General features: G+C 70.3%; 101 protein-coding genes, 3 pseudogenes and 1 riboswitch (2 of these 105 running past the window's edge). Of the genes and pseudogenes, 47 read left to right on the top strand and 57 right to left on the bottom strand.

What is annotated here, in order from left to right; all coding sequences use genetic code 11:
* The 11 genes from WAB15_RS03215 to WAB15_RS03165 all read right to left on the bottom strand — a co-directional run.
* Positions 1–208: the start of an LLM class flavin-dependent oxidoreductase gene (locus WAB15_RS03215; protein WP_399144929.1), read on the bottom strand. The gene continues 917 nt to the left of window position 1, outside the view; only the first 208 of its 1,125 coding nucleotides appear in the window; the start codon lies at positions 206–208; its stop codon lies beyond the left edge, outside the window.
* A complete protein-coding gene (locus WAB15_RS03210; RefSeq protein WP_407285227.1) occupies positions 205–1,596 on the bottom strand; it encodes an NtaA/DmoA family FMN-dependent monooxygenase in 1,392 nt (463 codons plus the stop codon). Before WAB15_RS03210 ends, WAB15_RS03215 begins: the two co-directional genes overlap by 4 nt.
* A gap of 18 nt (positions 1,597–1,614) precedes the next feature.
* Positions 1,615–2,859 (bottom strand): LLM class flavin-dependent oxidoreductase, encoded by a 1,245-nt coding sequence (locus WAB15_RS03205; RefSeq protein WP_407285226.1) that lies wholly within the window; start codon positions 2,857–2,859, stop codon positions 1,615–1,617.
* Between the two features lie 116 nt (positions 2,860–2,975).
* A complete protein-coding gene (locus WAB15_RS03200; protein ID WP_407285225.1) occupies positions 2,976–3,713 on the bottom strand; it encodes a GNAT family N-acetyltransferase in 738 nt (245 codons plus the stop codon).
* Between the two features lie 165 nt (positions 3,714–3,878).
* A complete protein-coding gene (locus tag WAB15_RS03195; protein ID WP_407285224.1) occupies positions 3,879–4,904 on the bottom strand; it encodes a transporter substrate-binding domain-containing protein in 1,026 nt (341 codons plus the stop codon).
* Between the two features lie 81 nt (positions 4,905–4,985).
* A complete protein-coding gene (locus tag WAB15_RS03190; protein ID WP_407289149.1) occupies positions 4,986–5,750 on the bottom strand; it encodes an amino acid ABC transporter ATP-binding protein in 765 nt (254 codons plus the stop codon).
* 71 nt (positions 5,751–5,821) lie between these two features.
* Positions 5,822–6,874 carry an amino acid ABC transporter permease gene (locus tag WAB15_RS03185; RefSeq protein WP_407285223.1) on the bottom strand — a complete coding sequence of 351 codons (1,053 nt, stop codon included), beginning with the start codon at positions 6,872–6,874 and terminating at the stop codon, positions 5,822–5,824.
* Positions 6,875–7,226: 352 nt separating this feature from the next.
* Positions 7,227–7,335: riboswitch (SAM riboswitch) on the bottom strand.
* 154 nt (positions 7,336–7,489) lie between these two features.
* A complete protein-coding gene (locus WAB15_RS03180; RefSeq protein WP_407285222.1) occupies positions 7,490–8,677 on the bottom strand; it encodes a cytochrome P450 in 1,188 nt (395 codons plus the stop codon).
* Positions 8,674–9,387: a tRNA-dependent cyclodipeptide synthase gene (locus tag WAB15_RS03175; RefSeq protein ID WP_407285221.1), complete on the bottom strand. Its 714-nt coding sequence runs from the start codon at positions 9,385–9,387 to the stop codon at positions 8,674–8,676. The genes WAB15_RS03180 and WAB15_RS03175 overlap by 4 nt, the downstream gene beginning before the upstream one ends.
* Before the next feature lie 208 nt (positions 9,388–9,595).
* On the bottom strand, positions 9,596–10,792 hold the full coding sequence (locus WAB15_RS03170) for a macrolide family glycosyltransferase (RefSeq protein ID WP_407285220.1): 1,197 nt from the start codon (positions 10,790–10,792) through the stop codon (positions 9,596–9,598).
* Positions 10,793–11,035: 243 nt separating this feature from the next.
* Positions 11,036–11,608 carry a TetR/AcrR family transcriptional regulator gene (locus tag WAB15_RS03165; protein WP_407285219.1) on the bottom strand — a complete coding sequence of 191 codons (573 nt, stop codon included), beginning with the start codon at positions 11,606–11,608 and terminating at the stop codon, positions 11,036–11,038.
* A gap of 145 nt (positions 11,609–11,753) precedes the next feature.
* On the opposite strand from WAB15_RS03165, the gene WAB15_RS03160 reads away from it, so the two are divergent.
* Complete coding sequence (locus tag WAB15_RS03160) at positions 11,754–12,491, top strand: SDR family oxidoreductase (protein ID WP_407285218.1); 738 nt, start codon at positions 11,754–11,756, stop codon at positions 12,489–12,491.
* Positions 12,492–12,522: 31 nt separating this feature from the next.
* Here the strand turns inward: WAB15_RS03160 and WAB15_RS03155 are convergent, their stop codons facing one another.
* Positions 12,523–15,708, bottom strand: coding sequence for an NACHT domain-containing protein (locus WAB15_RS03155; protein ID WP_407285217.1), 3,186 nt, complete (start codon positions 15,706–15,708; stop codon positions 12,523–12,525).
* A gap of 195 nt (positions 15,709–15,903) precedes the next feature.
* The gene (locus WAB15_RS03150; protein WP_407285216.1) at positions 15,904–17,175 is read right to left on the bottom strand and encodes an alpha/beta hydrolase family protein; all 1,272 of its coding nucleotides are present in this window, start codon (positions 17,173–17,175) and stop codon (positions 15,904–15,906) included.
* A gap of 992 nt (positions 17,176–18,167) precedes the next feature.
* On the opposite strand from WAB15_RS03150, the gene WAB15_RS03145 reads away from it, so the two are divergent.
* The 5 genes from WAB15_RS03145 to WAB15_RS03125 are packed head-to-tail and all read left to right on the top strand — an operon-like array spanning position 18,168 to position 25,430.
* Positions 18,168–20,510 carry a HAMP domain-containing protein gene (locus WAB15_RS03145; protein ID WP_407285215.1) on the top strand — a complete coding sequence of 781 codons (2,343 nt, stop codon included), beginning with the start codon at positions 18,168–18,170 and terminating at the stop codon, positions 20,508–20,510.
* 19 nt (positions 20,511–20,529) lie between these two features.
* Positions 20,530–21,867, top strand: a complete 1,338-nt coding sequence (gene pgsB, locus WAB15_RS03140) for a poly-gamma-glutamate synthase PgsB (protein ID WP_407285214.1) — start codon at positions 20,530–20,532, stop codon at positions 21,865–21,867.
* The gene (locus WAB15_RS03135) at positions 21,864–22,346 is read left to right on the top strand and encodes a poly-gamma-glutamate biosynthesis protein PgsC/CapC (protein ID WP_393497479.1); all 483 of its coding nucleotides are present in this window, start codon (positions 21,864–21,866) and stop codon (positions 22,344–22,346) included. The genes pgsB and WAB15_RS03135 overlap by 4 nt, the downstream gene beginning before the upstream one ends.
* 49 nt (positions 22,347–22,395) lie before the next feature.
* The gene (locus WAB15_RS03130; protein WP_407285213.1) at positions 22,396–23,457 is read left to right on the top strand and encodes an NlpC/P60 family protein; all 1,062 of its coding nucleotides are present in this window, start codon (positions 22,396–22,398) and stop codon (positions 23,455–23,457) included.
* Positions 23,458–23,510: 53 nt separating this feature from the next.
* Entirely contained in the window at positions 23,511–25,430 is a 1,920-nt protein-coding gene (locus WAB15_RS03125) for an ArnT family glycosyltransferase (RefSeq protein ID WP_407285212.1), read from the top strand.
* 88 nt (positions 25,431–25,518) lie between these two features.
* Here the strand turns inward: WAB15_RS03125 and WAB15_RS03120 are convergent, their stop codons facing one another.
* Both WAB15_RS03120 and WAB15_RS03115 read right to left on the bottom strand, forming a co-directional pair.
* A complete protein-coding gene (locus WAB15_RS03120; protein WP_399144949.1) occupies positions 25,519–25,770 on the bottom strand; it encodes a hypothetical protein in 252 nt (83 codons plus the stop codon).
* 187 nt (positions 25,771–25,957) lie between these two features.
* Positions 25,958–26,809 carry a LysR family transcriptional regulator gene (locus WAB15_RS03115; protein ID WP_407285211.1) on the bottom strand — a complete coding sequence of 284 codons (852 nt, stop codon included), beginning with the start codon at positions 26,807–26,809 and terminating at the stop codon, positions 25,958–25,960.
* A gap of 82 nt (positions 26,810–26,891) precedes the next feature.
* Here WAB15_RS03115 and WAB15_RS03110 point away from each other — a divergent pair, with 82 nt between their 5' ends.
* On the top strand, positions 26,892–27,785 hold the full coding sequence (locus WAB15_RS03110) for an MBL fold metallo-hydrolase (protein ID WP_407285210.1): 894 nt from the start codon (positions 26,892–26,894) through the stop codon (positions 27,783–27,785).
* 118 nt (positions 27,786–27,903) lie between these two features.
* Here the strand turns inward: WAB15_RS03110 and WAB15_RS03105 are convergent.
* From WAB15_RS03105 to WAB15_RS03095, 3 genes and pseudogenes are all read right to left on the bottom strand, one after another.
* A pseudogene (locus WAB15_RS03105) lies at positions 27,904–28,295 on the bottom strand (zinc-binding dehydrogenase); the annotation flags it as partial.
* 8 nt (positions 28,296–28,303) lie between these two features.
* Positions 28,304–28,429, bottom strand: a pseudogene (locus WAB15_RS03100) (NADP-dependent oxidoreductase); the annotation flags it as partial.
* Between the two features lie 43 nt (positions 28,430–28,472).
* Positions 28,473–29,366: an NADP-dependent oxidoreductase gene (locus tag WAB15_RS03095; RefSeq protein WP_407285209.1), complete on the bottom strand. Its 894-nt coding sequence runs from the start codon at positions 29,364–29,366 to the stop codon at positions 28,473–28,475.
* Between the two features lie 71 nt (positions 29,367–29,437).
* On the opposite strand from WAB15_RS03095, the gene WAB15_RS03090 reads away from it, so the two are divergent.
* Both WAB15_RS03090 and WAB15_RS03085 read left to right on the top strand, forming a co-directional pair.
* Positions 29,438–30,007: a TetR/AcrR family transcriptional regulator gene (locus WAB15_RS03090; RefSeq protein WP_399144953.1), complete on the top strand. Its 570-nt coding sequence runs from the start codon at positions 29,438–29,440 to the stop codon at positions 30,005–30,007.
* A 65-nt stretch (positions 30,008–30,072) separates the two neighbouring features.
* Positions 30,073–30,303, top strand: a pseudogene (locus WAB15_RS03085) (IS5/IS1182 family transposase); the annotation flags it as partial.
* 8 nt (positions 30,304–30,311) lie between these two features.
* Here WAB15_RS03085 and WAB15_RS03080 read toward each other — a convergent pair.
* Entirely contained in the window at positions 30,312–31,820 is a 1,509-nt protein-coding gene (locus WAB15_RS03080) for a DUF4246 domain-containing protein (protein WP_407285208.1), read from the bottom strand.
* 529 nt (positions 31,821–32,349) lie between these two features.
* Here WAB15_RS03080 and WAB15_RS03075 point away from each other — a divergent pair.
* On the top strand, positions 32,350–33,396 hold the full coding sequence (locus WAB15_RS03075) for an iron-containing redox enzyme family protein (protein WP_407285207.1): 1,047 nt from the start codon (positions 32,350–32,352) through the stop codon (positions 33,394–33,396).
* Positions 33,397–33,453: 57 nt separating this feature from the next.
* Here the strand turns inward: WAB15_RS03075 and WAB15_RS03070 are convergent, their stop codons facing one another.
* From WAB15_RS03070 to WAB15_RS03060, 3 genes are read right to left on the bottom strand one after another with little or no spacing between them, the layout of a single operon-like run.
* Positions 33,454–33,681, bottom strand: a complete 228-nt coding sequence (locus WAB15_RS03070; protein ID WP_399144957.1) for a CDGSH iron-sulfur domain-containing protein — start codon at positions 33,679–33,681, stop codon at positions 33,454–33,456.
* Between the two features lie 26 nt (positions 33,682–33,707).
* The gene (locus WAB15_RS03065; protein ID WP_407285206.1) at positions 33,708–34,868 is read right to left on the bottom strand and encodes a glutamate--cysteine ligase; all 1,161 of its coding nucleotides are present in this window, start codon (positions 34,866–34,868) and stop codon (positions 33,708–33,710) included.
* Positions 34,861–35,697 carry a methyltransferase domain-containing protein gene (locus WAB15_RS03060; RefSeq protein ID WP_407285205.1) on the bottom strand — a complete coding sequence of 279 codons (837 nt, stop codon included), beginning with the start codon at positions 35,695–35,697 and terminating at the stop codon, positions 34,861–34,863. Before WAB15_RS03060 ends, WAB15_RS03065 begins: the two co-directional genes overlap by 8 nt.
* Positions 35,698–36,581: 884 nt before the next feature.
* Here WAB15_RS03060 and WAB15_RS03055 point away from each other — a divergent pair.
* The 5 genes from WAB15_RS03055 to WAB15_RS03035 all read left to right on the top strand — a co-directional run bounded on the left by WAB15_RS03055 (position 36,582) and on the right by WAB15_RS03035 (position 41,189).
* Entirely contained in the window at positions 36,582–37,667 is a 1,086-nt protein-coding gene (locus WAB15_RS03055) for a pyridoxal-phosphate dependent enzyme (RefSeq protein ID WP_407285204.1), read from the top strand.
* Positions 37,668–37,749: 82 nt separating this feature from the next.
* A complete protein-coding gene (locus tag WAB15_RS03050; RefSeq protein WP_407285203.1) occupies positions 37,750–38,811 on the top strand; it encodes an ornithine cyclodeaminase in 1,062 nt (353 codons plus the stop codon).
* Between the two features lie 93 nt (positions 38,812–38,904).
* On the top strand, positions 38,905–39,867 hold the full coding sequence (locus tag WAB15_RS03045) for an ornithine carbamoyltransferase (protein ID WP_407285202.1): 963 nt from the start codon (positions 38,905–38,907) through the stop codon (positions 39,865–39,867).
* Positions 39,868–40,144: 277 nt separating this feature from the next.
* The gene (panD, locus tag WAB15_RS03040; protein ID WP_399144963.1) at positions 40,145–40,570 is read left to right on the top strand and encodes an aspartate 1-decarboxylase; all 426 of its coding nucleotides are present in this window, start codon (positions 40,145–40,147) and stop codon (positions 40,568–40,570) included.
* 220 nt (positions 40,571–40,790) lie between these two features.
* The gene (locus WAB15_RS03035) at positions 40,791–41,189 is read left to right on the top strand and encodes a hypothetical protein (protein ID WP_399144964.1); all 399 of its coding nucleotides are present in this window, start codon (positions 40,791–40,793) and stop codon (positions 41,187–41,189) included.
* 109 nt (positions 41,190–41,298) lie between these two features.
* Here the strand turns inward: WAB15_RS03035 and WAB15_RS03030 are convergent, their stop codons facing one another.
* The 14 genes from WAB15_RS03030 to WAB15_RS02965 all read right to left on the bottom strand — a co-directional run bounded on the left by WAB15_RS03030 (position 41,299) and on the right by WAB15_RS02965 (position 57,681).
* A complete protein-coding gene (locus WAB15_RS03030) occupies positions 41,299–42,600 on the bottom strand; it encodes an NADase-type glycan-binding domain-containing protein (RefSeq protein WP_407285201.1) in 1,302 nt (433 codons plus the stop codon).
* A 3-nt stretch (positions 42,601–42,603) separates the two neighbouring features.
* Positions 42,604–43,161: a phage tail protein gene (locus WAB15_RS03025; protein ID WP_407285200.1), complete on the bottom strand. Its 558-nt coding sequence runs from the start codon at positions 43,159–43,161 to the stop codon at positions 42,604–42,606.
* Complete coding sequence (locus WAB15_RS03020) at positions 43,158–45,185, bottom strand: putative baseplate assembly protein (protein ID WP_407285199.1); 2,028 nt, start codon at positions 45,183–45,185, stop codon at positions 43,158–43,160. Before WAB15_RS03020 ends, WAB15_RS03025 begins: the two co-directional genes overlap by 4 nt.
* Complete coding sequence (locus tag WAB15_RS03015; protein WP_407285198.1) at positions 45,185–45,625, bottom strand: GPW/gp25 family protein; 441 nt, start codon at positions 45,623–45,625, stop codon at positions 45,185–45,187. Before WAB15_RS03015 ends, WAB15_RS03020 begins: the two co-directional genes overlap by 1 nt.
* A 66-nt stretch (positions 45,626–45,691) precedes the next feature.
* A complete protein-coding gene (locus tag WAB15_RS03010; protein WP_407285197.1) occupies positions 45,692–47,611 on the bottom strand; it encodes a VgrG-related protein in 1,920 nt (639 codons plus the stop codon).
* 29 nt (positions 47,612–47,640) lie between these two features.
* Complete coding sequence (locus tag WAB15_RS03005; protein ID WP_407285196.1) at positions 47,641–48,435, bottom strand: LysM peptidoglycan-binding domain-containing protein; 795 nt, start codon at positions 48,433–48,435, stop codon at positions 47,641–47,643.
* Position 48,436: 1 nt separating this feature from the next.
* A complete protein-coding gene (locus tag WAB15_RS03000) occupies positions 48,437–48,874 on the bottom strand; it encodes a phage tail protein (protein ID WP_399144972.1) in 438 nt (145 codons plus the stop codon).
* A 72-nt stretch (positions 48,875–48,946) separates the two neighbouring features.
* Entirely contained in the window at positions 48,947–49,159 is a 213-nt protein-coding gene (locus WAB15_RS02995; RefSeq protein ID WP_407285195.1) for a hypothetical protein, read from the bottom strand.
* Positions 49,160–51,775: 2,616 nt separating this feature from the next.
* Positions 51,776–51,934: a DUF6760 family protein gene (locus WAB15_RS02990; RefSeq protein WP_208686034.1), complete on the bottom strand. Its 159-nt coding sequence runs from the start codon at positions 51,932–51,934 to the stop codon at positions 51,776–51,778.
* On the bottom strand, positions 51,931–52,344 hold the full coding sequence (locus WAB15_RS02985) for a hypothetical protein (protein ID WP_407285194.1): 414 nt from the start codon (positions 52,342–52,344) through the stop codon (positions 51,931–51,933). Before WAB15_RS02985 ends, WAB15_RS02990 begins: the two co-directional genes overlap by 4 nt.
* Positions 52,344–52,787, bottom strand: a complete 444-nt coding sequence (locus WAB15_RS02980) for a phage tail protein (protein ID WP_361317510.1) — start codon at positions 52,785–52,787, stop codon at positions 52,344–52,346. The genes WAB15_RS02985 and WAB15_RS02980 overlap by 1 nt, the downstream gene beginning before the upstream one ends.
* A gap of 103 nt (positions 52,788–52,890) precedes the next feature.
* Positions 52,891–54,468 (bottom strand): phage tail sheath family protein, encoded by a 1,578-nt coding sequence (locus WAB15_RS02975; protein ID WP_407285193.1) that lies wholly within the window; start codon positions 54,466–54,468, stop codon positions 52,891–52,893.
* A 70-nt stretch (positions 54,469–54,538) separates the two neighbouring features.
* Positions 54,539–56,350, bottom strand: a complete 1,812-nt coding sequence (locus tag WAB15_RS02970) for a DUF4157 domain-containing protein (protein WP_407285192.1) — start codon at positions 56,348–56,350, stop codon at positions 54,539–54,541.
* Positions 56,351–56,475: 125 nt separating this feature from the next.
* Complete coding sequence (locus WAB15_RS02965) at positions 56,476–57,681, bottom strand: hypothetical protein (RefSeq protein WP_407285191.1); 1,206 nt, start codon at positions 57,679–57,681, stop codon at positions 56,476–56,478.
* 320 nt (positions 57,682–58,001) lie between these two features.
* On the opposite strand from WAB15_RS02965, the gene WAB15_RS02960 reads away from it, so the two are divergent.
* Complete coding sequence (locus tag WAB15_RS02960) at positions 58,002–60,776, top strand: BTAD domain-containing putative transcriptional regulator (RefSeq protein ID WP_407285190.1); 2,775 nt, start codon at positions 58,002–58,004, stop codon at positions 60,774–60,776.
* Entirely contained in the window at positions 60,664–61,776 is a 1,113-nt protein-coding gene (locus WAB15_RS02955; protein ID WP_407285189.1) for an RICIN domain-containing protein, read from the top strand. Before WAB15_RS02960 ends, WAB15_RS02955 begins: the two co-directional genes overlap by 113 nt.
* Before the next feature lie 55 nt (positions 61,777–61,831).
* Here WAB15_RS02955 and WAB15_RS02950 read toward each other — a convergent pair whose 3' ends face one another.
* From WAB15_RS02950 to WAB15_RS02925, 6 genes are all read right to left on the bottom strand, one after another.
* On the bottom strand, positions 61,832–63,922 hold the full coding sequence (locus tag WAB15_RS02950) for an ATP-binding protein (RefSeq protein ID WP_407285188.1): 2,091 nt from the start codon (positions 63,920–63,922) through the stop codon (positions 61,832–61,834).
* Positions 63,919–64,578, bottom strand: a complete 660-nt coding sequence (locus WAB15_RS02945) for a DUF4255 domain-containing protein (protein ID WP_407285187.1) — start codon at positions 64,576–64,578, stop codon at positions 63,919–63,921. Before WAB15_RS02945 ends, WAB15_RS02950 begins: the two co-directional genes overlap by 4 nt.
* Before the next feature lie 133 nt (positions 64,579–64,711).
* The gene (locus WAB15_RS02940) at positions 64,712–65,212 is read right to left on the bottom strand and encodes a LuxR C-terminal-related transcriptional regulator (protein WP_407285186.1); all 501 of its coding nucleotides are present in this window, start codon (positions 65,210–65,212) and stop codon (positions 64,712–64,714) included.
* A gap of 496 nt (positions 65,213–65,708) precedes the next feature.
* Complete coding sequence (locus tag WAB15_RS02935) at positions 65,709–66,314, bottom strand: lipoprotein (protein WP_407285185.1); 606 nt, start codon at positions 66,312–66,314, stop codon at positions 65,709–65,711.
* Between the two features lie 120 nt (positions 66,315–66,434).
* The gene (locus WAB15_RS02930) at positions 66,435–67,523 is read right to left on the bottom strand and encodes an AI-2E family transporter (protein WP_407285184.1); all 1,089 of its coding nucleotides are present in this window, start codon (positions 67,521–67,523) and stop codon (positions 66,435–66,437) included.
* Between the two features lie 569 nt (positions 67,524–68,092).
* Positions 68,093–68,326 (bottom strand): hypothetical protein, encoded by a 234-nt coding sequence (locus WAB15_RS02925; RefSeq protein ID WP_399144985.1) that lies wholly within the window; start codon positions 68,324–68,326, stop codon positions 68,093–68,095.
* 331 nt (positions 68,327–68,657) lie between these two features.
* Between WAB15_RS02925 and WAB15_RS02920 the strand changes: the two genes are divergently transcribed.
* From WAB15_RS02920 to WAB15_RS02910, 3 genes are read left to right on the top strand one after another with little or no spacing between them, the layout of a single operon-like run.
* On the top strand, positions 68,658–68,990 hold the full coding sequence (locus tag WAB15_RS02920; RefSeq protein ID WP_407285183.1) for a hemerythrin domain-containing protein: 333 nt from the start codon (positions 68,658–68,660) through the stop codon (positions 68,988–68,990).
* Entirely contained in the window at positions 68,969–69,517 is a 549-nt protein-coding gene (locus WAB15_RS02915; RefSeq protein ID WP_399144987.1) for a type 1 glutamine amidotransferase domain-containing protein, read from the top strand. Before WAB15_RS02920 ends, WAB15_RS02915 begins: the two co-directional genes overlap by 22 nt.
* Positions 69,409–70,182 (top strand): molybdopterin dinucleotide binding domain-containing protein, encoded by a 774-nt coding sequence (locus WAB15_RS02910; protein ID WP_407285182.1) that lies wholly within the window; start codon positions 69,409–69,411, stop codon positions 70,180–70,182. Before WAB15_RS02915 ends, WAB15_RS02910 begins: the two co-directional genes overlap by 109 nt.
* A gap of 22 nt (positions 70,183–70,204) precedes the next feature.
* On the opposite strand, the gene WAB15_RS02905 is transcribed toward WAB15_RS02910, so the two are convergent.
* The gene (locus WAB15_RS02905; RefSeq protein ID WP_399144988.1) at positions 70,205–70,696 is read right to left on the bottom strand and encodes a MarR family winged helix-turn-helix transcriptional regulator; all 492 of its coding nucleotides are present in this window, start codon (positions 70,694–70,696) and stop codon (positions 70,205–70,207) included.
* A 77-nt stretch (positions 70,697–70,773) separates the two neighbouring features.
* Here WAB15_RS02905 and WAB15_RS02900 point away from each other — a divergent pair, with 77 nt between their 5' ends.
* From WAB15_RS02900 to WAB15_RS02890, 3 genes are all read left to right on the top strand, one after another.
* Positions 70,774–71,541, top strand: a complete 768-nt coding sequence (locus tag WAB15_RS02900; protein ID WP_407285181.1) for a dienelactone hydrolase family protein — start codon at positions 70,774–70,776, stop codon at positions 71,539–71,541.
* 671 nt (positions 71,542–72,212) lie between these two features.
* Complete coding sequence (locus WAB15_RS02895) at positions 72,213–72,707, top strand: DUF6328 family protein (protein WP_407285180.1); 495 nt, start codon at positions 72,213–72,215, stop codon at positions 72,705–72,707.
* Positions 72,708–72,985: 278 nt separating this feature from the next.
* Entirely contained in the window at positions 72,986–73,525 is a 540-nt protein-coding gene (locus WAB15_RS02890) for a cysteine hydrolase family protein (protein ID WP_407285179.1), read from the top strand.
* Positions 73,526–73,686: 161 nt separating this feature from the next.
* On the opposite strand, the gene WAB15_RS02885 is transcribed toward WAB15_RS02890, so the two are convergent.
* The 3 genes from WAB15_RS02885 to WAB15_RS02875 are packed head-to-tail and all read right to left on the bottom strand — an operon-like array spanning position 73,687 to position 75,168.
* On the bottom strand, positions 73,687–74,157 hold the full coding sequence (locus tag WAB15_RS02885) for a hypothetical protein (protein WP_407285178.1): 471 nt from the start codon (positions 74,155–74,157) through the stop codon (positions 73,687–73,689).
* A gap of 37 nt (positions 74,158–74,194) precedes the next feature.
* Complete coding sequence (locus WAB15_RS02880; protein ID WP_399144992.1) at positions 74,195–74,755, bottom strand: hypothetical protein; 561 nt, start codon at positions 74,753–74,755, stop codon at positions 74,195–74,197.
* Positions 74,671–75,168: an SDR family NAD(P)-dependent oxidoreductase gene (locus tag WAB15_RS02875; RefSeq protein WP_407289148.1), complete on the bottom strand. Its 498-nt coding sequence runs from the start codon at positions 75,166–75,168 to the stop codon at positions 74,671–74,673. The genes WAB15_RS02880 and WAB15_RS02875 overlap by 85 nt, the downstream gene beginning before the upstream one ends.
* Positions 75,169–75,440: 272 nt before the next feature.
* Here WAB15_RS02875 and WAB15_RS02870 point away from each other — a divergent pair, with 272 nt between their 5' ends.
* The 3 genes from WAB15_RS02870 to WAB15_RS02860 all read left to right on the top strand — a co-directional run bounded on the left by WAB15_RS02870 (position 75,441) and on the right by WAB15_RS02860 (position 77,358).
* Positions 75,441–75,887: a gas vesicle structural protein GvpA gene (locus tag WAB15_RS02870; RefSeq protein ID WP_399144994.1), complete on the top strand. Its 447-nt coding sequence runs from the start codon at positions 75,441–75,443 to the stop codon at positions 75,885–75,887.
* Between the two features lie 3 nt (positions 75,888–75,890).
* Positions 75,891–76,604 carry a GvpL/GvpF family gas vesicle protein gene (locus tag WAB15_RS02865; protein WP_407285177.1) on the top strand — a complete coding sequence of 238 codons (714 nt, stop codon included), beginning with the start codon at positions 75,891–75,893 and terminating at the stop codon, positions 76,602–76,604.
* Between the two features lie 427 nt (positions 76,605–77,031).
* On the top strand, positions 77,032–77,358 hold the full coding sequence (locus WAB15_RS02860) for a plasmid stabilization protein (RefSeq protein WP_407285176.1): 327 nt from the start codon (positions 77,032–77,034) through the stop codon (positions 77,356–77,358).
* A gap of 254 nt (positions 77,359–77,612) precedes the next feature.
* Here WAB15_RS02860 and WAB15_RS02855 read toward each other — a convergent pair whose 3' ends face one another.
* On the bottom strand, positions 77,613–78,143 hold the full coding sequence (locus WAB15_RS02855) for a hypothetical protein (protein WP_407285175.1): 531 nt from the start codon (positions 78,141–78,143) through the stop codon (positions 77,613–77,615).
* 362 nt (positions 78,144–78,505) lie between these two features.
* Between WAB15_RS02855 and WAB15_RS02850 the strand changes: the two genes are divergently transcribed.
* Positions 78,506–79,066 carry a hemerythrin domain-containing protein gene (locus tag WAB15_RS02850; protein ID WP_407285174.1) on the top strand — a complete coding sequence of 187 codons (561 nt, stop codon included), beginning with the start codon at positions 78,506–78,508 and terminating at the stop codon, positions 79,064–79,066.
* A 34-nt stretch (positions 79,067–79,100) separates the two neighbouring features.
* Positions 79,101–79,226: a hypothetical protein gene (locus WAB15_RS02845; protein ID WP_407285173.1), complete on the top strand. Its 126-nt coding sequence runs from the start codon at positions 79,101–79,103 to the stop codon at positions 79,224–79,226.
* 36 nt (positions 79,227–79,262) lie between these two features.
* Here the strand turns inward: WAB15_RS02845 and WAB15_RS02840 are convergent, their stop codons facing one another.
* Positions 79,263–80,147, bottom strand: coding sequence for a Rieske 2Fe-2S domain-containing protein (locus WAB15_RS02840; protein WP_407285172.1), 885 nt, complete (start codon positions 80,145–80,147; stop codon positions 79,263–79,265).
* Positions 80,148–80,704: 557 nt separating this feature from the next.
* Between WAB15_RS02840 and WAB15_RS02835 the strand changes: the two genes are divergently transcribed.
* Positions 80,705–81,073 (top strand): low affinity iron permease family protein, encoded by a 369-nt coding sequence (locus WAB15_RS02835; RefSeq protein ID WP_399145001.1) that lies wholly within the window; start codon positions 80,705–80,707, stop codon positions 81,071–81,073.
* A 103-nt stretch (positions 81,074–81,176) separates the two neighbouring features.
* On the opposite strand, the gene WAB15_RS02830 is transcribed toward WAB15_RS02835, so the two are convergent.
* Entirely contained in the window at positions 81,177–81,953 is a 777-nt protein-coding gene (locus WAB15_RS02830; protein ID WP_407289147.1) for an Fpg/Nei family DNA glycosylase, read from the bottom strand.
* A gap of 309 nt (positions 81,954–82,262) precedes the next feature.
* Between WAB15_RS02830 and WAB15_RS02825 the strand changes: the two genes are divergently transcribed.
* Positions 82,263–82,598 (top strand): 4a-hydroxytetrahydrobiopterin dehydratase, encoded by a 336-nt coding sequence (locus tag WAB15_RS02825; RefSeq protein WP_407285171.1) that lies wholly within the window; start codon positions 82,263–82,265, stop codon positions 82,596–82,598.
* 22 nt (positions 82,599–82,620) lie between these two features.
* On the opposite strand, the gene WAB15_RS02820 is transcribed toward WAB15_RS02825, so the two are convergent.
* Complete coding sequence (locus tag WAB15_RS02820) at positions 82,621–82,746, bottom strand: hypothetical protein (RefSeq protein WP_407285170.1); 126 nt, start codon at positions 82,744–82,746, stop codon at positions 82,621–82,623.
* 430 nt (positions 82,747–83,176) lie between these two features.
* Between WAB15_RS02820 and katG the strand changes: the two genes are divergently transcribed.
* Entirely contained in the window at positions 83,177–85,366 is a 2,190-nt protein-coding gene (gene katG / locus WAB15_RS02815) for a catalase/peroxidase HPI (RefSeq protein WP_407285169.1), read from the top strand.
* A gap of 49 nt (positions 85,367–85,415) precedes the next feature.
* Here katG and WAB15_RS02810 read toward each other — a convergent pair whose 3' ends face one another.
* Both WAB15_RS02810 and WAB15_RS02805 read right to left on the bottom strand, forming a co-directional pair.
* A complete protein-coding gene (locus WAB15_RS02810) occupies positions 85,416–87,992 on the bottom strand; it encodes a SpoIIE family protein phosphatase (protein ID WP_407289146.1) in 2,577 nt (858 codons plus the stop codon).
* A gap of 385 nt (positions 87,993–88,377) precedes the next feature.
* Positions 88,378–89,658 carry a helix-turn-helix transcriptional regulator gene (locus tag WAB15_RS02805; protein WP_407285168.1) on the bottom strand — a complete coding sequence of 427 codons (1,281 nt, stop codon included), beginning with the start codon at positions 89,656–89,658 and terminating at the stop codon, positions 88,378–88,380.
* 364 nt (positions 89,659–90,022) lie between these two features.
* Between WAB15_RS02805 and WAB15_RS02800 the strand changes: the two genes are divergently transcribed.
* From WAB15_RS02800 to WAB15_RS02790, 3 genes are read left to right on the top strand one after another with little or no spacing between them, the layout of a single operon-like run.
* Positions 90,023–91,396 (top strand): acetyl-CoA carboxylase biotin carboxylase subunit family protein, encoded by a 1,374-nt coding sequence (locus WAB15_RS02800; RefSeq protein ID WP_407285167.1) that lies wholly within the window; start codon positions 90,023–90,025, stop codon positions 91,394–91,396.
* Complete coding sequence (locus WAB15_RS02795) at positions 91,393–93,414, top strand: PEP/pyruvate-binding domain-containing protein (protein WP_407285166.1); 2,022 nt, start codon at positions 91,393–91,395, stop codon at positions 93,412–93,414. Before WAB15_RS02800 ends, WAB15_RS02795 begins: the two co-directional genes overlap by 4 nt.
* The gene (locus WAB15_RS02790; RefSeq protein WP_407285165.1) at positions 93,411–94,751 is read left to right on the top strand and encodes an MFS transporter; all 1,341 of its coding nucleotides are present in this window, start codon (positions 93,411–93,413) and stop codon (positions 94,749–94,751) included. Before WAB15_RS02795 ends, WAB15_RS02790 begins: the two co-directional genes overlap by 4 nt.
* Here WAB15_RS02790 and WAB15_RS02785 read toward each other — a convergent pair.
* Positions 94,698–95,186 carry an anthrone oxygenase family protein gene (locus tag WAB15_RS02785; RefSeq protein WP_399145009.1) on the bottom strand — a complete coding sequence of 163 codons (489 nt, stop codon included), beginning with the start codon at positions 95,184–95,186 and terminating at the stop codon, positions 94,698–94,700. The genes WAB15_RS02790 and WAB15_RS02785 overlap by 54 nt on opposite strands.
* A 272-nt stretch (positions 95,187–95,458) precedes the next feature.
* Between WAB15_RS02785 and WAB15_RS02780 the strand changes: the two genes are divergently transcribed.
* The 3 genes from WAB15_RS02780 to WAB15_RS02770 all read left to right on the top strand — a co-directional run bounded on the left by WAB15_RS02780 (position 95,459) and on the right by WAB15_RS02770 (position 98,691).
* A complete protein-coding gene (locus WAB15_RS02780; protein ID WP_407285164.1) occupies positions 95,459–96,103 on the top strand; it encodes a LysE family translocator in 645 nt (214 codons plus the stop codon).
* A gap of 295 nt (positions 96,104–96,398) precedes the next feature.
* The gene (locus WAB15_RS02775) at positions 96,399–97,781 is read left to right on the top strand and encodes an ABC transporter substrate-binding protein (RefSeq protein WP_407285163.1); all 1,383 of its coding nucleotides are present in this window, start codon (positions 96,399–96,401) and stop codon (positions 97,779–97,781) included.
* 121 nt (positions 97,782–97,902) lie between these two features.
* Entirely contained in the window at positions 97,903–98,691 is a 789-nt protein-coding gene (locus WAB15_RS02770) for a hypothetical protein (RefSeq protein ID WP_407285162.1), read from the top strand.
* A gap of 63 nt (positions 98,692–98,754) precedes the next feature.
* Here the strand turns inward: WAB15_RS02770 and WAB15_RS02765 are convergent, their stop codons facing one another.
* Complete coding sequence (locus WAB15_RS02765) at positions 98,755–100,077, bottom strand: hypothetical protein (RefSeq protein ID WP_407285161.1); 1,323 nt, start codon at positions 100,075–100,077, stop codon at positions 98,755–98,757.
* A gap of 512 nt (positions 100,078–100,589) precedes the next feature.
* Here WAB15_RS02765 and WAB15_RS02760 point away from each other — a divergent pair.
* Together WAB15_RS02760 and WAB15_RS02755 are read left to right on the top strand one after the other, a co-directional pair.
* Positions 100,590–101,216, top strand: a complete 627-nt coding sequence (locus tag WAB15_RS02760; RefSeq protein ID WP_399145014.1) for a LuxR C-terminal-related transcriptional regulator — start codon at positions 100,590–100,592, stop codon at positions 101,214–101,216.
* Positions 101,217–101,390: 174 nt separating this feature from the next.
* Positions 101,391–103,187 carry a sigma-70 family RNA polymerase sigma factor gene (locus tag WAB15_RS02755; RefSeq protein WP_407289145.1) on the top strand — a complete coding sequence of 599 codons (1,797 nt, stop codon included), beginning with the start codon at positions 101,391–101,393 and terminating at the stop codon, positions 103,185–103,187.
* On the opposite strand, the gene WAB15_RS02750 is transcribed toward WAB15_RS02755, so the two are convergent.
* Positions 103,162–104,550: a BTAD domain-containing putative transcriptional regulator gene (locus WAB15_RS02750; protein ID WP_407285160.1), complete on the bottom strand. Its 1,389-nt coding sequence runs from the start codon at positions 104,548–104,550 to the stop codon at positions 103,162–103,164. The two genes, WAB15_RS02755 and WAB15_RS02750, sit on opposite strands and share 26 nt — an antisense overlap.
* A gap of 523 nt (positions 104,551–105,073) precedes the next feature.
* Here WAB15_RS02750 and WAB15_RS02745 point away from each other — a divergent pair.
* The 6 genes from WAB15_RS02745 to WAB15_RS02720 all read left to right on the top strand — a co-directional run bounded on the left by WAB15_RS02745 (position 105,074) and on the right by WAB15_RS02720 (position 111,469).
* Positions 105,074–105,466 carry a hypothetical protein gene (locus WAB15_RS02745; protein ID WP_407285159.1) on the top strand — a complete coding sequence of 131 codons (393 nt, stop codon included), beginning with the start codon at positions 105,074–105,076 and terminating at the stop codon, positions 105,464–105,466.
* 378 nt (positions 105,467–105,844) lie between these two features.
* On the top strand, positions 105,845–107,395 hold the full coding sequence (gene putP / locus WAB15_RS02740) for a sodium/proline symporter PutP (protein WP_407285158.1): 1,551 nt from the start codon (positions 105,845–105,847) through the stop codon (positions 107,393–107,395).
* A gap of 6 nt (positions 107,396–107,401) precedes the next feature.
* Positions 107,402–108,427 (top strand): alpha-L-rhamnosidase C-terminal domain-containing protein, encoded by a 1,026-nt coding sequence (locus tag WAB15_RS02735; protein ID WP_399145018.1) that lies wholly within the window; start codon positions 107,402–107,404, stop codon positions 108,425–108,427.
* A 317-nt stretch (positions 108,428–108,744) separates the two neighbouring features.
* Positions 108,745–109,389 (top strand): choice-of-anchor C family protein, encoded by a 645-nt coding sequence (locus WAB15_RS02730; protein WP_399145020.1) that lies wholly within the window; start codon positions 108,745–108,747, stop codon positions 109,387–109,389.
* A 162-nt stretch (positions 109,390–109,551) separates the two neighbouring features.
* Positions 109,552–110,655, top strand: a complete 1,104-nt coding sequence (locus WAB15_RS02725; protein ID WP_407285157.1) for a hypothetical protein — start codon at positions 109,552–109,554, stop codon at positions 110,653–110,655.
* Positions 110,656–110,824: 169 nt separating this feature from the next.
* The gene (locus tag WAB15_RS02720; RefSeq protein ID WP_407285156.1) at positions 110,825–111,469 is read left to right on the top strand and encodes a class I SAM-dependent methyltransferase; all 645 of its coding nucleotides are present in this window, start codon (positions 110,825–110,827) and stop codon (positions 111,467–111,469) included.
* A 100-nt stretch (positions 111,470–111,569) separates the two neighbouring features.
* On the opposite strand, the gene WAB15_RS02715 is transcribed toward WAB15_RS02720, so the two are convergent.
* On the bottom strand, positions 111,570–113,180 hold the full coding sequence (locus tag WAB15_RS02715) for a multicopper oxidase family protein (protein WP_407289144.1): 1,611 nt from the start codon (positions 113,178–113,180) through the stop codon (positions 111,570–111,572).
* An 89-nt stretch (positions 113,181–113,269) separates the two neighbouring features.
* Complete coding sequence (locus WAB15_RS02710) at positions 113,270–113,710, bottom strand: DUF6153 family protein (RefSeq protein ID WP_407285155.1); 441 nt, start codon at positions 113,708–113,710, stop codon at positions 113,270–113,272.
* A gap of 228 nt (positions 113,711–113,938) precedes the next feature.
* Between WAB15_RS02710 and WAB15_RS02705 the strand changes: the two genes are divergently transcribed.
* Together WAB15_RS02705 and WAB15_RS02700 are read left to right on the top strand one after the other, a co-directional pair.
* Positions 113,939–114,382 (top strand): RrF2 family transcriptional regulator, encoded by a 444-nt coding sequence (locus tag WAB15_RS02705; RefSeq protein ID WP_399145024.1) that lies wholly within the window; start codon positions 113,939–113,941, stop codon positions 114,380–114,382.
* Positions 114,383–114,475: 93 nt separating this feature from the next.
* A protein-coding gene (locus WAB15_RS02700; protein WP_407285154.1) for a globin domain-containing protein crosses the window boundary here: on the top strand, positions 114,476–115,343 show its 5' portion. Its footprint extends 347 nt past the window's final position; 868 of the gene's 1,215 nt are visible here — the first part of the coding sequence; its start codon is at positions 114,476–114,478; its stop codon lies off the right edge, out of view.

Below are 115,343 nucleotides of genomic sequence, written 5' to 3'. Positions count from 1 at the left end.
TCGACGTCGCGGAGGCGGTCAGGGCGAGGACGACGGCGGGTGAGGTGCCGGCCACGCCCGGATTGAGATGGTGCTCTGCGAACCAGTAGCGGGCGTAGCCGAAGCGCTCGGCCCGCCGGGCGAGATCGATGGAGTTGCGCAGCGCCTCGGCGGCCGTGGCGCCGGACGAGATCGGGACCAGGTCGAGGACGCCCAGGGGGGTGCTCATGAGGCCTCCCGCCGGGCCGGCGCGTCGGCGTCGGGGAGGTCCAGGCCGAGGTGGTCGCGCAGGGTGGTGCCCTCGTACTCGGTACGGAACACTCCGCGCTCCTGGAGCAGCGGAACCACGGTGTCGGCGAAGACATCGAGACCGCCGGGGGTGAGGTGCGGGACGAGGATGAAGCCGTCGGCGGCGTCCGCCTGGACGAAGTCGTCGATGGTCTCGGCGACGGTGGCCGGGGAGCCGATGAACGACTGGCGGGTGGTGGTCTCGATGACCAGCTCGCGAATGGAGAGGTCCTTCGCCTCCGCGCGCTCGCGCCACTCCTTGGCGACGGCGAACGGGTCACGGAACTGCCGTACGCTGGCCCGGCCGAGGGCGATGGTGTTCTCGCCGGGGATCGGATCGACGCCGGGCAGCGGACCGTCAGGGTCGTACGCGGACAGGTCCCGGTTCCAGACATGCTCCAGGTACTTGATCGCGGTCGCCCCGCTGACCTGCTGGCGCCGTACCTCGTGGGCGAGTTCTTGCGCCTCGGCGTTGGTGTCGCCGAGGACGAACGTCGCGGCGGGCAGGACCAACAGCTGGTCGTGCCGACGCCCGTAGCGGGCGAGGCGGCCCTTGACGTCCTGGTAGAAGGCCTGCCCCTCCGCCAGCTTGCTGTACCGGCTGAAGATCGCGTCGGCGCTGGAGGCCGCGAACTCGCGCCCCTCGTCGGAATCACCGGCCTGGAAGATCACCGGGCGTCCCTGGGGGCTGCGCGGCACATTGAACTGCCCGCCGATGTCGAACTGCTCGCCCCGGTGGACGAAGGATCCTGCCTGGGCATCGCGCAGGAAGGCGCCGGTCTCCTGGTCGGCGACGATCTCGTCGCCGCGCCAGGAGTCGAACAGCTCGTGGGCCGTGGTCAGGAACTCCTTGGCACGGGAGTAGCGCTCCTCCTGCGGCAGAAAGCCGCCGCGGCGGAAGTTCTCGCCGGTGAAGGCGTCCCAGGAGGTGACGACGTTCCAGGCGGCGCGCCCGCCCGAGAGGTGGTCGAGGCTGGCGAACTGGCGGGCGACCTCATAGGGCTCGTTGAAGGTGGAGTTGATGGTGCCGGTCAGGCCGAGGTGTTCGGTGACGGCGGCGAGCGCGGTGAGGACGGTGAAGGTGTCGGGGCGGCCGACGACATCCAAGTCGTAGAGTTTTCCGCCCTGTTCGCGCAGCCGGAGCCCCTCGGCGAGGAACAGGAAGTCGAACTTGGCTCGTTCGGCGGTCCGCGCCAGGTGCGCGAAGGAGCTGAACTCGATGTGGCTGCCCGCCTCGGGGTCGCTCCACACGGTGGTGTTGTTGACGCCCGGGAAGTGCGCCGCGAGATGGATCTGCTTGAGCGGCTTGTCCGTTGACGACGTGCTCATGGGTTGAGTCCCTCCGGATCAGGCGGTCGCGATGGGGGAGTAGCGGTTGGCGGGGCGGGCCAGGCCCAGCAGCCCGCGCAGGGTGTCGGCCTCGTAGGAGCTCCGGAACGCTCCTCGGCGCTGGAGCTCGGGGACCAGGCCCCGGGTGATCGCGGGGAGGTCGTGTCCGAGGACGGCCGGACGCAGCCGGAAGCCGGACAGTCCGGCCTCCCGCAACTCCAGTAGCACATCCGCCAGTTGGGCGGGCGTGCCGGCAAAGATCCGGGCGTCGCTGGTGTACGCGTGTCCCGCGAGGTCGTCGAGGCGGTCCCGGCGGCTCTCCGCCGCGGCCGGAGTGTCGTCCAGGAACACCACCAGATCGCCGAAGAGATGCAGCGGATCGTCGGCGCGCCCTGCCGCGTCCTGCTCGGCCCGCACCGCGGCGACGACGGCGCGCGCCTGCTCGATGTCGTGCGGCGTGACGTACCCGACGTCGGCGGAGCGGGCGACCAGCCGGAACGGGGCACCGGTCGCGCTCTCGTGCGCCAGCGCGCTCACCAGGGGCTGGCCCTGCGGCGGCCGGGGCGTGATCGAGGGGCCTCGGACGCTGAACTGGTCGCCCTCGAAGTCGATGTAGTGCAGCCTGTCGCGGTCGATGAAGCGGCCGGTGGCGACGTCCCGGATCTCCGCGTCGTCCTCCCAGCTGTCCCACAGGCGGCGTACCACCTCGACGTAGTCGGCGGCCTCGTCGAGGAGGCCGGTCGTCAGCTCCCGTACCACCGGGTCGTCCCGGTCTTCGAGGGCGAACCGGGGGAACGTGCGGCGTCCGAAGTGCCCGGCCTCGTTCGGGCGCGCCGTGACCTGTACGCGCAGGCCGGCGCGCCCGCTGCTCACATAGTCGAGCGTGGCGATCGCCTTGGAGATGTGGAACGGCTCGGTGTGGGTGGCCACCACGGTCGGTACGAGTCCGATGTGCCTGGTCAGCGGGGCGATGCGGGCGGCGATGAGGACGGCGTCCAGCCGTCCGCGCACCTGGTCGGTACGCCCGTCCGGCTCCAGGAAGTGCGAGGACTGCAATCCGAGCGAGTCCTCGATCGTCACGAAGTCGAGCAGACCGCGCTCGGCCTCGGCGACGAGGTCGGCCCAGTAGCCGGCGGCGAACAGGTCCCGGGGCCGGGCCGCCGGCTCGCGCCAGGCGGCAGGGTGCCAGCCGGCGCCGTCGAGCGCGACGGCCAGGTGCAGCGGAGCGGATGAAGCGGGTGAAGAGGGCAGCGGCGTGGGCAACGGAGTTCCCTTCGGCGATTGGGTGTGGTCGGCAGTGCTTGGTCCGGCGTGGCGTGGTGGGCGTGGTGGGGTGCGCCGCGGTCGGCATGGCGCGGCCGGGCAGGTCGGCTGTCTGGTCAGGGCGTCGGTGTCGGATGACGGTCCGGTGTCCGCACCAGCAGGAAGTGGGTACGACGGCGCAGGGTGAAGCCGATCGACTCGTAGAGGCGGATGGCGGCGGTGTTGCTCGCGAGTGTGTGGAGGAAGGGGGTCTCCCCGCGGTCCCTGATCCCGGCCGCCACCGCCCGGACCAGCCGCGTGGCCAGGCCCCGCCCACGGTGTGCCGGGTGGGTGCAGACGGCGCTGATCTCCGTCCAGCCCGGCGGATGCACGCGTTCCCCGGCCATGGCGATGAGCCGCCCACGGTGCCGGATGCCGAGATAGGTGCCGAGCTCGACGGTGCGGGGCAGGAAGGGGCCCGGCCTGGTCAGGGCGATCAGGTCCAGGATCTCGGGGATGTCGCCCGGCCCGAGCCGTACCGCTTCGGGGGCGGCTGCCGCGCGTAGCCCGGTGTCGACCAGTTGGACGCCCTGCCCGCTCTCCACGGTCTCCCACCCGTCGGGGACGGCCCCCGCCCCCGTGACCGCGACGACGGTGTCCGGGCCGACCAACGCGGCCAGGTCGTCCCAGGCCCCCGGGGCGGTCGGATCGGCCAGGGCGGTGAAGGGGCTCACGTCCAGGGGATAACGGGCGGCGCGGCCGACGCGCTCGGCGAACCGGGCGTGCGGGCCGGTCAGCGCGGCCCAGACGGCGTTGTCCAGGACATGCGGTTCGGCGGGGCTCTGCGCGGGGGAGGGGAAGACGCTGGTGGACATGGTGACGGGAACACTCCGTGGCATTCGTGGTATCCGTGACATCCGTACCGGCCGAGGCAGCGGTGGCATCCGTGAGGGGCATGGCGGACATGGCGGGTCGGCGTGCGCCCGGGACTCCGACGTGACGCCGCAGTCCCGGACGGCAGCCGCCCGTACGGGCGTTGATCAGGAGTTGTCGAGCGGCAGGCCGGGCGGGTTGACACGGGAGGTGCCGACGGCCTCGTTGGAGAGGTTCCAGGCGGCCAGCCACTTGGCGTACTGCCCGTTCTCGATCAGGTAGTTGATCGCCTCGGAGACCGGCTTGGCCAGCCCGCTGTCCTTCTTCGAGGTCGCCGCGATCAATCCCTGGAGCTTCACGCCGGCGCCGGAGAACTTGCCCGCGTTACGGGTCGCGTTGGGGGACTTCGCCGTCTGGGCGACGTGGTAGGCGATGCCGGGGTTGGGGCCGAAGTGGGCGTCGATCTTCCCGCTGTTCAGCGCCAGGTAGACGCTGTTGGCGTCCGGGTAGTACTTGACGGTGAGGTCCTTGCCCTGCTTCTTCAGCTTCGCCTTCCACTCCAGCAGGATCTTCTCCTGGTTGGTGCCCCGGCTCACCGAGAACGTCCTGCCGGCCAGGTTCTCGTAGTCGCCGTCGAAGTTCCAGGTGCTCTTCTTGGGCACCTCGAACGCCACGTTGTCCTGCCGGTAGGAAGCGAACTCGTACTTCTTCTTGCGCTCCTCGGTGTCGGTGACGTTGGCGAAGGCCACGTCGACCTTGCCGCTGTCGATGCCGACGAACATGTTCTCCCAGGTCGAGTTCTTCAGCTCGGGCTTCAGCCCGAGGACCGCGGCCACCAGTCGGCCGAAGTCGGGCTCGGCCCCGGTAAGGCTCTTCTGGTCCTCGCCCACGTAGGCCAGCGGCGGGAAGCCGGCGGGCAGGGCACCGACGCCGATCACCAGCCTGCCCTTCTTGGCGATCGACTTGGGCAGCCCGGCGCTGATGGACTTGACCTCGGAGACCTTGAGGTCGGTCTCCTTGCCGGCCCCGTTGGAAAGAGCGCCCACGACGACCGTCCCAGGCGGCCTGCTGCCGGACGTACCGGCCGCGTCGCTGCTGCCCCCGCAGGCGGCGAGGCCGCTGGCAAGGGTGGCGACGGCGGTGCTTGCGGTGAGGCCGCGGAGGAGTCTGCTGCGGAGGCTGAGGGTGCGCATGGGTGTCCTTGCTTCGGTGGGCGTTTGTGGTGGCGTGGGGGTTGCTTTGCCGGTGCGGGCGGGGATTCGCTGGGGCGGAGGTCAGAGCACCTTGCTCAGGAAGTCCCTGGTCCGCTCGTGTTTCGGGTGGTCCAACAGCTCGGTGGGCGGGCCCTGTTCGACGATCCGTCCCTCGTCGAGGAAGACGACCTGGTCGGCGACCTCACGAGCGAAGCCGATCTCGTGGGTGACGATGATGAGCGTGGTGCCGCTGGTGGCCAGGTCCTTGATGACGGCCAGCACCTCGCCGACCAGTTCGGGATCGAGCGCGGAGGTGGGTTCGTCGAAGAGGATGACCCCCGGCCGCAGGGCGAGCGCACGGGCGATGGCCACCCTCTGCTGCTGGCCGCCGGACAGCTGCCGCGGATAGGCACCGACCTTGTCGGCCAGGCCCACCCGGACGAGCAGTTCGCGGGCCAGCTCCCGGGCCTCGGGCTTGGACAGCTTCCCGGTGGCCACGGGAGCGGCGGCCACATTGTCCAGCGCGGTCAGGTGCGGGAAGAGGTTGAAGTTCTGGAAGACAAAGCCGATCCGGCTGCGCTGGCCCAGGATGACCCGTTCGCTCAGCTCCTTGAGCAGCTCGCCATGCCGGCGCACGCCGATCAGCTCACCGTTCACGCTGACGTACCCGACCTCGGGCTTCTCCAGGTGGTTGATCACCCGCAGCAGGGTCGATTTGCCGGACCCGGACGGCCCGAGGATCACCGTGACCTCGCCGGGCCGTACGGCCAACTCGACCCCGTCCAGCACCCGTTGAGCGCCGTACCGCTTGTGCACGCCGTGCACCCCGACCGCGGCCGGCCGTATGCCGATGTGCTCGGTGGCGTCCGTGGTCTCGGCGAACCCGGTGCCCTCGGTGGTCTCTGCGATCTCGGAGGTCATATCGCCGCCTCCCGTCGGGTGGCTCGGGCGCGCAGATCACGCAGACCCGTCCGCGCCCTCTGCAACGGCGTCGGCGGAAGGATGCGCGTCGCGCCCCGGGAGAAGTACCGCTCGACGTAGAACTGGACGATGGAGACCGCACTCGTGAGGATCAGGTACCAGACGGTGGCCACCAGCAGCAGCGGGACGATGTCACCCGGGTAGGTACTGCCCATGCTCTGCGCCGAGCCGAACAGATCGAGCAGCGACACGTAGAAGACGAGCGAGGTGCTCTTGATGAGGCTGATCAGCAGGTTGACGTAGTTCGGGGTGATGGAGCGCAGGGCCTGCGGAAAGACGATCCTGGTGAACTGGTAGCTCTTCGGCAGGCCGAGTGCCGAGGCCGCCTCGTGCTGCCCCTGGTCGACCGCGAGGACGCCGCTCCGCACCACCTCCGACGCGTACGCCGCCTCGTTCAGGCTGAGTCCGACGACCGCGACGACGATGTCGGTGGCGAGTCGGGACTCGTCGAAGGTGAAGAAGGCGGGCCCGAACGGCACCCCGAGGCTCAGCGTCTTGTAGAGCGCGCTGAAGTTGTAGAGGAACAGCAGCACCACGATCAGCGGGACCGAACGGAACAGCCATGTGTAGGTCCAGCTGACCGCTCGCAGCACCGGGCTCCGGGAGAGCCTGCCGAGGGCGATCACGATGCCGCCGAGCAGACCGAGCACGGCACTGTACGCCGTCACTTCGAGGGTGATGAGCAGACCGTCGAGGATCGTCGGGCGCAGGAACCAGTACTGGAACCGGTCCCACTGATAGAAGGGGTTGGTCACCAGTCCGTGGACGATCTGGGCCGCCAGCACCAGCACGATCGCCGTGGCGATCCAGCGGCCGGGTCGGCGCAGCGGCAGCACCCGCTGTGCCGCCGGCGGCCGCGGTGCGGAGACGTCGTCCGACCGTTCGGCCTCGGCAGTGCGTACGGTACGAGGCGCGGAGGAGGCTTCGGGGGTCTCCTCGGCAGGAGGCGCTGAGGCGAGGGACACCGCGGCGCCAGGGGATTCACTCATGGAGGGCTCCAGCGAGTTCGGACACCCCGGACCACGGATGCGGCATCGTCACGCGGAGCCGAAGGGACTCCGCGTGGCGATGCGCAGGAACGCACGGAACGGGGGCTGGGGAGGAAAGGCGCGCACCGCGACAGCGGTGGGCATCAGAGATTCAGCAGACCGTCAGCCGGCGGCTGTCAGCCTTGGCGGACAGCACGGCGGACGCGGCTCAGCTGCCGCTACACAGTGCGCTGTTGACGCGGAGCAGATCGACCGAACGGTTCGCGCACAGCAGCAGGCAGCCACGGCGCCGCCAGGCGGCCGTCCCGAAAGCTGCGTACATTCCGTCACCGTCACTGTTCCGGCCCTGCGGGCCTCGCGCTTACCGAAAGTCTTCCGGTCCGGTCGTCACCTGGGGCACCCCACCGCGGCGCGAGGGTTGCCGGTCAGCAAGCCAGGGCTTGTCGCTGACGCTCATGACCGATCTGAGGCGTAGGTTAGACAGATCCCCGACATGCTTGTCAAAGAGTGCCCGACCTGTGGGACGGCGAAACGGGAGCGATGGCCCCGACCTCTCCCAGGTCGGGGCCATCGTGTGGTGCCGGGCGCCGACGCACGCCGGCACTCCTGCTGTTCCTACCAGGCGACCGGCAGGCGTTCGGGGATGCGCTTCATGAAGCGGGTGCGCCAGACGAGTTGGTCGACGGGGACGGCCAGGTGCAGGCCGGGCAGGCGGGTGGTGAGGGCCTGGATCGCCGTCTCGATGTGCTTCTTTCCGAGCGGGACGGCGGGGCAGTAGTGCCCGCCGTAGCCGAACGAGAGGTGAGCGGCCGCGTTGGGCCGGTCGATGTCGATGGTGTGCGGGTCGGGGAACACGCTCTCGTCGGTGTTGGCGGCCTCGACCAGGACGAGGACGAGTTCGCCCTTCTTGATCTCTGTGTCGCCGAGCTGCATGTCGTCCATGGCCAGGCGGGGCAGCCCGTCGGCGATGGACAGGTTCACGCGCAGCAGCTCGTCCACGGCGGACGGTATCCTGCCGGGCTCCGCGCACAACTGCCGCCACACTTCAGGGTTCTGGAGGAGCGTGAACACTGCCATGGTCAAGGCGCCCATGGTGGAGATGACTCCGGCGCCGAACATGGTGACACCGACGGTGGCGAGCATCTCGTCGGTGAGGTGCGCATAGTCGGGATCGCCACGGAGGGCGGCGAGTTCGGCCATGAGCCCGTCGGTGGCGGGGTCGTTGAGCCGTCCGGCCATATAGGCGATGTCCCGGTCCCAGTTCAGGCGTGCCCCGGTGATGGGGCATGCCGAGTTCATGAACGCGATATCGAGACTGGACGCCAGCAGCGGTGCGTCGTCGCGGGGGACACCGAGGAGGTGGCAGTGGAGGTGCTCGGCGTAGGGGTTGGCGAACCGTCCGCGCAGGTCGACCGGCGGGCCGTAGTCGAGGAGGCCGTCGACCAGATGGGCGGCGTGGTCGGCCATCCACTCCGTCAGGCCGCCGGCCTTGGGATTGATCGCCTTGAGTACGGCCTTCCGTAGTCCGGCGCCGGTGATGTTGCCCATGTTGTTGACCACCTCGGGCGGGATGGTCAGCGCGTACTGCCGGGGGACGCCGGGAGCGGAGGTGTCCTTGAGGCTGAAGCGGGGGTCTTCGAGCACCTGCTTGCACAGCTCGTAGGAGGAGACGAGCCACGCCTCGTCCCCGGCGATGGTGCGCACCCGTGTGACCGGGGTGGCGCGAAGCCGCTCGATCTCCGGAGGGAGGCGGTCGCCGCGCGGGGAGAACGGGAAGTCGATCAAGGGCGGGGCGGTCGTCACTGGTCGCGTCCTTCGGTCATCGTGCCGGCGGGGGTTATCACGGCGTGGCCCTGGTTGCGTGTGGCGCGCAGGCCGTGCCCGCGTGAGTAGAGGAGATCGGCCATCGGCAGTGCCTGGTGGTAGCAGTTGAGCGAGGAGGGGACGCCCATGATTGCGGGGGTGTCGATGAACAGCGGCGCCTCGGCGCAGATGTAGTCGCGGCAGACCTGGCGCTGACGGTCCGTGGGCTGCTTCCCGTTGAGAACCTTGCTGGTGAGGAACCGGACCACGAGCTGATCACAGACCTCGCGGAACGCCGGGTCGGCGGACAGCCGGTCGTCGAGGCTCTCGCGTATGACCCGATAAGCGGGGATGTCCAGCAGTGCGGACATGGGGCGGCCGCGGAGCCTGGTGCCGTCCGGGTCGAGCGAGGCAACGGCGGCGGTCACCTTGGCCCGTACACCGCGCAGGTTCTTCACCGCCTTGCGCTGGGCCTCTACAGCCGGGTATCCGAGTGCTTCGTACATGTCGGCGACATGCAGATCCGTGTAGATCAGATCGACCTGACGGAAGTTCTCCAGTCCCCAGGCGGCGAGGCCGAGGACTCTGTGATGGGTGAAGTAGGAGTTCCCCGGAGAGATGCCGATGACGGCGTGATCACCTTCGTCGGTGATGACCTGGCAGTGCGGGGTGTACGGACGGACGTGAAAAACCTCGGTCGCTGTCGTCAAGAGACGATGTCCCTACGTGCCGCTAGTCCCTGGGAACCCCGTGTTCCCGGTGTGGCGGCGACACCGGAAACCTACCCGACTGTCGGTTCCGGATGATGCCGAACTAGGCGGTAACTCGCAGGTCAGAGCGCCTAGTTGGTTCATATGGCGTTCACAAGCGTGGCCTGGTGGCCGCGAACGAGCTCGTCGCGAAGCCGTCTGCCCCGCGTTAGCGGCCCACTCGCTCCCCTGCCAGCTGCTGCTCGATCAGCTCCACGGCCCGGCGGGTGCCGCCCTCGGTGCGCACCTCGGCCCACAGCCATGCCGAGCGCGCGGCGACCTGTGGATCGCCGATGAGTTCCATCAGGGCCGTACGGAGCGCGGCCGCCGTGACGTTCGCGGAGTCGATCCGGCGGGCGACACCCAGTTCGACGAGCCGGTCGGCGTAGAGGGACTGCTCGGCCCCGTGTGGTACCGCGAGCATCGGCACACCGGCGTACAGGCCCTCACCGCAGCTGCCCATTCCGGTGTGCGTCACCCATGTGTCCACCTGATCGAGGATCGTCGACGGCGGTACCCACGGCAGCACCTCGAAGTTGGGGGGAATCCGTTCCCTCAGCTGGGCCGAGTCGTCGCCACCGCCGATCTGCAGCACCACATGCCAGCCCGGAAGATCAGCGAAGGCCGCCACGCACTGCTGGTGGACCGCCTGCTGCCCGGGGTATGTCGAGCCGCCCAGCGACACCAGCAGCACCTTCTCCGCACCGGCCGGCCGCATCCAGCCGCCCTGCTCCTCACCGGCGCCGCGGCACGGGCCGACGAACGTCACCGCCTCGGCGTCGACCCGGTCGGCATAGGGCTGCATGGCGCGCGGGATCAAGGCCAATGCCCGCCCCGGCCGACCGATGAACTCTTCGACGTTCGTGGTCACCGCACCGCACTGGGCCAGCCAGGCGGCGAACCGCACTCGGTGGTCGGAGCCTCCGGGCAGCCCGGCGAACGCCGCATCCATCTCCTCCCGGGCGCCCTCCCAGGCCACATGCGCCGGTGACAGCTGGACGAGGCCGCGGCCCTGCGCTTCAGCGAGCGCGCGGCCCGCGTACGCGCCGATGTCGTAGAGGTAGAGGTCGGCGGGCGTGTCGTCGTACGTGGCGTGCAGCTGTGGAAGTACGGCCATCGCCTCGTCCAGGAAGAGGGAGGCGGTGGCGATGGGATCCCGCGGCCAGTCGCCGTCGGCGACCGGCAGCGTGGAGGTCAGGCGGACCAGCTCGGCACCGGTGGGGGTGATCAGCTCGGCGACGTGGTCGGCGTTGGCGTACGTCACGCGATGGCCGCGGGCCACCAGCTCACGGATGATCTCCAGGCTCGGCAGCACATGGCCGACCGTGGGGGTGCCGATCATGGCGATATGGGCTGGAAGGGGCATATCGGGACTTCCTTCAATAGAGGGCTACAGAAGGGAAACGCCGAGGGGTGCAAGAAGGCAACGCGGCGCACAGTGCCGGAGTCACTTGCCCGCACGGATGACGCCGGTGAGCGCCGCGCCACAGCATCTTCGGTCTCAAGCGTGGCAGCGCCCGACTCGACGCCGTCAACGACCAGGTCAGGGGCGTCGGTCGGATGGCCGTGCCGGGCGCCCCGCGCCGGGACGCCCACGCAACGACGGTCTTCACGGACGGGTCTTGAGGCCGTCCAGGGTGAGGTCGAGCAGGCGTTCTGCTTGCTGTCGTTGGCCGGGGCCCGCCGAGGTGAGGGCGATGCCTTCGAGGGCGGCGCCGATGTCGGTGGGGCTGATGTCGGTACGGATCATTCCGGCGGCCGTGCACGCGTCCATGAGTACGGCGATGGCGGCCCGGATCAATTCCCGGCTGTGGCCGTAGGGGTTGCTTCCCGTCGCGGCGATGGCGCGCAGGGCGTCGATCATGCCGTATTTGGCGGTGACGTAGTCCAGGAAGAGGCGGGTCCAAGCGCGCAGGGCTTCGTAAGGCGGCTTCGCCGCGAGCAGAGTGGGGGCCGCGTCGCACAGTTGGGCCACCTCGTTGCGGTAGACCGCCTCGACCAGTGCCTCTCGGGTGGGGAAGTTGCGGTACAGCGTCGCACTGCCCACGCCCGCCTCCTTGGCGATGCGCTCCAGCTGTGCGTCCAGCCCCTGTGTCGCGAACGCGCGCGCGGCGGCCGCGAGGATCTTCTCCCTGTTGCGCTGTGCGTCAGCCCGCAACGGTCGTTGCGCTCCGTCGGCCATCGGTGGTCGCCATCCCCTCTCGGATGCACTGTCGACTTGCTAACCGGAGGAGCCCCCAGTTAGCCTCCGGTTAAGTGGGGGACTCCCCGGTTTCACTTTAGGCCAACGCGCTGACCTGCGCACCGCCCGTGAAAGGAAGCTGATCATGTCAGGTATCGAGGGCAAGGTCGTCGCGATCACGGGTGCCAGCAGCGGCATCGGGGAGGCGACAGCGACCTACCTCGCCGCACACGGGGCCCACCTGGTGCTCGGAGCCCGGCGGGAAGACCGGCTGAACGCGGTGGTGGACCGGATCAGGGCGGAGGGTGGCTCGGCCACCGGGGTCGTCGTCGACGTGACGCGTCGCGAGGACCTCAAGCGCCTGACGGACAGGGCGGTCGCTCACTTCGGCCGGCTTGATGTCCTGGTCTCCAATGCCGGCACCATGGCGATCTCGCCGTTCGACGAGCTGCGCCAGGACGACTGGGACGCCATGGTCGCCACCCACATCACCGGTCTGCTGAACGGTATCGGGGCGGCACTGCCCCTCTTCCGGCGGCAACGCTCCGGCCAGTTCGTCAATGTCGCCTCCACTGCGGCCTACGTCGTCAAGCCTCCTCAGGCCGTCTACGCGGCCACCAAGACGGCGGTGAAGGTGCTGACCGAGGGCCTGCGGCAGGAGTCGGGACCCGACCTGCGCGTCACCCTGGTCTCGCCGGGGTTCACGAACACGGAGGGCGTGGGCAAGGGAGCAAGTCCCGAAGCGGCGGCGGCCGTCATCCGGCAGCGCGACGAGATCGCCATGCCGCCCTCCGCCGTCGCCTCCGCCATCGGTTACGCGATCGAGCAACCCGACGGCGTCGACATCAGCGAAATCGTCGTCCGACCCACCGTGCAAGCCTGACGAAAGCAGGGCCTCCTAGAGGGACACGGGCTCAGTCGGACGAAGTCAGCGGGAGCGAGCGCACGATGTGCCTCAGTCGGTACTCGTTCAGACGGTCCAGAAGATCCGGCGGAAGCAGCCCGGACAGCAGATGTTCGTGCAGCCACAGAACCTGGAACAGAGCGTGACGGACGGACGCCGGAGGCGTCGTCACCCTTTCGTGCTCACCGAGCAGCAGGGAGGCCATGTCGTTCCGCAGGAACTCCCCGAAGGCATCGGACGTCGCTTCAGGCAGTCGCTCCCTGTCCCGGGAGAACGCGGTGAACAGTGCGTCCATGGTGCGTATCAGGTACTTGGAGGCTGTCGGAAACATCAACCGTACGCCGCGGAGAGCTCGCATGTGAAGATCGCCGAGTTGCTCGTCGGTCACCGCCTCACGGTCGGCGAGCAGCAATTCGAGCAGGTCGTGGGCGAGCGATGAGGCGGGTGCGCCGTCAACCGGAGTGAAGACCGCCACCGCCTGGCCGAGCCAGCGGAACACCGGATCGAGACTGTGTCGTAGCACCGAGTCGTTCGTGCCGCCGGATATGGCCATCTTGAGCCACAGATCCTCCCAGTAGGAGCGCGACCAGCCCGATCCGCCATGTGCCCGCGGATAGCGGAACAGCCAGTTCATGTCGAGCGGCTCGGGGGGCCCGGCGGCGTCAGGTCGCAGGGATACGCTCAGGTCCCGTCGATCACTGTTCCAGTAATGATGGACATGCAGTGACACCGCGAAGTCCGTCCACTGGCTTTCGTCCATCGCCGAACGCCACAGCAGGCAGTGCCTGTGCCAGGCGGCTACGGGATCATCCGATTCAGGGAAGAGTACCGACGCAGGGCAGTGCCGTGCGAGCAGAACGATCACCAGAACGAGGTTTGACCCGTAGAGACCGTGGCGCGACGTGGTACGCAGCAGTGCCGGTTGATAGCCCGGAAGCTGATCCGCCGTGCGGGTCTCGTGCTGGCCCAGGACCTGGACGAGGAGCCGGACGAGGCGGCGGCGCTCGTTCTCAGGCATCGACTCGGTCAAGGAGCGTGCGTAGCGCAGCATCTGGCGGGATGCCAGCGAGGTATAGGACAGGAGCGCGTAGGCGAGGTCGTCGTGGATGTGGCTGCCGCCGAGTGCGAGCGCGGGGCGGGGGGACAGCAGATCCGTGAGCAGGTGCAGGGCAAGTCGCACCGCGAGGTACTCGCCGAACGTCGCGTGAAGGAACTCGTAGGTGGCGAGTACCTGCCCGTCCCGCCTGGACTGGGCGCGCTGGACGAAGAAGAACCGGCCCAGCACCACCTCGGCGGGGTTCAGGGGGGATCGGAACCCGCTGGCCTGCACCGGCTGTCGCCCGAGCACAGCCGTGAGGTCCTCTTCCAGCTCTGCGGCCGACACCCACTGGCGGCCGCGGTTCAGCTGAGCGAAGGCCACCAGCGACAGGCGCTGCAGCTCCCGCTCGACGAGCTCGGCCGTTTCCTCCTCGGGTATCGCGCCCTGGGTCGACTTCTCCACCTCGCGTCGGGCGAACGAGGAGAGCAGCTGTTCGTACAGCTCTGTCACGTCAAGGCTGTCACCGGCGCCCTGGAGCGTTCCTTGGGTGGCGTCGTACAGCGCGAGCATGGTCAGCAACAGGGGTTGGGCGGCGAGTTCCGCATGCCGTTCGATGTGCTCCCAGGCCAGGGGGGAGCGGTCGGCGGCGGCGAACCCGGCCGCGTTGGCCGCGTTCCACACGGTCAGCCACTGTCTGATGTGCTCGGGCCGGAAGGGTTCCAGACGCAGCACGACCAGACCGTCGGGAAACCGGGCCCGATCCGCCACGGCGGTTCGGCTGGTGACAAGCGCCAGGACAGGACGGCCCTGATCCGCCTCGCGCTCCTGGAACTGGGCAACGCGTTCGAGGAAGTTGCTCTGGTGCACGCCAGTGGTCTGCAGCAACTCGTCGAAGCCGTCGAGGAGCAGCACGGGGGTGCTGCCGCCTGCTGAGCGCACCAGTTCCGGCCAGCTCACCCTCTCGCCGGTGGCGGCTCTGATCGCCTGCTCGATCTGTTCCTGGAGGTCGTCCTCCGCGCGGACGTCCCGCAGCGGCACGCGCACGGGGAGGAAGCCGACTGCCGGAAGCCGCGCGGCCAGCACGCGGGTGAGGACGGACTTACCCGCTCCGGGCTGCCCCAGTACCAGCAGCGGCGCTTCGGCCATATGCGGGGACGTGAGCGCGCCGGCCAGATACCGTGTCAGATCGCGGCGGACCGGGATGCGCTCCCACCACTGCTCGTCGGTCGGCTCGCTGGATCCGGGCACGTCGCTCACTCGGAAGTCCGGGTCGAGATAGAGCTCTTCCGTGGTGGGGATACGGATGCCGTCCGGCGCGGACTCGGCGTCAAGCACGGTGCGGCTCAGCGCCGCGCGGTGGGCGCGCGCGAGAGCTGCCGCCACGTCGACCGGTGGGCGCAGGGCCTCGGCTGTTCGGGTGAGGAGGGTCTCCACCCCGGTAAGGGCTCGGCCCACCTCTGTATGGGTGGCCTGCTGCGCCAGTTGCGTTGTCCAGAACGCGAACTCCGGTGCCTGCGCGGCCAGTTGAACGTACAGGCTCTGGTAGCGCTGTTGAGCCTTCCTCGGCAGGACCCGGATGAGGCTGTCGCCGGCCTGCTCGCGCCGACGGTGCGGAAGCCCCTCCCAGACGGCTAAGCCCTGAAGGAAGCGCACAAACCTGTCGGCGTATTCGCCGTAGCGGACCAACAGGGCTGCCCCGACCGCATCTGATGTGGTGTGTGGCGCCGGGCAGGGCAGGTCGGCATCGAGGAGCAGGGCCACAAATTCGGTGGCTTGAGGCGTCGAGGAGGAGGACGCCGAATCCGGCCGGGCGAGGGCGAGTTGTTCGCTGCGTGTCAGCTCCACCTCATCCAGGCCGAACGGAAGATCCAGCTCCGTCATCGCCTCGAAGAACGCCACCACCACGATCACGGTGTGCGCCGCGCGCAGCAGTTCTGTGCGCTCCGCCCGGTCCTGGATCCGACCGAGCCGCGCACCGACGCTTCGTGCCGCATCACGGCCGAGCCCGATGAGGCGGTCGTTGGCGTCCGCCATGCCGATCACAGTGCCGCTGACCCCGCCGGTGGCCAGGTTGAGCGCCCCGCCGAGCGCCTGGTCCAGTCTCGCCAGCCGCGGCGGTTCGGCGCCGAGGAGCACGAGCGCATCGGCGAAGGTCAACAGTCTGCGCGCCCTCATGGCCCTCGATCCCCCTCGTCGGCCTACCACTTTGGCACGCGGCGGCCTGCACGGGTCGGGAACGGTGACATCTCACCGCAACAAGCGCTTCGGCCCACGGCATCCGAACCGAGGCCGTGGGCTCGCCAGTTGAATGCGAGTCCCCACCAGTGCCGAGGCCGGTGACCTCCGGACGGTTCAGCGCACGAAGTCGATCTCGGGGTAGTGGCGCGAGGGGCCGTCGAGGAGGCGGCCACGGTGGTGGCGCAGGTGCTTGTCGAAGAAGGCCGCGAGGTAGGTGCGTTGGACCTCGATGGAGCGATTGGGGTCGATCGTGCCCAGGAGCTGCTGCAGCTGGGCCGGGGTCAGCCGGAACGCGCCCGCTGCCTGGGGGAGGAGGGCCTGGTTGTCGAGGAAGGAGTTGTGCCCGGAGCCGAGCAGCTTCAGGTCGAGCCGCTCCCCGTGCAGGTGGTCCCAGAACCGCGCCCAGCTCCGATCGGTGTTGCGGTTGTGGTTCTGGGAACTGAACAGCAGGAAGGGGCGGTCGAGCGACTGGGTGACCTCCGACCCGAAGAGCTGGCCGTCCAGGTTCGCGCCGGCGTCGATCCGGGAGTCCTTGTGCATGGCCGCGGGCACCACCGCTCCGCCGAGGGAAGCGCCGAACATCCCGATACGCTTTGTGTTCACGGCCTTGGACAGCCCGTGGGGGAGCGGCTTGCGCTCCACATCCGGGTTGTGGCCGCGGGCGATCGAGGCCAGCTGGTTGATGACGAAGTGGCTGTCCGCCGCCCGGACGTCGATCGTGTCGGACGAGTGGGTACCCGCCGGCATGGTGTTCACCTCAAGCCGCCCGCCGGGGAACTCCACTTCGTTGGCGTCGTGGGTGTGGTCGATGGTGACGACCAAGTAGCCGCGGCTGGCCAGGTCCTGAGCCAGCGAGGTCCCCATCGCCCGGTCGGAGTGCAGCCCGGTCGAGTACAGCAGCACCGGCAGGTCGCCGGCCTCGCGGTCGACCGGCGCGCCGGTGTGCCCGGCAGTGGTGGGCAGGGTCACCGAGCCCGGCGGCACCTGCCATTGGGCCAGGTAGTGCGCGGCGGCGGCGGGCTGCAGCCAGGGAGCTGCGGGATAGCGGTCGGTGTTCGTGGCCGGGTACCACAGCGTGACCATCAGCTCGCGCGGCTGGAATCCGGGCACATACGGGTCGTCGCGGTTCGCGTCGCGCAAGTGGAGGTCGACCGTTCCGACGCGATGGCGCCCGGTGGGCGCGGGGAGCGTCAACTGGCCCGGCGCCGGCGCCGGGTCCATGGCAGCCGCCGTGTCCAAGGCCGTCGCCGTGGTCTGGGGCGCGGCGGGAGCCTTCTCCGCGGCGGTAGCCGGTGCGATTCCGGCCCCCAGGGCGACGGCCAGGGCTCCTGTGGTGCCGGCGACCCGGGCGCGCAACCGGCTTTGACGCCGTCGTGCGTGTTTCATGGGCAGCCCCCTCCATGACAGCGATCGCCATGTGCCGGGCGATCGGCTGGCGATCATCGTATAGGTAGTTTGCCGTGATCGCGCCAACGCATCGGAATGTTCGGTGAGTTACCTACCGGGGCCGGCAATGCGAACACTGCCGGCACGTCCGCAAACGCACGGTGTCGGCTTCGTGTCTCGCGGTATTGCCGGCCATACGGTCGACCCATTCCGTGGACCGGTATGCGCTGGAAGCGGCCCGTCGGCGCTCGTGGAGTATGCCATCGGGCTGAGCGACGTCGAGCACCCAGGCCCGAAGCGTGCGGCGGGAATTGGCCTGGCGTGGCCGGTTGTAGTTGTCATCCGCGGACAACTCCGGATCCTCGTCAGGCCGGCGGAAGCGGTGCGGGTCAAGCCGGTGGAGGGCCGCCGTGAGTGGCTTTACCGCACCTCAGCGCGGTGCGACGGTGGTTGCCGCGGCATCGGCCCCGGCCTGCCGGTCGCTGCGGAAGACTTGGCTCATTAACGCCATCGACGCATGACGGTCATCACATTCAGAATTCCGTAGCGGTGCCGAGGGTTATCACTGAGCGTCTTTGTTACGCGCCAGTTCGTGATCCCGTGAGCCTCGCCAACGTCCGTGCAGGTTTACGGATTCCTCAGGAAGGGGCACCTCCGGGGCTGCCCATCGGTGCCCCGAGACTGTGCGTGACGCGATGAATGCGGACGGAAAGGTACAGTCAATTGCCCGTGACAGTTGCTGCGTTGGAAATTCCCGGGCGGCGGTATGGGGGCCGTGGTGTATAAGCGGCAGTCGCCGGAGGCGAGTTGAGTGAAGTTCCGCTTGGCTCGTATTCGGCGGCACGGCGTGAACGGACTTGTTATTATCCTGTGATCCCAGTATTCCTACTGGTCGAGTTGCCGCACGGCAATCCCCCACATGCCGAGAGGACGCTGCCCTGCACGCCCTTGCCCGTGCGCCCCGCCCGCACCGCACCCGACGCCGCGCCGATATGCCTCTGCTCGGAGGCGTCCGCCCACCGATCGCCGCACTGCTCTGCGTGCTGCTGGTAGTTGCCGCGTTCACCGCACTCGCTCTCGGCACCGTTCACGAACAGGACGTTCCGCAGGCCGTACGCGACGCAGAACGCCAGATCGCCGAGGACGCCGCCGACTCGGTCGGGACCTCCGTCAATGCACGCGCCGCGGCGGTGCGCCGCGCTGCGGCGTCGGCCACGCCCGCCGGCAGCGGTGCTCCGGCGGCGATCCTGCGGTCCTTCGTCCCGACCGAGCACCCTGGTCAGGGCGCCGCGCTGCTCGACCCGCGCACCGGCAGATCGCTGGCGGCCAGCGGTGAAACGGTTCCGCTGACCGGGGTGGACGTGACGTCCCTGGCGCGGCCCGGGACCGAAAACATCGCGCCCCGGTTGGCCTCTTCAGGGAGCGCCGAACCGCGGCTGTTGCTCTTCGCCCGCGTGACCGTCCCCGCCCCGAGCGGCAAGAAGGACGAGAACCACGATCAGGCAGGCGATCTGGCAGACGATCAGGACCCTGATGAACGCGAACTCCTGCTGGTCGTCTCGGAGAAGGTCGCTGCCCCGGCGGTGTTCGGAGGCGGCCGCACCGGTCAACTGGTGGACCGGAACGGGAGGGTGGTCGCCGCCGCCAACGCCGCCGCGGCCCTGACGCCCAAGGCCGAGCACCAGGCCGTGCCTGCCGATGCGGCGACCGCCGCGAACGCCGCCAAGGCCGCTCTGACCACCGGCGACGCCGCGGGCAGCATGCTCGGTGACGGCCCCGACGGCCTGCGCAGGGTCACCGGGTGGGCATCGCTCGCCGCGATGGACGGCACGGACGACACCTCCGACCTGGGACTGACGATCCTGACGGGAAGGGATGTGGCTCCGGCGAGGGAAGGAGCCGACCACACGTGGTTCGCCGTCATGGCCGCGGGCGCGCTGGTGGTGATCGCCGTACTGGTCACCGTGGTGCTGTGGGGCACCATGCAGCGTCCCCTGCTGCGGCTGCACCTGTCCGCCGCTCGGCTGGCCCGCAGCGCCTCCGGTACGGCCACGGCGCGGGAGCAGCTGGCCCGGCCGGTGCCGGTCGTCGCGTTCGGCGAGATCGGCAGGGTCGGCCGGGCGCTGGAGTCGATACGCCGCCAACTGAGCGGTGAGACGGGACCGGAGCCCGCGCGGCCGGTGCGGCCGGTGCGGCGCCGGCCAGGCGTCCGGGCCCTGGTCCTCGTCTGCGTACTGGTGATCGCCGCGTGGGGGGTGCCCCTGCTGTTCCTGCTCAACCGTGCCCCCGCCGAGAAGGCCGTACCGGCCGTGGCCGTCGCCGACCAGGAGGCACGCACCGAGGCCGCCGCCGAACGGGTGCGGCGGTCCCTCGACCGGAGCTACACCGACCTCAAGGCGGTGGCGTCGGCCCTCTCCGGCGCGTCACGGGAGCGGGCGTCGGAGATCCTGCGGCGTGACCGCGCCGACCATCCCACCTACCGGTCGCTGTACGTGCTGGACCGCACCGGTGCCCTCGCGCTTCAGGTGGGCAAGGAGCCGCTGCGCACCCTCGACCCCGCGCCGGCCGGCGGTGGAATCCGCCAGGTCAACACGTCGGGCAAGATCCCCGCGATCGCCGCCTACGCGCAGGTCCCGACGGCCAAGAAGGACGCGAAGACCAAGGACCCGAAGGACGCCGCACCGGCCGTGGTCGTCGCCGAGATCGGCGTGGACGCGCTGGACGAGCTGGTCGCCCGGCCGGGGCTCGGCAGCGTGTGGCTGACCGACGCGCACCACCGGGTGCTCGCGGCGAGCGTCGGCTTCCAAGCCTTCCAGGCCCTTCCCAGCCGGAGCCTCACCCGCCTTGTGACCAGGACCGACGCGGCTCCCGGCAGCGCGGGCAGCCCGGCATCGGCCGTCCTCCACGCGGGGACCGCGACGGGCGGGGGACAGTCGGTCGCGGCCGCCGCGCCACTGGCACAGACGGGGCCCGCCGCCGGTCTCGGCTGGCGGGTGGTCTCCGCCGAGCCCGCCGCAGCGCTCAAACTGGCGGCATTCCAGGTCCAGGCGCGCACCATGCTGGCCGGGCTGCTCGCCCTGTCCGCGGGCGTCGCCTGCCTGGGCTGGCTGCACATCGTGGTGGTCAGGCCGCTGCGCGCGCTCACCGGCTGCGCGGAGCGGCTGGCCGGCGGCGACCACCGCACCGTGCTGTACCCGGTCCACCACGACGAGTGCGGGTCGGTCACCCGCAGTCTGGAACTGCTCCGGCAGGCGCTGGTGGAGCGGGACCGCGGCGCGATGGCCGACGTGGCCCGTGTCCCTGCCCCCTCGTCCCCGTCCGGCAGCGCGCCGTAGCAGCGAAGGATCAACTGACGTGCTTTTCCTCTATGCCGTGCTGCTGCTGAGCTGTGCCGTGCTGCTGGTCGCCGGAGTGCTGGAGCAGCGGCGCCACTACGCCGCGCTGGCGCAGATCCCCACCCGGGTGCTGGTCAACGGCATCCGCGGCAAGAGTTCGATCACCCGGCTGTGTGCGGGGGCGCTGCGCGGCGGTGAGCTGGTCACCGTGGCCAAGACCACCGGCACCGCCGCCCGGTTCATCCACCCGGACGCCACCGAGGAGCCGGTGTACCGGAAGTTCGGCATCGCCAACGTCGTCGAGCAGATCGGCATCGTCCGGCGCGCGGCGGCATACCGGCCGGACGCGCTGGTGATCGAGTGCATGGCGGTGATGCCCGCACTTCAGGAGGTCAACCAGGAGAAGCTGATCCGCTCGACCATCGGCGTGCTGTGCAACGTCCGCGAGGACCACCTCGCCGAAATGGGCCCGACGCTGGACGACGTGGCCCGCTCGCTGTCCCGGTCGATGCCGGTCGGCGGGGTCTGTGTCACCGCCGAGCAGGAGCGGCTGCACATCCTCAAAGAGGAGGCGGACAAACGCAGTTGCCGCCTGATCGCGGTCGACCCGGAGTCGGTCACCGACGAGGAGCTGCGCCGGTTCAGCTGGTTCACCTTCAAGGAGAACGTCGCCATCGCGCTGGCCGTGGCCGAACTGCTCGGTGTGGGCCGGGCCACCGCACTGCGCGGCATGTGGGACGCGCCGCCGGACCCCGGCGTGCTCTCCGTCGAGCGCTACCGCACACCGGACGGCAAGCGGCTGCGCTTCGCCAATGTCTTCGCCGCCAACGACCCCGAGTCGACGTTGATGAACGTCCGCCAGCTGGAGGAACTCGGCGCCATCCGCCGCCCGCTGAGCGTGGTCGTCAACTGCCGCCCGGACCGGGTCGAACGCAATGGGCAGATGGGAGCGATCGTCCCCGACCTGGCACCGGAGACGGTCTTCCTCATCGGGCATCCGACCAAGAGCGCCCGCGACGGCATCCCTCCGGACTGGTCGTCGGGCCGGGTGGTGGACCTGGGCGGCGACCGGCGCGACGCGGGGGAGCTGACCCACGCCATCCTCGCCGAACTGGGCCCGGACTCCTCACTGGTGGCCGTCGGCAACATCCACGGCCAGGGCGAACTGTTCCTGGAGCACCTCGCCGGACTGCCCTCGGACCACGCCGACGAGCCCCTTCCGATCGCGCACCCGCCCGAGCCGGAGCCGTACCGCTGGGTGGCACCGCTGAACGGCCGCAAGCCCGGCCCGCACACCCCGAGTTCCTCCTCCGCCCATGCCGACTCCCGGTACGAGACCGCAAGGAAGCCGCTGTGATCCCCGTTATCGTCACTCCGCAGACCGCCGCGCTGGGGATCGCCCTGGGACTGGTCTTCTCGCTGGTCTGCTATCTGACCACCAACCTCTCTCCCGGCGGCATGATCACCCCCGGCTGGCTGGCGCTGACCCTCGTCACCGATGTGGTCCGGGCCGCGATGATGATCGGCGTCACGGCCCTCACCCTCGCCGCGACCAAGGTCCTCCAGCGCCATGTGATCCTCTACGGGAAGCGGCTGTTCGCCGCAGTGGTGCTGGCCGCGGTACTGCTCCAGACCACGGTGATGCTCGCGCTCCAGCACGAGTTCCCGCTCCTCTACACCGCGCAGACCCTGGGCTTCATCGTGCCCGGCCTGATCGCCTATCAGCTGGTCCGCCAACCGTTGGCGCCCACCGTCATCTCCACCACCGCGGTGACCCTCGGCACGTATGTGGTGCTGGTCGCCGGGTTGCTGCTGGGAGCCCTGCCGGTCAGCTGAACAGAGCCGCCCGCGTCCGCCGCGCCCATCCGCACGTAGAGGAGGCACCATGGGCACCACCCCCACCCCGTCCGGCCGGCCCAGCCGCCGCCAGGTCCTGGCCTGCGCCACCGGCCTGGCCGCTGCCGGAGCGGTCACCGGATACGCATGGCACCGCCTGGGAAGCGGCGTATCGGGCGGCGACTTCTCGAATCCCGGCGGTGACTTCTCGGTGCCGACCGGCGGCTTCCGCTTCGAGCACCACGCCGCGCCCGCCCGTACGGTCGTGCGCGCCGCCGACAGCCGTGTGCTGGCCACCTTCACCGACGGTGCGCGCACCGCGCTGCTGGCCGGCCCGACCCGCACCTGGAGCGAGCCGCGTACCACCGGCGCGGAGGTGCGCAGCGGCGCCTGGGTACGGTTGATGGGCGGCCCATGGACTCGGGGCAAGGAGCGGACCGCCTGGTTCCGGGAGTGGTTCCCCAAAGCCCTCGCCGACCGCAGCCCGGACGCCCTCGCCGTGGCCTTCCAATACGGCGACGGGGCGGACGACCGGCACACCCGATCGGGCCTGCGCTACGCCGGCAAGGCCCACTTCGGGCCGCTGGTCCCCGGGCAGTCGCCGACGTCGTTCCACTACCGCGACGAGAAGTCCGACTTCTACGACTACCTCGGCACTCCCTGGACCTTCCCTGACGGCACCCGCAGACACCCGGAGAAGGAGCGCTACGGGGACGTGGACTGCTCCGGTTTCATGCGCCTGGTCTGGGGCTACCGCCTGGGCTATCCGATGCACGCCACCAACAGCCCGGGTATCGGCCTGCCCCGTCGCGCCTACGCCATCGCCAGCCGGGCCCCCGGCGTGCTGCTGATCCCCAACACCGGCCGGCCACCCGCCGACATCAGCCTGCTGCTCCCCGGCGACCTCGTCTTCTTCGCCATCGACATCGGCAGACCGCACGGCATCGATCACTGCGGCATATACCTGGGGCCGGACACCAACGGGCATCCGCGGTTCTACTCCAGCCGCTCCCGGGCCAACGGCCCGACCATGGGCGACCTGGCCGGCCGCGCCACGCTCGACGGCCACGGCTTCTACGCCCAAGGACTGCGCATGGCCCGCCGCCTGTGAAGCCGCCGAACCCCCTCATCGCACCGCCCAGCCCGCCGCAGGAGAGACCCCGCATGGCCACCACCCCCCTCACCCGGGACCCCACCGACCGCAGCCCTCGTTTCCAGCGCATCAGCCGTGCCGTCCTCGCGAGGTACCGTCCGGGGACCACCCCCAGCCGGGAGTCGGCCGTCCTGCTGCTGATCCTGGTGGCCGCCGCGGTGCTCTACACCTGGGGCATCGACCGTGCCGGGGTGCACCCCTACTACAGCGCGGCCGTACGGTCGATGGCGGCGGACTGGCATGCCTTCGTCTTCGGCGGGCTCGACCCGAGCGCCTCGATCACCGTGGACAAGATCCCTGGTGCGCTGTGGCCGCAGGCCCTCTCCGTCAGGCTCTTCGGACCGTCCAACTGGGCCGTGGTACTGCCGCAGGTGCTGGAGGGCGTACTCGCCGTCTGGGCGCTGCACCGCATCGTCCGTGCCTGGGCCGGCCCCTTCGCCGGGATGCTCGCCGCTCTGGTACTGACCCTCACCCCGGTCACCGTCGCGCTCAACCGGCACAACGTCCCCGACACCCTGCTCGTCCTGCTGCTGGTCCTCGCGGCGGGGGCACTGCAGAAGGCCGTCCGCACCGGGCGGCTGCTGCCGCTGCTCCTCTGCGGGGCGTGGGTGGGGCTGGCCTTCCAGGCCAAGATGCTCCAGGCGTGGCTCGTCCTGCCGGTCTTCGCCGCGCTGTACCAATTGGCGGCGCCCGGCTCCCGGTGGGACCGGGCCCGGCGGTTGCTGTACGCCGGGATCACCGCACTCGTCGTGTCCTGCTCATGGGCGCTGCTGGTCTGGGCGACCCCCGCCGCGAACCGCCCCTATATCGACGGGACCTCCAACAACAACCCCTTCACCCTCGTCTTCGGCTACAACGGGCTGAGCCGCTTCGGCCACGACCCGAACGCGCTGGGCGCCGTCGCCGGCACCGCCGCCAGCCGCACCTCCGGCAACACCGGTTGGACCATGCTGATCAACCAGAGCGTGGGCCCGCAGATCGCCTGGCTCCTGCCGCTGGCCGTACTGGCCCTGGCCTTGGGCGTGTGGTGGCGCACCGGACAACCGCGCACCGACGGGCCGCGAGCGGGATTCCTGCTCTGGGGCGGCTGGCTGGCGGTGCATGTCGCCGTCTTCAGCAACTCCAACGGCAACCACGGCTACTACACCGCCGTACTCGCCCCGGCCCTCGCCGGGCTGACCGGTGGCGGAGTCGCCCTCCTCTGGGCCGAGCACCGCGCCGGCGGCCGACGTCGAGCGGCGCTGCCCGCCGCAATCGGACTCACGGCACTGTGGGCCGCGGCGATCGACGGCCCGCACGGCGACTTCGCACCCTGGCTGCTGCCGGTGGTGCTGATGCTCGGCCTGTGCGGCACCGTCGGCCTGTGGAGCAGCCGGCCGGACACCGCACGACGAGCGGTGTACAGCGCACTCGCGGCGTCCCTGGCGGCCGTACTGCTGGCCCCGGCAGTCTGGGCCGCCTCCTGCCTGGACCGGCGGTACCCCGGCTCACCGATCGACCCCTTGGCCGGGCCGGTCGGCCCCGGCTACCAAGGCACCCACCACCGCGCCAAGTTCCCGCGCAACCCCGTGGACAGACCGTCCGCACGGGACACCGCGCTGCTCGGCTACCTCTCCGCGCACCGTTCCGGAGAGAAGTACCTGCTCGCCACCCAAGCCGCCTACGGCGCCGAGCCCCTGCTGCGCGCCAGCCCCCAACCCATGCTGGTCATGGGCGGCTTCACCGGCCTCACCCCGTACCCGACCGCACCCCGGCTCAGCGACCTGGTCTCCACCCACCAACTGCGCTACGCCCTGCTCACCACCCGCCGCCCCTCCACACCCGCAACGGAATGGGTGAAGCGAACCTGCACCCCCGTCCCCCCGACCGCCTACGGCCGGGCCTCGAACGGCAGCTTCACCCTCTACGACTGCGCTCGATCGGGGGACTGACTTGACGGGGAGCGGGGAAGGGGCGGAGGGCGCGGTAGCGGCGGTTGCCGCGCGGCGCCGAATGGCCAGGCTCACGAACCCGGCGCCGTCAGCCGGCCCGTACGAAGCTGAGCAGGACGCCGGTGCCGAGCCACGGCTCGACTCCACAGCACTCCCAGCCCTCGCGCTCGATGGCCCGGATGGTTTCGTCGACTCCGCGGTCCGCCCTCCTGACGGCCCGCTTTCCGTACAGCGGCCGATTGAGGTAGAGCTGCACCGTGTGCGTCACGTCCCCCGCTTCTCGCGCCCTGCGGGCCTCGCGGGCCATGCCCCACAGGTCCCGCCGCTTCATGCTCGTCATGTGGTACCTCCGTTTCGTCCCGCCGGTCCGGACCCGTGCCAGGTCCTCCCCTGTGGCGTGATCGGCGCCCGCGGTTCCCGCGCTGGCTCACCAACTTGACGGATGCCGCTGGAATAACGATGAAATTCCGTTGACCCGGGATGACACAGGGGGTCGGACGGCATCGGGGGCGGCGCAGGAGTTGTGCTCAGTCGCGGTAGGCGGCCGTCGCTATCCGGGCGAAGGAGTGGATCAGCGGGTTCGCGTCGGCCTCGTTCGCCGCCACCACCACGCGGCTCGGCGCCATGTCGGCCAGCGGTACCACCGCCAGCTGCCCGGGCAGGTCGTGTCCGAGTGGGGCGATGCCGACCGTGCCGTTCCAGAGCACAGCCTGTACGCACTCCTGGACGGCGCGCACCACCGGTCCCTCGCGGGGCTCGCCGCCGTTCCAGTACGCCTGCCAGAGCGGGTCGGTGCCGTCCGGAAACCGGAACCAGCGCCGGTCGGCCAGGTCGGCGAGGGCCAGGCGGTCGCGACGGGCCAGCGGATCGTCGGCGCACAGGAGGGCGCCCACTGGGTCGGTGCGCAGTTCGTACACGTTCAGACCGGTCTCGTCGAACGGTGCGCGGGTCAGGGCGAGGTCGACGAGACCGGCCCGCAGCCCGCAGGTCGGGTCGGTCAGGTCGGTCTCGCGGATACGGATCTCGACGCCCGGATGCCGCCGGCGGAACGCGGCGGCCAGGCGTGCGGCTCCCCGGTCGCTGCCGTCGGCCAGCATGCCGACGGTGAGGATCGCGGTTCCGGCCGCGGCGGCCACGCGGGCGCGTACCCGCTCGGCGCGGTCGAGCAGGGCGCGCGCCTCATCGAGCAGCGTCGCCCCGGCGGGAGTGAGGGTGACGCCCGCGGCGGAGCGATGCAGCAGGGGCGAACCGAGGTCGCTCTCCAGTCGCTTGATGACCCGGCTCAGCGGCGGCTGGCTCATGTGCAGCCGGGCGGCGGCCCGGCCGAAGTGGAGTTCCTCGGCGACGGCCACGAAATAGCGCAGCGTGCGTAGCTCCATGACCAGTGACGATATCCGTACGGTATCGACCGTGCCCAGTCGGTCTTGGACGGCCCGGCAACCGCGGCGGTGGAATCGAGGCATGACGGACGAACCGATACCCGACCCCGCCGTGCGGGTCTCCGATGCCCAGGAGATCGCCCCCGACGTGCTGGTGATCCCGAACCGCCGGGTCCAACTGGTGCCCAATATCGGCGTCGTCGCCGGCACACGGGCCGTGCTCGTCGTCGATACCGGCGTCGGGACCGCCAACGCCGAGCAGGTCCTCGCCTTCGCCTCCGAGGTGGCGGCCGGCCGCCGGCTGTATCTGACGTCGACTCACTTCCATCCTGAGCACGCCTTCGGAGCGCACGTGTTCGCCGACCGGGCCACGTACCTGGTCAACCGTGCTCAGGCGGAGGACCTGAAGACGAAAGGTCCCGGATACCTGGAGATGTTCCGGGGCTTCGGCGGGGCCGTCGCCCGGCGCCTCGACGGCGTGCCGGTGCCGAATCCCGATGTGGTCTACGACGACGGGTACGACCTGGATCTCGGTGGCCGGACCGTACGGCTGCGTCCCACCGGTCGGGGCCACACGAGGGGCGACCAGGTGGTCGAAGTGCCGGACGCCGGCGTCCTGTTCACCGGTGACCTGGCGGAGACCGGTCAGTTCGCCATCTTCCCGTGGTTCCCGCCGTACGACACGGACGTCTCGGGTGTGCGCTGGCTGGCGGTGCTGGACCGGCTGGCCGCCGCCCGCCCCCGGGTGGTGGTGCCCGGCCACGGAGAGTTGGGCGGGCCGCGGGTGCTCGACGACGTCCGCGCCTATCTGCGCGAGTTGCGGAACGAGACCTGGCGGCGGCACGACTCCGCGATGGGCGAGCGCGCGATCGTGGCCGAGGTCCGGGCGCTGCTGATCGAGCGGCACCCCGAGTGGGCCGGCCGGGAGTGGATCGAGCGGGGCGTCGGCTGTCTGTGCGCCGAGCGCGCCGCATGACCCCGGCTGGTGCTGGTGGGCGCAGGATGGCTGGCCGGAGAGAGGAACTTCGTGGGCCAGCGACCGGCACCCGGTCGCCAGGCGGTGGGCGGCGAGCGCGACCGGGCCCACGGCTGTCAGGGGACGTGATGACGATCTTGCCGCGCGCGTGGCCGGTGGCGCTGACGTCGTGAGCTGTGGCGGCCTCCTTCAGCGGGAACACGGCGTGCAGCGGGACGGTGAGGCGGCCGTGGTCGGCGAGATCGGCCGCCAGTGGCAGTCCTGCCCAGCCCGGCGACTCTCCTGCTTCGGAGCGGGAGAACCGCACTCCGTGCCGGTCGGCGTCGAGTCCGCGATGGTCACCACGCGGTGCGGGTCGCCGGCGATGGCCACCAGTTCGGCAAGAGAGCCCTTGCCGGCCGCGTCCAGAACCACGTCGACGCCGTGCGGAGCCAGTGGGGCAAGGCGGTCGGCCAGCCCCGCCCCGTAGGTGACCGGTACGACGCCGAGCTGGTCGAGGAAGCCGTGGTTGCCTTTGCAGGCTTGGGCGCCCATGCTTCCAGCACGGCGTACTGGGCCGCGGCGCCTCCCTGATCCGCGAAGGGGACCAGGCCGAAGACCTCGTCCCCCACGGCGGCGCCGGTCACCCCCTCTCCCACCTCGTCGTGAGGGCGGCCTGCCGGGCCGTGCGACCGGGCAGGAAACGGCTCAGACGACTACGACCCGGCGCCCGCGCGTGTGACCGGCTTGACTGTCGATGTGTGCCGCCGCGGCCTCGGTGAGCGGGTATGACTTCTCGACCGGGATGTGGAGCTTTCCCCGCGAGATGAGGGCGACGGCCTCAGCGAGGGCTTGCGGCACGTTCCCGGTCACGCCGGAGTACCGGACACCGAGCTCCGGCGCGCCGAGATCGGCGATGGAGATCACCTTTTGCGTGTCCCCGGTCAGTTCGAGGAGTTCGCGGATCACGCCCGAGCCGGCCAGATCGAGAGCCGCGTCGACCTGGCCGAGTTCCCGCACCCGCTCGACCCAGCCCTCGCCGTATGTCGTGGCGAGGGCGCCCAGGCTGTGCAGGTAGTCCTGATTCGCGGCCCCGGCGGTGCCGATCACCGTGATGCCGCGGTCGCGGGCGATCTGCAGCACCGCCGATCCGACTCCCCCGGACGCGCCGCTGACCAGCAGTGTCTGCCCGGACCGCACACCGACCTGGCGGATGAGGCGCAGCGCGGTCTCCACCACGGAGGGGTACCCGGCCGCCTCTTCGAAGGTCAGGCTCTCGGGTATCCGGGCCCAGGCCGACAGCACGGCGAACTCGGCATAGGTGCTCAAGCCTCGCCCGAACACGTGGTCGCCGGTCTCGACCCCTTCGACGCCCTCGCCGACCTCGTCCACGACCCCGGAGGCGTCCTGCCCGACTCCGGCAGGCAACTCGATCGGGCGGACCTTCTGGAATTGGCCTTCACGAATCCTCCAGTCCACGGGGTTGACGCCCGCAGCCCGCACGGCGACCCGTATCTGGCCGGGGCCCGCGTGGGGCTCCGCGGCGTCTTCGAGGTGGAGAACGTCGGGACCGCCGAACTCGGCGAAGCTCACTCTCTTCATGCAGCGGACCGTAACACTAACGGTTATGGTTTCGAAACGGTTATTCATTTGGATTTGGTAGTGTCAGCGACATGACCGTGCCGACCGGACGCCGTGAACGCAAGAAGGCCGCGACCCGCCAGAAGATCGCCGACACCGCCCTGCGGCTCTTCCTGGAACGCGGGTACGACGCGGTGGGCATCCGCGACGTGGCCGCCGAGGCCGACGTCGCCGTCACCACGCTCTTCTCCCACTTCGCCTCGAAAGAGGCCCTGGTCTTCGAGCAGGACGACAACTTCGAACAACGCCTCACGCAGGCGGTCACCAACCGGGCACCGCATGAGCCGCTCATCCCCGCGCTGCGCCGCGAGATCAAGGCCATGGTCCGGCACTGCACGGCGGACGGCACCGCCCCGATCTATCGCATGATCGACGAGTCACGTGCCCTGCGGGAGTACGAGGAGTCGATCCGGCTGCGCCATGCAGAGTCGCTGGCCACTGCCCTCGTCGCCGATCCCGAGCTGTCCCAGAGCGCAACGGCCTGCCGGACGATCGCGAGGTTCGTGATCGACGCCTATTCGCTGGCCCGCGAGACCGCCGACCCGCAGGCCGCCGTGGACGAGATCTTCCAGATGATCGAGGCGGCCTGGAAAGTCACCTGACCTTCCTTCTGCAGTGCCGGGCACAGCCTGTCGATCATGTCGTGGGTCAGGTGTACGTCGACCTCTATCAGGGAGCCGGCGCCACCGTTCGCACTCCCTACCACCACCACCGAGAACAGCCCGAGCACTACCAGGAGTTCGACCGTGATCAGGCCAGGTTGCGGGCTCCTGGAGAATGTGCCTTCGCACCGCTGAAAACCTGGCGACTGCTCCGGCGGGCCAGCTGCTCCACCCGTCGCATCGGCGCCGTCGCCAGGTCATCCACACCCTCCTGACCCTGCGTGTATTCAGGATAAGAGAGGTTTTAGTGCTCGCAGAGGGAGAATTCTCGTTCGTAGAGCTGCTCGTTGTGTTCGTCGACGAAGAACTTGCGTTCCTGCATGAGTTGTTCGCGGTAGCTCTTGGCCTGTTCCAGCGTCATGGTCGAGGTGTCGGACCACGGCTGTTGCGGTGGCACATCGGAGGTCGAGACGATCTGTTCCGACGGGTCGACCAGGAAGAAAGCGAGAATCTTGCGATGTCCCGGGCGGGTGGGGTCCGTGAGGCGGAATGAGCCGACGCGGTGTTGCAGGACGTTCGGGAACGCCAGGCAGCGGCCCGCCGGGGTCGATGCCGATCCCAGCAACTGGTTCAGTGCGTCCTCGTCCTCCAGGCCGTAGACCTCACGCAGACCGTTGTCGTCGTTCTGTTCGTAGTCCGGGTCGTCGAGTGCCGCCCGGAAGCTCAGCCGGCTCTCGGTGATGTTCTCGTTGTCCCAGTAGTAGATGCCGGTCGAGACGATCCGCTCGTTCAGCATCCCCTCGACATGCCAGGAACCGCCGGTGTACTCGGGCTTGTCCGGGGTCAGATGAATGGTGGCGAGCTTGACGATGACCTGCAGACGGCGGCCGCGCAGGTCGACTCGGGCGGAGTCGTCGGGCAGCTCGGGCGGGGTGAAGGCCGGGGCGTCCGGGACGACGGGGCGGCGGTTCTCCCACCAGTCGTCCTGGGCCTCCCCCCATGCGCGGCGGGCTTCTTCGTAGGCCGCATCGTCACTGTAAGAGGCCTTGTCCGGATACTCCGGCTCCGAGTCGTACCACCCGTAGGGATCGGCCTCGATCCGCAGCGGCCGCGGATGGCGCAGATCGGTGAGCACGTTCTCGAACAGCGGGCGGATGCGTGCGAACAACTCCGGTAGTACGGAGGCAAGTTCACGATGATTCTCAGGGTGGACATTGTTGACGTACGAACGGAAGGCGACATCGCCGTCGTCACTGACGTCGACGTCCGTGGGCAGCCACTGGAATTTCTCCGAGAATTCGTACCGCGAATAGCGGTCCGTCGGGTTCTGCCAAGCCCGATCGGGCGCGCCGCTCACCTCTCTCACCAGACAGAACAGTGAGGGATGAACCAGATCCAGTACCTGGCGGTCGGATCCGGGATGCCAGTCCTGTTCCGCTTCAGGGACCTGTTCCAGAACCCGAACCGCCTCGTGCAGCCGGGATCTGAGCTCGTCGCCGACCAGCGTGTCCGACTGCCACACCCCGTCGACGGCGGACACCTCGACGCCGGTTCGTCCGTCCCGCAGCGTGGCGTAATGCACGAGTTCGGCGAGCACGTATCGAACCTGCGCTTCGGTGAGGCCCTGGGCGACCGCTTCTTGCGTCCACCTGGCGACGATGTCGGCATCGTTCATCTTGTCGAACCACCCCGGCTTCGCCCGAATGTGGGCACTGCACTGCATCATCTGAAGTTCCCGCAGCGTTCGAGGTGTCGCAAACGATATGGAACGGGAAGTACGGAAGGGCAGCGGGAAAGCAGACAGGCCAGTCAATTCTCTTGGTCCTCACAGTCGATGTGCCGTGGCGGGAAGGGTACTTCAGCGGACTGACACCGCAGCCGTGGTCGTCCTCGCTGGTCCGGGAGCCAGGGCTTCGGCGTGGTCGCGTGATGTCCGTTCGCGCTCGTCCAAGGACGAGGAGCGCGAGGGGGAGACGTGGGTCGCGGGCTTCGCGGCGTAGACCGGCCGGGGGTATTTCAGCCCCGTGTGGCTGAGACCTCTCGCCAAGAGCGCGTCGTGTGGTCGCGTTCCACAGGCCGGCGGACGACGTCGGTCGAGCTGATGCGGAGAAGTCCGCCGGCCGGCCGGTGCCGGAACGTCATACCAGTTCAGGGCCTCGTACGTCCGAGGGAGTTCGCACGGTCGGTGAGACCTGTGTGAGAGCGCGAGAGACACACAGGCCCCGCCGGAACGCTCCGGCGGGGCCTTAGCGCGGTGTTGATCGACGTGGGAACTCCGCTCTACTGTCGGTGGGCGCTTTGAGCTCGTGTGGGCGCACCGGGTGCCGTATGGGGAGGTTGATGTGTCGTCTGCTTCTGTCGGACCGTCGGAGCACGAGATCGCGGTGCTGCCGGAGCCTCGGGGGCCGGTCACGGAGGACTTGTTTCACGCGCTGACGGGCCGTCCGGGAGATTTCACCTGCGCCCAGGTCGTCGAGGGCGACGCTCTGGTCGACGACGATCTGCATCTCGCCCTCTACGTGTGTTACGAGCTGCACTACCGCGGGTTTTCCGGAGTGGACGATCGTTGGGAGTGGCACCCCGCGCTGATGCGGCTTCGCGGACGGCTGGAGGAGAGGTTCGAGGCCGCGCTCCGGGAGCGGTTCGGCGGTTCCGAAGCGCTGGACAAGCCGGACGTCGTGGCTACCTTGACGGGGATCGCCAACCAGTCCGGGCCGCCGCTGTCGCGCTACCTTCGCGACGACGCCGGCCTGGCGGAGATGCGCGACTACGTCATTCAGCGTTCCGCGTATCAGCTCAAGGAGGCCGATCCGCACGCCTGGGGCATTCCCCGCATGACGGGCAAGGCCAAAACGGCCTTGCTGGAGATCGAGTTCGACGAGTTCGGCAGCGGACGGGCCGAGCGCATACATGCGGTGCTCTACCGGAACACCATGGACGCGCTGGGGCTGGACGGCCGCTACGGCGCCTATCTGGACCTCATCCCCGGCCCGATCCTGGCGACGGTCAACATTATGTCGATGTTCGGGCTGCACCGGCGGCTGCGCGGAGCCCTGGCGGGCCATCTCGCGGTCGCGGAGATGACCTCGGCGCTGGCGAACAAGCAGGTCGCGGAGGGAATGCGCAGGCTCGGCCTCGGCCGGCAGGCCACCGGCTTCTTCGACGAGCACGTGATCGCCGACTCCGTGCACGACATGATCGCTCTGCACGACTTGGTCGGCGCCGTGCTGGAGCAGGACCCCTCCCTCGCGGCGGAAGTGCTCTTCGGCGCGTCGGCGTGGACCGGCCTCGACGGCATGTCCGCCGAGTACCTGCTCAACCGCTGGGCGGAGGGCGATCCCTCCCTGCGGACGCCCGGCCGTGCGGCCGGGACGTCCTCAGTGGGTTGAGCGGGTCGAGCGGGTCAGGGGTGTCCGGTGGTCGCCTAGGAGACCATCGGGCACCTTCTAGTCCGAGTCGCGTCGGCGGCGGTGGGCCGGGTCACGGAAGCGGGTCAGCTTGTGCGTGCTGTCGCACCACGGCTTCTGGCCGGAGTGTCCGCAGCGGCACAGTGCGACTATCGGCTGGGTGACCTCGACCTCGTTGCCGTCGACGTCGACGATGCGGTGTGCACCGCGTACCAGGAGCGGCCCGTCCGGGTAGGCGGTGATCACACATTCGGGCACGTTCGGCATGGCGTTTCCTCCTTGCTCGTGATCCCTCAACGGGACTCGGTGGCCATGGTCTCGTTGATCAGCAGCTCGACCACGTCGGCGACGCGGCGGCTGCGGGTGAGGGCGCGACGTTGGCGGTCGGCGGAGTTGCCCCGACGGAACGCTCGGTTCACCAGGCCGGTGGTCTCGGCCCAGTCGCCGGCGTCCGTGAGCGGGCCCCGCACGTGGTCGAGGAACCGGTCCACGAGCACGGCGGCCGGGACGAGTTCGGCCGTCAGGGGGTCGACCAGCTCTCCGCTGAGCCCGAACCTGGCCGCTCGCCACTTGGCGATCACCAGCAGTTCGGGGTCCGCCGGCGGAGCCGGTTCGCCGCGTGCGATCTCGGTCAGGCAGCGGTGGACCAGGGCCCGGGACAGCCCGGCCTGGAGAACGGCTTCGTCGACCGTGGTGCAGGCGTCGGCGATGCGGAACTCCACGGTGTCGTAGCGGGTGCCCGGTCGGACGTCCCAGAAGAGCTGACCGGCGTCGGCGCTGATGCCGATGTCGATGAACCGGCGCACCCGGGCGCGGTAGTCGGCGTAGGAAGACAGGGTCGGCGGGATGCCCGCCATGGGCCAGCGCGCCCAGAGTATGGTTCGGTAGCTCGCGTAGCCGGTGTCCTCGGCTGTCCAGAACGGTGAACTCGCTGCCAGCGCCAACAGCGCGGGAAGCCATGGGCGCACCCGGTTGATCACGGCCACAGCGGTGTCGCGATCCTCCACACCGACATGGACCTGGCAGGCACAGACCAGATGCTCGGCGGCGAGCCGTGCGTAGGTGCCGGCGATGTGGTCGAACCGGGGTTGGGGCGTGAAACCCACCTGCCGCCAGTCACCGGACGGGTAGGTACCGGCGGCGACGATCGCGCACCCTGCCTCCGTGGCGGCCCGCACCAGGGCGTCGCGCCGGGTCCGGAGATCGGCCCGGAGCCCGGACAGGCTCCAGCAGATCGCGGTACGACTTTCGATTATGCAGGACCGCAGCTCCGTACCGTAGTCCTCGGTGCCGTGCCGGCTGCGGTTCGCTGCCATCGAGTCGAGCAGGGGCGTGATGTCGCAGAGCTCGTGAGTCTTCCCGTCCGCCACGAAGAACTCTTCCTCGACCCCCACCGACAGCGGTCGGCTCGGGGTCCACGAGCCGGTGGCGCCCTGTGGCGCCGGATCAGACATGGCGGCGCCGGGGGTCGTCGGGCAGGTTCACGATCCGCACGGGAACGCGGCCCCGGAGCGGGTCGGTGTCCAGTGCTTCCAGCATCGGAGTCCGCGAGCGGCAGGCCGTCTGAAGCAGCGGCAGCAGGTCGTCCGGCGGGAGGGCCGCGGCGGCCGGTGCGCGGTCCTGACGGCGGCAGGACAGCCCGAGGACGAGGTAGTACGGGGTGCCGTCGTCGAGTCTCAACAGAGGAGCCTCGCCGTCGGCCTCCAACTCGCGGACTCTGGCGATGTTGTCGCGGGTGTGGTCCCCCAGGCGCAGCGCGCCGAGCGTGAGGGCGGAGAGCCGGTAGCCGTGGTCGTGCAGCAGGGCTGCCGCACGGCGCGGCGTCGTGTAGCTGCCGATGGTGATCGCGAGGTCGGACCGCAGGGCCTCCGCGTGCCCGACCACATACCTGACGAGTTGAAGGCCGTCGCTTCCCCCGTCGATGGACGTTCTGCTCGCTTCCTCATGGGAGGGCAGCGGCACGTAGGGCGGATTGCTGGTGATCACGCTCGGCGGTGCGGAGAACGGGCAGGTCTTGAGGAGTTCGGCGGATGAGAGCGCGGTGTAGTCGGCACGGCCGAAGGACACACGGCTGTCGCCGTCCGCCCCGGCGTGGTGCTCGTTCGCCCACGTCAGGCTGTCGTCGGAGATGTCGACGCCGTGCACCTGGCGGGCGCCTGCCCTGGCCATCGCCGCGGCCGCCGCGCCGCTGCCCGAGCCGAGGTCGAGGACGGTGCAGCCGGGGCGGATGAGGTCGGTGGTCGCCCACACACCGATCTCGGTGTCCACCGGATCGAAGAACACGTGGGGCCGTCCCGGTGGAACCCGGTCCGCCGGGCGGAGATGGTGATAGGCGGACACCCGCAGCGTGGGGGCGTCCGGTTCAGGTGATGGTGCGTGGGGCGCTCCGGCGCCGCGCCCTTGGCGTTCGTCAGTGGCCGACTCTGCGGTGAGGTGTGTCGCGTCGTTCGACAGCGGGACGCCCACCAGACCTCCTATGGAGATGTGTCAGGACCGAGCTATGGAGTTGTGTCAGGACCGAGCTCCTCATGCTAAACCGCGAACAGGCCGGACCCGAGAGGAAAACCCCGTCGAATGACATCAGACTGAATTGGCGGGAGGGAAGACGGCGGCCGTGTGCCGGAAATTTCTCGCACCGCTCGACCGACACGGCGTCATGGCCGAGTCGGGCCGAGCAGTCGTGGCGGAGAAGGCGGCGTCCGGCGCGGTTGAACTGCTCAGAGGCGATCCGCAGGGCATGTTCTGCGGCACGGCCGGTTCGGTCGGCAGCCTGATGGACGGGGCCAGTGGGGCAGGAGAAGCAACATGTGGTCAGCCAGGCCCCATTGGCGTGAAATCGCGGGCAAGATCGGTCTGGCTTCGGCCGGCCGGCATCAGTGGGTACCCGTTTCCCTCGCGGTACAGGAGGTTTGGCCTCGGCGAGTAATGCGTTCATGGTGAGAAATTCGCTGTTTCGGTGTGCGTCCGGCTCATTCTGCTTTCGTCAAGGGCAGGGGAGGGACCACCGGCCGCGGGACCATGATTTCCGGTCATCACTACCTGGCCCAGCAAGGCGAATTCACGCTGATGACCGCGTGGCGGCGCGCTGAGATGCTCGAACCTGAGCGCGTTCGGGTGCCACCGGCATTCGATTCGCCCCAGACCGCGAACGGCAGCAAGGAGCGGCCATGTCCACGTCCGGCCGGCACGAGGAGAGCGCTTTAACGGACCCGCGGCGTCCCAAGTGTGCCGCCGTCGACTGGGCACCCACCCCCGTTGTTCCCGTCCGTCTCCGGATCGACGGCGTGCCGCGGACCCTGTGGCTGAAGCTCGAGGCGTACAACCCGTACGGATCGATCAAGGGCCGTACCGCTCTGGCGCTGTGGCAGGACGTCGCCCTGCGTATCGATGCGCATGCCGGGGTCATCGAGTCGACCTCCGGCAACCTCGGTCTGGCCCTGGCCGCCATCGCGGCGTCGCGCCGGGTTCCCTTCACGGCGGTGGTGGACCCACGCGTCAGCGGCTCGCTGGTCCGTGACATCCGGGCCCTGGGGGCCCGGGTGGTGAGCGTGGATTCCCCCGATCACGCCGGCGGGTACCTGCTCAACCGCCTGAAGTACATACGGGACCGACTGCGCCACGACCCCCGGCTCGTCTGGACCGACCAGTACACCAACCCCGCCAATCCAGCCGCCCATGCCCGCTGGACGGCACCCGAACTGCACCGTCAGACCGCAGGTGCCCCCATGAGCGTCCTCGTCGCGGTCTCCACGGGCGGCACGCTCGCCGGGTTCCGCAGCTACCTCTCCGGGGCCGAGCCCGACTGGGAACTGATCGGCGTCGATGTCAACGGGTCGGCCGCCCTCGGCGGTGCCCCGGGCAGGCGAGTGCTCTCCGGGATCGGAGCGAGCTGCACCTCGTCCTTCCTGCCTCAAGGGCACCGTCCGACGCTCTACGTCACGCCACAGGAGGCCGTGCGGACCTGCCTGTGGCTGCGCGAGCAGACGGGCCTTGGTATCGGAGCGAGTTCCGGGGCGCTCGTCGCGGCGGCGCTGCGCCTCTTCCGTACCGACCCCGGGCGAACGGCGGCGGCGTGCGTCTGCCCGGACGGCGCCGACCGCTACGAGGAGACCGTGTACTCCGGAGCCTGGCGGCGCAGCCAGGGAATCGGCGACCGGGACGCCGGCGACGAGGTGGACGTCGTCTCCGCACCACTCCTACGGCCGCCCAGGGCCGCCTCCGACGGTTCGCTCCTCGGCGAGCCGAGCCCGTGAGCGACCACACGTCGAAAGACCCACACATGCCGACCGGTGCACGCGACACCGTGCGGACCCATGAGCCAAAGGAGTGCGGTACGTGACCGAAGAGCTGCTCTTTCTCGACCGCGCGGCCATGCTGGCGTGCGCGAGCGACGTGGAGGTGTACGACACGATCGCCCGGGCCCTCCGGCACCACGCCGAGGGCGCCATCCGCATGCCGCCGGAGGGATACCTGCCCTGGACCAACGAGGCGGGCGCCTACTGCCGTTCGCTGGCCATGCTGGGGGCGGTGGAGGCGGACGGCGAGACTCCGGTGCGCGGCGTGAAGCTCATCAACGCGGCCACCAGCAATCCCGGACTCGGCAGGGAGCGCGCGGCCGGCATCAGTCTGCTCTTCGACCACCACACGGCCCGCCCTGTCGTGCTCGCCGAAGCCGGCTGGCTCAGCGCCGCGCGCACCGCCGGGTACACCATGGTGAGCCTGCGCCACCTCGGACCGGTGGAGTGGGACACGCTCAGCGTCATCGGCTGCGGCACACTGGCCCGCCTCCACCTTGAGATGCTCGGTACCGCCTTCCCACAGGCGAAGACCGTGCACCTGTACGACACCGATCCCGCGCGTGCCGAGCGTCTGGCGCAGTGGCTGACACGGCACTGCCCGCAGTTGGTGCCGCACATCGCGCCGAGCGCGCGGGCGGCCGTGGGAGCCGCACCGGTCATCGTGACCACGACGACCGCGGACGCCGGGTATCTGCCTGCCGCGTGGCTCGAGCCGGGCACCTTCGTCGCTCATGTGTCCCTCGCCGACCTGCTGCCCGATGCCTTCCTGACGGCCGAGGGCCTCTACGTGGACGACATCTCCCTGGTGGCGGACAACCCCCGGCGCGTCCTGGGGGCTCTGCTGCGGGACGGGCTGGTCGGCGCACCCGGCATCGAGCCCGGAGTCGGCCATGCCGCCACCGGCGCGGACAACACCGCGCGCGTGGTGAACGGGACACTCGGTCAGGTGCTGACCGGTCAGGTGCCGGCCGTTCGGCCTCGTGGCGGCCATGTCATCAGCAACCCCTTCGGCATGGCCATCCTGGATGTCGCCCTGCTGGACGCCGTGCACCAGGTCGCCGTGCGCCGCGGGCTCGGACAGCGGCTGCGTTTGTACTGACGGATGTTCCCTCAGACCTGACGGATGTGCTCGCACGCCTGACGGAGGCGCTTCGGCGCCTGACGGATGTGCCTTGACAAAGGGAGAGACCCTGTGAACGACCTCTACGGCCGACCAGGCCCTGCACACGAGCGCGGGCTGTTCTCGCTCATGGACCTGGAGCCCGCCGCCCTGCGCAAGCTCGTCGCGAGGTCGGTCGAGCTCTTCCACAATCGGCAGGCGCATGACCGGCCCCTGCGCGAGCGCGTCGTCGGTCTCCTGTTCAGCTGTACTTCCACGCGCACGCGGACCGCGTTCCAGGTGGGTGCCGCACGGCTCGGCGGCGTCCCGATCGCCTACGGCCCGCACGACCTCCAGCTCAACACCGGGGAGTCGGTCGGTGACACCGGGCGCGTGTTCGGGGCCATGCTGGACCTGCTCGTCGTACGCACCGCGAGCCCCGTCGCCGAGCTGCGGGAGCTCTCCCGCGCGGGCGGCCTGCCGGTGATCAACGCGATGGCGGCCGAGGAGCACCCGACCCAAGGCGTGTGCGACCTCGCCACGCTCACCCTCGCCCACGGCGATCTCGGCGGAATCCGGGTGCTGTACATCGGGGAAGGGAACAACACGGCCACCGCCCTTGCGTACGGCATCGCCACGGTGCCCGGCGCCCACGCCACGTTCGTCACGCCGCCGGGGTACGGCCTCCCGGCCGACACGCTGACGCACGCCCGGCGGCTGGCCGACAGCACAGGAGCCTCGCTGGCCGAGTCACACGACCTGGCCGACCTGCCCGACCAGGTGGACGTCGTCTACACCACCCGGTGGCAGACCACCGGAACCAGCAAAGCGGACCCGGCGTGGCGGGAGGTGTTCCGGCCCTTCCACGTGGACCCGGCGCTCATGCGCCGGTGGCCCGGAGCGTCCTTCCTGCACGACCTGCCCGCTCACCGCGGTGACGAGGTGGCGGGAGAGGTACTGGACGGGCCGCGCTCCCTCGCCTGGACCCAGGCCGCGATGAAACTGTCCAGTGCCATGGCCGTCCTGGAGAGCACCGCCGGCCTCCTTCCCGACTGACCCGACGCCGGCCTGGGCAGCGGTATCACTGCCCAGGCCATGACGACGGTCCAGGGGTGTCCGGTCGGTCCAGGGCGGGAGAGTGACGCCAGGTCAGGGCCTCATGGTCGGCGACGTCACAACAGCGTGGATCGCACGGAAGTGCAGGCATGAGCCCTCTCCTCAGAGGGAAGCGAAGTTCCTCACAACCCTCGAGTCGGGCGCGTGCCAGTTGTAGAGTGAAGACCGCCCTTGACCTGCAGAAAGCTGGCAGGGAGCCGTCTTCCAGGAGTCCAAAATGCTGCGTACTCTGTTCAAGTCCAAGATCCATCGGGCCACGGTGACCGAGGCCGATCTGCATTACGTGGGGTCGGTCACCATCGACGCCGCGCTGATGGAGGCCGCCGACCTGTTGCCCGGTGAACTGGTCCATATCGTCGACATCGACAACGGGGCCCGCCTGGAGACGTACGTCATCGAGGGCGAGCGGGGCTCGGGTGTCATCGGTATCAACGGGGCGGCGGCGCATCTGGTGCACCCGGGGGATCTGGTCATCCTGATCAGCTATGCCCAGGTGGACGATGCGGAGGCCCGGGCGCTGCGTCCGAAGGTCGTGCATGTCGATGCGGACAACCGGATCGTTGCCCTGGGCGACGACGCCTCCGAGCCGGTGCCCGGCAGCGGTACGTCACGCAGTCCGAGGGCGGCGGTCCGAGGGGTCTGAGGCCGGCCCCGGGCCTGCCCTGGGGCTGTCGCCGGGTCCGCCGCACACGGCGAAGCGCCAGCCGGAGCCGGTCTCCGCTGAGTGTGACGGGCCCGATGAATGATCGCGATGTGGCTGATGCAGGATCTTGGGCCGGCCGCAACGGGAGCTGCCTAGCGTGCGGGGCACGGGTGCTTTTCCGCACCCTTTGCACCGAATGTTCATACGTGAAGGAGCAGCCATGCCCAAGCAAGCCACGTCAGACGCCCGGCGCGCCAAGCGCAACGGGCTGCGTGCCACCCTGGCCGTCGCGGTGGCCGGTGCCGCTCTCGCCGTACCGACCAGCGCGGCGTTCGCCATGCCCACGGACTACGTCAAGGAGGTCAAGGTCGACAACGGCGACACCCTCTCGCTGGACGGCAACACCAATACCGCGACCGTCAAGGATCCCGAGCACGGCGTGACGGGTGTCATGAACGCGGACAAGCCCGGCCCGGTGCAGAGCGGGATGGACCCGAACGGGACGTACACGCTGACGCTCCCGAAGCCCGCGGCGCAGGCCGATGCCACGCCCAAGGTCGTCTACAAGCACGACGGCAAAACGGTGAAGACCTTCGCGCTCCCGCACGGCCCCGGCTGACGACGGCCGACCGTCCCGGAACACCGGCGGCCCCCGGCTCCGCTCTGCGGCCGGGGGCCGCCCTGCCATATGGGCGGCCACGTACCCGCAGCCGCCCTTTGCCCGCCGGCTATCGAGTCGACCGGCCGAAGAACTCCAGCTCGGCGATGGCCACTTGCCTTTTGTCCGTGGCGCCGTACGCGGTGCGCAGCACCAGCCGTACGGTCATCGCATCCCGTACGGCCACATCGATCTGCTGTACCCCGCCGTCATTGATCCGGGCGTGCGAGACGTGCTGCCTGCCCGCGGAGTCGGTCACGATCAGGTCGAACTCGCGCGGACGGGAGGGGTCGGTGGCCTGCGGGGTGCGTGCGGAGGCCCCAGGGGTGATCAGAATGTTCAGCAGGTCGGTGGGCTGGCCGAATCCGGCCTCCAGGTACTGGCCGTCGGAGTTGCCCGAATAGCCCGAGCCCCACCAGGTGTTGGAGTAGCTGTCGAACGCGAGCTTCACGTCGTGCTTGGGGCCGGAGTGCGATGCCTTCCAGGTGGCGGCGGGTACGGGGACGCGCTTGGCGAAGTGGTCCTGTACGGCTCGCGCGGCCGGCGGCCCTCCGATGATTCCCCCGACCACGACGGCCGCGATCACCGCCGCCACCACTGCCCGGGCGATCCACCGGGTGCGGTCGCGGTTCAGCCGCGGCCGCTCCCCGGCGTACGGTCCCTCCGCGGTCTCGGGCGCGGTATCGGCGAGGAGGCTGGCACAGCTGCGGCAGAAGTGCCGGCGTGGCCCGTTGAGCGCTCCACAGGCCGGGCACGGTGCCCCTTGCTCGGGGGTCGCCTGCGGGGTACGGACCTGGGGCCGGGCCACGTCGGGACGGCCCGGGAGCACGCTGCCGGGCGCCTCGGGAGGCGGGGTGGGGGAGGAGCCCGGTACGGGGACCAGAAGGGCACGGATGCCGGTTTCGGAGACGCCCCCGTTGCCGGCCGGACGGGGGGCGGGCGGGGCGGCCGGGCCGCCCTGGCCGTCCGGGTTGGACGGGGGCCGGCCCGCGCCCCCGTCGTTCGCGGCGGTCGACGGGAGCGGGACGGTCGGGGTCGCGTCGCCGCCCTGCTGCGGAGCGCCTGCCGAGTGGGTGCCGCCCCCGGTGGCCGAAGCAGGAGCATGCGGAGGAGCGGGAGGAGCGGGAGGAGCGGGGGGCTGCGTTGCGGGCCTGGTGGTGTCGGACGGTGCGGGGTGGGCCGGGGCGTTCGCGGCGGCGGGGCCCGTGGGGGGCGGCGGGCCCGCGGCGGCCGTGCGCCCCGGATCCGCCGTGGGCGTGGGTGAGGACGGGCGGTCCCAGCGCAGGAAGGCTCCGCAGGAGTCGCAGAAGGACTGGCCCGTCTGGGGGGCGGGGGCGCCGCAGTCGGGGCAGAGGGTGTGGTCGGTCGGCATGGGTCAGGATCCTTCAGGGGTGAGCAGGTGGGTCACCTCGGCCGCGAAGGGGAGGTGCGCGGGGCGGGCCGCTGCGACGACGGCGTGCAGGCGGTGCGGGTCGACGGTGGAGGGGGCACGGACCCGCAGGGTGACTCGCAGGCCGGGGTGCGGCGAGCCCGGGAACGGGCCGAGCGGACGCCGCGACCAGGTCGCCCCGCCGCTCTCGATGATCTCCGGGCGTACGCCGAAGGCCAGTTGGACGGCCTCCGACAGGCCGTGCCGGGTGCCGCGCACGCGGTGCAGCGAGACGGCCGTGGCCACGGCGCGGCGGCGGGTGGCGAGCGGTTCGGTCCCGTCGAGTTCGGTGCCGACCCATGTGGTGAGCCAGTCGACGAAGTCCTCGGGTGCGAGGGCGGGCGTGAAGTAGCTCTCCAGGCAGTCCAGAACGTTGAACAGGGGGGCGAGCACGACATCGAGGCCCTCGACGAAGCGCTGGGCGAAGTCGTCGTCGGCGTAGACCGCGGGGAGCTGCCCGCCCAGTGGGTGCGGGGAGGCCATCCCCGCGGGTGTGCCCCTCATCGGGCCTCGATCACGCGGACGCGGTGGTCGAAGGGGAACAGCAGCGCGGAGCGGGCGAGTTCGATGCGGTCGGTGGCGTCCCCGCGGCGGCCGGTGAGCGGGTCGGCGGGGTGCAGGAGGACCTCGTCGACGAGTTCCACTCCGGGCACGCGCTGGAGAGCCGCGAAGATCTCACCGGAGCGCAACGGGCGGCCGAAGGGCCAGCCGTCGCCATGGGCTCCGCCGGTCAGCGGGTCGAGGTAGGCGTAGAGCGCGTCCAGGGCCTCGGCGCGGACGCGATCGGCCTTCGCCGCCCGGAAGGAGTGCAGCGTCGCGACGACCGTGACGCCCTGGTAGAAGGGCGGGCCGACCGCGAGGCGGGTGCCCACCGGCCGGCGCTCGTCGAGGAACTGCGTGACCCGGCCCAGGAGTTCCTCACCGGGCACCAGCTGCTCGAAGCGGAGCCGGCCGCCGCGGTCGGGGACGGCCTGGGGGACCACCAGGACCCGGACGGCGTTCTCGCCGATCCCGTCGGTCCCCCCGCTCTGGCCGGCCTGGGCGCCCGCCGGGCTCACGGCGGGCGCGGCGCCCGTCGAGCGCTCGGCGGGATCGACCGCGAGACAGGCGATCCGGGCGGCCTCGGGGGCCGCGCGCCGCGCCAGTTCCTCGTAGTCGCGGGCGGTCACGGCCCGTTCCTGCGCCCGGAGCGTGATCGGCGCGCGGACCTTCGCCTCCTGCACCGTCTCGCCGTCGACCCCGCCGCGCGCCGCCTCGCGGTTCTCCACCCGCGCCACGTACGGGATGGAGCTGCGCAGCGCCTGGATCGCACCGCGCGCCACATTGCCCGACCGCCCGCCGCCGGTGCGGTAGTACGGGGCCCGGATCACCGACCCCTTGGCCGGCACCGCCCCGAACTGCCGTACCGAACCGTCGGGTTGGCGCACGGAGGGGCCGAATGCGATCGCGCCGGTCGCCTCCTCCAGCGTGATGTGACGGTCGTGCGGGCCGGAGGACGCGAAGTCGGGGACGACCTGCCACTCCTGCCAGCCGTCCCCGTCCGAGACCTGCAGCCGCAGCGGCGGGCGGTCGGCGACGGCGGGCGCGTGCGCCAGCCGCATCCGCTGGCCGGGCACGCCCGCGGACTCCCCGAGCGGCTCGTCCTTGACCACGGTGGCGTGCACGACCCTCGTCGTTCCCCCGATGGTGAAGGCGGAGGCGGACCGTACGGTCGGTGAGGCGCTGTAGAACGGCTGGCCGGGTGCGGCCTCGACGACCCGGCAGCGCAGCCACGCGGCGTCCGTCCTGCCGACGCGGGAGACCGTGTGTCCGGCCGGGACGTGCAGCACGACCTCGCCGGGCCGGTTGAGGCCGCCGGTGGAGTCCTCCGAAACCTCGCACTCCGCCCATCCGTCGGCGGTCCAGGCCTCCCAGCGCAGCGGTGGCTGGCGCGGGTCGACGCCGACGCCGTCCACCCGGCTGTCCAGCAGCAGTACGGCCGCGCACCGCGGCACCGCCGCCGACAGCCCGAACAGGAGGGTGTCGCCCGGCTGCGGGGCGGCCGCGAAGACGGCCACATCGCTGCCGGCGAAGACGTCCTGGCTGCGGTCCTCGGGCGTGGTCCCCGCCTCCTGCCGCAGTACGGCGGTCAGTTCGCAGGGCACCACGGTCAGGTCGTCCTCGGTGGCGAAGACCACCGACTCCTCGGTCTCGGTCCGGCCGGTGGCCACCTCCGTCCCGGCGGGCAGCACGACCGGCTCGGGCTGCGCGGCGGAGAGCCAGAAGGTGACGTCGGCGCGGGCGGCGGAGGGCGGGAAGAGGGTGACGCCCAGCAGGTCGAGGAAGGCCAGATGGTTCTTCTCCGGCACCCGGTTGAGCCGGTAGACGATCTGGTCGGCCATGTGCGCGACGGCCTCGATGAGGGTCACCCCGGGGTCCGAGACATTGTGGTCGGTCCACTCGGGGCAGCGCTGCTGGATGTAACGCTTGGCGTCGTCGACGAACTGCTGAAAGCGACGGTCGTCGAGATGGGGTGCGGGCAGGGCCATCAGGCTTCGCTTTCGGTGGAGGCGAGGGACGCGGCGGAGCCGGACTCCGTGGACGGGATCACATAGAAGGGGAAGACGAGGCTGCGCGGATTGTTGGTGCCGCGCACGCTGTAGCGCACGTCGATGAAGAGCACCGACGGATCGTCGGGCGCCGGGCTGACCTCGACGTCCTGGACCTCGATACGGGGCTCCCAGCGGTCCAGCGAGGACCGCACCTCGTAGCGGATGCGCCCGGCCGTCGCCTCGTTGACCGGAGCGAACACCATGTCGTGGACGGCGCAGCCGAACTCCGGGCGCATCGGCCGCTCGCCGGGCGCGGTGGCGAGAACGAGCCGGATCGACTCCTCGACCTCGCGCTCGCGGCGGGCCAGCGCGATGCTGCCGCCCGCGTCCGTACGCAGCGGAAAGGCCCAGCCCGCGCCGACGAACTGTTCACTCATGTCCGGTGACCCCCTTCATCTCCGGTGACCCCCTTGAAATGCATGTCCCTCAACTTCCTCAAGCCCCTAGAAAGGAATGCCGTTGCGCAGGACGGCCGGTGCGTTCAGGGTGACCGTGGCCGGCGAGTTGATGGCTGCCGCGGCGCCCGCGTTGACGGCAACCGCGCCGACCGCGCTGACCGAGACCGCGCCGACCGAGTTGACGGCCACCGCGCCGGCCGACTTGAGGCTGATGGCGCCGGTCGCGTTGATGTCCGCGACGGCTCCCGCCGTGACGCCGAACTTCGCACCTGCCTTGATGTCGACCACCCCGCCGGCGCTCATCGTCAGCGAACCCCCCGCGGTGAGCGACAGATTGCCGCCCGCCTTGATGCTCACGTTCCGGGTCCCGGTGATGGAGACGGAGCCGTCGCTGCGGATGGTGACCTGGGTGCGCGTCTGGTCCATGTGGACGGTGAGCTTGCCGTTGCCGGTCTGCAGCCTGATGCCGCTCTTCATACGGGACTTGGCGTCGACGAGCTCGACGGTGTGACCGCTGCGCGAGGCGAGGGAGCGCCAGTTGACCCGGCCGCTGGTCGGGTCCACCGGCTGCAGCCCGTCCGTGTTGGGCGTCGGCTTGTCGATGCCGTTGTACAGCCCGGCCAGGACGTACGGATGCTCCAGCGAGCCCCGGTCGAAGGCGCACAGCACCTCGTCGCCCACCTCGGGAAGGATCAGACCGCCGCCGCGTACGCCGCCCAGCTGCGCGACCCGGCACCAGTCGCTCTCGTACGTGTCCGACAGCCAGGGGAAGCGCAGCCGGACCCGGCCCAGCTTCAGCGGGTCCTTGGCATTGCTGACCAGCGCCATGGCCACGCCCGGCATCGGCGGCGCCGGATCCACACCGCCGGACGCGAGCCCGTACAGCGAACGGAACTGCCGCCCCGAGACGGTCAGCCAAGTGGTGAACTGCCGACCGGACTCGAAGACATGCCGAACGCCGGTCGCCGTGTACTTCCCCTCGAAGGGGAAACCGGCGCCCTTGAGCGCTACGGGCCGGCCCGGCCTCAGCTGAGGATTGCCGGTCACCGCCACCTCCAGCTCCGCGAAGGAGCCCGCCACATCGTCGGCGAGCGCCCGCGCGGCATGGGTGACCTGGGCCTGGGTGGTGAACGGCGTGTCCGTGGCGGTCAGTTCGGCGGCCCCGAAGGGCTTGCTGAGCGCCGCGGGCGCGATGTCCGCGACGATGTCCTTGCTCGCCGTGGCGGGGGACCGCGCGGACAGCGCACGCTTGGCCCGCATGTCCCAGCCGCGCGCACCCGCCTTGTCGACCTGCCCGGCCGCGGTGACGGCGATCCGGCTGTGCAGCGCGTTGTGGCCGAACTCCAGGACGTACGGGCTCTGCGCGGCCGGTGTGGTGTCGGCGGGCGCCGACGCGGCCGGGGCGAGCTTGCCGAACTGCAGCTTGCCCTTCGGGTCGAAGGAGAGATGGGCGTCGTTCTCCTGGGCGAGGCGGAGCAGAAAGTCCCAGTCGGTGATGTTGGGCTGGGTGGCCAGCTCGTAGACGGTGCTGGTGGCCTCCACCTTGCCGAGGGAGAGGTTGTTGAGGCCGGCCAGGCGGCGCACGATGTCGCTGGCGGTCATGTTGGGGTAGCCCGCGACGCGGCGATTGCGCAGCAGCCGGTGCCCGGGGTCGTACCCCCGCACGACCAGCGATTTGCCGCTCGCATCCGCGTCCACCTCAAGAGCGGTGACCTCGCCGGTCACCATCGGCGTGCCGCGCTGCCCGTCCGTGAACGGCGACAGCACCGCCTTCGCGCCGACCTTCAGCTGCGGGAAGGTCTTGAGGATGTCCGACCCCGTGTCGCTGAAGGTGAGCTGGAAGGCGGACGGCACATTGACGCTCGCGTCCACCCAGCATGCGGTCAGCAGGGCGGCGAGCTTGTCGGGCAGAGGTGCGCCGCCGATCTCGGCGTGCACGACGCTGGTGTACGTCTTCTCACTCATCGTTCTCACTCATCGCAGGTTCTCGCGGATCATCGGGCGGCCTCGTGGGGTGTGGAGCTACCGGTGGGACCGTGTGCGGGACCGCTCGGGGGCGGGTCTTCGGGGTGGCCTTCGTCGGCGGCGGGCAGCAGCAGCTCCGTGCCCGGCCGAAGCCGCATCGGATCGTCGATGTCGTTGGCCTCCGCGATCAGCCGCCAACGCGTGGCGTCCCCGTACTCCCGCCAGGCCAGCGAGGCGAGCGAGTCACCCGCGACCGTGCGGTGGATACGCCGTGCGGAGAGCGCGCCGGAGGTGGGGTTCTGCCCCTTGGTGGGCATGGCCACTTCGGTGAGGGACAGCGTGCAGGTGGCGCGGATCGGTTCGCCGGTGGGGTTGAAGAGCGTGTACGTGGCGCTGACGCTCGTCACATACGCCACGAACTGCACCGTGTTGAACGACCCCCAGGAGAACCGCACCCAAGGCGGCGACGGCCGCTTGGAATTGACGCTCTGCGCCGTCACCTCGCAGCAGGACAGCAGCAGTTCGATCTGCTTCTGCACCTTTCCGGAATTCGGCGTGCCGGAGGCGTCCAGGAACACCTCCAGCTGGAGCGTGGCGGGCCGGGTGCCGGTGAACTTGGGCGGTGCGCCCCGCATATAGGCGACCGCGGCCTGGGTGTGCCACTCCGCCTCCCGCCCGAGTTGCAACTGGGTCGGATTGAACTGGAACTCCACCTCACCGATGCGGCCGCCGATGGAGCCGCCGAGGTCGGTGGGGGGCTGGTGGATCGCGAGGGCGGCCCGTACGAGGCTCGCACCCGCCTTCCCGCCGGTCGGGGCGGCCACCTCAGGCACCTCCCGCGTCGGTGAAACCGTGGTGCGCGATCTCCAGCGTCTCGGTCGCCACGCCGGGACTGGCCGGGTCCAGGCTCGGCCCCTGCCAGCGCACGGGCAGCACCTCCACCAGTCCCCACTGAGCGACGATCGAGCCGTCGGCGCGAAGGGCGGCGATCTGCGCGGTGGGCCTGCTGATGCCGGTGGCGAGGGACGAGATCCAGGCGGCCACCCGGGAGGTGTCGGCGGTGAGGGGGCGGGTGAGACGGATCGTGGAGAACGTCACACGGGTGGGCAACTGCCAGACGAAGCCGTTGTTGCCGCCCTCCTGCCACTGCTCCACCTGCACCTCGGAGGCCAGGCCGTCGCAGCCGTTGAACAGGCCGAGGTCCTGGCCGTCGATGGTCAGCTTGAAGAAGACGGTGGAACCGGGGTCCTGGGCCTGGGGCATGGTGGGTGGTCTTTCGGGTGAAGTGGTGATGGCCGGTCAGGGTCTGCGGGGTCGGCTGGAGGACGGGGCGGGTCAGCGGCCGTGATCGCGTAGTCGGCCGATGCGCTCGCGGTCGCCGCGCAACTCGGCACGGAGCAGCCGCGAGAGCGGGGCGACCAGTCGGCGGGCGAGGGCGTCGAGAGCGGCGGGGTCGGTGGGGTGGTCGGTGGTGCGGTCGGTGGGGGCGGGGGTGGGTGTGGTCGGTGTGGGTGGGTTGGTTCCAGAGGCGGGGGCCGTTGAGGTCATTGCGGTGGTCGGGGTACGCGGGGTGGTGGAGGCGGTCGGGGGAGCCGGGGCGGGCCTCGGGGTCGCTCCTGCGGGCGCTGGTGGTGTGGGGGCGGTCGTGGAGGAACGGGCTGCGCGCTGGACCGGGCGGGGGGTTCCCGCCGGGGGCGGCCCGGGGGGTGTGCCTGACGGCGATCGTGTGGGCAGGGCGACGGACGTGAGGGGCTGCGGGATTGGAGTCGTGGCCGGGGTCATCGCCGGGGTCGGGGCTGGGGCCAGGGCCGGAGCCGGGGTTGGGGTCGGGGCACCGGGAGCAGTCGGTGCATGCCGGACCACGGGCATGCTGGGGGTGGCCGGTGAGGTCTGGACGGTTCGAGCCGGTGCCGTCTGGACCGGGTGAGCCTGCGCGGACCAAAGCGTGCGAGCTGGTGCCGTCTGGGCCGTACGAGCAGGTGCGGTCTGGACCGAACGAGACGGAGTGCGCGCGGGGTCGGGTGTCCGTGCCGATGTCGAGCCGGGCTTGTGTAGAGCGACGGCCGGCACGCTCTCCGCTCGTCGGGGCACCGATCCTGCTACGCCTGTCGTACTCGCCGTGCCGGCCGTACTCGCCGCCGGGCGGAGGGGCACGGCGGGTGCGGGGCCGTCGGCCGGCAGGCTTGAGCGCTGCACCGCTGTGGGGCCGACGGACTTCGGCCCCCGCTGCCCGGCGGGCCGCTGCCGGGCGCCTGGAGCCAGCGCACGTGCCGATGCGAGCGGCGCTCGGCGGGCGGCACGGGGCGCGGCGAGAGGAGGGAAGGGGGCGCTGGACGTCAGCAATCGGACCGGTGGCGCAGGGGATTCCTGTGGGTGGGAGTGCGGAGTCCGCGATTCCGGCGTGTGGGATTCCGTGCTGCGAGTTTCCGGCGTGTGGGATTCCCGCGTGTGAGATTCCGGCGTGCGGGGTGTCGGTGTGTGGCTCTCTGATGTACGGCTTTCCGATGCACGGCTCTTCGATGTACGTGTCGTCGGCGACGGCCCTACGGTGGGTGAGCCTTTGGAGGCTGTCGCGGAACGCTGTACCGGGGCCGGGGCCGGGGCCGGGGTAGGAACCGGTGTCTGTGTCTGTGTCGGTGTTGGTGTCGGATTGGCCGTCGCTGTGGGGGTATGCGTCGGCGCAGCACCGTGGCGATGGATCGCGGTGGACTCGGTAGGCGCGCCGATCAGCGGCTTCCGTTGGACCGCGGGTTGCGAGGGCTGTCCGGGGCCCGACGTACGGGCGTCGCCGTCAGTCGAAGGCCGTACCGGATGTGCGTCGGTCGCAACGTCCTTGAGTGGGTGTGCGGTCCCCGCACTAGGCGGCAGTGGAGCGCCAAGTCCCAGACGCTGACGGCCTGCTCCACCTGCTCCACCTGTTTCATCTGTTCCTGTGGTCCGTCGCACGGGCCGGTCGGTAGCTCGTGCAGCTGCTCGCTGGACCGGCCGGCGCGTTCGGTTGCCGTCGCTCGTGGTGGGGCTCGGGCTCGTTGCCGTGCCGGGAGTCGGCGGAGTCACGTCCTCACTCGGCGCCGCGCCGGCACCAGGTGTCGCGTTCGTGCTGGGGGCGGACTCCGGCGCGCTGTTCTGTTTCGGGGCGATCGGCCGTCGCGTGCCGGCCGTCCGCCGCTGTACGACCTGCTGGGGGAGGTCAGGTCGTACAGCGGCAGCGACGGCGGCAGAAGTGCGGGGCGAGGGAGGAGAGATGGGAGGGACAGCGGAGGTAGAAGGGGTAGAGGAGACGGAGGGGGTGGAAGAGGCAGGCGCCGCCGCATCCCTCGTGCCCGTAGGCACCGGTGCCGCGGTGCGTTGCACAGGTGTGTCCGCGGGGGAGGGCGCGGTGTCGCTGCTCCCCGCTCGTGACGAGGTGGCCGTCCGTAGCCGACGCGGCGGCATCGCGACCTTGCCGGCCGAGGTGAGCGGGGACCGCGCGCCGACGGGCTTCCGTACGGGCTTGGCTACGGGCAGGGCTGAGGGGAGCAGGTCAGACCTCCCCCCACGCGACGTGGAGTGAACGACCTCCCCATCGTTCCCACCGCTCCTGGGCGGGATCGTAGTGCTGGGCCCGGCCGCGGCGTCGGGCACGACGCCTCCGCCCCCACGCGCATCGCCGGCGGGCTGACGAGGAGCGCCCGCGGCAGCCGTCGGGGTACGCGCCGCACCAGGCGACGCCGCCCGCTGTACCGCGGCCGCACCCCGGGTGTCATTCCGTGCGGCGTCGCGGGCCTCAGCAGGAGCCGTACCTCGGTTCTCGATACGTGCCGTAACGGGAAGCCGCAGGACCGGCAGCCCGAGGTCGACGGGGCGGCCGGTGAGGGGCACCAGCGCATCGCGCAGCACACCACCGGGTGCCGTGGCAAGGACGTCATGCCCCAGCTCCCCTCCGAAGGAGGGGCTACGGTGCGCGCTCAGCGACGCGGCGAAGCCGGCCTCCGCGACGGTGCGCGGCGCCCCCAGGACCCGCTGGATGGGAGGCACGGTGGCCCAACCGCCACCGCCCCCACCGACCGGGCTCCCGGCAGAGGCAGCCGCAGCCGCAGGTGCCCCGACCTCAGACTCGTCGGCACGCTGCGTGCCCTGGGCACTCCGCGACCCCCGCCGCCACCTGAACAACCCCATTCTCAGTCACTGCTCCCGTTCAGCCCGCTCCACCAGGGTGGCGATCTGTGACACGTACGCGCGCCGGTCGGCGTGTTCGAGGTCGAGGATGTCGTCGATGCCCCAGTGGAAGTGGTAGGCGAGATAGGCGACTTCCTCCTCGATACGCCCGGTCGCGTACGTCACGATTCCCCCAGGCGGCTCCCGGCCAGTTCCACTTCGAAGGGCTCCTCGCAGTGCGGGCAGGACACCGCGGCGCGGGTGTGCCCCTCCGCATTGATCTGCCGATAGAAGTCCTGCAGAAAGGCCAGATCGGAGGCGAACATGTTCTCCACCGTCCCGTCGTGCACGGATGCGAGCGTCCCGAGCCGGGTGATGACCCGGCCCAGCAGCACGACCGACAGATACGCCGGGTTCTCGCGCACGCGCAAGTCCCGCAGCGGGATCAGTTCGTCACGGGCCGTCGCGAGCCGCATCGCGCCGTTTCGGTGTACCGTCCCGGACTCGTCCACGAATCCGCGCGGCAGCTCGAACTCGAATTCCGTACGCAGTGGCTCGCGTTGCTGCTGCGCCCCCGCCGGGCCTTCGCGTCGCATTACTCGATGACCAGCTCTTCGAAGACGATGGTGACCTGCTCGGTCAGTGCGGCGGCGTCGCCTGCCTTGACCCCGCTGGTCTCGACCTTGCTGCACCAGGCGTTGCGCATGTTGTAACGCTTCACGGGGTTGTTCTGGTAGTCCATCATCATGATCGTGGCGTTCTTGCGGGCCGAACCCATATCGCCCGCAATGGACTTGTTGATCCATTCGGTGAACGCACCGCTCTGCGTCATGCCGCGGGTGACCGTGCATTCGCCGGCCTTCTTCGTGCCGGGCATCTTCTTCACGACGGGCTTTCCGTCCGCCGAGACCTGCTGGTACTCGATGACGTCCTGCTCCATGGTCAGACCGCTGACCTCCTGGAGGTACTCGACCATCACGCCGTCGATCTGCAGGCCGAAGTTGTGTGAGGTGAGGGCATCACCGGGCTGAAGGGACAAGGTGGTTCACTCCTGTGAGAAGAATGGTGACGAGAAAGAAGAAAGGTGGACGGGGGGAGAGGCCGGGAGGCCAGCAGGCGATGAGCCTCGCCACGAATGCCGGCTACTCCTCCAACTCCCCGCCACCGCCCGAGAACTGGGCCAGCCGGAAGACCACGAATTCGGCGGGCTTGACGGGCGCGATGCCGATCTCGCACACGACCCGGCCCACGTCGACGGACTCGACGGGGTTGGTCTCCGCGTCACACTTCACATAGAACGCGTCCTCGGGCCGCTGCCCGAACAGCGCGCCGGAGCGCCACTCGTTCACCAGGAACGCCGAGATGTTGCGTCGGATCCTGGCCCACAGCGCCTGGTCGTTCGGCTCGAACACCACCCACTGGGTGCCGATGAGAATCGACTCCTCCAGGTAGTTGAAGTAGCGCCGTACGTTCAGGTAGCGCCAGGCCGGATCGGAGGCCATGGTCCGCGCGCCCCACACCCGGATTCCGCGACCGGGGAAGGCCCGGATGCAGTTCACGCCGATCGGGTTGAGCAGATCCTGCTCGCCCCGGGTGATCTGAAGCTCCAAGTCGACCGCCCCGCGGACGATCTCATTGGCCGGGGCCTTGTGGACGCCGCGTTCGGTGTCGTTACGGGCCCACACACCGGCCATGTGCCCGGACGGCGGAATGGTGCGGGTCTGGCCCGTGGCCGGGTCGAAGGCCTTGATCCACGGGTAGTAGAGCGCGGCGTAGCGGGAGTCGTAGCCCGCGATCTCCTGGCGCCACTTGCGGATGTCGCGGGCGTTGAGCGCCGGCGGCGGGTCCAGGACCGCCATCCGGTCGCCCATCAGCTCGCAGTGCGAGATCAGGCCCAGCTGGACGGCCTTGACCTGTTCCAGGTCGATCAGCCCCTGCTGATAGGCGGCCATCAGATCGGGTACGGCCACCATGTTGACCTCGTCGAGCGCCTCCAGGCCTCCGAAGCCGGTGCGGTCGGCGGAGTCGCCGATGAACTGGCCGGAGGCGAGCTGCTCGACGGCGCCGTTCCCGGTGGAGGCCGCGGGCGCCGGGGTGGGCGGGGCCAGCGTGACGGTCTGCGCGTCCGGCTTCGCGACCTGCCCGGCCGAGACGGCCTCTTCGATGGCAATCGCCTTGGAGCGCTGCTTCACCTGTGCCACGACATAGTTCCGCGAGCTCTTCTTCGCGCTGACGTCGAAGCTCTCGACAACCCTGTCGCCGTCCTTGACGACCAGCTTGAACCGGTCGGCGCTGCCCTCGCCCTCGACGTCCTGCACCTCGACGGTGAGCGCCCCGCCGTTGGCGGAACCAGCCGCGATCGCCGAGACCTTGAAGGACCCGAGCGCGGTCGGCTCGCCGGCCGTCAGCGCCCTGGGCGCCTCGGGGGTCACGGCGGCCCGGGACTCCGCATCGCCGGAACCGCCGACCCGCACGACATACGCGGCCGTGCCCCCGTTGTTGAAGAACCCGTACACGGAGTGCGCGAGGTAGTACCCGTCCGTGAACTCCCCGAAGGCGGCCACGTACTGGGACCAGTTCGTCACCAGCGTCGGCTCGTTGAGCGGACCGGTGGGAGCGAGCCCCACAAAGGCCGCCACCGACGTCCCGACCCCTTCAATGGGCCGCGATCCACTGGCGACTTCCTCGATGTAGACGCCGGGGGAGAGATAGGTGGGCATGGACGTGCTCTCTTCCTGAATGTGGAGGTTGATCCGTTGGTTGCGCAGCGCGTTGAGACGCGCTGGGAAGTCACTTTGGTGAGAAAAGGCGGTCCGAGTAGTTCTGTTCAGTGCCGGACTGAATGCCGAAGAGGTAGTCGTAGTAGTCGTACTCCATCCGGTCCACCACGCTGGAGATGGTGGCCCCGAATTCCCCCTGCATGACCGGCGTCGACCCGTGGGTCAATACGAGCCTGATCTTCTGTGCGACCCATGTGTATCCGCTGTTTCCCGGGTACAGCTCCGCCCGCGCAACCAACTCGGCGGGGTTTTCAGCGGTCACGTTGGCTTCGCAGTACTTCGCTATCCGGTTCTCCATCATGGTCATTTGGGTGTTCGAGTCGTACGTACCGGCGACCAGGTTTCCCAGTTGATTGGCTCCGCCGAGAGCGCTGCCGACCAGGTGCAGCCACTCCCAGGTGGTCGTGTCGGCACCCGGGACTCCCACCGCTTTCGCATAGTTGAGTGCCGAATGCCCACCCATGGCAGCCGCCTGCGACGGGGTGCGCGACCCCTTGATGCAGGGGCCTGTCATGGCGACGCGGGATTCGATGACGGGTGTCGCCGGAGGGGGTGGCAGGGCCTTTCCCGACGGGGCCGCCGGATGCGGGCGCGGCCCGCGCATCGGCGCGGGCGGACCGTAGTAGGTGAGGTTCTCGTCCTCAAAGAGCTGGCCCCAGCCGCCGTCCCGGAACATCTGCCGAAGGTCGGCCAGCAGCGGTTCCTCCTGCCCCTGGGCCACGGGCTGTGCCGGAAACAGTTGGGCCCGCACATGCATTCCCCAGGCATGCAGGCCATGGCGTGCCGCCAATTTCTGGACGTCGTGGTTGTCCGTGAAGACCACACCACCGCGGACGTCGGCCGCGCGATGGCGCACATTGAAGCTGTTCGTCGGCCGGTTGGTCAGAACGTTCAGGCGGTGCGTGGCGATCGCCAGCGCGTCTTCTCGGGTATGGCCGTTGAGCTCAACGGTGCAATCGTGGAGGCCGCCGTCGTGCAGGGCTTCCAGGTGCTGCATGACGCGCTCGAGCTGACCCTCTTCGTTGCACTCGCTGATGGGGATGCCGCGGGAGCGCGTGTTGCTCTGGCCGAGTTTGAACGTGGGGGCTGCGGTGGGCGCCGACACTGTCGACGGGGCCATGCGCTGAACAGCCGGGCCGGCCCACGGCCGGGTCCCTTGCCGCTCCGAGTCGAATTGCCGTTGCACGGGCGGTCCCGATACGGCCCGACTCGCATTCGCCTCCGCCTCCCGCTCGAACCGGTCGGACGGATCGCTCACCTTCGTCCCGTCGCCGCGGTCCGTGCCCGCGACCGGGCCGTTGCGCTGCTGGATGACGTGCGTGAGCTCATGAGCCAGCATGTGGCGGCCCGCCGCGCAGGACGTGTCGTAGCGGCCGCGCTGGAAGACGATGTGCGAACCGGAGGTGTAGGCATGGGCGTCGACGGACGCGGCCGATTCATGGGCGGAGGTGTCGGTGTGCACGCGCACGTCGGAGAAGTCCGCGCCGAGGCGGGACTCCATATCGGTGCGGACCGGCTCGTCGAGTGGGCGGCCTGGTGTGCGCAGGACATCCTGCACGGGCGAGCGCTGCACGGTGGGGGGCGCGGTGTGTCCGCAGCCCGCGCTGTGCTGGTGGTGCTCCCCGCCGGCGACGACGGCCGAGAACGCGGCGTTGCCCATGGCCCGTTGGAGGACGGCGGCCGCCTCGGGGGTGAGGCGCTCCGCTTCGCCGGCCGCCGCCTGGCGCGCGGCGTCGGAAGCGGGGGAGGGCGCGGTACGGCCGGTGTGCGTCGCCCCCTGGCGGTCGCTCCCCGAGCCGGGCTGCCGGTCCTGTGCCCGCACGACGTTCCTCCCCCGTCACCACTGCTGCTGTTGTTGCTCCCTACGCTTTCGACCTTGGCTTACGGCCGGACCGGACAGTAGAGACGAACGGGCCCCGTCGGGGGCAGCGCGCGCTGCCCGTTCGGTCACGTCGGGGGCGCCGAGCGCTCCGCGTAGGCCAGGTTCTGGGCGCGGATGACCGTGTCGAAGGACTGGTCGGTCCCGGCCCGGCCGTACAGCGCGAAGTAGCCGAGGGACTTGCCGTTCTGAAGCGCACTGCCGCGGTCGGCGGCCGTCTCGTACGTGAGGCTGTCGGGGCCGTCGCGCAGGATGACGGCGGCGAAGTGGTTCGCCCAGCCGTCCGCGGCCGCCCCGGTCAGATCGACGAAGTGGTTCTCACCGACGGCGGGCGCGTCACGTCGCACGCTGAGGCCGCCGTCCGGCGGAACGCCGATGAGCTGGGCGGCCGCTGCCTTGCAGTCGTTGGGGAGAGTGATCAGCAGCTCCTGCACCTGCGCCTCCTGGTTCTCGACGGCGGGGAGTCCGGCGAGGAAGTCGGCGGTCAGGCTCGGCATGATGACGGCGAGGTCGGTGAGTCCCTCCCGGCCGGCGCGTTCGGGGTAGGGGAACCGCGCGGCGATCCAGCCACCGCCCATCGTGGCCATCGCCAGCTTCATGGCTTCGGACCGCAGGCCGTCGACTGTGGAGCTCCGCGGTTCGGCCCGCGCCCGGAGCGCCGTCACGATGCGCCCGGTGAGCGCGACGAGCTGCCTGACCTCCGGCGGGTCGGTCAGCGACCGCAGATATGCGGCACGCTTGTCGCCGCGCTGTGCCGCACTGTCCCCCCGTAGGGGCTCGTGACCGGACTCCTCCGGGCTCCGGCCGGCGGCCCGTACGGCGGCCGCCGCCCTGGCCGCGTCCTTGTACACGGGCCGTACCCGGTACAGGGTGCGCTCACCGGCCTGCACCGCCGCCCCGCGCTCCAGGGTGATCGGCACCTGCTCCTGGGCGTCGAGGCGGTGCGCGGCGGTGGTGATCAGGTCTGCGTCGGCGTACGCCTCGTAGCGGCCCCGGATGGCGATACCGCCGTGTGTGGAGACCTTGTCGAAGCCGTGGGCGGCCGCTCCCTCCGCGTACCGCTGAAGGTGCTGTGGGTCCTTTGCGTGCTCCGGCGCCGGGGCCAGCGCGCGAGCGACCGCGGCGTTGCCCGCTGTCCGTTGGAGGGTGCGCAGTGCCTCCGACCGGTGCGTGGACAGGGCTGAGGCGGGGGTGCGGGGGCGTTCGGGATCGCGGGTCGCGGTCCGTGGCGCCGATTCCCCTCCCGTGGCCCGCCGTTCGTGTGCGTGCACCATGGCTCCGTTCTGGCGGCCGGTGGTTCGTTGGTCCGTGGTCCGTCCTGGGCGGCCCCACCGCCGATTTTCAGCCGCAGCGGGGAGCGCGTCCAGGGGCGGAAGGGGAGCCGAACGGGCAGGACGGTTGCCCCGTCGAACACCGGTGAGCGTCGGCGAGCACCGGCGAAGCGCCCGCATGCACGGGTGAGAAGCCCTCATGACCGGAGAAATTAGGAGGATCCGGCGTTGGTCCTCTATTGGACGTTTTCGGGGAATCGGTGTCGGTGCGCTGAGTTACGTTCGATAGAGCAGCTGTATCAACGCAGGTCCGAAGGGGCGGCGTGGCAGATCGACAGGGGCGGGGGAGCGAACAGACGGTGCGCGGCGACGCGGACGATCCGGATGAGCTTGAGGTCGCGGAGGAGCCGAGCGGCCATGACCCGGCAGACGGGCTGCGGTTTCAGGTGCTCGGCCCGGTGCGGGCCTGGCGGGGGGACCGTCCGCTGGATCTCGGCCCGCCACAGCAGCGCGCCATGCTGGGGGTGCTGCTTCTGCACGCCGGCCGTCCCGTATCCGTACCGCAGTTGGTGGACGCGCTGTGGGGCGAGCGGCCGCCGCCGCGCGCAGTGGGCACCCTGCGGACGTACGCCTCTCGGCTGCGCGGCCTACTGGAGCCGGAACGCAAGCCCCGGCAGCACGCCCGGCTGCTGGAGTCCTGCGGCGGCGGCTACGCACTACGGGTGCCCGCCGAGGCGCTGGATGCCGCCGCATTCGAGGAGCGGCTGGTCACGGCACGCCGATTGCGGGAGGCGGGCGACACCGCGGGTGCGTACGAGCAGCTGAGGAGTGCGCTCGCGCTCCCGGAGGGCGTGGCACTGGCCGGGCTGCCCGGGCCGTACGCACAGCGGCAGCGCGACCGGCTCACCGAACTGTGCGTCACCGCTCGGGAGGAGCTCTACGACTGCGTACTGAAGTCGGGCGGGCACACCGGCTCGGTCTCCGGCTCGATCTCCGATTCGATCGCCGGACTGCGCGCCTTCGCCGCCGAGCATCCGCTGCGCGAACGGGCACAGGCCCTGCTGATGCTGGCGCTGTGCCGCGCGGGCCGCCAGGCAGAGGCCCTTGAGGTGTACGCGGCCACCCGCCGCACCCTCGACGCCGAACTCGGCACCGAGCCGGGCAGGGAACTCCGTTACCTGTACGCGGAGTTGCGGGCGGGTTCGGGGAGCCGCGGGTGTGCTCCCGGTCCGAGGACCGGGCCCGGTGCCGGCCCTGCCGGTGATCGAATCCGCCCTGATCGTGCCCCTGACCGCGGCCGTGCGGGGGATGGCCGTGACGGCCGTGACCCCTGGCCCCGCCCACCCCGCCCTACCCGGGACACCTCGCGTATCGGCGCGCCACCACCCGTACCGGCTCAGCTCCCGCCCGACATCGCCGATTTCGTGGGGCGTGCCGAGACCGTCGCGTACTTGGCCTCGGCGCTGCGCGGGGCGGCCGGCGGTCGGGCACCGGTGGTGGCCACGCTCAACGGGCTCGGCGGGGTCGGCAAGACGGCGCTGGCCGTGCATGTCGCGCAGTCCGTGCGGGCCCATTTCCCCGACGGGCAGCTGTATGTGGACCTCCAGGGCACCGGCCCGGCTCCGGCCGACAGCGGCGCCGTTCTGACGCGGTTCCTGCGTGCCCTCGGCGTCGCGGAGAGCGCCGTACCGGACGGGGTGGAGCAGAAGGCCGCCCTGTACCGCTCGCTGATCGCCGATCGCGGGATCCTCGTACTGCTCGACAACGCCCGCGACAGCGCCCAGGTGCGGCCGCTGCTGCCCGGGGCACCGGCGTGCGCGGTACTGGTCACCACCCGTGGGCGGACCCTCGCGCTGCCCGGTGCCCACCGCGTCGACGTGGAGGTGATGCAGGAAGAGGACGCACTGGGGCTGCTCGGCGCGACCGTGGGGGCCGAGCGGATGGCCGCCGAGCCGGATGCCGCGCGCGAACTGGTCGCCGCCTGCGGCGGGTTGCCGCTCGCCGTGCGTATCGCCGTCGCCCGCCTGGCGTCCCGGCCGGCCCGGACCATGGCCGACCTCGTGGCCCGGCTGACCGATGAGCGGCGGCTCGATGAGCTGCGGGTGGGTGACCTGGCGGTGGAGGCGGCCTTCCGGGCCGACTACGAGGCGCTGGGGCCCGACCTCGCCCACGCCTTCCGGGCCCTCGCCCTGTGCGGCCCGCCGAGCTTCTGCCGGGGCGCCGCGGCCGCGGTGCTGGACACCACCGAGGACGAGGCGGAGGCGGCGGTCGAGGCGCTCGTCGACGCCGGGCTCGTGGAGCTGTGCGGCGACGACCACTACCGGTACCACGATCTGGTCGGCCTCTTCGCTCGGCGGCTGGGCGAGCGGCAGGACGGCCCGGGGGAGCGGGAGGCGGCACAGCATCGTCTCCTCGACCGGCTGCTGGCCACCGTCCCGGACGAGGCCGCGGCGCGCGCCCTGCACCTCCTGCCGGAACGGCGGCCCGCGCCGATGCGGCGGCGGAAGCCCGGCCGCTGCGGGGCGTCGCGCAGGCGCCGTTCCCGGATCCGCCCCCGCTCCGGACCCGGCCGCCGTGACGGTGGATCCCGGCCCCCGCGCCGCCGTCCGGAGGCCCGTACCGGCGTGCCGGCTGCTCGTTCAGGCCCGCGGGGCCGTCAGGAGCCCTATGGAGCCGTAAGGACATCCGGTTCTGCCCTCGCCTCTGCCCTCGCGCACGCTGACCCGGGCCCGGCACCACCGGTTGACTGCCCGGGTGAGCATGTGGACTTCACTGGAACCGGCCGCGATCACCGTCGACCCCGGTTCCGTCGCGAGGGTAAGGCTGCGGGTACGCAACACGGGCGACACCGTCGAGGAGTACCGGCTGCAACCGGTAGGCGCCGCGGCGGGCTGGGCACGGGTGGAGCCGAACGTGCTGCGGCTGTATCCCGGGGCCGAGGGCACGGCGGAGGTGGAATTCGCGCCCCCTCGCACGTCGGACGCCGTGGCCGGTCCCACGCCCATCGGCATACGCGTCGAGCCGGCCGAGCACCCCGAGATCCGCGATGTGGTCGAGGGGCAGCTCACGGTGGGGCCGTTCACCGAACTCCGCTGTGAGCTGGTGCCCTTGGCCGTACGCGGCCGCTGGCGCGCCAAGGCGGCGGTCGCGGTCGACAACCTCGGCAATCAGCCGCTGACGGTCTCCCTCTCCGGCCGTGAGAACGGTGACGCCCTCACCGTCGAGCCCGAGCCGCCCTCGGTCCAGGTCGCGCCGGGTCGTGCGGGCTTCGCGCAGCTCACCATCCGCCCTGGCACGGTGAGTTGGGTCGGCGGAACCAACAAGCACCCCTTCACCGTCTCCGTGCTGCGTGCCGGAGCGCCGGAGCCGACCGAGCTGCGCGGCACCTACCTCCAGCCGTCCGTGCTGCCGCGCTGGGCGATGGCGGTGTGCTCACTGCTGCTCGTGGCGGCGCTGGCCTTCGTGGCGCTGTGGTTCAAGGCAGAGCCCGATGTGACCACGAGCGCACGGGAGAAGGCCGGCGTGGCCCGCAAACTCCCGGAGAACCAGCCGAAGCCGCCCTCGCCACCGCCGCCACCGCCGTCCAAGGCCCCGGAGGAGGAGAAGCCCGAGGAGCCTCAGCCGGATCCCCCCAAGGACGAGGGCCCGAAGGAGCAGACCATCCGGTCCAACGCCAACGGTGGCTGGTACCTCCAGGCCAACGGGGGCAGTCAGGTGGACGGTACGCAGATCGGCCAGAGCGCCCAGTGGACGGGTGACCAGTTCGGCCGCAACCAGTGGTGGATCATCCACCACTTCCCCGAGGACAACACGGTTGCCCTGGAGTCGGGTAGCGCCCCGGGCAGTGTTGTCCAGCTGAAGGAGAACACCAACGAGGTCGAGCTCTGGAAGGCCGACCCCGAACAACTCAAGTCGGGTCAGCTGCCGCCTCAGCAGAAGTGGCGGCTGGTGGACGCGGGCGACGGCCGCACCCACATCGTCAACATGCGCAACCAGGAATGCCTGACCGACACGCAGAACGACAAGGGCGCGCTGTCCTGGCAGTGCTCCGACGGGCCCAACGACGCGCAGGACTGGAAGATCGCCGAAGGGCCGTGAGGCCGACCGGGGCCGGTCGACGAAAATCGACCGGCCCCGGGCCACACCAGGAGGTTCAGTCCCACAACGGCGACGCGTCCGGCACCAGCCGCCCCATCTTGCGGTACTCGCGCCGCGCCCCGGCCCGTACGTCCGCCCCGGTCACCGGCCCGCCGCGGCCCGCCGCGAGATAGCCGGCGGTCACCGCGGCCGACCGGATCGCGCCGCCGGACAGCTCGAACTCGTCGGCGCAGCCATCGAGGTCGAGGTCGTCCGCGCAGGGCGAGGCGGCAAGGCAGGAACGCCACAAGGCGGTCCGCTGTCCGGCGTCCGGGAACGGGAAGTCGACCACCAGATCCAGCCGCCGGGTGAAGGCATCGTCGATGTTGGCGCGCAGATTGGTGGTCAGTACGGCGATCCCGTCGAACGCCTCCAGCCGCTGGAGCAGATACGCGCTCTCCAGGTTCGCGTACCGGTCGTGCGAGCTCTTGACCTCCGAGCGCTTGCCGAAGACGGCGTCGGCCTCGTCGAAGAGCAGCACGGCGTCCGTGCGGTCGGCTTCGGAGAAGATCCGCTCCAGGTTCTTCTCCGTCTCCCCGATGTACTTGTCCACCACCGCGGACAGCTCCACCACATAGAGATCCAGACCCAGTTCACCGGCCACGACCTCGGCGGACAGCGTCTTTCCGGTTCCGGACTCCCCGGCGAACAGCGCCACCACGCCCCGGCCGCGCCCACCGCCGGTGCGCAGCCGCCACTCGCCCAGCACCTTCTCCCGATGCCGCGCCCGCTGCACCAGTTCGTGCAGCAGAGCCAGCGGTTCGGGCGGCAGGACGAGACCGTCGAAGCCGACGGCGGGTCGTACCCGCCGGGCGTGCCGGTCCAGCAGCGGCGCGGACTGCTGGCGCGCGCTGTGCTGGATATGGGCGGCGGTCAGCGGCGTCCCGTCGAACGCGGCGAGGGCGGTGGCCGCACGGGCCGCCCGGCGGATCTGAGCGGCGCCCAGCCGGTACGGCGCGACGGCTTCAGTGAGGTCGAAGCGACCGTCCACGGAACCGAGTTCGGTGCTCCAGACCTCGCCCGCCGCCGCCCCGTCGTCCGGCGCGTCCAGCGCGAACAGCCCCGAATCCGGGGCCCAGCCCGGGTCGTACGGCTCGCTTCCGAAGAAGACCACCGGCACGTCCCCGCGCGCCAGCGACCTGACGAGCGCGTCGGGCCGATCCGGCAGCGGCCCCACGACGACCGCGGCCCGCCGCAGCCGTGCCTCCCGCAGCAGCGCACCCGCCAGGCCCGCTCCGTCACCGCGGTCGCCATCCGGGCGATACCGCAGCACGGGCAGGCCGGCGCGCCGCAGCCCGTCGGCCACCGGTCCGGCGGCGGTACCGGGCCGGCGCTCCCGCAGATGTACGGCGAGCGGCCGCTCGCTCGCGAGCACCGCGAGTCGCCTGGCGAAGGCCCGGGCTCCGGTGCGGGCCTCGCTGCCCGTACGGCCCGCGGACCGCTGCCGCGCTTCCAGCAACTCCACGTCTCCGCCAGTGAGTTCAGGATCGAGGCCGTCGTCCCCCAGCAGATGGGCCACCACCCGCTCCGGCACCCGCAGCGCCCGTCCCGGCAGCGGCCGGTCCTCGTCCTCGACGACGAGCAGCCCACCGGACAGCAGCGGCGCGGAGGGGTGGAAGCGGGCGCGGGCCGTGGGCTCGTACGGGCCGGTGCCCGCGAGGTCCAGCGCCAGAGAGACCGTGGCACGGCGACGCCCGACATCGTCGTTGAGGTAGCCGTACAGCGGCTCGAAGCTCCGGTCCACATCGGGCGCGAGCGCGGCCAGGAGGACATGCATGTCCAGGCCCGACAACCCGAACCGCTCGGCGAGCGCGACCGCCCGATCCGATGGGTCCCAGGGGCCCGAGCCGTGGCCCTCCGGTCCGTCCACGTAAGCCCCGGGTACATACGTCTCGCCCGGAGACGCCTCACCCGTGCCCTCCGACGGTGGCCGCGTGGCCAGCCTTCTGGCCGCATCCGGGGTCACGTACAGCCCGCGCAGCGGGTCCGCGGCCGTCGGATCGTCGGCGCTGCGCCGCTCGACCAGCTCGGCCACCCGCTCCCGCAGCCCCGCCAGCCGGCCGATCAGCGCACCACTGGCACTCTCGATCACCGCTGTGCCACTCACCGCTCCTCCTCGCTGCCCCTTGCGGACGGCGAGGCACCTGGAACGGACCGGAGCATCCGGGGCTCGGAGTCGCCGGGGACGCCGTCGATTCCGCGGACGACCGTGACCGCGCCCTCCGTGACCGGCGGCGCCACCTCGTACGCGGGGGAGACCGGGAAGGGCACGGTGATCACCACGTCCAGGGACGGCTTGAGTTCGCCGCCCAGCGCCGACCAGATATCGGCGATCGAGCGGGATTCGGCGGGCGGCACCGCGACCGTGAGCGGGATGCTCACCTCCAGCGCGCGCAGTGCGTTCGGCAGCGCGGCCGCCGGGAGGATCTCGTGCGAGAGCAGGCACCCCAGCGCGGCGGAGAGCAGCCGGTGCTCGTCCTCCGGGCGTGTGGTCCACGCCGTGACCAGGTAGGACAACCGGAACCAGCGTGGTGGCTGACGTCTGCGCACGACCACACCATCGGGTCCGCGTTCCGATATCGCGCCGCGCTCGCGGCGTACGACCTCCTCGCGGATGTCGTACAGATACGCATTGAGCGTGGGCGCGTTGCGCCGCGCCGCCCAGTCGCGGGTCGGCGCCTCGAACGCGATGTCCCCGGCGCCGTCCGGCAGCACCCCGCCGCGCAGCACGGACCGCATCGCCTCATCGACTTCGTGAATCACGCCCGTACCCCCGCCCGATGCCCCGCCGCCTGAATTTCTTCCACCAACTCCGTCACCGCTGCTTCGCCCTCGCCTCTCGCATCCCTGCCTGTCTTTGCCACCGCACCCATGTGCGCGTCAGCTGCCGCCCCCATCAGATGTATCCCTCTCGAAGCGCGTACGCGACGGCGTGCGCCCGGTTGTGCAACTGCAGCCGCGTCATCAGCGCGTGCAGAATGTTCTTGACGGTGCGTTCGGAGTAGGCGAGTTTCTGGGAGATCTGCCGGGTGTCCATCCCCTCGGCGACCAGCCGCAGCACATCGACCTCGCGCGGCGCCATCCCGAGCGTCGGTACGAGCCCCGCGGGGGTGGACGCCTCCATCGATCGCTGCAACTGCCCCACCTGTGTGAGCAGCCTGCTGATCAGGTCCGGCGGGAGGTCTCCCTCACCGCGCGCCGCGCTCTGCACCGCCCGCAGCAGCCGCTGCGGGGTGGTCTGATGACGCCAGAGGATGGCTCGCACGCCGTACTCCACCACCGCCATCAGGTCCGGCTCGCGCAGATCCCGGGCGATCAGCACCACCCGCTGCTCACCACCCCGTACGAGCCGTCTCAGCTCGGCCGCCGCGATCTCGTCGAACTGGTCGATGGGCATGATCGCGACGCTCCCGACCGCCTCCCCACCGTCTTGCTTCTCCGGCCCACGTTCCGCCTGTTCCGCCCGTCTGGCCGCCGCGCCGCCCTGATCCTGGACGATCTCGACGGTGGGCTGGTGCTGTAAGTGACTGACGACCCCGGCTCGACTGAGCGGGTCGGCGGCGTGCACCGACACCGTGACACGTGTATCCAGCACTTATGTTCCTCGTCTCGCCCCCGTTTTACCGACTGCCGCAGAATGCGCGAAGGCAATCAACAGACGCTTACCGGGTGGTCAACGCGAGACGCGAACCCTTGAGCGCTCCAGGCGGCGAGGTTTGGAGGGGGCCGGAGGGGGCTGGAAGGGGCGCCTTCAGGACGCGGCGCTCCCGACGAAGCCGAGCAGATCGATGAGATATCGATGAGATGCCGTGTGTTGCGGAACTCTCGGCCAGGAGGCCAGGAGGCCAGGAGGCCAGGAGGCCAGGAGGCCAGGAGGCCAGGAGGCCAGGAGGTCAGCCGGTCAGGCCGAGGCTCTTCTTGGCCAGGTCGAACGCCGGGAGCATCGCCTTGTGCTCGTCCGCGTTGAGCCCTCCGAGGTGGAGGACCACGCCACCGTGCTTGGTCATCACCGCCAGCGCGCGTTCGGGCCTGACCTCGCCGGCCGCCAGGTCGGTGACGGTGTAGCCGGCCTCGGTGGCGGACAGGCCGCCGGCCTTGACCTTGCGGAACGTGACGTGGCTCTCGAAGTTCTCGGCGGCGACGAACTCCTTCACCAGGGCGCGGGCCGTGCCACCGGGCGCGGCAGCGCCCTTGGTGCCGGACCACACGGTGAGGAAGCCGATGTGCCCGGCGGGCTTGGCGTCGAGCTCGCAGGCGGGGGTGAGCGGCCCCTGGTGGCCGAGCGGGCCCATCTGCTTCACCGTCGCCCGCGTGATGGCCTGTGCCTTCCAGGACGTCGCGAGGATGAAGTGCACCGGCAGGTCGCACGCCGTGCCCTTGTCGCCCAGCTTCTTCTCGGCGACCTTCTTCGTGTCGTCCTCACCCCAGCCGAACGAACAGCCGCTGAGCACGCTCATCGCGACCACCACCCCCACCACGGCCTGCGATGCCTTACGCATTCCGAAAATCCCCCGCCCTTGAGCATGAAGTTCTGAAAAATCGCCGCAGCATATACGACATGTTTGATCTCGAACCACAGCTTTTTCGTCTTCGCTGCCGGCGCCCGAACACGGGAGGCGTCACGCTGGGGGTGAACCGTCGTCCGGGCTGCGGAGAGCCCGGATCACGGACCAGGCGACCGAGACCATGGGTACCGCCACGACAGCGCCGATGACCCCGGCGACGATGCTGCCGGCGATGACGCAGATGGCGACGACCACCGGATGGAGCCGCACCGCCCAGCTCAACACGAGCGGGTGCAGCACATGGCCTTCGAACTGGCCGATGACGACGATGAGCGACAGTACGACCAGGGCGACGATGGGGCCACGACCCGCCAGAGCCACCATGGTGGCCACCGCCAGCGCGATGGGCGAGCCGATCAGCGGGATGAAGGCGGCGACGAACTCGAGCAGGGCCAGTGGCAGGGCCAGCGGCACCCGCAGTACGAACAGTGCGAGTCCGACGAGTAGGGCGTTGGTGCCGGCCACGATGATGATGCCGCGGGTGTATCCGGCGAAGGTGTGCCATGCGGCCTGCCCGGCGCCGCGCCACCGGGAACGGGCGGTCTCCGGCAGCTGCGCGCAGCTCCATAGCCACAGCCGTTCACCTGAGTGGATGAAGAAGACCGAGCAGAAGAGAGCCAGCGCACCACCAGTGACCAACTCGATGGCCCGGCCGGCCCCGCTGAGCGCCCCGCTGATCAGGGTGGAGCGATGCGAGGCCAGGAAGGAGGCGATCTTTCCCTGCAGGTCTGCCAGCGCAGCATGGCTGACGTGGAACGGTGATCCTTCGAGCCATCGCTTGATCCGGTTGATGCCCCCGCCGAGCTCCTCCGTGAGCTGGCTCCATTCCCCCGCCACCGCGTTGCCCACCAGGGCCAGCAGGGCCAACACCACCACAATGCTGCTCAGCACGGATACCACTACTGCCACGGCTCGGGGCAGTCGGCGGCTCATCAGGTCGGTCAGTGGTCGCAGCACCGAGGTGATCACCAAGGCGAGGAACACCGCGACCGCGACGAGCTGGAAGCGGCCCAGCACCGTGAACGCCGCGTACACCACGGCCCCGACCGCCAGCAGCCGCCACGCATACGCGGCGGCCATCCGCAGTCCGGACGGGACCGAAGCGCCGACTCCGCGCGCCCGAACGCCGGGTACGGCCGACATCGACCGGACCCGGCCCACCGCTTTCGCCGGCCGGCTGCCCAGAACGACGTGCCGTGGACGGCCTTGCCGCGGTCCACGCCTGTTGGGCCGCTGGGCAGGGCGGCCATACCTGTCGCTCACCTGGGCACTTCCTCCCGCGTCCCAGTGCGGTTCGCGCTGCTGGAGAGACGCCCGCCTCGGGCAGGTCGACACAAGTATCGAATGATCATTTATCCCGGAAAGGCCGGAGGAAAACCACCGCCATGTGGGGGCCGTGCCCGGGACTCGCCCACGGGTGCGGGACAGCGCCAGACGGCAACAGCAGGATGCCCGAACCGTAGAAGTGCCTGCCGGTCCAGTGAGATCTCCGCTGCGAGGCTCTTGAAGTCACCGCCGAAGTCCGAACGGTGATGATTCCGGGCCATGCGTCGGCAAAGCGCGAGGATGGCGGCGGCACCGCCCGACGGCGTCAGGCCGCAATCAAGCCAGTCGCCGGATTTCGACGGCCCGCGGAGCAACATCCCCTGCCCGCCACGATGGCAAGCCGTCGGCGTTCGGGTGAAACCCCTGGCAGCGGCTGCCGGGCCGGCTCAGGCGCTGTCGGCGAGCGCCATGTGCCCCTGGGCACGGGCGCAGTGGGCGCAGCAGAAGAACTGGCCGTCGGATTGATGACCGTGACCGAGGATGCGGCAGCCGCAGTTCTCACAGACGGGTGCGAGTTTGTGTGCCGCGCATTCGAAGCAGTCGAAGGTGTAGGCGGTGCCGGCCACCCGTACTTCGAAAGCCATCTCGTACTCGTTGCCGCAGACCTCACAGGCTGCCATGGTGCGCTCCTTTCCTGAGCCGGGGCAGATCGGGTTTCCGCCCCCGAGGGGGTTTACTCATGTCCTCACGGGATCCGTGTCCCAGCGCGCCGCAGAGGTCCATTTGGAGCGGTACACGCCTCATAGTCCCCCGACCGGCGCGCCGCGGGCCGCTGCGGTTTCTTCGCCGTCATCTGGGGGACCAGGGGCCGTCCGGTGGTCCGTCACCGCTCGCTGCATCGGGTCATCTTCGACCTGCATCACGTTAACTGCCTGCTTGGCCGGGAACCCGTGGCCCTGACACCGACACAGCGGCGATCGGCTGGCCAACGGACCGAAAGGCTCGTACTTCATGGAGCATGGCGCAGACGTCATCGAGGAACTGACCGGTGACCATCGTGTGATGGACGGGCTCTTCGAACAGTTGGACGTCCTGGAGGCCGGATGCATCGAACGCAAGCTGTTGCTTGATGCCCTGACCATCGAGCTGGTGCGCCACTCGGTCGCCGAGGAGATGCACCTCTACCCTGCCGTTCGCGAGCACCTGGAGAACGGTGACGTGCCGGCGGACAACGAAATCGCCGATCACGATCACGTCGAGGAAGGCCGGCCGCACACATCTGGGCTCGGCCTCAACACCACAGGAGAAAGGAACGACCTCTCATGCAGATTGCCTTTCTGGTAGCGCCCGAAGGTGTGGAACAGGTCGAACTGACCGAACCCTGGCAAGCGGTCCTGGACTCGGGTGATGTTCCGCAACTGGTCTCCACCAAAAGCGGACGGATTCAGGCGTTCCACCACTTGGACAAGGCCGATACCTTCTCGGTGGACCGTACGGTCGCCGCGGCGGAAGTGACGGAGTACGGCGGCCTGGTCCTGCCCGGCGGCGTCGCCAATCCCGATGCCCTGCGCATGGACAAGGACGCAGTCGCTTTCGTCAGGGGGTTCTTCGAGCGGGGCAGGCCCGTTGCGGCCATCTGCCACGCGCCGTGGACGCTGATCGAGGCTGACGTCGTACGGGGACGCACGCTGACCTCTTGGCCCAGCCTGCAGACCGATATCCGCAACGCCGGCGGCACCTGGGTCGACGAGCAGGTCAAGGTGTGTACCGCGGGCCGCAACACGCTGATCACCAGCCGGAAGCCGGGGGACCTGAAGGCCTTCTGCGCGACCTTCGTCGCGGAATTCGCCCGGGCCGGAAGGGCAGCCTGAGAGGGCGGACAGGAGACAGCAACAGCGACGAGCGCACTTCACTGACGACCCGGCCGCCGGTCCGCTCACGACTAACCCAGGCGTACCGGTCGACCGCACCGACGACCCTCTCCAAGGCGGGGGGGGGCCGGGGCGCCGCTCGACGAGGAATACCCCCGTACCTGACCACGGGACGCAGCGTCTACCACTGGCACACCCGCACCAAGACCGCCCGTGCGCCGGAGCTGAACAATGCCGCTCCCGACGTATGGGGCGAGGTGCGCCCCCGGGACGCCGAACGCCCGGGCATCGCCGAGGGAGATCTCGTGCGCGTGACCTCTCGCCGTGGCGATGTCGAGGCGCCCGCGGTCCGGCGGGGTACGCGCACCGGCCTTGTGTTCCTTCCCTTCCACTACGGCTACTTCGACCAGGCCGACCCTGAGCGGCACGATCGGGCTGCCAACGGGCGATGCCGCGGCCGGTGGCCGGCCCGTGGTCGTCACCGACGCGACGTTGTCCGCCACTTCCTCCGAGTCCGGCGATCCGGCCTTGCGGCAAAGGAAGCAGCGATGAACGGGCTGGGTGGCCTTCTGCACGAACTGGCATCAAGGAGTCGGCGCCGCAGGCCGTCCTCGTCCCGTGAACCCGTCGAGCGAGGAGGGATCGGACAGGACCGCCTCGGTTGAGGCCGGATGCTGCTATGCCGGGTCAGGCGGCCCGGGTGTGGTGATCCAGCAAGCGGGTGAGCAACCGCACGAACTGGTCGCGTTCGGCCGGACTCAGCGGTGCGAGCAGTTCGTCGTGGAGGTCGTCCAGGACCTTGTCGAGGCGGCGCAGATGACGGCGGCCTCGGGCGGAGATCGTGATGATGTTGCGGCGCCGGTCGTCGGGATCCGGTGCCCGCTCGACGAGGTCACGCTCGGTCAGTTCGTTGAGCACGCCGACCATGTCGCTGCGGTAGATGCCGGTGCGCGTGCTCAGCGTCGCTTGGCTGCCCGGTCCGAAATCCTGCAGTGAGGCGAGCACGGCGTAGTGCCACTTGCGGGCGTCGACCTGGGCCAGCCCCTCGTTGATCAGCCGGTCCGACCGCGCGGTCAGCTGCGACAGCAGTCGGCTCGCCCGTCGACGCAGCCTGTCTGGCGTCTTGGGCGCGCCGTCGTCGGGCAGGTCGGCAGCATCGGCTCTGATCACGGCGCCCATCCTATCCGTTGCGTTAGTCCGACTAACGATGTACGTTCACTCGCGCCGAGAACGTTAGTGAGACCAACGTTTCCTCGGTGAATTCGAAGGAAGGAAGACCCACCATTCCCATCAAGATCCAGTCGTTGCAGATTCCCACCCCTGACGGTCAGGCCGATGCCTTTGCCGCCTTCCCCGACGATGGCGAGCGGCACCCAGGGGTGCTGATGTACGCGGACGCCTTCGGCATCCGGCCCGTGTTGCGGGAGATGGCCCGCGAACTGGCCGGGCACGGCTACTACGTGCTCGTCCCCAACTTCTTCTACCGGCACGGCCCGACACCGGTGGTCGAGCTTCCCGAGTACATCGGAGAAGAGGTCCGGCCCGCGGTCATCGCGCAGGTGATGCCCTTGATCGAGGCGCACACGCCCGAACGTGTCCTGAGCGATGCCGACGCCTACCTCAGGTTCCTCACCACCCAGCCCGAAGCCGGCGCCGGACCGGTCGCGGTGACCGGCTACTGCATCGGCGGCCTCCTGGCGATGCGCACCGCCGCGGCCCACCCCGGCCAGGTGGCCGCCGTCGCCGGATTCCACGGCCCCGTGGGCGCCGACGGGCCCGACAGCCTGCACCGCCTCACCGCCCAGGTCCACTTCGGCCACGCCGAAACCGACCTGACGCCCGAGGCCCTCGGCGAGCTCAACCAGGCCTTGGATGCCGCAGGTGTCGACTACACCTCCGAGATCTACCCCGGCACCGTCCACGGCTTCACCATGTCCGACACCGACGCCTTCAACCCCGCCGCACTGCAGCTTCACTGGGACCGCCTGCTCTCCCTCCTCGGCCGCACCTTGACCGACAGCTGAGACTCCGGCTCGGAAACCGACCGTTCGGGGGCGGCACATGGCCGTCCCCGGGCGGTTCGGTGCCGTCAGGGTCCATGCCCCGGGGCAGTGACAGGTGGACCGGCTGCCGGGCCCCTACAGGGCACTCCAGCTGCTGCGACGTGAGTCGGTCCGCTCTTCGGGAACCCGTGCTATGTCAGTTCACTGCAAGCCACCGAGCCGAGGGCCTGTGGCGCGCGGTCCGGAACTGCGTCGACGCAGGGCGTCACGCCGGTGACGGACACGCCGCCCCAGGCCTGGGGCGGGCCGGAGAGACGAGGGCCCGCAGCCGTGCACGCTGGAGGGCGCATCCGGCGTCGGCTGATCGGCCCGACAACCTCTGGGAGCCCGCCGACGGCAAGGACGGGCATGACTACGGGGCCCACGGCCCCTTCGACGACCGTGCCGTCACCCGCTCACTCCTCACGGCGCTCGCCCGCCACCCCGCCCGGTGGCGGGCGGCCTGCTCGGCGCCGCTCTCGCGGCCATCTTGACCCGGACGGCGCTGCGGCGCCGGGGCGGTTGCACGGCTGGATCGGGGCCATGCTGGTAGCTGTGGACAGTGCCGCGGCCGCGGCACCTCCCAGCCACTGGGAGCCGCGACGCGTCCGAAGAGCGAATCGATACCGGCCCGACACTGCCGGGAGGTAGGTATGGAGTCCCACCCACAGCAACCCGCACAGGGTCGCCACGAGTCCACGGAGGAGCGGGCCGATCGCCGATGGGCGGAACTCCTGCAGGAAGTCCGGGTCACCCAGACCGGCGTGCAGATTCTGTTCGGCTTTCTCCTCACCGTTGTCTTCACACCAAAATTCGCCACCCTCTCCGAAACCGACCGAATGATCTACGTGGTGACTGCCCTATTGGGAGCCGCCACCACCGGGTTGCTCATCGGGCCGGTGACCTTCCATCGGTTCGTCACAGGCCGCCACATCAAGCCCGAGACCGTGATCTGGGCCTCGCGGCTGACCATGTTGGGGGCCGTGTTCCTCCTGGCCACCGTCGCCTCCGCCCTGCTGCTCATCCTGCGGGTCGCCATGAACGACAGCGCGGTGCCCTGGTTGGTCGGAGGGCTGGTGGTGTGGTTCGTGCTGTGCTGGTTCGCGCTGCCTGCGTGGGCGCGCCACCACTACCACGCCAGGAAGTAGCACTCCCGTTCCGCTTGCCTCCACGGCCTCTTGGCCAGGGGCTCTTCCGCCGCGCCGCGCCGCGCGATCCGCTCTCGCGCACCGGCCGGGCCGGCTCCGGCGCAGGTGCGATGCGGTCCGCCGCGCGGCACAGTGAGAGGTGCGGCATCCGGAGAAAGGCGGGCGGACGCGTGACGGCATGCTGCGCCACCGCGGTTCCACGGCCTCCGCGACGACAAGCGCCCCGAGGACGTCGTGCGCGAACGACACCGGCACCGAGCCGAACAGGGGCCCTCACCATGTCCGCCACCGCACTCGTCGTGATCGACATGCTCAACTCCTACGAGCACGAGGACGCCGAACTGCTACTGCCCTCGGTGCGCACGGTCCTCCCGCACCTCACCTCGCTGATCGAACGGGCTCGGCGGAGCGATATCGAGGTCATCTACGTCAATGACAATTTCGGGCTGTGGCGCTCACACCATGACGAACTGCTGGACACCGTGCTCGGCGGCCCCCACGCGGACCTGGTGGAGCCGGTCCGCCCGGACGACCTTTCACTGTTCGTGGTCAAGGCGCGACACTCGATCTTCTATCAGACGCCCCTGGAATACCTGCTGCGCCAGCACGGCATCGACAGGATCGTGCTCTGCGGTCAGGTCACCGAACAATGCGTGCTCTACTCGGCCCTCGACGCCCATATCCGGCACTTCGGCGTCACCGTCGTCGAGGACGCCTGCGCGCATATCCACCAGGACCTCGCGCATGCCGCCCTGTGCATGATGGAACGCAATATGCAGGCCCGTATCCTCAGCTCCACCGCCGAGGAACTCTTCTGAATTACTTCCCCGGTGGAGAGGCCGAGCAGAGCGCAGGCCCATGGACGCCCCGGCGCGGGATACTGAGAGAGCCGTGACGATTACCGCGCGTGCTCGCTCGCGAGAACTCCGGGCTGCCGGAGTCCGCACGGCCAAGGCCCTCGGCCGCTGATCAGCCCCGGTTACTCGGTAAGCAGGCGGTTGAAGAACGAACGGTAATGACGCAGTGCCATGCGGAGGCCCTCGGTGTCCACTTGCTCGCCGCGATTCCACTGCTTTTCCAGTGCCTGCTTGTGGTCGGCAAACGTCGTGGCAAGGCTCTGCATAACCTCCGCGACCAACTCATCGGCACCGTGCACCGCTTGCTGCGGGTCGTCCACAAACCTGCTTTGGATCTCCTGCCAGCGGCCGCGGAACCCATCGGCATCCTCTGCCGAAAGGAGCTGTGGAGCCTCTTCCTCGTCATTGCGCGTTTCCTCGGAACGAGGTGTCGCGGTCTCTGCCGATGCAGGGGCGGCTTCGCCGGGGAGGCTGGGCGCTTCGGTGGCGGACTGCGGTTCCTCGTCCGGAGGAGTCTCGGCAGGATGAGCCAGATCTTCGGTGGTCAGGCCCCTCTGCGCGAGGCCGGAGTCGGGTGCTCGGTCGGGTTGCATGGTTGCGTCCCTCGGATGCTGTGAATGGCGTTGTCGCTCAGGCGGGAGCGTGTCGGGCCTGGCCGCCGTCGGAGAGCAGTTCGTCGAACAGGGCGCGGTAGTGCACCATGGCGCCCCGCAGCTGCTCGGTGGTGGCCTTGTGCTGGGTACCCAGAGCATCGACCTCGTGGGCGGCGCGATAGTGCTCCAGCGTACGGCTGTGCTCGACGGAGAGGTCCCTGAGCTGCTGCTCGTAGTCTTCGGTCGGGTAGCCCCGCTCGTGCATCAGCGACGACACCAGACGGTCCGCATCATGCACAGCCGCCTCCGGACGGTCGACGAACTCCTCCTGCACACCGACCCAGTCGCGGCTGTACCGCTCACGGCTGCTGCTCGGAAGGGGCTTGATCTCCAGCGAATCATGGCGCTTCTCGCGCGATCTCAGCTCCCGCTCGCCGGCCAGCCGGCTGTCGGCGTCCGCAACGGTGCGTTCGTACTCCGGCCCGAAGCGTTCCCGCAAGCGGCGCCGTCGGCTTACGAAAAGCGTGATTCCGACGGCAAGTAGCGCAACCACCACCACGACGGGAATGATGATCGCCAGAAGGGTCCCTGTTGACATCGGGCGAACCTCCTTACAAAGAACCTCCTTGCAAAGGCTCTTTCCTCAGAGTAGAACGCGGGGATTTGGTTGACAGGGCAACCGCGTCGGGCCGAGGGCATCCGCGGGCCCGACCTGGATGATGCCGGCGTTGGCGATGACGATGTCCAGGCTGCCGTGGCTCTCGGCGATCTCGGCAAGGCGATCACAGACCGCGGCGGCATCCCGCACATCGCACAGACGCCGCGCACCGAGCCCGCGCCCGGCACGTCGAGCTTGGCGACGGCCCTGCTGAGTTCGGACGCATCCCTGGCCAGGAGTACCACGTCACAGCCCCGCGGCAGGAGTTGGCGAGCAAGGAGCAGGCCAAGCCCTCGCGAGCCGCCGGTGACTGCGGCGGTCAGTCCTGCGATGGACGGAGCGGCCGGTACCACGTGCACGATGAGCCCTGCCCTTCTCGTCGCGTTGCACCCACGACGCTTCCCGGTGGCGCTCGACTCGGCGAAAGTATGCGCTTGCGGTGCGCAGGAAAGCTGGAACTAGGGCGCCACTCGGCAAGGACGGCGAATGGTGGTCCACGAGCGTCGCGCCCCGTGTACGGGAAGACAGATCGACTCGCGTTATCGGAGGTCTGGGGCTACCACGGAAGCAGGAGGACGGTACGGCCACTTCACCACGTACAGGGTGGGCGGCGAAGGGAGGCACTGTGACTCTCGTGCCACAAGGCGGAGGAGCCGTTTCCAGAGGCGGCGGGGGCTCCGGCAGCCTCTACGACATCCTCGACCTGATCTTGGACCGCGGTCTGGTCATCGATATCTTCGCCCGGGTGTCGCTGGTCGGCATAGAGATCCTCAAGATCGATGCCCGCATCGTCGTGGCCAGCGTCGACACCTACCTCCGTTTCGCGGAGGCCTGCAATCGCCTCGACCTGGAGTCCGGAGCCAAGAAGCCCCAGGGGCTGCCGGACCTGGTCGGTGAGCTCACCGAAGGCGAATCGGAAGGCGAGGGCAAGAGCGCCCTCAGCGGCGCTGCCGAGGCGGTGAGCCAGGCCCTCAAGGGCAGCGGCGATGACGACGAGTCCGAGGACAGCAGCAAGGAACCCGTGGGAAAGCGGAGACCGTCCCGACGGCCGGTCCGAGGCCGAAGGGAATGAGCGATGGCCGTATACGTCTACTCCATCGTCGCGAGCGCCCACCCGCAGTGCCTGGACGGCCTCGACGGTATCGGCGACCCACCCGGCAAGTTGCGCACGGTATCCGCTGGGCAGCTCTCCGCGGTCGTAAGCGAAGCCCCCAGCGATCTGAAGGCAGAGCACCGCGACCTCGTTGCACACCAGGCCGTCCAGGAACGGCTGATGGCCGACGGCACGGTCCTCCCGCTGCAGTTCGGCTTCACGACCACCGACGACGACGCCGTGCGCACGGTACTGGACGACGCCGCGGACGATCTGAACGAGCGATTGCGGAGGCTGGAGAACTGCGTCGAGTACCAACTCAAGGCCGCCCAGGACGAAGACGCGCTGCTCCGCCACATCCTCGCCGAGTCCGACGAGGCCAGCGACCTCAACGTGCAGATCAAAAGTGGCCATGGCGGCCCAGACCTGCCGCTCACTCTCGGTGAAACGGTCGCCCAGGAGGTGCAGGTCCGCCAGGACCGTCTCATCACCTCGATCGTTGAGGCGCTGCGGAGCCTGGCCCGAGACGAACGTCTCTCGACCCCCACCGGTGACGACTTCCTGAACGTGTCCTTCCTGGTGGATCGGGACCACGAGGACCGCTTCCGCACCGCCGAGAAGAGTCTCGCCGACGAGCTGGGCACCGACCTCGACCTGCGGCTGCGCGGACCGCTCCCCACCTACAGTTTCGTCTAGCGACCTCCCCTGGCCTGCGGACCAGGCAGAGGAGGTGAAGAGTGCGCGGTTCCTTGACACAACGGCGAGTGCAACGCCCCGACCGGTCCCAGATGTTAGTCAGGGGGACCCGTCACTGGTGCCCGCCGCAACCCGCATGGCACCACCACTTCCCGAAGGTCCGGCTCGGATAACCACCTGACCCCGCGGGGAACGCGTCGCTCCGACACAGCGACGATCGGCAGGCCAAGGGACGGACGGGCTCGTACTTCATGGAGCGCCGACCGTGGTCGGTATCCCTACCCCACGGCCAAGAAAGCGAATAGTCGTGGCCGTCACGGACCCGGGCTGTCCCGCCTCGCGCATAACCCTTGAAAAGGGGCGAAAATGGATGCGTGATCGACGGCCGCTGCCACGATGGCACCACGCCAAATGACTAGGAGTAGCCATGCCCGCAGGTTCGAGCAAAAAGCGCGAGCGGCAATACGAGCACGTCAAGGAGAGCGCCGAACAGCGAGGTGAATCGACCAAGCGGGCGAAGGAGATCGCCGCCCGGACGGTGAACAAGGAACGCGCCCGTTCCGGCGAGTCGAAGACCGCCAGCAAGGTCTCCACCCAGGACAGGAAGTCCGCTTCGCAACGCGGCGGCGAACGTTCCCACAGCGGACCCCAGGGACCCACCAAGGACCAGCTCTACGAGGAGGCCAAGAAGAAGAACATCGAAGGGCGGTCCAACATGAGCAAGCAGCAGCTCCGCAACGCCCTCGGCCGCTGAACGCCGCCCTGGCCTGACGGTCGCCACGTCGGCCTCCGGACGCGCTCAGGGAGGATTGCTCGGGGACGCGGCAGGACCCGGAGTATTCGACGCAGACAGTCACAGCCACAGCCACAGCCACAACCGCTCTGCTCAGTCTCGGCCAGGCCTCCCGTGCCGCAAACGCCCGTCGGACGTCGCTGACCGAGAGGCGCGCCGCGCAAGCCCAGGTCGCCTCGGCACTTCGCGGCCCGCGAGGTTACGAGATCATGCGTCTAGACACGGTCAGCGTCGAGCGGGTCGCCTTGCAGGTGCCGTATGAGCGCGGCACGGTGCAGATCGGCGACCGGACCGAGGAGGTCCGGATGGCGCAGCAGTGCCGTCGCCCGGCGATCGCTGTCATCGGGCCGAGTCAGCCGGCGGAAGTCGAGGCTCATCCCGGCGGCATGCTCACCTCTCGCAAGCGCGATCACCGCCTCCTCGGCGAGCTCCGGCGTGGTGAGCAGGCATGCGGCCCAGCTCGCCACGACCTCGTCGACCCAGCTGCGCCACGGCTCCTCTGCCGCATCGGACCCGGACGCGTCGGCTCCGGTAATCCAGTCCAGCCAGGCCGAGCCCCCGGGGCCGACCAGGGCGACCACGGCGGCATCCGCCGCCGTCGGGTAGCGCAGCCATGCCGCGACCGTGGCTGCCTGGCGGGCCTGGGCCTCTGCCAGGGCAGCGTCGAGGACACCACCGGTCACGGGGTACGAGCGCAGCAACCACTGCACGGTGGAGGCTATGACCGGCGAGATATCGGCGGACAATCGGCATCCCTTCTCTGACGCGCCACGGAAAACCCGCGGGTCGTGGATCCTTGCGGGCGCTGCGGAGTCGGCCCCGTAATCCCGGGCACCCGGCAGCGTAGAGGCAAGGAGTATCGGGCGAAATGACGCAGGTCACGCATAGTGTCGAAAGGTGCCACATCCGCCCTCTGCTCCCGGCCCGGATGTCGCGTCCCGGTCCTGTGGCACGCCGCCGACGTGCCACAACACGGGTGACGGTGCGGAGCCAACCAGGGCCAGGGTTTCCCTCCCCCCGTTAGTGGTCGCCGTGCCCGGGAACACGTGGTGAGCGCCCGCCGCACGACTGCGCGGGGTTCCGGACCACTGATCTTCAGGAGGCACATATGACGCATGGCGGCAACATCATCGACGAACTGAGCACGGACCATCGCGAGGTCGAGGACCTCTTCGGGCGGATCGAGGCGCTGCCCGGCGGCCACCCGGACCGCAAGCAGCTCATCGACGAGGTCACCATCGAGCTCGTACGGCACTCCGTCGCCGAGGAGATGTACCTGTACCCGGCGGTACGCGAGCACGTGGCCAACGGCGGCGCCATGGCCGACAAGGAGCTCAAGGACCACGGGGAGGTGGAGAAGATCCTCAAGAGGCTCGAAGGCTGCTCCGCCGACGACCCGCAGCTGGACCAGCTGTTCATGGCGCTCAAGGAATCGGTCACCAGCCACGTGCAGGACGAGGAGATCAACCTCTTCCCCCAGCTGCGCGCAGCCTGCTCCGCGGAGGCACTGGACACACTCGGCGACAAGATCCGTACGGCGAAGAAGGTGGCCCCCACCCGTCCGCACCCCTCCGCCCCCGTCACACCGCCGGCGAACAAGATCCTCGCGCCGGGGGCCGGGCTGGTGGACCGGGTCAGGGACTTCGTCAGCGGCCGGGGGAAGTCCTGATCGGCCGCATCGCAAACCTGATGCCGAGGCGCACGTGAAGGCGATCACCGGCTACGTCGAGGCGTGCTTCGATGCCGTCTGCATCAGCGAGATCGGCCCTGACCAGCGCGGATTCGTCGACCTTTATCGTTCCGAAGTGCTGCGTCAGCTCTCCGGCTGAGCGAGACCGCAACGGGTACGAGGGTTCCTCTCCCCGTCAGCCGGCCCCCGGCAGCCGCACCTGGACGGTTCCGCCCTGGTCGACACGCACCAGGAACGAGGGCTGCGGAGCCGTCGCAGGACCGCGGACGTTCGCGCCGTCGGCGAGCCTGAAGACGCTGCCGTGCCAGGGGCACTCCACACAACCGTCGGTCACCTTGCCGCTCGACAGGGGCCCCGACAGATGGCTGCAGCGGTCGGCCAGCACGTGGATCTGCCCGCCCGTTTCACGGACGACGAGCAGCGGTACCTCGCCCAGCTGTCGACGCACCGCCCGGCCGACCGGGAAATCCTGCACGCTTCCCACGGACTGCCATTCGTCCTCCAGCAGATGGGGCACGGGCTCCGACTTGTTCGGGCCGGCGGCCTGCCGGAAGGCGAGGTGCCCGCCGAGCATTCCTCCGGCACCCGCCGCGCACAGCCCCGCCAGGCCCAAGGCCTTGCCCCACACCGTACGGCCCCGCCCGCGTTGCACCCACGACCTCGTGTACAGGCCGACCGCCACCGCGATCGACACGGCATGGACCAGGCCCGTGCGCATCTGGTCCTCGTGCTGCTCGGCCCAGTCCACCCAGCCCGCCAGCGCGGCCGGAGCAGCGGCAAGAACGCCCACTCCCACCAGCAGCCGGGAGCCGCGGCCGGTGCCGGGCACGGCATCCAACACCGCGGAGGACAGCCACGCCCCGATGGGAACCTGTACCAACACCGGGTGAAGCGGGTGGCCGATGGGCAGCCCGTGCAGCACATCGCGAGCGCTCCCCAGAGGCAAACGCTGCACCACACGCTGCACGGGGGTGATGACGGTGTCCAGCTTCTCCAGGCGGCCGAGCGCGTCGAGGGCGCGCAGGAACGAATCCTCGGCACGCGCGACGCCGCCCTTCACCCGGTGCCTGCTCAGGCCCCTCGAAGAACCACCGTTGGAACGGGCCGACACTCGCATCCTCGTCCTCCTGCCGTCGCCTTCGACTCCTGGAAGGTGATCCTCCCGTCGTCCAGCGCCGGGCGCATGCGCACCGTCGGGCCGCATGCCCCGCCGTCAGCTGCTCGCGTCGGGTCCGTACGGTTTGCCCGCGGTACGACCAGTGGTGTCCATCCGCCCGCCGAAGGGTTAAGGGCTCCTCGTGTTCGGGAACCCGTGGTGCGGGCGCCGGGCCGGCCGGCCGCCCACCGCCGCAAGGAGGCGGCACAGCATGGGCCACGGCGAGGACGACCCCTCATCCGGGCGCCGAAGGAGGGAGCTCCCGGTGCGGCCGCCGGCGGCAGTGGACTCATCGTCGCGACACTCCACCCGGCAGCGATTCTGCGTGCCGAAGACCGCGAGGAACCCTACGCGGGACTCGTCTCGGACCTACGGGGCGCGGCCCGTGCCCTGGGCCGAGAGCCGTAGTCCGCTCCGTACGAACAGTCCCCTCTCCCGGATGACCTGAAGGCAGGGCACGCATGGCTCTTCGCCACCCAGCCGACCGAGGCGGCGCCCGGCGGGGCCGCTTCGCCCACCTGGCTGAGAAGTCCTCACACTTCACCAGCTCCCCCGCCTTCTTCATCGTCTGCCTCACCCTGATCGCCCTGTTCATCGCCGTGCACGCCGCTCACCTCCCCCTTGAATGGCAACTGCTCGCGGGGGATCTCATGACGGCGGTCACCCTGCTGTTGCTGGCCTTGCTGAAGAATTCCGAACTGCGGGCGGAACACGCGATCCAGCGCAAACTCGACGCCCTGGCGGCGGCCCTGCTGGAGCAGCGGGAGGGCAAGGGCAGCGAAGCCGCGGACGAGCTGAGGAAAGCGATCCGGATGGAGGAGGAGACATAGCGGTCGCAGGCGCCAGGTAGGCGGGTGCGGGGCCGGAGGCCGGCAGGGGCCCCCGGACGGCTGTGTGCCCGAGGCGGACCGCACCTCCTGACGGGGACGCCGTTCAGGACTGGCAGTGCGGACACCAGACGGTGCGGCGTCCGCCGGTGCGACCGGAGCTCAGGGATCGGCCGCAGCGGGGGCACAGCGGCTCGCTGTCGTCCCGTCGTCCCGTGAGCCAGGAACGCCGTGGCGGCACGCGCCCGGCGCGCACGGCGGTGCGGAGCACCCGGCCCATCGCCGCGTGGAGGTCGCGGTAGGCCGTCTCACTCAGGTCCCGTGCCGGGGTCCGCGGGGCGACGCGGGCCCGCCAGAGGATCTCGTCGCACAGCAGATTCCCCAGACCCGCGATGACGGACTGGTCCATCAGCGCACTCTTGACGGCACCTCGCCGCCCGGACAGCAGTTCCGTCAACTCCCCTCGGTCCACGACCAGGGCATCGGGCCCGAGCCGGTCCAGGATCCGGTCGACGGCTGCCTCGTCGGCCAACTGCACGCCCTGCAGCTTGCGTTGATCGCGGTAGCGCAGGCTACGGGCGTCGCCGAGGGTCAGCACAAGGCGGTCGTGCGCGGCGAGCGGTTCGTCGGGAGAACAGCACCACAGGGATCCCGTCATGCCGAAATGAAAGACGAGGGTGGGCCCACCGTCCGTGGGCGCGAACAACCATTTGCCGTGCCGCCAGGCCTTCCCGAGCCGCCTTCCCCCACACTCCTTCCGCAGCCGCTTCTCGGTGACACCCCGCAGCACCCCCGCGTCGCGCACCTCGATGCCCGTGACACGCCGCCTGCCACAGGTGATCAGCACCCGACGGAATCCCTCGACATCCGGTAGTTCGGGCATCATCCCTCCGCGACTCCCCGTCGTGCGCCGGCTCGCCGAGTGGCTGTCGGTCGCCGACTCCATTCCACACAGGCCGTGCCATGCCGAGACCGCCTCTTTCCTCTCCTTCCTTTTCATGACACCTTCGCGGCGCGGAGATCGCATGCCGTGGCCCAGTTCGCTGCTCCCTGCTGTCCCGTGTTGCCCCGGGACAGAGGCGGATCACAGTGTGAGTAGGGCGTCACCGCGGGATCGGCGCATGCGATCGCCTCGGAATGATCTGGCTCGCGCCGGAACATCCCGGCTTGCCACCCTGCGGCTCCTGAGCCAGTGGCGTCCGCCGACGTCTTCAATTCCCCGGCCTGTCCTTCAGATCTGCAGATATCGGATCAGACGGGAGGCAAAACCGTGCCCAGAGTCCTTGATGACAGTGAGATCGAAGACCGGATGTCCGGCGCCGAGATGAGGGAGTGGCGGCGCGACGGCAATGTGTTGCGACGCACCATCGAGGCGCACGACTTCCCCACGGTCGTCCGGATGCTTGAGAGGATCGTGGTGGATACCCAGAGGCTGGATCGCCGTCCTGATATAGACATCCGTGGCGGGGTCGTGCATTTCACGCTCTACAGCGACGCGGGGCTTACCGACGTCAAAGAGGCCTCCTGAGCCCCGGCGTTGCCGGCGGCTTTCAGGTGTCCGTGGCGACATCCTTCACCGCCCTGGGCGAGGTGCCACCCACTGGCTCGGGCGTGCGGTCGGCATGCCGTTTGGAGCGGTACTGCTCCAGCGATCTCGTGGTCTTGCCGGGCATCATCGATGGCTCCCCTCTTATGGGTGCGGACAAAAGCCGGATCGTCTCCACACAAACGATCTGTGGTCGAGTACATCTACTTACTTGCACCATGGACACGCCTCCGTGCCAGTGCGCGGGAAACTGCTCAGCGTGCGTATGGCGGTATGGGAGGCGTGTCGGCCCTTGTGCCGGGAGGGTTTCTCCTGCGTGGCGGCGTCGCGCCAGGAGCGCCCGAATGACCTTGCCGTGTGCGTCGAATCTTGTGATGCGGCGGTGCCCTGCGTGTTCTCGTGGCGGTGCGGTCTTCGGTGCGCAACCATACGGACGCCGACCCAGACTCGATCACCGGCGTCGTGCGTGAGGGACGGTTCTCGCCGGCCGCTGGCCCGCGTCGAGTGCCGCGGAGCGAGCAGCCGGCTGAAGGAACACCGAGACAGAAAGAAGGACGGACATGTCCGGCAGTGAAAGCGAGAACCCAGTGATCGACTCCCCGGCCCCTTCACCGACTCGGCCCAAGGCGAACCGGGACTGGTGGCCGAATCAGCTGGACCTGCAGATTCTCCACCAGCACTCCTCGCGGTCCAATCCGATGGATGCGGACTTCACCTACGCGGACGAGTTCGCGAGCCTCGACGTCGACGCGCTGAAGCGGGACGTCTTCGAGGTCATGACGAATTCACAGGACTGGTGGCCGGCCGACTACGGTCACTACGGGCCGCTCTTCATCCGGATGAGTTGGCATGCCGCGGGCACGTACCGCATCGACGACGGCCGGGGTGGTGGCGGCGCCGGCGCTCAGCGCTTCGCCCCCCTCAACAGCTGGCCGGACAACGCGAGTCTCGACAAGGCACGCCGGCTGCTCTGGCCGGTCAAGCAGAAGTACGGCCGGCAGATCTCCTGGGCCGATCTGCTGATCTTCGCGGGTAACTGCGCGATGGAGTCGATGGGGTTCAAGACGTTCGGGTTCGGCTTCGGTCGAGAGGACATCTGGGAACCCGAGGAAATCTTCTGGGGGCCCGAGGACACCTGGCTCGGAGACGAGCGCTACAGCGGCGACCGGGAACTCGCCACTCCTTTCGGCGCCGTGCAGATGGGACTGATCTACGTCAATCCGGAGGGACCCAACGGCAACCCGGATCCGATGGCCGCCGCCACGGACATCCGCGAGACCTTCGGGCGCATGGCGATGAACGACGAGGAGACCGTTGCGCTCATCGTCGGCGGCCACACCTTCGGCAAGTGTCATGGTGCGGTCGATCCCTCGTACATCGGCCCGGAGCCCGAGGCGGGTCCCCTGGAGCAGCAGGGCCTCGGCTGGCGGAACACCTTTGGCAGCGGCAAGGGTTCCGACGCGCTCACCAGTGGGCTTGAGGGCGCATGGACGGCCGAGCCGACGAAGTGGGACCACGGGTACCTGGACAACCTGTTCACGTACGACTGGGAGCTGACGACGAGCCCCGCCGGCGCCAAGCAGTGGACTCCCAAGGACCCGTCGGCCCAGGGCACCGTGCCCGATGCTCATGACCCGTCGAAGCGGCACGCTCCCATGATGCTGACGACGGACCTCGCGCTGAAGCTGGATCCGATCTACGGACCGATCTCGAAGAGCTTCCACGAGAACCCGGACAGGCTCGCGGTGGCGTTCGCCAAGGCGTGGTACAAGCTGCTGCACCGCGACATGGGGCCCCTCTCGCGGTACCTCGGCCCGTGGGTCGCCGAGCCGCAGCTGTGGCAGGACCCCGTTCCCGAGGTCGATCACGACCTGGTCGCGGACGGGGACATCGCCGACCTCAAGGCCAGGATCCTCGCCTCGAAGCTGTCCGTCTCCCAGCTGGCCACCACCGCCTGGGCGGCGGCGGCAAGCTTCCGCGGCACCGACAAGCGTGGTGGGGCCAACGGGGCACGGATCCGACTGGCGCCGCAACGGGACTGGGAGATCAACGCCCTGCCCGAGATCGCCGACGCGGTGCAGACCCTCGACCAGATCCGGCAGGACTTCAACGGCTCGCAGGCCGGCGGAACGAAGGTCTCGCTCGCCGACCTGATCGTCCTGGGCGGGTGCGCGGCCGTCGAGCAGGCCGCGAAGAACGCCGGACACGACGTCACGGTCCCGTTCGCACCGGGGCGCACGGACACCTCGCAGGAGCAGACCGACGTGGAGTCGTTCGCCGTGCTCGAACCCAGGGCCGACGGGTTCCGCAACTACCTGCGGGCGGGGGAGAAGTTGTCGCCGGAGACCCTCCTGCTGGACCGCGCCAACCTGCTGACGCTGACCGCTCCCGAGATGACGGTGCTGATCGGCGGGATGCGGGCCTTGAACACCGGCTTCAACGGCTCCCCGCACGGAGTCTTCACTCAGCGGCCGGAGACCCTGACCAACGACTTCTTCGTCAACCTGCTCGACATGGGCACGGAGTGGAAGGCGTCGGCCTCCGCCGAGGACGTGTTCGACGGCTGCGATCGCAGCACGGGCGAGGTCAAGTGGACCGCCACCGCCGTCGACCTCATCTTCGGTTCGCACTCCCAGCTCCGGGCCGTCTCGGAGGTCTACGCGTCCGAGGACGCGGCGGAGAAGTTCGTGCGCGACTTCGTGGCGGCGTGGGGCAAGGTGATGAACCTCGACCGGTTCGACCTGGCCTGAGCCCGACGGGTCCGGCGTGGGCGCGGCGCCGGAAGGGATGCCGCCGCGCTCAACCGCCCGCAGGCAGCGTCTGCTCGCACCAGATGACCTTGCCGCTGGTGGTCTGCCGGGTACCCCAGCGCTGGGTGAGCTGTGCGACGAGCAGCAGGCCCCGGCCGCCCTCGTCGAACACGCGGGCCCGGCGCAGGTGGGGTGCCGTGTTGTTGCCGTCGGACACCTCGCAGATCAGCGCGCGGTCGCGAATCAGCCGCAGCCGGATCGGAGCGGCGCCGTACCGGACGGCGTTGGTGACGAGCTCGCTGACGATCAGTTCGGTGACGAAGGCGATGTCCTCCAAGCCCCATGCCGACAGTTGGCGGACGGCGTCCGTACGGACACCGGCCACCGCCGCGGGGTCGGCGGGCACGTCCCAGGTCGCGACCCGCTCGGTGTCGAGGCGTTGGACACGGGCCAGTAGCAGGGCGGCGTCATCGGCGGGGCGGTCCGGAAGAAGGGTCTCCACGACCTTGTCGCACAGGGCGTCCAACGAGCGGCCCGGGGCCGTCAGCGCCTGCTGCAGCGCGTCGAGCCCCGCGTCCATCCCACGCGCTCGGGACTCGACCAGGCCGTCCGTGTAGAGGGCGAGCAGGCTCCCTTCGGGCAGTACCGTCTCCATCGCTTCGAAGGGCAGCCCACCCAGCCCGAGCGGGGGTCCGGCAGGCAGGTCCAAGAGGGCGGCGGTGTCGTCCGGACGAGCCACCGCGGGTGCCGGGTGTCCGGCGCGGGCCAGGCAGCAGCCGCCCGACACCGGGTCGTAGACGGCATACAGGCAGGTGGCGCCGACGTCTCCCGGGGCGGCGAACTCCCCGTCGGACTCGGATTCGGCGGTCAGCCTGATGACGAGGTCGTCGAGCTGGGTGAGCAGCTCGTCGGGAGCCAGGTCGACATCGGCGAGGGTCCGTACGGCAGAGCGCAGTCGGCCCATGGTCGCGGAGGCGTGAATGCCGTGTCCGACCACGTCGCCGACGACGAGGGCCACGCGTGCGCCGGACAACGGGATCACATCGAACCAGTCGCCGCCCACCCCGAGCCGGGGGTCGGCCGGCAGGTACCGGAAGGCCGCCTCCACGGCCGACTGCTCCGGCAGACGCCGCGGCAGCAGGCTGTGCTGCAAGGTGAGCGCCGCCGTGCGCTCGCGGTTGAAGCGCCAGGCGTTGTCCAGACAGACGGCGGTGCGGGCGACCAGCTCCTCGGCGAGGGCCAGATCGTCGGCCTCGAACGATTCGGGGTACCGGGACCGGGCGAAGTCCACCACTCCCAGCGTCGTACCCCGCGCGATCAACGGCACCTCGATCCACGAGTGGAATCCGTATGCGCGGCCCTTGGCGAGACGCGCGGGGTCCGTTGCCAGCCAGGCGTCGATGGCCGGGTCCGCCACGCGATGCAGCTCCGACTGCCCGGTCGCCAGGCAGCGGGCCTGCGGCGACTCCTCGGGGTAGAAGACGACGTCGCCCACCTCGACCAGGGCCTCCGGTGTGCCCTCCAGAACGGACCGGTGCGCCACCCGGCGCAGCTCGGCGCCGGTGATCGGTCCCGGGGGCAGCTCGTCTCCGGTCAGCAGGGTCTCCAACAGGTTGACGCTGACGAAGTCGGCGAGCCGGGGTACCGCCACGTCGGCCAGCTCCTGCGAAGTGCGCCCCAGGTCGAGGGTGCTGCCGATGCGGGTGCTGCCCTCGTTCAGCAGCTTCAGCCGCTCCCGGGCCTCCTCGGCCCGGCCGGCCAGCGCACTCAGTTCGGTGGTGTCGCGCAGCGTGGCGACCCATCCGCCGGAGCCACCGTGCACGGTCGTGGGCCGGAGATTGACGGCCAGCAGGCGACTCCCGGACGGATGGACCTCGTCGGTCACGGTGCGCCCGGATCCCAGCAGCGCGGCCATCTCCGGGGCCAGGCCCAATGCGTCCAGAGGCAGCCCCTCCGCGCTCGCGCGCATGCCGAGCAGCTGCCGGGCCTCGTCATTGGCCAGTATCAGCCGCTTCTCCGGGTCCAGGATCAGCACACCTTCCCGGACCGAGTGCAGGACGGCGTCGTGGTGCTCGTACATCCGGGTCATCTCGACGGGTCCCAGGCCGTGCGTCTGACGTTGCAGCCGCCGGCTCACGAGCGCCGCCCCGCTCGCGGCGAGGACCAGCGAGCCCGCCGCGACGCCCACGAGCACCGGCAACTGGCGGCTGACCGTGGCGCCGACATCCACGGTCTGCACGCCCGCGCTGACGATTCCGATCACCGCGCCATCGGCGTCGGTGACGGGCACGAGGGCGCGGACCGCGCTCTGCGGCTTGCCCTTGAAGAGTTCGGTGAACGATTCACCGGCCGCGGCGCGCCCGATGTCGCCCTGGGCGCGTTGGCCGATCAGGCCGGGCACGGGGTCGGTGTAGCGGATCCCGCTCTTGCTGAGCACGGAGACGAAACCGACGCCGGAACCCTTCCGGGCGGCCTCGGCGAGCGGCTGGAGCGCCGCCGTGGGATCGGGCGACTGCAGCGCCTGCACGACACCGGGGGAGTGGGCGAAGCCCTCCGCGACGGCGAGGGAGCGGTGGCGGGCATCGGTCTGGGCGTCGTTCGTGGTCTTGAGCACCAGGGTCACCATCGCGGTGGCCGCGAGCAGGATCAGGACCGTCAGCTGCCATACGAACGCCTGGCCCGCGACGGTCCGCAAGCTGAAGAGCGAGGCCAGGAACGCCTTCCAGGACCGGCCGGCGGCGCGACGCGGCGCAGGGCCGGCTTCTCCGGCGTCGCGCCCAGGGCCGGGGTTCCGGTGACCTCGCTGGTGGCCTCGGCGTCTGTCGGCCCACAGGCGGCGCGGTCCGTGCCAGAGTGGGCGCCCCAGTGCCGAGAGCCAGCAAAACCCGCGCATACGACTATTTTCCATCACCCTCCGCCGGGCGAACCATGTCTCCGGGCGCGCACATGGGGGCATGGACATGACCTCTCCGCGGTGGTCACCGACCGTGCCTGGAGCGGGCCGGGCTCGGCTACGTGCCTCTTGGCGAAGGGGTGCCGGTCACCGAGCGCGGAGGCCAGGACTGCGGGACGAGGATGCCGAGGGCGTAGGCGCGGGCGACCAGCGCGCACCTGTTGGGAGCGCCCAGAAGGTCCCGGAGACGGCTGAGGTGGTAGTCGACGGTCTGACGGGAGAGGTGCAGCGAGATGGCGATGTCCGCGTTGCTGCGGCCGACCGCCAGGAGCGACAGGATGCGTTCCTGGCTTGCCGTCAGGGCGGGGTGGGACTCGTGGGCGATGCCCTGGTGGGTGACGACCGCCCAGACGCTGGTGGCGCGGGCCGTGCCCCGACCCACCGTCGTCAGGTGCAGTCGGGCCCTGCGCTGCCGGCCGTGGGCGTCGACGAGCACGGCGGAGGTCTGGATCCGTCGGCTGCGGCGGACTATCAGATCGCGCCAGCCGCGCCACAGCCCGGCTGATTCCGAGGCGGGCGCCAGCACGCTGTCGGCCCGGCGGCCGACCAGGTCGGACAGCCGGATCTGCAGCAGTTCGGCGGCCGCCGCGCTCGCCTGCTGGATCCGGCCGCCCGCGGAGATCAGCGCACACGGCAGCCCACTGTGATCGCGCAGCGCGCACAGGCTCTCCTCGGCCTCCCGGCGCTGGTGGAGCGCGCGGGTGTAGTCGCTGATGTCGATGTAGATGCCGGCCACACAGGTCTCGGTGCCCTCCTGTACGGGGAAGCGATGGCCGGCCGCCTGCCCGCTGCTGCCGTCCGGGCGGTGGTAGGTGAGGGTGTGCCGCACCGGCTTCCCGCGAGTGAGCACGTCCTTGTCGAGGGCGAGGATCCGCGCCGCGTCGACCGGGGAGTCGACCTCCGCGACGTGTTTGCCGATGACGCGCTCCGGTGTGGTGCCGTACAGGTGGGCGTAGGCGTGGTTCGCCCACAGGTGGCGGCCGTCGGCGTCCCGGATGAAGGCCGCGGCGGGGGCGAGGTCGGCGAAGGCGTCGTAACGCCGGTGAGCGGCCGGGCCGGCGCCCACCTCCACGGCGATCCCGCGGGAGCGGCCCTGCCGTGGCGTGCCGGGGCACCAGCGCACATCGAAGAGCCGGCCGTCGAACCGGGCCCGCCAGCGGCCGACTCCGGAGGCCGGCGGGTCGGACAGCTCCTGGCGCACGGTGTCCAGGAAGCGCTGCGCGGTCCCCCTGTCGCCGAAGGCACCACCCCCGCTGTCGATCACCCGCAGTTCACCGTCGGCCTCCCACCAGGACACCGGAAGGTGTTCGAGCAGCGACTTCAGACCGGTCTCGTTCACAACGGCCCCTCTTTGGCGAAGAGTTCAACGAGTTCGATGACGGCGCGCATGGTGCGCCACCGCCATGCGTATCCGGAGCCCCCGGGCCACATGCCCGCTTCTCGGCCGATCTGGACGCAGGGGCCCCGGCCGCCGGACGTACTCTCCCCACCGCCATACAGCATCACGAAATCTTCACCAGCTGGCGGCGAACTCCACCACTCTGGCGTTTGCCTGAGTGAGTGAGGCCCTCAGCGGCGTATCCGGGGCCGTGCGGCTGGTTCTCTTGAAGTACGGCGAACGGACAGCGGATCCGACGTCGTCGGCCGCCCCGGTCCACCGGTAGGTACGGCCCCACCCCCGCCTGTAGAGGAGTCGAATTCCAGTGACCACGGTGCTGTTTGTGTATGCCAAGGGCGGTCCGCCCTTGGGGTATGCCCTGTCGCGGGTCGCCGCGCGGTCGGCAGTGCACCTGCTGGCGCTCAGCACGCTTCCACCCAGCGTGGCACCGGCCGCCGAGCGGCTGTGCGCCTCGGTGCTGACCCCCGCCGGGACGGAAGAGGACGACCTGGTGTCCCTGATCGTCTCCCGGGCCGAGGCCGTCGGCGCCGATGCGGTCATCACCTTCTCCGAGTACGCGGTCGTCGCGGTCGCCGAGGCCTGTGGGAAACTCGGCCTCGCCGGGGCCGGCGGCAACAGCGCGCTCGCCCGCGACAAGCGGCTGATGCGCCGCACCTGGATGCAGCGCGGCATCTCCCAGCCGCGGTTCCGTCCGGTGGCCGACGAGCAGGAATTCCGCGACGCGGCCGCCACGCTCCGCCTCCCCCTCCTGCTGAAGTCCGCCTGGAGCGCGGGCTCCACCGCACACCAGATCATCCGCTCCGCCGACGAGATATCGGCGGCGTGGGACCGGGCGGCCGCCGTGATGGCCGAATCCGCCGAGCTGGGTTATGCCGAGCTCCATGTGGCCGGAGCCGGCGGGGACTTCCTCGTCGAGGAGATCGTCCCCGGCACCGCCGACGGCTGGTTCGACCAGAGCGGCTGGGGCGACTACGTCAGCGTCGAGGGCGTCGTAGCCGACGGTGAGTTCCGCCCGGTGTGCCTCAGTGGCCGGATGCCGACCGTGGCGCCGTTCACCGAGCGCGCCGGCATCACCCCCGTGCCGCTGCCGGACGACACCCAGCGGCGCATCGTGGCCCTCGCGCGCGACGCCGTCGACGCGCTGGGCCTGGAGAACTGCGGTACCCACACGGAGATCAAGCTCGGTGCGAACGGTCAGATGTGGGTGATCGAGACCGCCGCACGGTTCGGTGGGGCGATGACCGTCCCCCAGATCGAGGAGGTCTTCGGGCTGGACCTCATCGGCATGCTCGTCGACCAGCTGCTGGGGCGGCCGGTCGAATGGCCCGCCCGGGCCCTCACCTCCCAGGACGCGTCCGGCGCGGCCGGCTCGCTCGTCGTCCTCGCCGTCGACACCGCCGGTGACGCTTGGGCGGACCGCCGCCTCTGGGACTTCCCGACGGTACGGGACGCGGTGCCGGTCAGCGCCGGCAGCCGGCTGTCCGTGGTGGCCGAGAACTCGCTCCCCGACGGCGCCCAGGTGCCGGTGTACGACCCGACCGCGGGCGCCAACACGATGGCGGCGCTCTGCCTGCTGTCCGCCACCGACCCCGGGACCGTGCTCCACGACTTCCAGGCCCTCGTGCACGCCCTGCCGAAGATCCTGCCCCTCGCCGGCGCCACGGAGGCCCGCTCATGAACGCCACCCTCGTCCCCCCGGCCGCCGCTCCACGCCCCGTCGCCGATCGCACCGCCGTCGGCGAACACCTCGCACTGCCGCTGTTCCGGAGCCTCTCCGGCTCCCTCGCCGGCCACCCGTACCTCAAGGTCGTGGTGGACCGCGCCGAGGACACCTGGCATCTGCTCGACACCGCCGTCCACCCCTTCCACGTCGACTACATCGCCACCCGCGTCCTCGGCATGGAACCGGCCGAACTGGACTCCTGCCTGGACGCCTTCAACGCCTCGGTCTACATGGCCCCCGACCGCCGCTTCCTGCTCGGAGTGCTGTCCTTACACGCCGACCAGGACACCCGGGGCCGCCCCCGGCCCTTCCTCGTCCTGGAGACGACCGAGGCCGACACGATGGACGGTTCTTTGCTGGAGGAGTTCTACACCTTCGTCCGCCACCGGCTCGACGGCCGGCTGTCGCTGCTGCTGAAGCCCGCGAACCACGGTCAGGAGCACGCGCTCGCCGCCATCAGCGACGTCCGGGTGCCGCGGATCCTCAGCCACGAGCTCTTCGGCCATCGCACCCGCACCCCGCTCAACCCCGGCGAAGCCGCCGGCCGGCTCCGCCACTTCCGTACCACCGAGGAGTACACGGCGGTGGCCGGCACCCTCGGCGGATCCGACATCCTGGCCATGCCGTGCCTGCCGGACGACGTGCCGCGCGTCGCGGGCTTCATCAACACCGCGACGACCACCCCGCTCTCGCACACCAACGTCCTCGCCGCAGGCTGGGGCATACCCAACGCCATCGTCCGTGACCTGGACCGACTCATCAAGGCCGACAGCCTGGACGGCGGTTGGGTCCGCTACCTGGTGACCGAGGACGACATCAGCCTCGTCCCGCTCGCCCCGACGGCGGTGCCGGCCGCAGCACCGGCCCGGCACCGGCAGCCGATCCGGCTGCGGACGCCGCTGCTGGACGACATCACGGCGCGGCCGCTGCACCGACTGCGCCTCGCGGACCAGAACCGCTACGGCACCAAGGCGGCCAACCTCGGGGAACTCCACCACGTCCTGAACGCCCGTACCGCCGACCTCACCGCCTTCCACGGGAAGCCGCGACCTCCCCGCCCCGACCTCTACCGGCACCTGGCCGCCCGCCTCGGCACCCCGCACCCGGCGGCCCCCGGCGAACTCCGCACCGCGGCGGCCGATTTCGTCGCCGGTACCGTCAGCGTGCCGGACGGCATCGCCCTCCCCTTCGGCCTCCAACACCGCTTCCTGCGCTCCTCCCCGGCGCTGCGACAGGGCATCCGCCAGCTCAAGGCGGCCCTCGACCGCGGCGCCCCCGAGGCCGTGGAACGGCTCTGCCTGCGGCTGCAGCAACTCGTCCGCACCACCGCCCTCCCCGACGAAGTGGCCCGCGAAATCCTCCGGGCACTGCCCACCGGGCCGGCCGCCGGCCGCCGTCTCGTGGTCCGCTCCTCCGCCAACGCCGAGGACCTGCCCGGCTTCTCCGCCGCGGGCGTCTACACCTCGGTCACCTCCGTGTACGGCGCGGACCACCTCCTCGACGCCGTACGCGAGGTGTGGGCCTCCCTGCTGTCGCCGCGCAGCGTCCGGCTCCGCCACCAGGCGGGCATCTCCCTCGACGACACCTACATGGGCGTGATCGTCCAGCCGTATCTGCCGGCCGCTCTCGGCGGAGTGCTGGTGACCTGCAATCCGACCAGGCGCTCGGACTTCCGCAACGTCTGCCTCAACTGCTCGCCCGGGTCACCGGAGGCCGTCGTCGACGGCACGGCGCCGCCCCTGCAGTACCTCTACAACACCGTCGAGGGCGGCGGCCGCACCGTCGCGCTCGGCGCGTCCGGCACGGACCTGCCCGCCGCCACGCGGGAGCGGCTGGCGGACCTGGCGCTGGCCGGCCGGCTGCTCCAGTCGCACTTCAGCGCACCGGAGGTGGACCGACCGCTCGACATCGAGTGGCTGATGACCGATCAGGGCGCGTTCCACCTGGTCCAGATCCGCCCCTACGCCCGATGAGCCGCCGCACCGCCCATCCGGGCAGCGCCGATGCACCGCGGACGGCAGCGCGGCCCCTGCCCCCGAGGGCCCGCCGGATCATCCGCCTGAACAACACCTTCCAGCTGCTGTTCAACCTCCTGTGGTGGATGCCGGTCTTCTACGCCTACCAACGGCAGGCGGGCCTCTCCGACGGACAGATCTTCGGCATCCAGAGCATCTACTACATCGCCTTCTGCCTGTTCGAGATCCCGACGGGACTGGTGGCCGACCGCATCGGGGCCCGCAACTGCCTGCGCGCCGGCGCCGTGGTGATGACCGCGGCGAACCTGGCCCCCCTCCTCGCTCCCACCTACACCGGCTTCCTCGCGCACTTCCTGGCGATCGCCGCCGGTCGCTCCCTGACCTCCGGCGCCGCCAGCGCCTACCTCTACGACAGCCTGCGCGCCCAGGGCGCGGGCGAGCACTATCTGAAGGCCGAGGGACAGGCGAGGGCGTGGGGCCTGGGCGCGAAGGTGCTGTGCTGGCCGCTGGTCGGCCCACTCATGGCCCTCGCGCACGGCGCGCCGTACGCACTGAGCGCCGTCAGCGCCGCCGGCTCCCTCCTCTGCGCCCTGGTCCTGCCGGCCCACGCCGCCCCCTCGCCGCCCGCGGCCGGACCGCGCCGCCGGCTCGCGGCCCTGCACGAGGCCACCGCTGCGCTGCGCACCGTGCGCGCCGCCCCGTGGCTCGCCCTGGTCATGGTGCAGGGAGTGGCGGTCTTCACCCTCTCCCGCATCTGCCAGGTCAACCTCTTCCAGCCGGTACTGCTGGACCACGGCATCGGCGAGGGCTCGCACGGCGCGGTACTGGCCGCCATGACCGTCGCGGAGGCGGTCGCCTCGGCCCGCCCGCAGTGGCTCACCCCACGGCTGCGGCCGGCGACATGGGTGACGCTGCTCAGCCTCGCGATGGCTGGGACACTGGCCGGTCTCGCCCTCGGCGGCCCGTGGACCGTCATCGTTCTGCTCTGCCTGTTCGCCGCCGTCTGCGGCTTCGTCTACCCGCTCCAGCGCAAGCTGGTGAACGACGCCATTCCCCATGGCGCACCACGTGCCACCCTGCTCTCCGTCGAGAGCATCGTCGACCGCGCCGTGTGCGCACTGGCGGCCGTGGCCACGGGTGCCTACCTCGCGGCGGGCCGGCTGGACACCCTGCTGTGGCACAGCGCGCTGCTGACCGGCGCCCTGATGGCCGTCTGGCACCTGGTACTACGACGCTCTCGGCGCCGCGCCCACGGCCGCCCGCCGCTCCATCCAGTACGTCTAGGAGCCGACCGCCCGATCCTGCACGGCCGCGCGCAGCCCGCCGACGGCTAGGACGATCAGTAGAACGAAGGCGGCGAAGGCGGTGAGGGTGCGCATGGTGTTGAACAGTTCCCAGCGCCCCAGGATCTCGGCGTGATCGGCCGGGGCCGAGGTGAGGGCCCACTGCTTGATCCGCCCGTTGATCGGCACGTTGCCGAACCGGGTTATCAGGAAGGACGCCAGGGCCAGCAGACCCGCCGCACCCGCGAGCAGTCGGGCGCGGCCCGCTGTCAGGACGGCGAGCGTGAGGGCACTCAGGATCGACGCGCCCATCGCCGCCTGCATGGTGATGCCGTTCATCTTCATCAGCTCGGCGTGGAACGAGAGCCGCATCTCCAGCGGTACGGCGTTGAAGGTGGGGACGAGATTGGCCGCGCCGTAGCCGAACGCGCCGGTGAGGAGGCCGGTGCAGAGCAGTGCGACCCCATGGACAAGTTTGATGCGCATTGTGCGTCGGCTCCGGTGCATTGGCTCGGGGCGGATGAGTGGCTCGTGACGTGAGGTCGGCCCCGGTGGGCGATGAGCCGGGAGCCGGGGCCGGCTTCAAGGGTGGTCGGGTATCCGCCAGAAGTCCAAGATCAGGAACTTCTGGCAACCAGAACCGGCTGTTCTGGCGCGGCAGCCTCGCTGCACCCTGACCCATCGGCCAGACCCTGGAGCCGATGGTCCGCCATCTGCTTGTATGCCCCCTGGGCAACATTTCAGGAGGTGACGGGCACATGGTGTCCACGGAGAGCATCCTCGCGTTCGCGGCGATGTCGCTACTGGTGATCGTGATTCCGGGGCCGAGCGTGCTGTTTGTGATCAGCAGGGCGCTTGCGCACGGCCGCCGCACAGCGCTCGCAACGGTCCTCGGCAACCTGATCGGTTCGTACGGCCTGGTGATCGCGGTGGCGTGGGGACTCGGGGCGCTGGTGGAGACCTCGGCAGTGGTGTTCATGGGGGTGAAGCTGGCGGGAGCGGCGTACCTCGTCTACCTCGGCGTGCAGGCGTTCCGGCACCGCAAGGAGATGCGCGCGGCGGACATGGCGGCACCGACGGCGGAGCGGCGCGGCGACCTGCGCACGATCCTGGACGGCATTTTGGTGGGCGTCACCAACCCGAAGGGCATCGTCTTCTTCGCGGCGGTGCTGCCGCAGTTCGTGAACCACTCCACCGGCCATGTCCCCCTCCAGATGATGGCGTTGGGCCTGGTCCCGGTCACCATCGGCATGATCACCGACACCCTGTGGGGCTTGGGCGCCTCGGCGGCCCGTTCCTGGTTCGCCCGCTCGGACCGCCGCCTTTCGATGGTCGGCGGGGCGGGCGGCTTCGCGATGATCGGCCTGGGCGTGACGGTGGCGGCGACGGGCCGCGCCGACTAGTTAGGGCGTGTCTCTTCGATCTCCGTGGATCAGCCTGCGGCGTCTGGTGCCGTGCAGCTCGGCTTCCGGAGGTCGTATGAAGAGCCGAGGCGGAGCGCAAGGCGGAGCGTCGCCCTCGGACTGGATGTCCGTGGGCGATGCGACAACGCCGAGAGGTGCGGTACCACCGTCGCCGGGTGTTCAGTCGCTGTTGAGCGGACGCTAAGAGCCATCCGGAAGCTTGTCTCCCTTGATGCCGTGGGGTCCGCGGTGTCACCGCGCCGGAGCAGCATGGATGGAGCGCATTCCCGTGCGAATGAACACGCCATTCACGAGAACGGGGATATACACCGCCCCGCTCGTCGCCCTTCTCACCGCCGCCGTCCTACTGGTGGCCGCCTGGCCCGGAGTGCCGGGTGGCGGCCACGGAGGGGGGAAATCGGTGAACGTCCTTATGGTGAACAACCCCCAGATGCTCGATCTGCAGAAGCTGACCAAGGAGCATTTCACCAAGCAGACCGGCATCAAAGTCAATTACACCGTTCTGTCGGAAAACGATGTACGCGCGAAGATAAGCCGGGAGTTCTCCCGTCAGGCCGGAACCTATGACGTGGCATCGCTCAGCAACTTCGAGGTGCCCCTTTACGGGAAGAAGGGCTGGCTGGCTCCGCTGGATCACACCGTCGTGAAGAATCCGGACTTCAACCAGCGCGACATTCTCACCCCGATCCAGGTAGGTCTGACCGGGGTCGACGGGAGGTTCTACGCCGAGCCGTTCTATGGCGAGTCGTCCTTCCTGATGTACCGCAAGGACGTCTTCCGGGCCAAAGGGCTGCGGATGCCCGACCATCCGACCTGGGAGCAGGTCGCCGGCCTGGCGGCCGAGGCGGACGGTGCCCGCCCCGGTATGAAGGGCATCTGCCTGCGCGGCCTGCCCGGCTGGGGAGAGCTCGTCGCCCCGCTGACCACGGTCGTCAACACCTTCGGCGGCACCTGGTTCACCGAGGACTGGAAGGCGCAGGTCAACGGTCCCCGCTTCACCGAGGCGGCCAAGCTGTACGTCGATCTGGTCCGTTCCCATGGTGAGCCCGGTGCCGCGCGGGCCGGTTTCGCCGAGTGCCTGGCCAACTTCCAGCAGGGCAGGACCGCCATGTGGTACGACGCCACCTCGGCCGCCGGGATCCTGGAGGCCGAGGGCTCGCCCGTCGCCGGCAGGATCGGCTATGCCATGGCCCCGGTCAGCAGGACCAAGAGCGCGGGGTGGCTGTACTCGTGGGCCTGGGGCATCCAGAAGGCGAGCCCGCGGCAGGACGCCGCCGCGCGGTTCATCGCCTGGGCCTCCAGCAAGGAGTACGAGCAACTGGTCGGCGACGAGCTCGGCTGGGCGAGGGTGCCGGCCGGCAAGCGCGCCTCGACCTATGTCCGTCCCGAGTACCGCAAGAGCGCGGCCCCCTTCTACACCGCCACCAAGGAGGCCATCACCAGTGCGTCCCCGCACGACCCCGGGCTGCAGCCACGGCCGACCGTCGGCGTCCAGTTCGTGGCCGTCCCCGAGTTCCCGGACCTGGCCACCAGGGTCTCCCAGAAGATCGCCACAGCCATCGCCGGCCGCACCTCGGTGACCTCCGCCCTGGACGAGGGACAGCGACTCGCGTCCGCCGTGGCCGCGAAGTACCGCAGGGCAGCGGCCTCGCCGTAGGGTCATCGGTCGACGCCCCGGTGAACGAGGGACGGCCCGCTGGAGCACCGCGATGTGGATCGGTTGTCACTGTCGGCCTCTACGCTGCGAGCGATCTACGAGCAGCTGACCGGGAGGCACGATGACCCGCACCCCCAGACCGACGAGCGAAGCGATACTCGCGGTTCTTCCCGAACTCGCTCCCCACGCGCGCGACGCGGTCATACTCCATCCCGAGCGGGCAGAGCCGGACTGCCGGGACAGTTCCATCGGCGGACCACTGCTGTGGCCGAGTGACGAGCCGTGGCCCGAGTGCTCCTTGCCCGACGAGAACTGCCCCGACGGTGTGCCTGCCACGGCGATGGTGCCGGTCGCCCAGATCTTCCGCCGCGACGTGCCGGGACCCTGGTGGCCCGATGGCATCGACCTCCTGCAGATCCTCTGGTGCCCGAACGAACACTGGGATCCGCCGGCCCCGCAGGCCGATATCAGCCCTGTGGTGGAGATGCGGTGGCGTCGGGCCGTCGACGTGACCGGTCCGTCGACGACTCCGCCGTCGCCCTCGCGGTGGGAGGAGGACGGCTACCTCCCGCAGGCGTGCGCCCTCACCCCTGAGCGCGTGACCGACTTCCCGTTCCGTGAGGAGCTGCCGGAAGAACTCCGTCCGCGGCTTGCGGAGCTGGTCCGCGAGACCGGCGACGGCGGTGACGTCATCACCCGCCTCGCCGGCTGGAAACTCGGCGGCTGGCCGACCTGGCACCTGGCGTACCCCATGGCCTTCGCCTGCGATGACTGCGGGACGGCCATGACACTGCTGTTCACGGTGGCCAGCGACGACGAGACGGGGGTGATCGTCGGCCGTTGGGGAGATCTGCGCATCTTCACCTGCCCCGCCGACCACCGTCACGCGTTCCGGATAGACCTGCACTGACCTGCGGCTCGTCACTCGCGGCACGTCCGGTCGGACAGGCTCTGGTCCCAGGGCCCGTTGCGATCAGCAGGGCCGGCGGCGGTCGCGGGCGGCCAGTGCCCGGGCGCTGGGGGCCGGGCGTTGGGCGAGGCGGTGGATGCGCCAGGTGAGGACGTGTGCCGGAGAGCGGGCGTCGTCCAGGTTGCGGTGGTGGACGGCCTGTCGGAGGAGCCGGGCAGGCTGGTGACCGCCGGCTTCGGCTTCCGCGAGGACGGCGAACATCGCGCCCCATGCCGGGTCGTTCAGGATCTGCTGCGCGTGGTCGGGCACGGCTTCGTGCACGAGCTGCGCGTAGCGCGGCGGTGTCGCTGTCGCCGGCAGGTGCAGGGAGAGGTCGGCCAGGGGCTTGGCGGCGGCCAGGTCGTAGCCGGCCCGCAGATGCGTAAGGGCCTTGCGGGCGGAGATGACCTGCTGGTCGTGACGGCGGATTCGGTGCCAGCGGATGGCGGCGACGACGACGAGGACGGCCGAGTCGAGAAGCATCGCCAGCGCCGCTCCGTACCCCTGCACGGGCTCGCGGCGCATGGCCCGGACGGCGTTGCGCAGGGCGCGGGCGTCGGGGTGGTCGCCGCGGATACGCGAGCGGACGCGGGCGACGCGTTCGAAGGTGAGCGCCGCCAGCTGCAGTTGGGGGCCGAGGTCCGGGGGAGACAGGGCCGGCAGGGCGGCGAGGGCCTCACCGAAAGCGGCGAGGTGCACCTCGGCGGCTACCTCCTCGTCGCGGTCGAGGAGCGTGGGGATGCGTTCGATGGCGGCGGTGGCCTGGTGCCAGGGGTTGGGTCTGGGCCGGCCCCCTTCGTCCTCGGCGCGGGTGGGGCGCGGGGCGGTGGTCGGCTCGTGGCGGCTTACCTGCCGCAGGCCGTACTCGCGCTCGATGGCGGTGAGTTCTTCCTCGGCGATCAGGCGATGGTCGTGGTGCCCGGCGAGCCGGGAGTCTCCTCGTACGGTCGTGGCCAGGAGATGGATGTGGTCGTCGGCGTGGCGGATGGCGACCCAACGGCAGCCGCCGTCGTCCTCGGGGGCGATGCCGGTGGCGCGCGCGAGGCGGCGGGCGATGGCCGACCAGTCCGCGTCGGTCAGGAGGCGGTCCTCGGGGGCGGTGTATATGCGGCAGTGCCACACCTGCCGTACGGATGTGCCGTCACCGGCATGCCCGTCCCCCAGGCCGAGCGCCGCGAGGAGCTGGTCCCGAGCGCCCTGGGGGTCTGCGGAGCGGCCGGGGTCGGGCGCGGCGCGGTTCCACGAGGCGACCAGATGGGGGTCGGTGTGTTCGTTGGCGAGGCCGGGGCCGTAGAAGTAGGTGAGCAGGTCGCGGGCGTTCTTGCCACGGGTGATGTCGGCGATCAACCTGGCCGCCTTCTCTCTGAACGGTGCGCGCGAGGCGCGCAGGCTGTGGCCGCCGAGCGGTGGTCAGCTCCCGGACGACGACGCCATCGGTTTCGGTGAGCAAGAGCGGAACGAGCCGGGCGGCTCCTGTCGCCGCCATCGTGGTGGTGCGCCAGGAGTGCCGTAACGGCCGGGGAGGCGGCGGTTGGTGAACTCCTCGTGCGCGATGGGGCATCGTGCCCCGGTGCGGTGTTTGCCGCGCCTGCGGGGTGAGAGGCTCGGTGCAGGGCCGCTTGCGCATCGGCGCCACGGCGCGCGGGCCGGCGCCCGTACCGGCCTGACGACGCCACCGGCGGATCTGCGCGCCATGCCTCCCGGGGCCGTGACCAGCGGGATCAGCCGCTGCTACGGGAGAGGGCGAAGTGACAACCGTGCGTTAAGTCCATGTTAAGTGGACGCCCAGCGGGATGCGGATGCTTGCCCTCCGAGACGCCGCATGACCGACGGCGTCCTGTGCCTGTCGAGGAGCATGGATGGACCGCATTCCCGTGTGTATCCGCGCGGATGACCAGATCTCACAGCTCGGAGTGACCGCGGAGCTCAGACCGCGCCCGGAGGTGCGGGTGCTCGGCGCCGACGAGATGGACGAGGCGAGAGTCGCCGTGGTCGTCACCGGCGCCGTGACCGAGGAGACCCCACAGGTCCTGCGGTCGGTCGCGGCCCAGATGGGCGAGGCCCGACTGGTGCTGGTCACCCCCGAGATCGACGAGTCCGACCTGGTGCCGGTGGTCGAGGCGGGGGTGATGGGGGTGGTCCGCCGCAGGGAGGCCACACCGGAACGACTGGTGACGGTGCTGCAGTCCGCGGCGGCGGGGGAGGGCGCCGTACCCCCTGATCTGCTGGGCCGGCTGCTCGACCAGGTCGGCCGGGTGCAGCGCCAGGTGCTGGGGCCACGCGGCCTGAACTTCAACAACCTGACGGAGCGGGAGGTCCAGGTGCTGCGGCTGGCCGCCGAGGGCTTCGACACCGACGAGATCGCGGCCGCGGTCGCCTACTCCGCGCGGACGGTGAAGCAGGTCCTGCACGACTTCCAGAATCGCTTCCAACTCCGCAACCGGTGCCATGCCGTGGCGTACGCCATGCGCAACGGCCTGATCTGAGGGGGACGTTCCCCGATCGGGCTGCGCAGTCGCCTCATGGGGCGAATTACGTGGAACGCGGGAACGTCGTCGAGCGGTGCCCCTAGGGTCTCTCGGACGACGCTTCCCGCTGCCAGGATCCGTGCCTGAAGTGGCGGGCCGGCGTGTCCGGTCGGGTGGAGAGTTCGGGTGGCGATGGTGGTTGAGCCGGGGCGGGGTCGGGAGCCGGGGGAGTGCGGGGTGTCGGTTCCCGACGGGTGGGGTGAGCAGTGTGACGCGGAACTGATAGTGCGTGCCCGGGCCGGCGACGAGGCCGCTTTCGGTGTTCTGTACGAGCGTCATTCGGCGTCGGCTCATCGACTGGCCGGGCTTTATGCGTCGACTCCGGCGGATGCGGAGGACATCGCGTCCGAGGGTTTCACTCAGGTGCTGAGTGCGGTGCGGGCGGGTGGTGGTCCGCGGGAGGCGTTTCGGCCGTATGTGTTGACGACGGTGCGTCGGATCGCCGTGAGGAGGGTGGCGAGGGCGAAGCGGGATGTGCCGAATTCGCCGGAGTTGGAGACTTTGGCGCCGGAGATCCCCTTCGAGGATCCGGTTGTGGCGGATCTGGAGGCGTCGCTGGTGGCGCGGGCGTTCGCGGCGCTGCCCGAGCGCTGGCGGGCCGTCCTGTGGCATACGGCGGTGGAGGGGGAGAGCCCGGCTCAGGTGGCGAAGCATCTGGGGTTATCGGCCAACGGGGTCGCCGCGCTGGCCCTCCGCGCGCGTGAGGGCCTGCGGAAGGAGTACCTACAGGCGCATTTGTCGGCGGAGAAATTGGACCGGGAGTGCCGTGGGTGTGCTTCGAAGCTGGCCGCATACGTCCGTGGGTCGCTCGGTGAGCGGGCTCGGGGGTGCGTGGAGGCTCATCTCGCCGGATGCGACCGCTGTGCACTGCTGTTACTCGAACTGCGGGAGATCTCCGGGCGTCTGCGCGGCGTCCTGGCTCCGCTGATCCTGGGACCGCTCTTCGCCGGGTACTTCGCCTCACTGGCTAACGGGGCACCGGACGGTGCGGGGGAGGAGCCGGCCGACCCGAACGACGATGCCGGACTCGGCGGAGGCATGGCGGGCGGCGGTGGATCGTCGAGCGCCGCGGTCGCCGTCACCACCTTGGCCGCCGTCGTTGCCGCTCTCACGGTGGCCGGCGTGCTCCTTGTGCCGGGAAGCTCCACCGAGCGCCCCGGCACGGCGGGCAGAGCCCCCGCCACCGAGCCCGGCTCCACCCCGAGGCCCACCACCGCCCCCGCACCACCCGAGCCCACGGCATCCGGCGAGACGCCGCCCCTGCCGACGGTGCCCCGGCGGCGGGGCGATCACCGGGCCGGGCCGGGTCCGCGGCCGGCTCCGGGCGCGTCCGGGGACCACACCCCCGGCGGGCCGTCCACCGCCGCTCCGTCCAGCGCCGCTCCGTCCACCACCCCGTCCGCCGACCCCGGGCCCGTTCCGGACCCCCAGGTGAGCGACGGTGCCTTCGAGTCGCCATCGGTCGGTGACGCGCCCCATATCCCTTACCGGGATGGCCAGTTCATCGGCGCATGGCGGGTCGAGAACTCGGTGAACCTCACCGGTCCGAAGGGGTGGCAGCCGGCGACCGGCATGCAGTCACTCGACATGAACGGCGATCAGCCCGGGTCCACGGCAGGGGCGATCAGCCAGAGCATCGCCACCAAGCCCGCCGCGCAGTACACCGTGAGCTTCTACCTGGCCGGCAATCCCAGCTGCGGGAACGTCGTGAGAACGCTGACCGTCCAGGCCGCCGGCGCCTCGAAGGGCTTCACCTTCGACACCACCGGGCATTCGTCCGCCGCGATGGGGTGGCGGCCGGAAACCGTGCGCTTCACCGCGACCGGTGACCGGACCACCCTCCGGCTGGCCAGTACCAGTGACCCGACCAGCCCTTGCGGGCCGACCGTCGACGACATCAAGGTCACTGCCAGTCAGCCGGGAAACTGAGGCGTCGGGTCGCGACCGGCAGGTCCGCCACCTGGGCTTGGGCGGGGACGCGCGACGGGCGGGTGTGCTGGGCGACACACGCGGCCCGTTCGTCGGCATCGAGGCCGAGTGAGGCGAGCGTGGCGAGGTACCGCCGTCGGGCCTGCTCGGCCGCGGCGGGGGCGCCGATGCGGTGGTAGGCACGCAGCAGCAGGTGCCACCCCGTGTCATGGAAGCGGTCGACGGCGAGGCACTTCTGGGCCGCGGCCACGGCCTCCTGCGAGTTGCCGGCCTGGAGCTCGGCGGCGGCGAGTTCCGCGGCGGCGTCGGCTGCCTGGCGCCGGTAGATCTCGCGGTCCTGCTGCAGCCATTCGGCGGGGCCGTCCTCGGGGAGCAGCTCACCGTGGTACTGGGCGAGCGCGTCCCGCAGGCCCTGTACGGCCGAGACGGTGTCCCCGGTCGCCTTCGCCTGCCTGCCCCGGGTCAGCGCGGTCTGGAACGCCAGTGTGTCGAGGTAGGCGCCGACGGGCAGGTTGAGCAGATACGCGTCGCCGACCCGGACCACCAGTCGCGGTTTGCCGCGATCCCGGTCGGGTTCCAGGAGACTACGCAGGCTGGAGACGGCCACTTGCAGATTGGCCGTGGCCGACTTGGGCGGCATGTCCGGCCAGAGCGCCTCGATGAGCGCCTCACGGTGCACGGGCCGGCCCGCACGCATGGTGAGCAACCTCATGGCGGCGCGGGCGCGGGGGCGGACCCTCGTCCAGTCGATCGCCAGGTCACCAACGGTCATCCGGAATCCGCCGAAGCATCTGATCGCCACACGGGGGCTGCGCTCGTCGGTGTGAGCGGAGGCCGGCAGCGGATGCCATCGGCCGATCGGACCGTTCGGTACGGCGGCCGGCAGTGCGCTGGTGGAGCCCGGCGGCACGGCGCGCCGTGTGCTGTGGCGCAGCTCGCCGTCGGGGTATTGGACCGCGAGCGCAGCGTCGGCATCCTCGACGCTCGCCGGGTGCCCGCTCCGCACGGCACCGGGGTCGAGGCCCGGTGGCTGCTCGTCGGCATCGAGCAGCGCGAGGAGTTCCCGGGTCCAGGAGCGGATCAGGCGGGCATCCGTCGAGCGAGGGCACCGTGTCGGCGAGGCCGGCTGCCGTCCGCAGCCTTCGCAGGAGAGGCCGGCCAGGGAGGAAGCCAAGCGACGGAGCGCCTGACCTGTGACCTCGTCGCCGCCGTCCGCCTCGTGGATGAGGCGGAGGGCGACCCGCAGCAGCCGCAGCCCGACGTCGGCTTTGGACGGGTCGCTCGCCTCTGGGCCGGTGGCGCGGTGGCCGCCCGTGTCATCGGCGAGGTGGCCCCTGGACGAGGGCGCGTCAAGCTGTCGCACGTCGGCATCCTTCTCCTGTCCCGGTTGTGCTGCACAGTTCGTGTCCACACCTACTCAGAGACGTCCGGTGCGGCGCTATGACGGGAGAACTCCAAGATTTTCCGGTGCCGCCGCCGGAACCTGCTCGGCGCCGCCCCGCGCGGCCGGCGAGGCTCCCCTAGGGCGACCGCGCCCACCGCGCCCACCGGGCGGCGTCATCCGGCGAGCGCCCTTTCATGCGGCTCGACTACCCCGAAATCCGCCCCGATCGCGGCTGCGGAAGCGGGTTCCGGACGCTGACCATGTGACCGGCGGTCGATGCGGCCGGTGACCGCGCAGGAGAGGCGACGGCTTCTGCTGCGCGGTCGCCGACGCGCCCGCCCATGGCCCGCTCGACGCGGCCGGTTCCTGACTGTGGGCGGGAGGAGACCGGCCGGTCGGGCGGCGCCGGGCAGTCGGAGGGGCGCGGGCCGGCGTTCCCCCGCCCGGTGTGGAACTCGGACGCGAGGCCCTGCGCGACGGAGACGGTGAGGAGCCGCTACCCATGTACACCGAGACATACAGACTCTCTGCTCTGCAGACCATCGGGGGCTGCGAGTTACGGGCCGCGGGCATCGACTGGGACGCGGTCCGAGTGCCCCGAAGCATCGGCATACGTGCGCTGGCGATCCTGGGGACCCGCAGCGGCGCCGTGATCGAGGACCCGTACGAGCCCGCCGTCTACTGGTTCGTCCGCGAGGGGGCGACCACCGGATGGGACGTCCCGGAAACCCGTCCGCTCAGCGTGACCCAGCACCTCGTCGTCCCGCCGCCGCATCGCATCGAAGGGCCGGGGCCGCACTGGCGGATCCGGGTCACCGACGGGCGGCTGATCACCGACGTCCGGGCGCTGCGCAGGGCCATCGAGGTTGCGGTCGCACCGTTCCGAGGCCCTTGAGACGAGACGGCTGGAGCGCTGCCCCACCGTGCGAACGGTTCGCCGCCGACCTGCCAGGAGTCCACCACGGCCGTACGCCGCACGGCCACCCCTTGAACGCCGTCCTCTCCCTTTCCCCCGGAGGACGGCAAGGCCCGCCCTTCGCCGGTGGGCGGGCCTCATCAGCCGTCCCGTCCCTCTTCGGTCCCACTGCCAACCGGAGCGGGGCGGGGCGGCCGTCGGCGTCAACGCCCAAGAGATGCAGTGGAGTTGAGCAGTCCGGGCAGCCGGGGGAGCTGCTCGCCGCGACCGAGAACCACCGCGACCGAGAACCACGCCGCGGCCGAAGACGGTCGTGGTCAACCTTGCCTGCTTTGTTGTGCGCCGAGGGAGAACCAGGTGGAGCTACAGACCGCCGCACCGGCGATGATGGTCTTCGGGATCTTCATCATCGTGATGATCATCGTCGGTATCTGGGCCTACTGGGAGACCGACAGCTTCCCCGAATTCGCGCTCGGCGGCCGACGACTCAACGCCCTGGTCACCGCCCTGTCGGCAGAGGCCAGCGATATGTCGGGCTGGCTGTTCATCGGCCTTCCGGGTGCCGTGTACGCGGAAGGAATCGGGGCCACGTGGATCGCCGTCGGCCTCATCATCGGCACGTACCTCAACTGGCGGTTCGTCGCACCACGCCTGCGTACCTACACCGAGCGGGCCAACGACTCGGTGACCCTGTCCGCATACCTCGAAGAGCGATTCGAGGACCGCAGCGGAATACTTCGTATGCTCTCGGCGACCGTCATCGTCGTGTTCTTCACCCTCTACGTGGCGAGCGGATTCGTGGCGGGCGGTGTGCTGTTCCACCAGGTTTTCGGCGTCGGCTTCGCATTCGGCCTCACCGTCATCGCCGTGGTGATGGTCATCTACTCCGTCCTCGGCGGCTTCCGTGCCGTGAGCACGACCCATGTGGTGCAGGGCGCGCTGATGCTCTTCGTGGCGTGCGTCCTCCCCGTCGTCATCATCGGGCACCTCGACGGCCTCTGCGCGCTGCACCATGCGATCGCCGACAAGAGCCCGGCACTGCTCGACTTGGGGGCGAAGCCCGGTTTCGCCGACGGCAGGTGGAGCGCGGGCGAGCCGCTGGGTTTTGTCGCGGTGACATCCCTGCTCGCCTGGGGGCTCGGCTATTTCGGGCAGCCGCATATCCTGGCCCGCTTCATGGCCATCCGCAGTACGCACGACATCCCTCTCGCCCGGCGTATCGCCATGGGGTGGGTCGTCCTCTCGCTGACCGGCGCGAGCCTCGTGGGACTCCTTGGTATCGCCGCGCTCCGCCCTTCGGTCGGCGACCAGGAGATGGTCTTCATCGAACTGGTCAAGCAGTCGGTCAATCCGTGGTTCGCCGGTGTGCTGTACGTGGGGGTGCTGGCCGCGATCAAATCGACCGCGGACAGCCAGCTGCTGGTGACGGCGACGTCCATCACCGAGGACTTCTTCCGCGCGCTGCGCAAGGGGCGGGCCTCGGACGCGACATTGGTGACGGTGACACATACGGCGCTGGTCGGCGTCGCGCTGGTCGCCTACACGATCGCGCTCAGCGGGGGCAGCGTCCTGGACATCGTCGCCCATGCCTGGGCCGGCTTCGGCGCGGCCTTCGGCCCGGTGTTCCTGCTCTCGCTCTACTGGCCGCGCATGACCAAGGCGGGGGCGACCGCCGGCATCGTCACGGGTGCGCTCACGGTCATCCTGTGGAAGCACATCGACTCGCTGCTCGGCCCGCTCCGGACCGGAATCTACGAGATGGTGCCGGGCGTGCTCGCGGCCACAGCGGCCGCGCTGCTCTTCGGAACCTTCGTCGGTCGCCCTCCGCGGCGCGACTGGAAGAGTGCTGCCCCCGATCGGGCCACTGCCGCCCGGAAGCACACGACCGAGCCGTTGCGGCGGGGGTGACACCACATGATCGTTCCCTTCACCTGCTGGCAGCGTTACGGCGACGTACAGGTCGTACGGGACCGCTACGGCGAGATGGCGGCATGGATCGACAGCCTGAAGACACACAGCAGCGGCCTGATCCGCCCGGCCGGCGGGTACGGGGACTGGCTGGGCGTCGAGGACGGTACGCCGCTCGACCTCATCGGCACCGCCTACTTCGCCGAGTCCACGGCGATGATGGCCCAGATGGCTCGTGCCCTGGGCAGGAGCTACGACGCCCTGCGCTTCCTGGCACTGTGGTCGGAGATCCGCGACGCCTTCCGCACCAGGTTCGTCGCCGCCGACGGTCGGACCGGCAACGGCAGCCAGACGTCGTATGTGCTCGCGCTCGGCTTCCACCTGGTGCCCGGAGGACTCGTCAAGGCCGCCGCCGACAACCTGGCCGCCGGCATCAAGGCGCACGGCGGGCACCTGACGACCGGCTTCCTCGACACCGGGGGGCTGCTGCCGATGCTGACTGCCACCGGGCGCTCCGACGTCGCGTACCAACTGCTGGAACAGAAGACGGTCCCCTCCTGGGGCTGCCAGATCGGCAACGGCGCGACGAGGATCTGGGCGCGCGAGGGCCGGACCCGCACCCACGGAGTACTCCACGACCCCGCTCTGTACTCGCTCGACCACTTCGGGCTGGGCGCGGTCGGCGACTGGATCCACCGCACCGTGGGCGGCATCGATCCCGACCCCGCGCACCCCGGATACCAGCACTTCTTCCTCCGGCCCGCCTGCGGCTCCGGTCCGCACGCCGTTCCCGGCCGCGCGGACGAGCGGTACCTCGCCCCGTACGGGCAGGTCCGCAGCTGCTGGGAGCGGTCGGCCGGCGCCTTCGTCCTGCGCGCTTCCGTGCCCCGGAACACCACGGCCACCGTCTTCGTCCCCGCGTCCTCCCGCAACGCGGTGAGCGCACCGCCGGGCGCCCGCTTCGTCCGCACGGGCGGCGGCACGGCCGTCTACGAGGTCGGCTCGGGCTCCTATACCTTCACGGCCTACTGATCCCGGCTACAGCGCAGCGCAATATCCCGGCGCGCAGCGGGATGCCTTGGCGAAGCGTCCGTCAGCGAAAATCCACTGCAGGGTAATTGCTTCCCCATAGGGCGCCGCATCGGGCATCGGAGAGTTCTCGAACGGCTGCCCGCAATGGCCTTTCCGGCACCAACGCGGCGTCTCCAGAATGGTTATGTCCAAGCGGGCAGCTGCCGGAAACAGTCACTCAGGAGACCCAACCGCCCCAACAGGCGGTCCACTTGAAGCTGCCCATGAAGCCACAATCCATATCCATTTCCTCCACGACAACCAATCGAAAGGACATCATGCGGGCCATAGGTACTTCTCTCACCGCCACCACCGCAGCGGCCGTCCTCATTGCCGGTGCGGGCACCGCGATGGCCGCCCCGGCGCACACCACCGGCCGGGCGAGCGGCCCGGCCGCCTCATCCCTCTCCGCCGTCAGCCGCTTCGACGACGGCAGCTTCGAATCCCCCAAGGTGAAGGCGAACACCTTCGACGAATTCGCGGCCGGGCAGTCCTTCGGACCCTGGAGAGTCACCAGCGGAAACGTCGACCTGATCGGCGCCGGATACTGGCAGGCGGCCGAGGGAGACCAGTCTTTGGACCTCAACGGCAGCGACGCGGGGGCCGTGTCCCAGACCTTCACCACGAAGGCCGGGTCCAGGTACACGGTGACGTATTCGCTCGCCGGCAACCCCGAACTCGACCGCGTCCCGGTCCTGAAGACGGGCAAGGTCCTCGTCGACGGGCAGAACGTCCAGGGCTTCTCCTTCGACGTCACCGGCAAGACGAAGGCCAACATGGGCTATGTGCGGCGACAGGTGACCTTCGTGGCCACCGGCCCGTCCACGACCCTGACGTTCGCCAGCACCACTCTCCACAGCCCGACCGGACCGGTCGTCGACGACGTCACGGTCGAACGCTGCAAGCCCGATTGCTGCGACTGACCCTCACCCAGTACGCCTCGGTGCCCTGACGCGGTGATGCGCTGCTCAGGCACTGGACGGTGACAGTGGCCTCGGCCAAACCGGGGCCACTGTCTCGCCCCACCCTGCCCTCCGCTGACTTATCCCGACCGACATACCCCGACCCATACCCAGGAGACGGTCTTGAGCGCACCGAACGCCGGCAAGCCCGATAGGCACGACGAGCCCGATAGGCACGACGAGCTCGATAGGCACGACGAGCCCGATAGGCACGACGAGCTCGATAGGCAGGACAAGCTCGATAGGCCCGACGAGCCCGGCAAGACCGGCAAGCACCGCACGTCGCCGAGGAGGAGAGCCCGGCGGGCCGCCGTCCTCGCGGCAGCGGCGGTGGTCACGGCGCTTGTGGCGACCTCGCTCATGAGCGACCAGACGCCCGCCACGGCCGGCCCGTCGACGACCGCGGCCGACGACGGCGGCAACACGTTCTATACGACCGACGAAGAGGTCGTCGGCCTCCTGGAGCAGACCGCGCCCCTGAACCAGAAGGAAGCCATCAGGGGATATCCGGCTCTGGGACAGGACCCGCGTGGGGTCACGCTCGACGCCGTCGAGCAGATCTATCCGCTCGACCGGGCGATACAAGACGTGAAGGACCAACTGGGGAGCGGGTTCGAGTTCGAGCCCGGGGTGGAGGTCGTCGACAGCCCTGACATCCGCCGGAGCAGCAGCGATGACCTGGAGCCGTGGTTGGGCGGTGGCATGAGCGCCAAGCACTACTGCGGCATGGACGACTCGAACGGTTCCGATTGCGGGTTCGTCGGCATCCTGGACCAGAAGTACCCAACGGTGCAGTCCACGGCGGAGGTTACGGGGAGGGCGAAACTCACGTACAAGACGCAGGCCACCGTCGGGCGCGACAGCAGTCAGACGAAGGGCTGGTCCGCCGGTGGAAAGGTCAGCACGACATTCAAACCGGAGGCGCCCGGACCCGATGCGGGCGGCGAATTCAATTTCAGTTACAGCGAGTCGACGACCACCACCAACAGGTGGACCAGCATGGTCGAACAGGACACGGAGATCGACGTTCCTGACAGCAGTGTGGGATGGCTCGACGGGCGCGCCAACGGCGGCTGGTACACCGGGTACATCGTCTACAAGATCAACCTCACCCCCGCCGACGGGCCGCCGAAGCAGAAGATCGTGGCCATTCCCGCGCGGGTGCTGATCCAGGCACCTGGGAAGTCCGCTCCGATGACATGGGTCAAGCGGGACTCCAAGAAGTAGCGCCCGAGGAGTCCAGTTCACCGCCGAGCGGTCCGGTCGGGAGCACTACCCGGCCGGACCGCTCGGCGTTGCGACCACGGGCTTCGGGGCAGGGCGGGCACGGTAAGGGCAGGGGGCGGCCACGCAGTGGGTGAACAGGGGGCGGCCTGAGCGAAGAGAGGACGACGCTGTGCCCGAGACCGGCGACAACGAGCGGCTCCGTGGCCATTGGGACAAGCACGCCCGCTCCTACGACCGGCAGATGCGGTTCTTCGACCGCGCTCTGTTCGGGGAGAGCCGTAGCTGGGTGTGCTCCCAGGCGGGCGGCGACGTGCTGGAGGTGGCCATCGGCACGGGCCTGAACCTCCCTTTCTACCCTCCCGGTGTCCGGCTGACCGGGATCGAGTGGAGCCCGAAGATGCTGGCCATCGCCCGTCGCCGAGCCGACGACCTCGGCCGCGTCGCAGACCTGCGCGAGGGCGACGCCCAGGACCTGCCGTTCGCCGACGCCTCCTTCGACACCGTGGTCTGCACCCTGTCGCTGTGCGCGATCCCCGACGACCGGCGCGCCGTCGCCGAGATGAACCGTGTGCTCAAGCCAGGGGGCCGGCTCCTGCTGCTCGACCACATCGCCAGCTCCGCCCGGCCCCTGCGGGCGCTCCAGCGGCTTCTCGAACTCGTCACCGTTCCGCTCGGCGGCGAGCACGTCCTGCGCCGGCCGCTCCGGCACGTCCAGGCCGCGGGCCTGCGGATCGAGCAACGGGACCGGTTCAAGCTCGGCATCGTCGAACGCCTCGCCGCCCGCAAACCTGACCGCGGAACGACCGGAGGGTGAGGCACGCCGCGGGGAGAACCAGGTGAGCGGCTCCTTCGCCGTGCTGGTCAGCACCGCCCCGCCGAGGCACAGCGCGCCTCGGCGGGACCGGGTGCAATGCCTACTCGCGGTAGCCGAGAACCGTCATCATCCCGGATTCGGCGTGGTAGACGTTGTGGCAGTGGATCATCCACAGCCCGGGGTTGTCGGCGTCGAAGTCGACGTCGAGGGTCTGTCCGGGCAGGACGATCGCGGTGTCCTTGCGCGGGCCGCCGTCACCCAGCGCGAAGGTGTGGCCGTGCAGATGCATGGGGTGCCACATCCGCGTGCCGTTGATGAACGACAGCCGTACGCGTTCGCCGGTGCGGACCGGGTACCGCTGGGTGGGGTCGTACCTCTTGCCGTTGAGGGCCCAGTCGTACCTGGCCATGGAGCCGGTGAGCCTGAGCTTGACGGTGCGGTCGGGTCGGCCGGACTTCAGGCGGACCGAGTCGTCGGCCTTCAACCGCCCGGCCCGCAGCAGCTTTCCGTCCAGCTCCTCGGGGCGTGCGGACGGCTCGGGTGCGGCGCCGCCACCTGTCCGCAGAATCGCCCGCGCCGACTGCTTCTTGCCCTCGGCCAGGGCCGTCAGGGGGAAGGCGCCGTCCTTGGCGGTGACCAGGACGTCATAGCGCTCGCCCATGCCCAGCAGCAGGGCGTCGGTCTCCGCGTGCTCGACGGGGAAGCCGTCGGTGTGGGTGACGGTCATCCGGTGGCCGCCGAGGGCCACGCGGAAGGCCGTGTCGCCGCCGGCGTTGATGAAGCGGATCCGGATGCGGTCGCCGGGCCTGGCGCGGAAGGTCTGGGGATCGTCGGCCGTGCGGCCGTTGACCAGGTAGTACGGGTAGGCGACGTCCCCGGCGTCCCCGCCGAGCAGGTCGCTGGTGGCGCCCATCATCATCCGGGAGGGCCCGGAGGGCTTCGGCGAGGGGGACTCCTTGGTGGTCATCGACATCTGGGACATGTCGTGGCCGCCGTGGTCCATGCCGCCGGAGCCGCCCATGTCCATACCGTCGTGGTCCGTACCGCCCATGCCCTTGCTCAGCTCGGCGAGGACCGTGTCGGGCGTGCTGCCGTCCACACCGTCGACCCAGTCGTCGAGGACGACGACCCACTCCTTGTCGTACGACAGGGGCTCCTTCGGGTCCTCGACGATCAGCGGCGCGTACAGCCCGCGGTCCTGCTGGACGCCGGAGTGCGGATGGAACCAGTACGTGCCGGGGTGGGCGGCGGCGAAGCGGTACTCGAAGGAGGCGCCGGCCTTGATCGGCCGCTGGCTCAGACCGGGCGTGCCGTCCATGTCGTTGCGCAGGGCCAGCCCGTGCCAGTGGATGGAGGTGGGCTGCGGCAGGTGGTTGGCGAGCGTGAGGGCGAGGGTGTCGCCCGCGGTGACCCGGACCTCCTTGCCGGGCAGCGCATCTCCGTAGGCCCAGGAACTCACCGTCCGGCCGCCCAGGTCCAGGCGGGTCGGAGTGGCGGTGAGCTTGACCTTCCGGACGGGACCGGGGCGCCGCTTCGCCTCCGCGGCGGCGACCTCCTTGTCGTCGGGCGAGACATAGCCTGCGGGCCCGGCCGGGGGCTTGTCGCCGTGGCCGGAGTGGTCCATGCCGGAACCCGAGCAGGCGGCGAGCAGTCCGCCGCCGGCGACGGCGATTCCGGTGCCGAGCACGGCGCGGCGGGTGGGTGTGCGCATGATGGAGTGCACCTCGTCTTCGGTGGTGATGCGTAAGGGAGTCGGCACGATCCGCCGTTCCTGGGTGGGGGAGCGGCAGGCGTGCGCTCCTAGATGCGCAACACCGACAACTGGGCGAGGAGCGTTCTGCGGCGGGGCGGCGGAATCGGCCGCAGGGCGTGCGGCAGTCGCGCCAGCGCAGTGGCCGGCACGTCCGCCGGCCCGCGAACGAAGGCCCCGCCGAGCAGCAGGACGAGGAATCCCGCGCCGAGCACGGCCAGGCAGACGGACATCGGGTTCGTTCCGCCGAGGGGAGCCGGGTGATGAGCACCGGGATCCGGCCGATCGGCTTGCGGTGCGCCGGCCGCGGGCTCGGCGGCGTGGTGGTGCGCGGGCGCGGCCGCAGCCATGACGGTGGTGCCGGACGCCTGGGGCGTACTGTGTTCGGCGGGGTGGCCGAGACTGTGCATCGCGACGATGCCGAAGAGCAGCGCGCTGAAGAGGAGCAGCCGACCGCACCAGGCGGTGAACCTCCGCTGCTGCCCGGACAACCGCGCACCTCCCACGCTCTCGATCGACGGTTCCGACGGTACCCATGGGGGGTATCGGATCCGTCGGGTGGGGTGTCGCGCGTGGCACGGCGATCTTCCGCGGGGATCCCACCCGCGCTGGATGCGAGGTGCCGGCGCCGGCGCCGGCCGCCGGTGGCACCGCACCGCCCCGCCCGGAAATCCACCCCTGAATGCGAATCTCACATGCGCATTTGCTACCGTCGTCGCGTGCGGTTGACGAAGTTCACTGATCTGGCACTCCGCGCCGTGATGCGCTTGGCCGTCGCGGAGCCGGGTGCCCCGCTGACCACCCGCGAGGTGGCCGAGGCGATGGACGTGCCGTACACCCACATGGCGAAGGCGATCAGCCGGCTCCAGCATCTCGGTGTGGTCGAGGCCCGACGGGGTCGCGGCGGCGGACTGGAGCTGACCGGTCTGGGGCACCGGGCGTCGGTGGGCTGGCTGGTGCGCGAGCTGGAGGGTGAGGACGAGGTGGTCGCCTGCGAGGGCGACCCTCCGTGCCCGCTGCGCGCGGCCTGTCGGCTCCGGCGGGCGCTGGCCGACGCCCAAGAGGCGTTCTACGCCACGCTCGACCCGCTGACGGTGTCCGAGGTGGTGGCATCGCCCACCGGCCCGGTGCTGATCAGTCTCACCGGCCGGCGCTCCGGCTGACCGATCCGTCGTGCCCCGCCCTGGGCCGCTCTCAGGGCGGTCCGTCTTACGCAAAAATTGGTAGATCAAATGCGAGTTTACAGGAGGTGGCTCGTGCTCTCCGAGCAGTCCGCACCCGTCATCAAGGCAACCCTGCCGGTCGTCGGCGCCGCCATCGACGAGATCACCGGACGCTTCTACCGGAAGCTGTTCGACGCCCATCCGGAGCTGCTGCGCGACCTCTTCAACCGCGGCAATCAGGCCAACGGTGCGCAGCGGCAGGCCCTGGCGGGCTCCATCGCGGCCTTCGCCGGCATGCTGCTGGAGCACCCCGACACCCGCCCCGACGTGATGCTCGCCCGGATCGCGCACAAGCACGCCTCGCTCGGCGTCACCTCGGACCAGTACAAGATCGTCAACGAGCATCTGCTCGCCGCGGTCGCCGACGTCCTCGGGGAGGCCGTCACCCCGCAGGTCGCGGCGGCCTGGGACGAGGTCTACTGGCTGATGGCCAACGCGCTGATAGCCGTCGAAGCCCGCCTCTACGAGCAGCACGGCACCCCCGAGGGCGGGACGTGGCAGCCCATGACCGTCGTCGCACGGCACGAGGAGACCCCGCACACGCTCGCGCTCACCCTGCGCCCGGCCGACGGCTCCCCGGCCCGCGCCTTCCGCCCCGGCCAGTACGTCAGCGTGCAGGTCGAACTCCCCGACGGCGCACGGCAGATCCGCCAGTACAGCCTGTCCGCCGCCCCCGGAGCCCCGGAGTGGCGGATCACCGTCAAGCACGTCCGTGAAGGGCCCGGACCGGCCGGTGAGGTGTCCTCCTGGCTTCACGACCGGGCCCGCGTCGGCGATGTGCTCCCCGTCTCCGCCCCGTTCGGCGATCTGACCCTGCCGGCCGGCGACGGCCCGCTGCTGCTGGCCTCCGCCGGCATCGGCGCCACCCCCATGCTCGCCATGCTCCACCACCTGGCCGACA

Source organism: Streptomyces sirii (assembly GCF_045690365.1).
Lineage (GTDB): Bacteria > Actinomycetota > Actinomycetes > Streptomycetales > Streptomycetaceae > Streptomyces > Streptomyces sirii.
This window is presented reverse-complemented; position numbering and strand designations above follow the sequence as displayed.

Bases quoted from the DNA above. Each gene is read 5' to 3' on its own strand.
- WAB15_RS03145 (WP_407285215.1), top strand. From the start codon at position 18,168: ATGCCTCTGCTCGGAGGCGTCCGCCCACCGATCGCCGCACTGCTCTGC.
- WAB15_RS02925 (WP_399144985.1), bottom strand. From the start codon at position 68,326: ATGGCAGCCTGTGAGGTCTGCGGCAACGAGTACGAGATGGCTTTCGAA.
- WAB15_RS02895 (WP_407285180.1), top strand. From the start codon at position 72,213: ATGGAGTCCCACCCACAGCAACCCGCACAGGGTCGCCACGAGTCCACG.
- WAB15_RS03125 (WP_407285212.1), top strand. From the start codon at position 23,511: ATGGCCACCACCCCCCTCACCCGGGACCCCACCGACCGCAGCCCTCGT.
- WAB15_RS02835 (WP_399145001.1), top strand. From the start codon at position 80,705: ATGGCTCTTCGCCACCCAGCCGACCGAGGCGGCGCCCGGCGGGGCCGC.
- WAB15_RS03165 (WP_407285219.1), bottom strand. From the start codon at position 11,608: ATGGCCGACGGAGCGCAACGACCGTTGCGGGCTGACGCACAGCGCAAC.
- WAB15_RS02915 (WP_399144987.1), top strand. From the start codon at position 68,969: ATGCAGATTGCCTTTCTGGTAGCGCCCGAAGGTGTGGAACAGGTCGAA.
- WAB15_RS02755 (WP_407289145.1), top strand. From the start codon at position 101,391: ATGGTGGTTGAGCCGGGGCGGGGTCGGGAGCCGGGGGAGTGCGGGGTG.
- WAB15_RS02940 (WP_407285186.1), bottom strand. From the start codon at position 65,212: ATGCCCATCGACCAGTTCGACGAGATCGCGGCGGCCGAGCTGAGACGG.
- WAB15_RS02930 (WP_407285184.1), bottom strand. From the start codon at position 67,523: ATGTCGGCCGTACCCGGCGTTCGGGCGCGCGGAGTCGGCGCTTCGGTC.
- WAB15_RS02880 (WP_399144992.1), bottom strand. From the start codon at position 74,755: ATGTCAACAGGGACCCTTCTGGCGATCATCATTCCCGTCGTGGTGGTG.
- WAB15_RS02745 (WP_407285159.1), top strand. From the start codon at position 105,074: ATGTACACCGAGACATACAGACTCTCTGCTCTGCAGACCATCGGGGGC.
- WAB15_RS03035 (WP_399144964.1), top strand. From the start codon at position 40,791: ATGCCCAAGCAAGCCACGTCAGACGCCCGGCGCGCCAAGCGCAACGGG.
- WAB15_RS02735 (WP_399145018.1), top strand. From the start codon at position 107,402: ATGATCGTTCCCTTCACCTGCTGGCAGCGTTACGGCGACGTACAGGTC.
- WAB15_RS02790 (WP_407285165.1), top strand. From the start codon at position 93,411: ATGAGCCGCCGCACCGCCCATCCGGGCAGCGCCGATGCACCGCGGACG.
- WAB15_RS03030 (WP_407285201.1), bottom strand. From the start codon at position 42,600: ATGCCGACCGACCACACCCTCTGCCCCGACTGCGGCGCCCCCGCCCCC.
- WAB15_RS02890 (WP_407285179.1), top strand. From the start codon at position 72,986: ATGTCCGCCACCGCACTCGTCGTGATCGACATGCTCAACTCCTACGAG.
- WAB15_RS02810 (WP_407289146.1), bottom strand. From the start codon at position 87,992: ATGGTGACCCTGGTGCTCAAGACCACGAACGACGCCCAGACCGATGCC.
- WAB15_RS02865 (WP_407285177.1), top strand. From the start codon at position 75,891: ATGGCCGTATACGTCTACTCCATCGTCGCGAGCGCCCACCCGCAGTGC.
- WAB15_RS03095 (WP_407285209.1), bottom strand. From the start codon at position 29,366: ATGAAGAGAGTGAGCTTCGCCGAGTTCGGCGGTCCCGACGTTCTCCAC.
- WAB15_RS02975 (WP_407285193.1), bottom strand. From the start codon at position 54,468: ATGCCCACCTATCTCTCCCCCGGCGTCTACATCGAGGAAGTCGCCAGT.
- WAB15_RS02885 (WP_407285178.1), bottom strand. From the start codon at position 74,157: ATGCAACCCGACCGAGCACCCGACTCCGGCCTCGCGCAGAGGGGCCTG.
- WAB15_RS03115 (WP_407285211.1), bottom strand. From the start codon at position 26,809: ATGGAGCTACGCACGCTGCGCTATTTCGTGGCCGTCGCCGAGGAACTC.
- WAB15_RS03110 (WP_407285210.1), top strand. From the start codon at position 26,892: ATGACGGACGAACCGATACCCGACCCCGCCGTGCGGGTCTCCGATGCC.
- WAB15_RS02965 (WP_407285191.1), bottom strand. From the start codon at position 57,681: ATGGTGCACGCACACGAACGGCGGGCCACGGGAGGGGAATCGGCGCCA.
- WAB15_RS03065 (WP_407285206.1), bottom strand. From the start codon at position 34,868: ATGTCTGATCCGGCGCCACAGGGCGCCACCGGCTCGTGGACCCCGAGC.
- WAB15_RS02920 (WP_407285183.1), top strand. From the start codon at position 68,658: ATGGAGCATGGCGCAGACGTCATCGAGGAACTGACCGGTGACCATCGT.
- WAB15_RS03055 (WP_407285204.1), top strand. From the start codon at position 36,582: ATGTCCACGTCCGGCCGGCACGAGGAGAGCGCTTTAACGGACCCGCGG.
- WAB15_RS03170 (WP_407285220.1), bottom strand. From the start codon at position 10,792: ATGCCCCTTCCAGCCCATATCGCCATGATCGGCACCCCCACGGTCGGC.
- WAB15_RS03150 (WP_407285216.1), bottom strand. From the start codon at position 17,175: ATGAAACACGCACGACGGCGTCAAAGCCGGTTGCGCGCCCGGGTCGCC.
- WAB15_RS03020 (WP_407285199.1), bottom strand. From the start codon at position 45,185: ATGGCCCTGCCCGCACCCCATCTCGACGACCGTCGCTTTCAGCAGTTC.
- WAB15_RS02785 (WP_399145009.1), bottom strand. From the start codon at position 95,186: ATGCGCATCAAACTTGTCCATGGGGTCGCACTGCTCTGCACCGGCCTC.
- WAB15_RS03210 (WP_407285227.1), bottom strand. From the start codon at position 1,596: ATGAGCACGTCGTCAACGGACAAGCCGCTCAAGCAGATCCATCTCGCG.
- WAB15_RS02775 (WP_407285163.1), top strand. From the start codon at position 96,399: ATGAACACGCCATTCACGAGAACGGGGATATACACCGCCCCGCTCGTC.
- WAB15_RS03070 (WP_399144957.1), bottom strand. From the start codon at position 33,681: ATGCCGAACGTGCCCGAATGTGTGATCACCGCCTACCCGGACGGGCCG.
- WAB15_RS03090 (WP_399144953.1), top strand. From the start codon at position 29,438: ATGACCGTGCCGACCGGACGCCGTGAACGCAAGAAGGCCGCGACCCGC.
- WAB15_RS02730 (WP_399145020.1), top strand. From the start codon at position 108,745: ATGCGGGCCATAGGTACTTCTCTCACCGCCACCACCGCAGCGGCCGTC.
- katG (WP_407285169.1), top strand. From the start codon at position 83,177: ATGTCCGGCAGTGAAAGCGAGAACCCAGTGATCGACTCCCCGGCCCCT.
- panD (WP_399144963.1), top strand. From the start codon at position 40,145: ATGCTGCGTACTCTGTTCAAGTCCAAGATCCATCGGGCCACGGTGACC.
- WAB15_RS03120 (WP_399144949.1), bottom strand. From the start codon at position 25,770: ATGACGAGCATGAAGCGGCGGGACCTGTGGGGCATGGCCCGCGAGGCC.
- WAB15_RS03010 (WP_407285197.1), bottom strand. From the start codon at position 47,611: ATGAGTGAGAAGACGTACACCAGCGTCGTGCACGCCGAGATCGGCGGC.
- WAB15_RS02820 (WP_407285170.1), bottom strand. From the start codon at position 82,746: ATGATGCCCGGCAAGACCACGAGATCGCTGGAGCAGTACCGCTCCAAA.
- WAB15_RS02935 (WP_407285185.1), bottom strand. From the start codon at position 66,314: ATGCGTAAGGCATCGCAGGCCGTGGTGGGGGTGGTGGTCGCGATGAGC.
- WAB15_RS02795 (WP_407285166.1), top strand. From the start codon at position 91,393: ATGAACGCCACCCTCGTCCCCCCGGCCGCCGCTCCACGCCCCGTCGCC.
- WAB15_RS03200 (WP_407285225.1), bottom strand. From the start codon at position 3,713: ATGTCCACCAGCGTCTTCCCCTCCCCCGCGCAGAGCCCCGCCGAACCG.
- WAB15_RS02830 (WP_407289147.1), bottom strand. From the start codon at position 81,953: ATGCCCGAACTACCGGATGTCGAGGGATTCCGTCGGGTGCTGATCACC.
- WAB15_RS03000 (WP_399144972.1), bottom strand. From the start codon at position 48,874: ATGCCCCAGGCCCAGGACCCCGGTTCCACCGTCTTCTTCAAGCTGACC.
- WAB15_RS02995 (WP_407285195.1), bottom strand. From the start codon at position 49,159: ATGACCTCAACGGCCCCCGCCTCTGGAACCAACCCACCCACACCGACC.
- WAB15_RS03025 (WP_407285200.1), bottom strand. From the start codon at position 43,161: ATGAGGGGCACACCCGCGGGGATGGCCTCCCCGCACCCACTGGGCGGG.
- WAB15_RS03160 (WP_407285218.1), top strand. From the start codon at position 11,754: ATGTCAGGTATCGAGGGCAAGGTCGTCGCGATCACGGGTGCCAGCAGC.
- WAB15_RS03015 (WP_407285198.1), bottom strand. From the start codon at position 45,625: ATGAGTGAACAGTTCGTCGGCGCGGGCTGGGCCTTTCCGCTGCGTACG.
- WAB15_RS02860 (WP_407285176.1), top strand. From the start codon at position 77,032: ATGCCCGCAGGTTCGAGCAAAAAGCGCGAGCGGCAATACGAGCACGTC.
- WAB15_RS03185 (WP_407285223.1), bottom strand. From the start codon at position 6,874: ATGAGTGAATCCCCTGGCGCCGCGGTGTCCCTCGCCTCAGCGCCTCCT.
- WAB15_RS02760 (WP_399145014.1), top strand. From the start codon at position 100,590: ATGGACCGCATTCCCGTGTGTATCCGCGCGGATGACCAGATCTCACAG.
- WAB15_RS02780 (WP_407285164.1), top strand. From the start codon at position 95,459: ATGGTGTCCACGGAGAGCATCCTCGCGTTCGCGGCGATGTCGCTACTG.
- WAB15_RS02905 (WP_399144988.1), bottom strand. From the start codon at position 70,696: ATGGGCGCCGTGATCAGAGCCGATGCTGCCGACCTGCCCGACGACGGC.
- WAB15_RS03195 (WP_407285224.1), bottom strand. From the start codon at position 4,904: ATGCGCACCCTCAGCCTCCGCAGCAGACTCCTCCGCGGCCTCACCGCA.
- WAB15_RS02715 (WP_407289144.1), bottom strand. From the start codon at position 113,180: ATGCGCACACCCACCCGCCGCGCCGTGCTCGGCACCGGAATCGCCGTC.
- WAB15_RS03130 (WP_407285213.1), top strand. From the start codon at position 22,396: ATGGGCACCACCCCCACCCCGTCCGGCCGGCCCAGCCGCCGCCAGGTC.
- WAB15_RS02770 (WP_407285162.1), top strand. From the start codon at position 97,903: ATGACCCGCACCCCCAGACCGACGAGCGAAGCGATACTCGCGGTTCTT.
- WAB15_RS02850 (WP_407285174.1), top strand. From the start codon at position 78,506: ATGACGCATGGCGGCAACATCATCGACGAACTGAGCACGGACCATCGC.
- WAB15_RS02985 (WP_407285194.1), bottom strand. From the start codon at position 52,344: ATGCGACGCGAAGGCCCGGCGGGGGCGCAGCAGCAACGCGAGCCACTG.